The organism is Sphingopyxis sp. (genome assembly GCF_034380315.1).
Classification (GTDB): Bacteria; Pseudomonadota; Alphaproteobacteria; order Sphingomonadales; family Sphingomonadaceae; genus Sphingopyxis.
The window spans coordinates 232,501-347,843 of sequence record NZ_JAXMPB010000005.1; the positions used below are offsets into that span (position 1 = coordinate 232,501).

97 protein-coding genes and 7 pseudogenes (1 of these 104 running past the window's edge) are annotated in these 115,343 nt (G+C 64.4%); 41 read left to right on the forward strand and 63 right to left on the reverse strand.

The features are described 5' to 3' along the window. Positions 1 to 74 precede the first annotated feature (74 nt). Both U0S50_RS11485 and U0S50_RS11490 read left to right on the forward strand, forming a co-directional pair. Complete coding sequence (locus U0S50_RS11485; protein WP_322308916.1) at positions 75 to 383, forward strand: hypothetical protein; 309 nt, start codon at positions 75 to 77, stop codon at positions 381 to 383. Beyond that, positions 373 to 750, forward strand: coding sequence for an acyl-CoA thioesterase (locus tag U0S50_RS11490; RefSeq protein WP_322308917.1), 378 nt, complete (start codon positions 373 to 375; stop codon positions 748 to 750). The genes U0S50_RS11485 and U0S50_RS11490 overlap by 11 nt, the downstream gene beginning before the upstream one ends. Positions 751 to 758: 8 nt before the next feature. On the opposite strand, the gene U0S50_RS11495 is transcribed toward U0S50_RS11490, so the two are convergent. From U0S50_RS11495 to hisS, 6 genes are all read right to left on the reverse strand, one after another. Beyond that, entirely contained in the window at positions 759 to 2,351 is a 1,593-nt protein-coding gene (locus U0S50_RS11495) for a hypothetical protein (RefSeq protein WP_322308918.1), read from the reverse strand. 8 nt (positions 2,352 to 2,359) lie between these two features. Continuing rightward, entirely contained in the window at positions 2,360 to 3,727 is a 1,368-nt protein-coding gene (locus tag U0S50_RS11500; RefSeq protein WP_416194987.1) for a DUF4139 domain-containing protein, read from the reverse strand. A gap of 90 nt (positions 3,728 to 3,817) precedes the next feature. After that, the gene (locus U0S50_RS11505; RefSeq protein WP_322308999.1) at positions 3,818 to 4,687 is read right to left on the reverse strand and encodes a DUF4167 domain-containing protein; all 870 of its coding nucleotides are present in this window, start codon (positions 4,685 to 4,687) and stop codon (positions 3,818 to 3,820) included. Positions 4,688 to 4,958: 271 nt separating this feature from the next. Beyond that, positions 4,959 to 5,783 carry a peptide chain release factor N(5)-glutamine methyltransferase gene (gene prmC / locus U0S50_RS11510; RefSeq protein WP_322308919.1) on the reverse strand — a complete coding sequence of 275 codons (825 nt, stop codon included), beginning with the start codon at positions 5,781 to 5,783 and terminating at the stop codon, positions 4,959 to 4,961. A gap of 50 nt (positions 5,784 to 5,833) precedes the next feature. Further along, positions 5,834 to 6,901, reverse strand: coding sequence for a peptide chain release factor 1 (gene prfA / locus U0S50_RS11515; protein ID WP_322308920.1), 1,068 nt, complete (start codon positions 6,899 to 6,901; stop codon positions 5,834 to 5,836). After that, positions 6,898 to 8,205 carry a histidine--tRNA ligase gene (hisS, locus tag U0S50_RS11520; protein ID WP_322308921.1) on the reverse strand — a complete coding sequence of 436 codons (1,308 nt, stop codon included), beginning with the start codon at positions 8,203 to 8,205 and terminating at the stop codon, positions 6,898 to 6,900. The genes prfA and hisS overlap by 4 nt, the downstream gene beginning before the upstream one ends. Positions 8,206 to 8,300: 95 nt before the next feature. Between hisS and U0S50_RS11525 the strand changes: the two genes are divergently transcribed. Both U0S50_RS11525 and ppa read left to right on the forward strand, forming a co-directional pair. Continuing rightward, on the forward strand, positions 8,301 to 10,250 hold the full coding sequence (locus tag U0S50_RS11525; protein WP_322308922.1) for a peptidase M61: 1,950 nt from the start codon (positions 8,301 to 8,303) through the stop codon (positions 10,248 to 10,250). A gap of 25 nt (positions 10,251 to 10,275) precedes the next feature. Further along, positions 10,276 to 10,812: an inorganic diphosphatase gene (gene ppa / locus U0S50_RS11530; protein ID WP_322308923.1), complete on the forward strand. Its 537-nt coding sequence runs from the start codon at positions 10,276 to 10,278 to the stop codon at positions 10,810 to 10,812. 18 nt (positions 10,813 to 10,830) lie between these two features. On the opposite strand, the gene U0S50_RS11535 is transcribed toward ppa, so the two are convergent. From U0S50_RS11535 to U0S50_RS11550, 4 genes are all read right to left on the reverse strand, one after another. After that, a complete protein-coding gene (locus U0S50_RS11535; protein ID WP_322308924.1) occupies positions 10,831 to 12,156 on the reverse strand; it encodes a mechanosensitive ion channel family protein in 1,326 nt (441 codons plus the stop codon). Next, positions 12,156 to 13,373 (reverse strand): cystathionine beta-lyase, encoded by a 1,218-nt coding sequence (metC, locus tag U0S50_RS11540; RefSeq protein ID WP_322308925.1) that lies wholly within the window; start codon positions 13,371 to 13,373, stop codon positions 12,156 to 12,158. Before metC ends, U0S50_RS11535 begins: the two co-directional genes overlap by 1 nt. A gap of 8 nt (positions 13,374 to 13,381) precedes the next feature. Further along, a complete protein-coding gene (gene sseA, locus U0S50_RS11545) occupies positions 13,382 to 14,224 on the reverse strand; it encodes a 3-mercaptopyruvate sulfurtransferase (RefSeq protein ID WP_322308926.1) in 843 nt (280 codons plus the stop codon). A 191-nt stretch (positions 14,225 to 14,415) separates the two neighbouring features. After that, positions 14,416 to 15,819, reverse strand: coding sequence for a hypothetical protein (locus U0S50_RS11550; RefSeq protein ID WP_322308927.1), 1,404 nt, complete (start codon positions 15,817 to 15,819; stop codon positions 14,416 to 14,418). Between the two features lie 115 nt (positions 15,820 to 15,934). On the opposite strand from U0S50_RS11550, the gene queF reads away from it, so the two are divergent. After that, positions 15,935 to 16,405 carry a preQ(1) synthase gene (queF, locus tag U0S50_RS11555; protein WP_322308928.1) on the forward strand — a complete coding sequence of 157 codons (471 nt, stop codon included), beginning with the start codon at positions 15,935 to 15,937 and terminating at the stop codon, positions 16,403 to 16,405. A gap of 125 nt (positions 16,406 to 16,530) precedes the next feature. Further along, on the forward strand, positions 16,531 to 16,941 hold the full coding sequence (locus U0S50_RS11560) for a thioesterase family protein (protein WP_322308929.1): 411 nt from the start codon (positions 16,531 to 16,533) through the stop codon (positions 16,939 to 16,941). Positions 16,942 to 16,993: 52 nt separating this feature from the next. Here the strand turns inward: U0S50_RS11560 and U0S50_RS11565 are convergent, their stop codons facing one another. The 3 genes from U0S50_RS11565 to U0S50_RS11575 all read right to left on the reverse strand — a co-directional run bounded on the left by U0S50_RS11565 (position 16,994) and on the right by U0S50_RS11575 (position 19,510). Beyond that, the gene (locus U0S50_RS11565) at positions 16,994 to 18,136 is read right to left on the reverse strand and encodes an MBL fold metallo-hydrolase (RefSeq protein ID WP_322308930.1); all 1,143 of its coding nucleotides are present in this window, start codon (positions 18,134 to 18,136) and stop codon (positions 16,994 to 16,996) included. Between the two features lie 3 nt (positions 18,137 to 18,139). Continuing rightward, the gene (locus tag U0S50_RS11570; protein WP_322308931.1) at positions 18,140 to 18,802 is read right to left on the reverse strand and encodes a DUF1013 domain-containing protein; all 663 of its coding nucleotides are present in this window, start codon (positions 18,800 to 18,802) and stop codon (positions 18,140 to 18,142) included. A 246-nt stretch (positions 18,803 to 19,048) separates the two neighbouring features. Continuing rightward, positions 19,049 to 19,510 (reverse strand): MaoC family dehydratase, encoded by a 462-nt coding sequence (locus U0S50_RS11575; protein WP_322308932.1) that lies wholly within the window; start codon positions 19,508 to 19,510, stop codon positions 19,049 to 19,051. Between the two features lie 247 nt (positions 19,511 to 19,757). Here U0S50_RS11575 and U0S50_RS11580 point away from each other — a divergent pair, with 247 nt between their 5' ends. After that, the gene (locus U0S50_RS11580) at positions 19,758 to 23,276 is read left to right on the forward strand and encodes a CHAT domain-containing tetratricopeptide repeat protein (RefSeq protein ID WP_322308933.1); all 3,519 of its coding nucleotides are present in this window, start codon (positions 19,758 to 19,760) and stop codon (positions 23,274 to 23,276) included. A 48-nt stretch (positions 23,277 to 23,324) separates the two neighbouring features. Here U0S50_RS11580 and U0S50_RS11585 read toward each other — a convergent pair whose 3' ends face one another. Beyond that, positions 23,325 to 24,302, reverse strand: coding sequence for an NAD(P)H-quinone oxidoreductase (locus tag U0S50_RS11585; RefSeq protein ID WP_322309000.1), 978 nt, complete (start codon positions 24,300 to 24,302; stop codon positions 23,325 to 23,327). Between the two features lie 235 nt (positions 24,303 to 24,537). Here U0S50_RS11585 and U0S50_RS11590 point away from each other — a divergent pair, with 235 nt between their 5' ends. The 10 genes from U0S50_RS11590 (at position 24,538) to argJ (ending at position 38,760) form a co-directional block, all read left to right on the forward strand. Beyond that, the gene (locus tag U0S50_RS11590) at positions 24,538 to 24,741 is read left to right on the forward strand and encodes a DUF1192 domain-containing protein (RefSeq protein ID WP_416194982.1); all 204 of its coding nucleotides are present in this window, start codon (positions 24,538 to 24,540) and stop codon (positions 24,739 to 24,741) included. A 39-nt stretch (positions 24,742 to 24,780) separates the two neighbouring features. After that, positions 24,781 to 25,986: a TonB family protein gene (locus tag U0S50_RS11595; protein ID WP_322308934.1), complete on the forward strand. Its 1,206-nt coding sequence runs from the start codon at positions 24,781 to 24,783 to the stop codon at positions 25,984 to 25,986. 167 nt (positions 25,987 to 26,153) lie between these two features. After that, positions 26,154 to 28,493 (forward strand): ATP-dependent Clp protease ATP-binding subunit ClpA, encoded by a 2,340-nt coding sequence (gene clpA, locus U0S50_RS11600; protein WP_322308935.1) that lies wholly within the window; start codon positions 26,154 to 26,156, stop codon positions 28,491 to 28,493. 447 nt (positions 28,494 to 28,940) lie between these two features. After that, on the forward strand, positions 28,941 to 29,780 hold the full coding sequence (gene map / locus U0S50_RS11605; protein WP_322308936.1) for a type I methionyl aminopeptidase: 840 nt from the start codon (positions 28,941 to 28,943) through the stop codon (positions 29,778 to 29,780). A 150-nt stretch (positions 29,781 to 29,930) separates the two neighbouring features. After that, entirely contained in the window at positions 29,931 to 32,117 is a 2,187-nt protein-coding gene (locus tag U0S50_RS11610) for a PQQ-dependent dehydrogenase, methanol/ethanol family (RefSeq protein WP_322308937.1), read from the forward strand. Between the two features lie 342 nt (positions 32,118 to 32,459). Continuing rightward, on the forward strand, positions 32,460 to 32,798 hold the full coding sequence (locus U0S50_RS11615) for a P-II family nitrogen regulator (RefSeq protein ID WP_322308938.1): 339 nt from the start codon (positions 32,460 to 32,462) through the stop codon (positions 32,796 to 32,798). An 80-nt stretch (positions 32,799 to 32,878) separates the two neighbouring features. After that, positions 32,879 to 34,291 carry a type I glutamate--ammonia ligase gene (gene glnA, locus U0S50_RS11620; RefSeq protein WP_322308939.1) on the forward strand — a complete coding sequence of 471 codons (1,413 nt, stop codon included), beginning with the start codon at positions 32,879 to 32,881 and terminating at the stop codon, positions 34,289 to 34,291. A gap of 167 nt (positions 34,292 to 34,458) precedes the next feature. After that, a complete protein-coding gene (locus tag U0S50_RS11625; RefSeq protein ID WP_322308940.1) occupies positions 34,459 to 35,769 on the forward strand; it encodes a M20/M25/M40 family metallo-hydrolase in 1,311 nt (436 codons plus the stop codon). A gap of 139 nt (positions 35,770 to 35,908) precedes the next feature. After that, a complete protein-coding gene (locus tag U0S50_RS11630; RefSeq protein WP_322308941.1) occupies positions 35,909 to 37,348 on the forward strand; it encodes an aldehyde dehydrogenase family protein in 1,440 nt (479 codons plus the stop codon). Positions 37,349 to 37,533: 185 nt separating this feature from the next. Continuing rightward, positions 37,534 to 38,760, forward strand: coding sequence for a bifunctional glutamate N-acetyltransferase/amino-acid acetyltransferase ArgJ (gene argJ / locus U0S50_RS11635; RefSeq protein ID WP_322308942.1), 1,227 nt, complete (start codon positions 37,534 to 37,536; stop codon positions 38,758 to 38,760). 98 nt (positions 38,761 to 38,858) lie between these two features. Here the strand turns inward: argJ and trxA are convergent, their stop codons facing one another. The 8 genes from trxA to ahcY form a co-directional block, all read right to left on the reverse strand. Next, positions 38,859 to 39,179: a thioredoxin TrxA gene (gene trxA / locus U0S50_RS11640; protein WP_322308943.1), complete on the reverse strand. Its 321-nt coding sequence runs from the start codon at positions 39,177 to 39,179 to the stop codon at positions 38,859 to 38,861. Between the two features lie 32 nt (positions 39,180 to 39,211). Beyond that, positions 39,212 to 42,700 (reverse strand): double-strand break repair helicase AddA, encoded by a 3,489-nt coding sequence (gene addA / locus U0S50_RS11645; RefSeq protein ID WP_322308944.1) that lies wholly within the window; start codon positions 42,698 to 42,700, stop codon positions 39,212 to 39,214. Then, a complete protein-coding gene (gene addB, locus U0S50_RS11650) occupies positions 42,697 to 45,666 on the reverse strand; it encodes a double-strand break repair protein AddB (protein WP_322308945.1) in 2,970 nt (989 codons plus the stop codon). Before addB ends, addA begins: the two co-directional genes overlap by 4 nt. Before the next feature lie 124 nt (positions 45,667 to 45,790). Next, positions 45,791 to 46,510, reverse strand: coding sequence for a nucleotidyltransferase family protein (locus U0S50_RS11655; RefSeq protein ID WP_322309002.1), 720 nt, complete (start codon positions 46,508 to 46,510; stop codon positions 45,791 to 45,793). A gap of 8 nt (positions 46,511 to 46,518) precedes the next feature. After that, entirely contained in the window at positions 46,519 to 47,508 is a 990-nt protein-coding gene (locus U0S50_RS11660) for an aminoglycoside phosphotransferase family protein (RefSeq protein WP_322308946.1), read from the reverse strand. Continuing rightward, positions 47,493 to 47,942, reverse strand: a complete 450-nt coding sequence (tsaE, locus tag U0S50_RS11665; RefSeq protein WP_322308947.1) for a tRNA (adenosine(37)-N6)-threonylcarbamoyltransferase complex ATPase subunit type 1 TsaE — start codon at positions 47,940 to 47,942, stop codon at positions 47,493 to 47,495. Before tsaE ends, U0S50_RS11660 begins: the two co-directional genes overlap by 16 nt. 60 nt (positions 47,943 to 48,002) lie before the next feature. Then, on the reverse strand, positions 48,003 to 50,366 hold the full coding sequence (locus U0S50_RS11670; RefSeq protein WP_322308948.1) for a PAS-domain containing protein: 2,364 nt from the start codon (positions 50,364 to 50,366) through the stop codon (positions 48,003 to 48,005). A gap of 174 nt (positions 50,367 to 50,540) precedes the next feature. Next, entirely contained in the window at positions 50,541 to 51,950 is a 1,410-nt protein-coding gene (gene ahcY, locus U0S50_RS11675) for an adenosylhomocysteinase (protein ID WP_322308949.1), read from the reverse strand. Between the two features lie 371 nt (positions 51,951 to 52,321). Here ahcY and U0S50_RS11680 point away from each other — a divergent pair, with 371 nt between their 5' ends. The 3 genes from U0S50_RS11680 to U0S50_RS11690 all read left to right on the forward strand — a co-directional run bounded on the left by U0S50_RS11680 (position 52,322) and on the right by U0S50_RS11690 (position 54,869). Beyond that, positions 52,322 to 53,203, forward strand: coding sequence for an amidohydrolase family protein (locus U0S50_RS11680; protein ID WP_322308950.1), 882 nt, complete (start codon positions 52,322 to 52,324; stop codon positions 53,201 to 53,203). 78 nt (positions 53,204 to 53,281) lie between these two features. After that, positions 53,282 to 53,764 carry an IS5 family transposase gene (locus U0S50_RS11685; protein WP_322308951.1) on the forward strand — a complete coding sequence of 161 codons (483 nt, stop codon included), beginning with the start codon at positions 53,282 to 53,284 and terminating at the stop codon, positions 53,762 to 53,764. Positions 53,765 to 54,470: 706 nt separating this feature from the next. Then, positions 54,471 to 54,869, forward strand: coding sequence for a hypothetical protein (locus U0S50_RS11690; RefSeq protein WP_322308952.1), 399 nt, complete (start codon positions 54,471 to 54,473; stop codon positions 54,867 to 54,869). Between the two features lie 23 nt (positions 54,870 to 54,892). On the opposite strand, the gene U0S50_RS11695 is transcribed toward U0S50_RS11690, so the two are convergent. Beyond that, on the reverse strand, positions 54,893 to 55,456 hold the full coding sequence (locus U0S50_RS11695; RefSeq protein ID WP_322309003.1) for a YqgE/AlgH family protein: 564 nt from the start codon (positions 55,454 to 55,456) through the stop codon (positions 54,893 to 54,895). Positions 55,457 to 55,659: 203 nt separating this feature from the next. On the opposite strand from U0S50_RS11695, the gene U0S50_RS11700 reads away from it, so the two are divergent. Then, positions 55,660 to 56,142, forward strand: a complete 483-nt coding sequence (locus U0S50_RS11700; RefSeq protein WP_322308953.1) for a peroxiredoxin — start codon at positions 55,660 to 55,662, stop codon at positions 56,140 to 56,142. 74 nt (positions 56,143 to 56,216) lie between these two features. Beyond that, positions 56,217 to 57,701, forward strand: coding sequence for an AMP nucleosidase (locus U0S50_RS11705; RefSeq protein ID WP_322308954.1), 1,485 nt, complete (start codon positions 56,217 to 56,219; stop codon positions 57,699 to 57,701). A 31-nt stretch (positions 57,702 to 57,732) separates the two neighbouring features. On the opposite strand, the gene U0S50_RS11710 is transcribed toward U0S50_RS11705, so the two are convergent. The 4 genes from U0S50_RS11710 to U0S50_RS11725 form a co-directional block, all read right to left on the reverse strand. Beyond that, complete coding sequence (locus U0S50_RS11710) at positions 57,733 to 58,551, reverse strand: hypothetical protein (RefSeq protein ID WP_322308955.1); 819 nt, start codon at positions 58,549 to 58,551, stop codon at positions 57,733 to 57,735. 207 nt (positions 58,552 to 58,758) lie between these two features. Further along, on the reverse strand, positions 58,759 to 60,603 hold the full coding sequence (locus U0S50_RS11715) for a M2 family metallopeptidase (protein ID WP_322308956.1): 1,845 nt from the start codon (positions 60,601 to 60,603) through the stop codon (positions 58,759 to 58,761). A gap of 75 nt (positions 60,604 to 60,678) precedes the next feature. Continuing rightward, complete coding sequence (locus U0S50_RS11720; protein ID WP_322308957.1) at positions 60,679 to 61,437, reverse strand: alpha/beta fold hydrolase; 759 nt, start codon at positions 61,435 to 61,437, stop codon at positions 60,679 to 60,681. Between the two features lie 134 nt (positions 61,438 to 61,571). Continuing rightward, complete coding sequence (locus U0S50_RS11725; protein WP_322308958.1) at positions 61,572 to 62,219, reverse strand: 2-hydroxychromene-2-carboxylate isomerase; 648 nt, start codon at positions 62,217 to 62,219, stop codon at positions 61,572 to 61,574. A 130-nt stretch (positions 62,220 to 62,349) separates the two neighbouring features. On the opposite strand from U0S50_RS11725, the gene U0S50_RS11730 reads away from it, so the two are divergent. From U0S50_RS11730 to U0S50_RS11740, 3 genes are read left to right on the forward strand one after another with little or no spacing between them, the layout of a single operon-like run. Continuing rightward, positions 62,350 to 62,790 (forward strand): MarR family transcriptional regulator, encoded by a 441-nt coding sequence (locus tag U0S50_RS11730; RefSeq protein WP_322308959.1) that lies wholly within the window; start codon positions 62,350 to 62,352, stop codon positions 62,788 to 62,790. Beyond that, entirely contained in the window at positions 62,790 to 63,908 is a 1,119-nt protein-coding gene (locus tag U0S50_RS11735) for an HlyD family secretion protein (protein ID WP_322308960.1), read from the forward strand. The genes U0S50_RS11730 and U0S50_RS11735 overlap by 1 nt, the downstream gene beginning before the upstream one ends. A gap of 53 nt (positions 63,909 to 63,961) precedes the next feature. Then, on the forward strand, positions 63,962 to 65,551 hold the full coding sequence (locus U0S50_RS11740) for an MDR family MFS transporter (protein ID WP_322308961.1): 1,590 nt from the start codon (positions 63,962 to 63,964) through the stop codon (positions 65,549 to 65,551). Positions 65,552 to 65,652: 101 nt separating this feature from the next. On the opposite strand, the gene U0S50_RS11745 is transcribed toward U0S50_RS11740, so the two are convergent. The 12 genes from U0S50_RS11745 to dapB all read right to left on the reverse strand — a co-directional run bounded on the left by U0S50_RS11745 (position 65,653) and on the right by dapB (position 74,605). After that, entirely contained in the window at positions 65,653 to 65,775 is a 123-nt protein-coding gene (locus U0S50_RS11745) for a hypothetical protein (RefSeq protein WP_322308962.1), read from the reverse strand. Next, complete coding sequence (locus U0S50_RS11750; protein WP_322308963.1) at positions 65,772 to 66,401, reverse strand: DUF2238 domain-containing protein; 630 nt, start codon at positions 66,399 to 66,401, stop codon at positions 65,772 to 65,774. The genes U0S50_RS11745 and U0S50_RS11750 overlap by 4 nt, the downstream gene beginning before the upstream one ends. Then, positions 66,398 to 66,847, reverse strand: coding sequence for a GFA family protein (locus U0S50_RS18530; protein ID WP_416194983.1), 450 nt, complete (start codon positions 66,845 to 66,847; stop codon positions 66,398 to 66,400). The genes U0S50_RS11750 and U0S50_RS18530 overlap by 4 nt, the downstream gene beginning before the upstream one ends. Before the next feature lie 7 nt (positions 66,848 to 66,854). After that, positions 66,855 to 67,880: an aspartate-semialdehyde dehydrogenase gene (locus tag U0S50_RS11755; RefSeq protein ID WP_322308964.1), complete on the reverse strand. Its 1,026-nt coding sequence runs from the start codon at positions 67,878 to 67,880 to the stop codon at positions 66,855 to 66,857. A 40-nt stretch (positions 67,881 to 67,920) separates the two neighbouring features. Beyond that, positions 67,921 to 68,439 carry a DUF1287 domain-containing protein gene (locus U0S50_RS11760; protein ID WP_322308965.1) on the reverse strand — a complete coding sequence of 173 codons (519 nt, stop codon included), beginning with the start codon at positions 68,437 to 68,439 and terminating at the stop codon, positions 67,921 to 67,923. Between the two features lie 203 nt (positions 68,440 to 68,642). Next, positions 68,643 to 69,020 (reverse strand): 50S ribosomal protein L19, encoded by a 378-nt coding sequence (rplS, locus tag U0S50_RS11765; RefSeq protein ID WP_322308966.1) that lies wholly within the window; start codon positions 69,018 to 69,020, stop codon positions 68,643 to 68,645. 5 nt (positions 69,021 to 69,025) lie between these two features. Further along, positions 69,026 to 69,763 (reverse strand): tRNA (guanosine(37)-N1)-methyltransferase TrmD, encoded by a 738-nt coding sequence (trmD, locus tag U0S50_RS11770; RefSeq protein WP_322308967.1) that lies wholly within the window; start codon positions 69,761 to 69,763, stop codon positions 69,026 to 69,028. Beyond that, positions 69,760 to 70,677, reverse strand: coding sequence for a LysR substrate-binding domain-containing protein (locus U0S50_RS11775; protein WP_322308968.1), 918 nt, complete (start codon positions 70,675 to 70,677; stop codon positions 69,760 to 69,762). The genes trmD and U0S50_RS11775 overlap by 4 nt, the downstream gene beginning before the upstream one ends. A 278-nt stretch (positions 70,678 to 70,955) precedes the next feature. Next, complete coding sequence (locus U0S50_RS11780; protein ID WP_322308969.1) at positions 70,956 to 72,476, reverse strand: serine hydrolase domain-containing protein; 1,521 nt, start codon at positions 72,474 to 72,476, stop codon at positions 70,956 to 70,958. Between the two features lie 134 nt (positions 72,477 to 72,610). Beyond that, entirely contained in the window at positions 72,611 to 73,261 is a 651-nt protein-coding gene (gene nth / locus U0S50_RS11785; protein WP_322308970.1) for an endonuclease III, read from the reverse strand. Further along, entirely contained in the window at positions 73,258 to 73,875 is a 618-nt protein-coding gene (locus tag U0S50_RS11790) for a hypothetical protein (RefSeq protein ID WP_322308971.1), read from the reverse strand. Before U0S50_RS11790 ends, nth begins: the two co-directional genes overlap by 4 nt. 4 nt (positions 73,876 to 73,879) lie before the next feature. Then, positions 73,880 to 74,605, reverse strand: coding sequence for a 4-hydroxy-tetrahydrodipicolinate reductase (dapB, locus tag U0S50_RS11795; RefSeq protein WP_322308972.1), 726 nt, complete (start codon positions 74,603 to 74,605; stop codon positions 73,880 to 73,882). Positions 74,606 to 74,714: 109 nt separating this feature from the next. Here dapB and U0S50_RS11800 point away from each other — a divergent pair, with 109 nt between their 5' ends. Next, positions 74,715 to 75,419, forward strand: a complete 705-nt coding sequence (locus U0S50_RS11800) for an NAD-dependent deacylase (protein WP_322308973.1) — start codon at positions 74,715 to 74,717, stop codon at positions 75,417 to 75,419. Between the two features lie 7 nt (positions 75,420 to 75,426). On the opposite strand, the gene tadA is transcribed toward U0S50_RS11800, so the two are convergent. After that, positions 75,427 to 75,882 carry a tRNA adenosine(34) deaminase TadA gene (gene tadA, locus U0S50_RS11805; RefSeq protein ID WP_322308974.1) on the reverse strand — a complete coding sequence of 152 codons (456 nt, stop codon included), beginning with the start codon at positions 75,880 to 75,882 and terminating at the stop codon, positions 75,427 to 75,429. Between the two features lie 128 nt (positions 75,883 to 76,010). Here tadA and rpmB point away from each other — a divergent pair, with 128 nt between their 5' ends. Beyond that, on the forward strand, positions 76,011 to 76,304 hold the full coding sequence (gene rpmB, locus U0S50_RS11810; RefSeq protein WP_120221885.1) for a 50S ribosomal protein L28: 294 nt from the start codon (positions 76,011 to 76,013) through the stop codon (positions 76,302 to 76,304). Positions 76,305 to 76,340: 36 nt separating this feature from the next. Here rpmB and U0S50_RS11815 read toward each other — a convergent pair whose 3' ends face one another. Beyond that, a complete protein-coding gene (locus U0S50_RS11815; protein ID WP_322308975.1) occupies positions 76,341 to 77,336 on the reverse strand; it encodes an esterase-like activity of phytase family protein in 996 nt (331 codons plus the stop codon). A 173-nt stretch (positions 77,337 to 77,509) separates the two neighbouring features. Between U0S50_RS11815 and U0S50_RS11820 the strand changes: the two genes are divergently transcribed. The 5 genes from U0S50_RS11820 to U0S50_RS11840 all read left to right on the forward strand — a co-directional run bounded on the left by U0S50_RS11820 (position 77,510) and on the right by U0S50_RS11840 (position 82,948). Beyond that, positions 77,510 to 77,899, forward strand: coding sequence for a glycine zipper 2TM domain-containing protein (locus U0S50_RS11820; protein ID WP_322308976.1), 390 nt, complete (start codon positions 77,510 to 77,512; stop codon positions 77,897 to 77,899). A gap of 215 nt (positions 77,900 to 78,114) precedes the next feature. After that, entirely contained in the window at positions 78,115 to 79,206 is a 1,092-nt protein-coding gene (locus tag U0S50_RS11825) for a Ppx/GppA phosphatase family protein (protein WP_416194984.1), read from the forward strand. Continuing rightward, positions 79,203 to 79,925 (forward strand): RlmE family RNA methyltransferase, encoded by a 723-nt coding sequence (locus U0S50_RS11830; RefSeq protein WP_322308978.1) that lies wholly within the window; start codon positions 79,203 to 79,205, stop codon positions 79,923 to 79,925. Before U0S50_RS11825 ends, U0S50_RS11830 begins: the two co-directional genes overlap by 4 nt. Positions 79,926 to 79,928: 3 nt before the next feature. After that, positions 79,929 to 81,392, forward strand: coding sequence for a S41 family peptidase (locus tag U0S50_RS11835; protein ID WP_322308979.1), 1,464 nt, complete (start codon positions 79,929 to 79,931; stop codon positions 81,390 to 81,392). Positions 81,393 to 81,682: 290 nt separating this feature from the next. Continuing rightward, positions 81,683 to 82,948, forward strand: coding sequence for a site-specific integrase (locus tag U0S50_RS11840; protein WP_322308980.1), 1,266 nt, complete (start codon positions 81,683 to 81,685; stop codon positions 82,946 to 82,948). Between the two features lie 31 nt (positions 82,949 to 82,979). On the opposite strand, the pseudogene U0S50_RS11845 reads toward U0S50_RS11840, so the two are convergent. The 7 genes and pseudogenes from U0S50_RS11845 to U0S50_RS11875 all read right to left on the reverse strand — a co-directional run. Beyond that, positions 82,980 to 83,423 (reverse strand): annotated as a pseudogene (locus U0S50_RS11845) (aquaporin family protein); the annotation flags it as partial. Positions 83,424 to 83,623: 200 nt separating this feature from the next. After that, complete coding sequence (gene tnpC / locus U0S50_RS11850; RefSeq protein WP_322308981.1) at positions 83,624 to 85,165, reverse strand: IS66 family transposase; 1,542 nt, start codon at positions 85,163 to 85,165, stop codon at positions 83,624 to 83,626. A 53-nt stretch (positions 85,166 to 85,218) separates the two neighbouring features. Continuing rightward, a complete protein-coding gene (gene tnpB / locus U0S50_RS11855; RefSeq protein ID WP_322308982.1) occupies positions 85,219 to 85,566 on the reverse strand; it encodes an IS66 family insertion sequence element accessory protein TnpB in 348 nt (115 codons plus the stop codon). Then, positions 85,563 to 85,982, reverse strand: coding sequence for an IS66-like element accessory protein TnpA (gene tnpA / locus U0S50_RS11860; RefSeq protein WP_322308983.1), 420 nt, complete (start codon positions 85,980 to 85,982; stop codon positions 85,563 to 85,565). The genes tnpB and tnpA overlap by 4 nt, the downstream gene beginning before the upstream one ends. A gap of 25 nt (positions 85,983 to 86,007) precedes the next feature. Continuing rightward, complete coding sequence (locus U0S50_RS11865) at positions 86,008 to 86,178, reverse strand: hypothetical protein (protein ID WP_322308984.1); 171 nt, start codon at positions 86,176 to 86,178, stop codon at positions 86,008 to 86,010. A 354-nt stretch (positions 86,179 to 86,532) separates the two neighbouring features. After that, positions 86,533 to 86,862: pseudogene (locus U0S50_RS11870) on the reverse strand (ATP-binding protein); the annotation flags it as partial. A 268-nt stretch (positions 86,863 to 87,130) separates the two neighbouring features. Further along, positions 87,131 to 87,718 (reverse strand): PAS domain-containing protein, encoded by a 588-nt coding sequence (locus U0S50_RS11875; RefSeq protein WP_067108114.1) that lies wholly within the window; start codon positions 87,716 to 87,718, stop codon positions 87,131 to 87,133. Positions 87,719 to 87,920: 202 nt separating this feature from the next. Between U0S50_RS11875 and U0S50_RS11880 the strand changes: the two genes are divergently transcribed. From U0S50_RS11880 to U0S50_RS11890, 3 genes are all read left to right on the forward strand, one after another. Next, entirely contained in the window at positions 87,921 to 88,865 is a 945-nt protein-coding gene (locus U0S50_RS11880) for an NAD(P)/FAD-dependent oxidoreductase (RefSeq protein ID WP_286750852.1), read from the forward strand. Beyond that, a complete protein-coding gene (locus U0S50_RS11885; RefSeq protein ID WP_082797045.1) occupies positions 88,862 to 90,424 on the forward strand; it encodes a phytoene desaturase in 1,563 nt (520 codons plus the stop codon). The genes U0S50_RS11880 and U0S50_RS11885 overlap by 4 nt, the downstream gene beginning before the upstream one ends. 260 nt (positions 90,425 to 90,684) lie before the next feature. After that, positions 90,685 to 92,058, forward strand: a complete 1,374-nt coding sequence (locus U0S50_RS11890) for a cryptochrome/photolyase family protein (RefSeq protein WP_286750853.1) — start codon at positions 90,685 to 90,687, stop codon at positions 92,056 to 92,058. Positions 92,059 to 92,077: 19 nt separating this feature from the next. On the opposite strand, the pseudogene U0S50_RS11895 reads toward U0S50_RS11890, so the two are convergent. The 10 genes and pseudogenes from U0S50_RS11895 to U0S50_RS11940 all read right to left on the reverse strand — a co-directional run. Continuing rightward, positions 92,078 to 92,688 (reverse strand): annotated as a pseudogene (locus tag U0S50_RS11895) (transposase); the annotation flags it as partial. 60 nt (positions 92,689 to 92,748) lie between these two features. After that, entirely contained in the window at positions 92,749 to 92,961 is a 213-nt protein-coding gene (locus U0S50_RS11900) for a transposase (protein WP_234002510.1), read from the reverse strand. A 393-nt stretch (positions 92,962 to 93,354) separates the two neighbouring features. Continuing rightward, complete coding sequence (locus U0S50_RS11905; protein WP_158682335.1) at positions 93,355 to 94,476, reverse strand: tetratricopeptide repeat protein; 1,122 nt, start codon at positions 94,474 to 94,476, stop codon at positions 93,355 to 93,357. Between the two features lie 80 nt (positions 94,477 to 94,556). Further along, positions 94,557 to 95,231, reverse strand: coding sequence for a hypothetical protein (locus U0S50_RS11910; RefSeq protein ID WP_104960053.1), 675 nt, complete (start codon positions 95,229 to 95,231; stop codon positions 94,557 to 94,559). Continuing rightward, on the reverse strand, positions 95,228 to 95,725 hold the full coding sequence (locus U0S50_RS11915) for a hypothetical protein (protein ID WP_104960052.1): 498 nt from the start codon (positions 95,723 to 95,725) through the stop codon (positions 95,228 to 95,230). The genes U0S50_RS11910 and U0S50_RS11915 overlap by 4 nt, the downstream gene beginning before the upstream one ends. Beyond that, positions 95,700 to 96,233, reverse strand: coding sequence for a hypothetical protein (locus U0S50_RS11920; RefSeq protein WP_158682333.1), 534 nt, complete (start codon positions 96,231 to 96,233; stop codon positions 95,700 to 95,702). The genes U0S50_RS11915 and U0S50_RS11920 overlap by 26 nt, the downstream gene beginning before the upstream one ends. A gap of 45 nt (positions 96,234 to 96,278) precedes the next feature. Next, positions 96,279 to 96,767 (reverse strand): hypothetical protein, encoded by a 489-nt coding sequence (locus U0S50_RS11925; RefSeq protein WP_322308985.1) that lies wholly within the window; start codon positions 96,765 to 96,767, stop codon positions 96,279 to 96,281. A gap of 92 nt (positions 96,768 to 96,859) precedes the next feature. Beyond that, complete coding sequence (locus U0S50_RS11930; protein ID WP_104960050.1) at positions 96,860 to 97,420, reverse strand: hypothetical protein; 561 nt, start codon at positions 97,418 to 97,420, stop codon at positions 96,860 to 96,862. A 39-nt stretch (positions 97,421 to 97,459) separates the two neighbouring features. Then, positions 97,460 to 103,642 (reverse strand): autotransporter-associated beta strand repeat-containing protein, encoded by a 6,183-nt coding sequence (locus tag U0S50_RS11935; RefSeq protein WP_322308986.1) that lies wholly within the window; start codon positions 103,640 to 103,642, stop codon positions 97,460 to 97,462. A gap of 140 nt (positions 103,643 to 103,782) precedes the next feature. Further along, entirely contained in the window at positions 103,783 to 104,148 is a 366-nt protein-coding gene (locus U0S50_RS11940; RefSeq protein ID WP_322308987.1) for a hypothetical protein, read from the reverse strand. 263 nt (positions 104,149 to 104,411) lie between these two features. Here U0S50_RS11940 and U0S50_RS11945 point away from each other — a divergent pair, with 263 nt between their 5' ends. After that, positions 104,412 to 104,807 (forward strand): hypothetical protein, encoded by a 396-nt coding sequence (locus U0S50_RS11945; protein WP_158682330.1) that lies wholly within the window; start codon positions 104,412 to 104,414, stop codon positions 104,805 to 104,807. Between the two features lie 32 nt (positions 104,808 to 104,839). On the opposite strand, the gene U0S50_RS11950 is transcribed toward U0S50_RS11945, so the two are convergent. The 4 genes and pseudogenes from U0S50_RS11950 to U0S50_RS11965 all read right to left on the reverse strand — a co-directional run. Next, complete coding sequence (locus U0S50_RS11950) at positions 104,840 to 105,889, reverse strand: response regulator (RefSeq protein WP_322308988.1); 1,050 nt, start codon at positions 105,887 to 105,889, stop codon at positions 104,840 to 104,842. 15 nt (positions 105,890 to 105,904) lie between these two features. Next, a complete protein-coding gene (locus U0S50_RS11955) occupies positions 105,905 to 107,686 on the reverse strand; it encodes a sensor histidine kinase (RefSeq protein WP_104960046.1) in 1,782 nt (593 codons plus the stop codon). Next, positions 107,683 to 108,147 carry a molybdopterin-dependent oxidoreductase gene (locus U0S50_RS11960; protein ID WP_104960408.1) on the reverse strand — a complete coding sequence of 155 codons (465 nt, stop codon included), beginning with the start codon at positions 108,145 to 108,147 and terminating at the stop codon, positions 107,683 to 107,685. The genes U0S50_RS11955 and U0S50_RS11960 overlap by 4 nt, the downstream gene beginning before the upstream one ends. 430 nt (positions 108,148 to 108,577) lie before the next feature. Beyond that, a pseudogene (locus U0S50_RS11965) lies at positions 108,578 to 108,916 on the reverse strand (integrase core domain-containing protein); the annotation flags it as partial. A 153-nt stretch (positions 108,917 to 109,069) separates the two neighbouring features. Between U0S50_RS11965 and U0S50_RS11970 the strand changes: the two are divergent. Next, positions 109,070 to 110,366 (forward strand): annotated as a pseudogene (locus U0S50_RS11970) (IS110 family transposase). 209 nt (positions 110,367 to 110,575) lie between these two features. Here U0S50_RS11970 and U0S50_RS11975 read toward each other — a convergent pair. Then, positions 110,576 to 111,408, reverse strand: a pseudogene (locus U0S50_RS11975) (IS3 family transposase); the annotation flags it as partial. 64 nt (positions 111,409 to 111,472) lie between these two features. On the opposite strand from U0S50_RS11975, the pseudogene U0S50_RS11980 reads away from it, so the two are divergent. The 4 genes and pseudogenes from U0S50_RS11980 to U0S50_RS11995 all read left to right on the forward strand — a co-directional run. Then, positions 111,473 to 111,823: pseudogene (locus U0S50_RS11980) on the forward strand (transposase); the annotation flags it as partial. 449 nt (positions 111,824 to 112,272) lie between these two features. Continuing rightward, complete coding sequence (locus tag U0S50_RS11985; RefSeq protein ID WP_067111971.1) at positions 112,273 to 113,355, forward strand: helix-turn-helix transcriptional regulator; 1,083 nt, start codon at positions 112,273 to 112,275, stop codon at positions 113,353 to 113,355. A gap of 385 nt (positions 113,356 to 113,740) precedes the next feature. Beyond that, positions 113,741 to 114,775, forward strand: a complete 1,035-nt coding sequence (locus U0S50_RS11990) for a tetratricopeptide repeat protein (protein WP_067111974.1) — start codon at positions 113,741 to 113,743, stop codon at positions 114,773 to 114,775. Between the two features lie 19 nt (positions 114,776 to 114,794). Beyond that, a protein-coding gene (locus tag U0S50_RS11995) for a hypothetical protein (protein ID WP_067111977.1) crosses the window boundary here: on the forward strand, positions 114,795 to 115,343 show its start. 657 nt of this gene lie beyond the right edge of the window; the window shows 549 of its 1,206 coding nt (coding positions 1–549); the start codon lies at positions 114,795 to 114,797; the stop codon falls past the right edge of the window.

Sequence of the window (115,343 nt, forward strand, 5' to 3'; positions counted from 1 at the left end):
CCGAAAGGAAAGGGCCGGGCGGATTGCGGCCATTCTGGCTTGGTCTGGCGGCGCGCTTGGTACATGAAGAGAGAATGGCAAAACATTCCCCCCTCGATCATCAAGAAACGTCCCGGATCGCCTGGGCGCGCTATCGCCGGCTGATGCGCGGCATGGCGCTCGTTTCGCTGTTCGCCGTGATCGTCGCCCTCTGCTGGTTGCGCTTCACCATCGGCGATGCCCTCACCATCCATATGATCATCGCCACCACCGCCGGGGTCGGCCTGTCGGTGCTGCTCGGCGCGGCGCTGATGGGCCTCGTCTTCCTGTCGAGCGGCAGCGGCCATGACGAAGCCATCGAAGACCCGTTCGAAGACGATCCGGATATGAACCATGACCGCTGACACCCGCGACCCCATCTTGCGCGTCGTGCCGCGTCCCGCCGACATCAATTCGAACGGCCACATCTTTGGCGGCTGGGTGCTGAGCCAGATGGACATCGCCGGCGGCATCGTCGCCGCGCAGGTCGTACAAGGCGCCGTCGCCACGGTCGCGATCGAGACGATGGAGTTTATCGCGCCGATCCTGCTGCGCGACATCATATCGGTTTACGCCGATCTGGAACGCCGCGGCCGCACATCGATGGCCATCCGGATCGAGGTCGTCGCCACGCGCGACGGCGGACGGAGGCAAGAAAGAGTGACCGAAGGCCTGTTCACCTTCGTCGCGCTGGATGACAATCACCGCCCACGGCCGCTGCCGCCGGGCTGAACGGCGGCTCAGTCGTCCTTCAGCCGTTGCCGGAAAGTCTGAACCAGGCTGTCATTCGCGGGGACGCGCACCCGCCACACCCAATTCGATCCGCGCCGCTCCCACCCTTCGGGCGGCGGGTCGAGTGCAAAGGGAATCAGCATCTCCACCTCGGCATCGAACGGCCGTGCGTTGGAAAGCGTCACTTGCCACAGGCGATGTTTTTTGGATTTGGGGTCGGGCTGGAGCAGCGTCTTGTACTGGACCGCCGGGCTGGTCCCGATGTCATAATCGACGCGCTCGTCCTTCGCCTTGTCGCCGATCGCCGCTTCGCCGACCAGCAGGCGCCGACCCTCCACCGTTTCGAACACCGCGGCGCTGCCCGCCGGAAGCGCGAGCCCCAGCCCGTCCGCCTCGCGATTCTGAAGGCGCAGCCGGATCGTCAGCGGCCGCGGCTGCCCGCCCCCGTAATTGCCGAGCGTCGCGGCATACAGCTGTTCGGCCGCCACCTTGTCCTTGGCCAGCAGCGCGACCTGTTTCTGCCCCTTGGCCGACACATCGACCCGGAAAGGGATGCGATAGAATTTAAGGTCGCCCAGGTCCTCGGCCGGCGGGGGCGGAGGGGCCGACAATACGGCGATGGGCGTGGCCATTGCCATCGACGGCTTTCGGCTGCGCCCCTGCGCGGTGACGATGATCGATTCAGTGGCGTCTTCGGCGCCGGCGAAGGCCTCATATTCCGCTATCGACGGCAGCTCCCACAGCGGATGCGTGCTGGTGATATCCATCGGCCAGCATTTCAGCACCAGCGGCCCCGGCGCCGCACGCGGCAGCGGCGGGCTGTATGTCTTGTTCAACCGCCCCGCGATGACATTGAGCTGCGCCCCTTCGAAACTCGTAACCCCGCCATTGGCGACGGTGATCCAGCCGGTCAGCCCCAGCGTCCGCCCGTCGGCATCGCGATCGGCGACATAGTTGGCCGCCCAGTCGAACCCTTCGGCGAGATAGAGAAGCTGGACGGTCACGGTGCGCGCACGGGCGCTGTCGATCCGCATCGACAGAGTCGGCCGGGCTGACACATCCGCTGGAACACGGGCATAGGTCATGCGCTCGGGCAATCCGGAACAGCCGAGCGCTTCATATCCCTCGGTGGTTTGGAGGATGACCCCGCCCAAAGGCCCCGCCTGAATGATCGCCTCCTGCGTGCGCACCACGCCCGTCTTGCGGTTGGTACGCTGTAGCGTCACCCGGCGCTTCAGATAGGCGTCGACCAACCCCGCCGGGGAGAGCAGCCGCGCGTCGCGATTCTTTTCCTTTACCCCGCCGGGCAGTCCGCCAAGCACGGCGGTTTCGGGCATCAACCCCTCCGCCACCCCCTCAAAACGCACCTGCGCCGTCCCGGCGGGCAATGTCACGGTGCGCGTTTCGGTGATAAAGGCAAAACCCTGCGGCCAGTCGGGGTCGATCGCTCCGCTTCCCCGGTTCGGCGCGCGATAGACGGTGACCGCGACATCATCGATCGCCGAGGAAATGACGAGCGGCTCGCCAGCGTGCTGCGCCGCTGCGGACACCGGGGCGCCAAGCACCGCCAGCCATGTCAGCAGAAAGCGTATCCGCGCCACGCCCGAACTCAATAACGCGAATCGAAGGTGGCGGTTACCTCGGTCTTGCCGTTGGCGGGCACCGGCACCTGCCATTCGATGCGGTCGGCCGAAACCCGCTCGCCCTTCAGGCTTTCGTCGCTGATCCGCACGTCACCCCACAGGCCATCCTGCGCCAGGCTGACCGTCGCCGCTTCGGGCCGTGCATTGCTGACGACATATTTCATCTTCGTCACCCAGCGCGAATCGCCCTTGCGGGTGCGCGACACCACGGTCGTCTGGACCTTGACGTCAAAGGCATCGCCGGTGCGCAGCGACATCGCCGACCCCATCGGCGTATGGTCGATACGATTTTCGCCGATGAACTGCGGGTCGCCGCGCGCATCGCGCATATAGACGCGGATCGTGCCGGCCGGGAGCTGGTCGCCCAGACCGCCCTGCCGCGACGTGGAAAATTTCAGAACGCTCGCCGTGCTGACCGGGTCGGTGCTGCTGCCGAGCCACCGGTTGACATATTCATAGGTCGACCGCGCGGGCGCACCCTTTACATCCAGGAAACTCACCTGCTTCTGCTGCGCGTTGGCGATCGTCGTGCGCTCGGCAAGCGGATAGAGATAATAGTCGCCGAGCCGTTCACGGTCATTGCTTTCGGTGCCGGCGCTGTCCAGCGCGCTGCTCATCCGGCGAAAGCCGCCGCCGCCACCGGGGTTCCCCGCCACCAGCAAGGTGCGCGCATTGTTAAAGGTCGTGCCGGTGTTGTTGGTCAGCGTCACCCACCCCTGAATGTCCATCGCCCCCTTCGCCGCGTCGAACAGCGCGACATAATCGGTGGTCCAGCCAAGATTGGGGGTCAGATAGGACAGGCGCGCCGGAACGGTTCCGGCGCGTGCGGCCTCCACCGTTACCGACAGCGTCGGACGCGCCCGCAAATTGGGGGGCAGCCGGTCGAACACCGCCCGCACCGGCAAGCCGTCGTCGCGCAGCACCTCGATCCGGTCGCCGATCTGGAGAACGATACCGCCATTCGCGGCGAGCACCTTGGCCCGCTCGCTGCGCTCGGCGCCGGTAGCGGGGTTGGTACGGACGAGCGTGATCGACTGGCCGACCGCCTTGTCCATCAGCTTGTCCGGGGTCAGCAGGTCGAAATCGAAATTCTGCTCGACAATCGCGAGCCCCGGGCCCGACAACGTGACCGTTTCGGGACGGATGCGCGCCGATACATCGGGGAACTCGATCCGATTGCGCCCGCCGTTGACGTTGAGGCGCCGGTCGTCCTGCACCAGCGACTGACCATTATTATAGATGGTGACGGCGACGTCGCCCTGCGCGTTGGCGGCGGCATCATCCTGCGCGATGACCGACGGCGCCATTCCAGCCCCGGCCAGAGTGCAAATCATTGTCAGAGCGCGCATAAAAAACCTCCCCGCAGGAACCCTGCGGGGAGGCTATGCGATGACCCGGCCGATGACCAGCCGGAATTTGGACTGCTACTCTGCGGCTTCGACCCCGGCATCGGTATCGCGCGCGGCAAGGGTGCGGCGGGTACGGCGCGGCTTGGCAGCGGGCTTTTCCTCCACCGCATCACCGGCCTCGTCGGCGCTGCGTTCGGTCCGGCCGATGGCAGGGGGCAGCGCGGCGCTGTCGATCCCCGAACCGCCTTCGTCACCGTCCTGCACGCGGGTCCGGCGCGGACCGCGACGCGCGGCGCGCGGCGCGGGCGCTTCGGCGGTTTCGCTTTCGCGGCCCGCATCGGCGCTTTCGCTGCCTTCGGCGTCGGCGTCACGATCCTGTTCGCGCTCGCGGCGGCCACGGCCGCGCGGCTGACGCTCGCCGCGATTGTCGTCGGCGTCGCGGCGGCCACGACCACGGCGGCCTTCGCCGTCATTGTCGCCCTCGCTGCGGTCGCCACGATCGTTACGCTCGCCACGATCGCTGCGGTCGTTACGCTCGCCCCGGTCGCCCCGGTCGTTACCGCGATCATTTTCATTGTCGCTGTCGAGGTCGCTGTCGTCATGACCGTCGAAATCCTCGACGCCGCGAATTTCGCGGCCACGGTCATGGTTGCGCTCCTGACCGTTCTGCGCCGCCTTTTCTTCCTGACGGGCGCGGAAATCGCTGACCACGCGGAAATAATGATCGGCGAACTGCAGATAATATTCGGTCTGCACCCGGTCGCCCGCAAGCTGTGCGTCGCGCGCCAGATTGCGGTATTTTTCGATCATCTGGGCACCGTTGCCGCGCGCGCGGCTGTCGATCCGATTGGCCTGATCGACCCCGCCCCGACCGCCCGATTGCGACCGATTATTGTTGCTATTGTTGTTGCGACCGCGACGACGGCCGCTCTGCCGGTTGTTCATGTTCAACTGAGACATCCTGTCGAATAAGCTAATAAGCTATGGCAACCTCATTTGGCCGATCGCGCCATCTGCGCGTCGCGCCCGCGCTGCTCGCGCGGTTCTTGCCCTTTACCGTCCGTGCGGGCCAGAGCCCGGCGCGAACAACGTAAGTGGGAAGCAGACCCGCCGGACCAGTATCGATGCGCCGCACCGCCAAAGGGACCCTGATCAGGCCTGTACGCCCGCACTACCGCGCTTTGCGGGCGAAACCAAGCGATTTCTTGTACGCCCGTCAGTCAAGGGTCAACAAAAGCGCCCGGTCGCGGTCGCCAAGGTCGCGGCGGCAGACCACCGAAAAACCCGCCGCGGCGGCAATATCCGACACCGCATCCCGTTGAGTCGCCCCGATTTCGAGGATCGCGGCGCCCTGCGGCGCCAACAGGCGCGGCAAATCGGGCAAGATCCGGCGATAATCGTCGAGCCCGTCGGCGCCCGCGAACAAGGCGGTCGCCGGCTCGTGCCGCGCGACATCGGGCATCAGCGCTTCGTCATCGGCAATATAGGGCGGGTTGCAGAGGATAAGGTCGAACGGCCCGGCGATCCCGGCGGCCCAGTCGCCAGGCTGGAAGCGAGCCCGCGCCGCCAGGCCCAGCGCTTGGGCATTTTCCGCCGCCAGGACCAGCGCATCGGCCGATTCATCGATCCCCGTCCCGGCCGCCGCCGGCCATTCGGCAAGCGCGGCGAGCAGCAGCGTTCCCGGCCCGGTGCCAAGATCCAGAATCCGGCGTGGCGCCCGGCCCGCAAAATGGCTGACCGCGGCCTCGATCAGCGTCTCGCTGTCGGGGCGCGGGATCAGTACGCCGGGCCGAACCCCAAGCCGGATCGTCCAGAAATCACGATAACCCACGATATAGGCGACGGGTTCGTGCGCCATGCGCCGCGCGACGAGCGCGTCAAAGGCGGCGGGCACGGCAAAGCGCGCCGGGTCCAGGAGCAAGCGATCGCGTTCGGTTTCCAGCGCATGTGCCATCAGCAATTCGGCGTCGAGGCGCGGCGTATCCGATACCGCCGCAAGGTTCGCGGCGGCGGCCCGCAGCGCCTGCTTCACATCACCCATGGCCAATCCCGCAATGCCCCGGCGTCGCGCGATGCGAAGAAAGGCCCGGGCTATTCACCCAGCCCCGCCAGCCGCTGTGCCTGATCCTCGGCAAGCAGCGCATCGATCATTTCGTCCATCGCCCCTTCCAGGATTTCGGGCAGGCGGTGGAGCGTCAGGTTGATGCGGTGATCGGTCACGCGCCCCTGCGGGAAATTATAGGTACGAATGCGTTCGGACCGGTCTCCCGATCCGACCATCGACTTGCGCGCCGATGCTTCGGCGCTGTGCGCCTTTTCGCGCTCGAGGTCGAACAGGCGGGCGCGCAGCACCTGCATCGCCTTCGCCCGGTTCTTGTGCTGGCTGCGCTGGTCCTGCTGGATCACCACCAGCCCGGTCGGAATGTGGGTGATGCGGATCGCGCTGTCGGTGGTGTTGACATGCTGTCCGCCCGCGCCGCTCGCGCGATAGATATCGATCTTGAGGTCGGCATCGTTGATCGCGACATCGACCTCCTCCGCCTCGGGCAGCACCGCGACGGTCGCGGCGCTGGTGTGGATGCGGCCACCGCTTTCGGTGACGGGGACGCGCTGAACGCGGTGAACACCGCTTTCGAACTTCAGCTTCGCGAAAACCCCCTGCCCCTTCACATTGGCGACGACTTCCTTGTAACCGCCGACCTCGGCCTCGTTCGCCGAAATGACCTCGACCTTCCAGCCCTGCGCGTCGGCATAGCGGCTGTACATGCGGAGCAGATCGCCCGCGAACAAAGCCGCCTCGTCGCCGCCGGTGCCGGCACGAATTTCCAGCATAGCGGCGCGCTCGTCGGCGACATCCTTTGGCAACAGCTTGACCGCCAGATCATGCTCGGCGGCGGGTAGCGCCGCCTCGACCGCCGCGATTTCCTCTTCGGCCATCGCCTTCATCTCGGGATCGCCTAGCATTTCGGTCAGCGAGACGAGCTCACCGCGCAGCCGCACGACCTCGCGCGCCGCCGCAGCCACCGGTTCCAACTCGGCAAACTCCTTCGACGCCGCGACGAAATCGGCGGGCGCCATGTCGCCCGTCGCCATGCGCGCCTGCAACGCGGCATGGCGTTCGATGATCGCGTCGATCTGGCGGGCGGAAACGCTGGTCATTTGTCCTCGGATTGAATCAAGCCAACAAGATTCCCGACAGCGATCTTTGGATAATCATCTTTCAACGCATCAGTGATTTGACCAAAGAGGGATTGAGTGGACCGATCGCTCGACGTGCTCCACAACTTAGCTTTCCTCTCGAAATCAACGTAGAGTATCGACTGCGCGCCTTCTCTATTTGCACGTTCTTGACGCTTTTTCAGTTTGCCCGTGTAATCCGCCGTTGCGGAGATGCCAGCGGCACGAAGTACATTCGCGACCCTATGGGCTTCCGAATTGAGTTCTCCCTTCTCGGGGATTACCACAACCTGAAGCCCTCTCGCGTCTCGAAGTTCCACCAACATCGCCAGCCGCTCGATCCCCGCCGCCCAGCCGACCGCTGGCGTCGCCGGGCCGCCCAGATTTTCGATCAGCCCGTCATAACGGCCGCCGCCGAGCACCGTGCCCTGCGCGCCGAGGCGATCGGTCACGAATTCGAACGCGGTGTGGCGATAATAATCGAGCCCGCGCACCAGCCGCGCGTTGCGCTGCCACGCCACCCCGGCGGCATCGAGGCCCGCGGTCACGGCGCCAAAGAAATCCTGCGCCTCGCCGGTCAGAAAGGCGTCGATGTCGGGCGCGCTGTCGGCGATCGGCCGGTCGCGCGGATCCTTGCTGTCGAGGATGCGCAGCGGATTCTTGTCGAGCCGCGCCAGGCTGTCTTCCGACAGGTCGCCGCGATGCGCTTCGAAATGATCGACCAGCGCGGCGCGCCAGGCGTCGCGGCTTTCCGCATCGCCGAGCGTGTTGAGCGTCAAGGTCACGCCTTCGCTGATCCCCAATTCCTTGAGCAGCTGATCGGCGAAAACCAGCAGTTCGGTATCGGCGAGCGGGCTGTCGCTGCCCAGCACTTCGGCGTCGAGCTGATGGAACTGGCGATAACGCCCCTTCTGCGGGCGTTCGTAACGGAACAGCGGCCCATGCGTCGCGACCTTCAGCGGCGCGAACTGCTGCCAGCCACCCGTGACATAGGCGCGCGCGATGCCGGCGGTGAATTCGGGGCGCAGGGTGATCGATTCGCCGCCCCGGTCCTCGAACGAATACATTTCCTTCGACACCACGTCGGTCGTCTCGCCCAGGCTGCGCGCGAACACGGCGGTCGGCTCGATCACCGGCACTTCGACGCGCTTGAATCCATAAAGGCGGCGCACCCGTTCGAAGGTCGCGACCACATGCGCGAAGCGATCGGCAAAATCGCCGAGCATGTCCTGGGTGCCGCGTACGGGTTGCGGGGTCGGTATCCGGGCGTTCTTGTCCTTGCTCATAGGCGGCGCGTCTAATGGTTTTTCGGCGAAAGGCAAAGCACGCATGCGGCGCCTCCACTAGACCTCGCGGCGTTTTCGCGGCAAAGACGCCCGCCATGAAAAACGCACCGTTTGTCGCGCTGGCCGCGCTGGCCGCCCCCATCGCCTTTCTTCCCGCCGCACTGCCTGCCGCCTGGGCCCAGGATGCGAACAGCCGTCCGCAACCGGTGGTCCAGCCGCATGTCGTACCGCTTCCCGCCGACAAGCCCTATCCGGGCACGATGCAGCTCAGGGTCGATGCGACCGATGTGGCGCGCGGCGTCTTTCGCGTCCGCCAGACGATCCCCGTCACGCGCGGCGGAAAGCTGACCCTGCTCTATCCCGAATGGCTGCCCGGCAAACATGCGCCGCGCGGCGCCATTTCAGGCATCGCGGGCTTTCGGCCCAGCGCGAACGGCAAGCCGCTGGCCTGGACGCGCCAGCCCACCGACGTCTATGCCTTTGACATCGACGTTCCGGCGGGCACCAAAAGCATCGACCTGTCGTTCGAATTCCTGTCGCCGATTCGCAGCACCGAGGGGCGCGTCGTCGTCACCCCGGCGATGATGAACCTGCAATGGGAACAGGTCAGTTTTTACCCCGCCGGATATTTCACCCGCAACATCCCGGTACAGCTCGACGTGACGCTGCCCCAGGGATGGACCGGGGCGGCGGCGCTCGACGGTCTGAAGGTCGCCGGCAATCGCTACAGCTATGCGCCGACCAATTATGAAGTGCTGGTCGACAGCCCGATGTTCGCGGGCGCCCATTTCCGCAAGTGGGACCTTGGACAGAATGTGACGCTGAACGTCGTCGCCGACGAGGCGCAATATCTCGACGCCAGCCCCGATCATATCGCCCGCCACGCGGCGCTGGTGTCGGAAGCGGTGGCGCTGTTCGGGGTGCGCCATTTCGACCGCTATGAATTTCTGCTCGCGCTGACCGAGGAGATGGGCGGCATCGGGCTGGAGCATCACCGGTCGAGCGAGAACAGCCGCAAGCCCGACTATTTCACCAAATGGAGCGACCATGGCGCCAATCGCGGCCTGTTGCCGCACGAACTGGTGCATAGCTGGAACGGCAAGTACCGCCGCCCGGCCAAATTGTGGACGCCCGATTACCGCACCCCGATGCAGGACAATCTGCTGTGGGTCTATGAAGGCCAGACGAGCTTTTGGGATCTGGTGCTCGGCGCCCGGTCGGGTCTCCAGTCAAAGGAACTGGTGCTTGGCGAATGGGCCAGCAATGCCGCCAATTACAGCATCCAGCCGGGCCGCGCCTGGCGGTCGGTCGAGGATACGACGCTCGACCCGATCATCGCCGCGCGCAAGCCGCGCCCCTTCCCCAGCGCGACGCGGACCGAGGATTATTACAATGAAGGGTCGCTGGTGTGGCTGGAAGCGGACATGCTGATCCGCAATGCGACCGGCAACCGCAAGTCGCTCGACGATTTCGCGCGCAGCTTCTTCGGCGGGCGCGAGGGCGACTGGGGCCAGGTGGGATATGAATTCGACGATGTCGTCGCGGCGCTGAACGCCGTCCACCCCCATGACTGGGCCAGCTTCCTGCGCGCCCGGATGCAGACGGCGGGCCGCCCCGCGCCGACGGCGGGGATCGAGGCTGCGGGCTATCGCCTCGTCTGGCGCGACACCCCCAATTTGTCGGACCGCGAAAGCATGGCCGAATCCAAGAATGCCAATCTGACGCATTCGCTGGGCCTGGTGATCGACAAGAGCGGCGTGGCGGGCAGCATCCTGTGGGACGGACCGGCCTTTCGCGCCGATATCGTCAACGGAACCAAGATATTGGCGGTCGACGGCATGAGCTACACGCGCGAGCGTATCGAGGCGGCGATCCGGGCGGCGGCCGACGGCAAGACGCCGGTACGCCTGCTGGTCGAACGCGACGGCCGCTATCGCCAGGTGGAAATCGACTATCACGGCGGCCTTCGCTGGCCGCACCTCGAGAAAGTCGGGAGTGGTCCCGACCTGTTCGATCGGCTATTGGCGCCGCGCCGTCCCCTATAGAAACGCGAATCAAGGAAACTCTCCCATGCGCATCGACCTGATCCCTGCCGGCGACAGTCCGCCGGACAGCCTGAACGTGCTGATCGAAGTCCCGATCGGCGGCGAACCGGTGAAATATGAATTCGACAAGGCGTCGGGAGCCCTGTTCGTCGACCGCTTCCTGCACACGCCGATGCGCTATCCCGCCAATTACGGCTTTATCCCGCACACGCTGGGCGACGATGGCGACCCGCTCGACGCGCTCGTCGTCGCGCGCTCGCCCGTCGTTGCGGGTGCGGTGGTGAAGTGCCGTCCGGTCGGTGTGCTCAAGATGGTCGATGACGGCGGCGGCGACGAAAAGCTGCTCTGCGTTCCGGTCAACACCACCTTCCCTTATTACAAGGATGTCGTGAGCTATAAGGACATGCCGCCGATCGTGCTCCAGCAGATCGAGCATTTCTTCACCCACTACAAGGATCTGGAACCCGGAAAATGGGCCAGGCTCGACGGCTGGGGCGATGTCGACGAGGCAAAGGCGATCATCCTGTCCGGCATCGAACGCGCCAAACAGGTCGGCTTCTGACGCCCGGCGACCTCGCGGTCAGTCCGTTTTTCCAGACGCCCGCTTCGGCTTTGCCGGGGCGGGCGTTTTCGCAGGCGCGGCCGGCGGCATGGTCCGGATATGAACGTCGCGCTGGGGATAGGGGATTTCGATCCCCGCCTCCTTGAACTTGTCCCAGATGCGCAGATAAACGTCGCCCTGAATATTGCCGAGCCCGCCTTCGGGGTCGGATATCCAGAACCGCAGTTCATGATCGACGCTGCTGTCGCCAAAGCCGGTGATCCAGCAAACCGGCCCGGGTTCTTTCAGAACGCGCGGCGCCTCGGTCGCGGCTTCCAGCATGAGGCGCTGGGCTTCGCGCAGATCGGCGTCATAGCTGACCCCGACCGCAAGCCGTACCCGTACCTCGCGGCTCGAATAGCTCCAGTTTTCGACCCGCTCGGTCATCAGCAGTTCGTTGGGAACCAGATGTTCCTTGCCGTCGCGGGTGATCACCGACACCGCGCGCACCCCGATCTTGTTCACGCGGCCGACCGCATCGGCAACGACGATGACGTCGCCGGGCTTGATCGAACGATCCATCAGCAGGATGATTCCGGCGATCAGATTCCCAAAGGTTTTCTGCAGGCCGAATCCGACCGCAAGCCCCAGCGCGCCCGAAAAGACTGCAAAGGCGGTCAGGTCGATGCCCAGCAGGTCGATGCCGACGAAAAAGGCGGCGACGACGATCGCCACCCCGGCGATCTTTTCGACCAGCAATTGCTGCGTCGGGTCGAGATCGCGCCCACCGCCGCCGCGCACGACGCGCCGCACGATGCGGTTGCCCACCCGGACCAGCAGGAACAGCACCAGCACGGTCAGGGCGATATTGATCAGCGTCAGCAACGAAACATGCATCCGTCCCGCCGTGAAGCCGATGGAATCGAGCCGTGTCTGAAGGCTGGAAAGTCCGCCGACCGCGTGCGACAGGGACGCCCCAAAGGCAAGAATGGCGATCAGCCAGGCGGGCAGTGCCCCCAGCCCGACCCCCAGCATAAGGTTGCGCGCCGCCGCCCCGGCCGCGACGCCGAGCAACAGGCCGAGCAGAAGCGACGCATAGGGATCCCAGGGCCAGATGCTCCACCCCACCGCCGCGACCAGCAGCGTGATGCCCCAGCCCAGCAGGGCCGGAATTTTCTCCGTCAGCGGCCCCGGTGCGTTCAGGTCGCGGCCGTGCAGCCAGTCCGCGCCGCGCGTCCCAAGCGTCCGGCGCGCCAGCCAGCCGCCGAACAGCGCCGCCAGAATGATCGCGGCGGCGATCGCCAGCTCGGTCAGTTGGGCCTCCGCGATCCGCGGGAAGCCCAATCTGACGAGCAGCGCGTCCATCAGTCGGACACCATCGCGGCAAAACCGCCTTCAAGATCGGCGATCAGGTCGGCGGGATCCTCCAGTCCGATCGACAGGCGAATCAACGGATCGGGATCGTCCCATGTCGTGGCGGTACGCAGCGATGCCGGATCGCACGGCACGACCAGGCTTTCGAAACCGCCCCAGCTATACCCCAGGCCGAATTGCGAAAGCGCATCGACAAAGCGGGTCCGCGCGGCATCGTCGACGCCCTTCAGCGTGAAGGCGAACAGGCCGCTGGTGCCGCCGAAATCGCGCGACCACAGCGCGTGGCCGGGATCGCCCGGCAGCGCGGGATGCAGGACGCGGCCGACATCGGCGCGGCCCGCAAGCCAGCGCGCAACCGCGAGTCCATTCTCGCCATGGCGCTGCATCCTTACGTCGAGGGTCCGCAATCCGCGCAGCATCAGCGCGCATTCATCGGGCGAAACCGCCTGCCCCAGTTGATAGGCCGCATGGCGCAACCGCGGCCACAGCGCCGGCGTTGCGGTTAGCGATCCCATCATCGCGTCCGAATGGCCGCCGACATATTTGGTCAGGCTCATCATCGTGACGTCGACGCCGTGTGCCAGCGCCGGAAACAGCAAGGGCGTCGCCCAGGTGTTGTCGAGCATCGTCACCACGCCGCGGTCCCGGGCAATGGCGGTGATCGCCGGCACATCCTGTACCTCAAAGGTCAGGCTGCCTGGCGATTCGAGGAAGATCAGGCGTGTTTCGGGGGTGATCAGATCGGCGATTCCGGCGCCGATGCGCGGGTCGTAATAGCTTGTGCGCACGCCATAACGCGCGAGCATCCCATCGCAGAACGCCCGCGTCGGTTCATAGGTGCTGTCGACCATCAACAGATGATCGCCGGGAGCGAGCAGCGCGAGCAGCCCCGCCGAAATCGCGGCAACGCCCGATGGATAAAGCAGGCTTCCTTCCGCGCCGGGCTCAAGCTGCGTCAGCGCATCGGCGAGCGCCCACACCGTCGGCGTGCCGCGGCGCCCGTAAAAGAGGCGGTCATGGGTGGCATGTCCCCGCGCCTTCAGGTCGGCGACATTGTCATAAACGATGGTCGAAGCCCGCCAGATCGGCGGGTTTACGACCCCGCCGCCAAGGCGCGGGTCGCCCGTCCATTCGGGTCGCCGCCCGCCCTGCACCAACTGCGTGGCGGGACGACGATCCGCTTTCTTGCTATCAACTGGTCCTGTCACTGGGCGCGTCAGGCCGCACCGGTTGCCTTGGGCGTCGCCGGATCGGCGCTCCATTCGGTCCAGCTGCCGTCATACACGGCGACATCGTCCTTGCCGAGCAGATGCGCGCCAAAGGCGACGACGGTGGCGGTCATCCCGCTGCCGCAGGTCGCGACAAGCGGCTTGTCGAGGTCGATCCCCGCGGCGTCAAAGGCCGCCTTCAACTCGTCGCCCTGTTTCCAGGTGCCATCGGCGTTGAACAGCGCGCCGTGCGGCAGGCTGCGCGATCCCGGGATATGCCCCGGTGCCATGCCGGGGCGCGGGTCGCGTTCTTCGCCGGTGAAGCGCGCGGCGGGGCGGGCATCGACGACCTGTTCGGCGCTGCTGTCGACATTCGCCAGCATCTGTTCCTTGGTCCGCACGGCCTTGGCGTCGCGCCAGACCGTGAAGTGACGGTGGCGCAGCGTCTGCTTGCCCATTTCGAGCGGACGCCCCTCGGACTTCCACTTCGCGAGGCCGCCGTCGAGCAGCGCGACATCATGGGCGCCGAACAGCTTCAGCAACCACCAGCCGCGCGCCGCGCTTTTCAGCGGGCTGTCGTCATAGATGACGATGCGGCTGCCGTCGCCAAGGCCCAGCGACTGCATCCGGCTGGCGAATTTTTCCGCCGGCGGCGCCATATTTTCAACATCGCTGCTCGAATCGGTCAGCTCGGCAAGGTCCATGAACACCGCGCCGGGGATGTGGCCCGCCTCATACTCCGCGCGGGCATCGCGATCGGTCCCGCTCATGAATTTCGTCGCATCGACGACCCGCAGGTCCGATGCCCCCAGTTCGCGTTCCAGCCAGTCGGTTGAGACCAAGGCGTCCATGTCATGCTCCTGTTGCGGCCGTATGGCGAAATTGACCTTCCTGTCCTTCCGCCGGCCATCCTGCTGTGGCTCTTTTCTTTCCGGGGAAGATTGTCAGCCTATGCCCCGCCGTGCGCTTTTTCAAGCACGGGAGAGATGTGCCCCAGCCCATGCTGCGCCGCAACAGAAAAGCGGGCGCCTGCCGGTTTATCTCACTGATTCCGGCGCATGGCGGTGGCGCGGGCGCCGGGACGATCGACGGCATGGGCCAGTCGGTCGAGGGGCAGCGGAGCCAGCTTGTCCCCCGCGATCGGTGCACGGCCAAGGACAAAGCTGTCGGCGACCTGGCCAAAGGCTTCGCCGGGCCCTTCCCAATGATAGGTTACGTCGAACGCAAGCACCGGGATCAGCATCGGCTTGTCGCCGATCATGAGCGGCTCGATCGCGCTGCGCGGCAGGCTGACGTCCGAGGATATTTTTTCCGCCGCGCCGGGCGCCAGCAGGATATCGTCGCGCAGCACGCTGCCGCCCGCCCCGTCAAAGAAGCGCGCCAGCACCGGTTCGGGCATCGCCGACCCCTGCCCCAGCGCCACCCGGACCATCAGCCCCGTCGCGGCGACCGGCCCTTCGTTGGTGACGGTCAGCACCAGCCCGACCGCGACATGATCGGCCTCGATACGAATCGACCGCACGTCGAGCGCCATCGCGACCCGGGCCCGCTGTTCGTCCACCGGGCGATTGACCAATGTGGTGGTCACATAGGGCGAACCGGCGGACGGAGGTGCGGCGGGCGCGGGCTTGGGCGCACGCGGAACCGGCGCGGTCGGGGTGGGCGGAGCGGCCGATTGCGGCGCCGTCGGCACCGCCGGCTTTGACGCCGGGCGCGGCGCGGGTTGCGGCGGCGCGGCAGGGACCGACGCCTCGACCGATCGGCCTGTGGCGGGGGCCGGGCGGCGGCGCCAGTACCAGACCCCGGCGCCCAGGGCCGCGACACCAGCCAGAAGCCAGGCCCACAGCGGCGGCGCGCCATCGTCCCCGGCGGGCGCGGCGGCGGGCGCGTCGAGGCCCGTTTGCGGCGACGAATCGAGCGGCTCGGGAAGCGTGGGGGCCGGCGCGGGCAAAGGCGCGGACTCGGGGGCGAGCGGCCCCGACGTCACCGCCGCGGCGCTGTCATCGACAGGCGGCGAGGCAGGGGTCGGGGCGGGTGCAGGCGCCGGGGTCGGGGCGGCGCGCGGCGCACGCACGGCGGGCGCGGGCGCGGGTTGGGTTGGCGCGACCCGCGGCGCGGCTGGACGCGGAGTCGGCGTGGGCGTCGGAGCAGGCGCCGGGACCGGTTCCGGCAAGCCGCGCCGTTCGCCGGGGGCGAGCGGGGGCAAGCCATTGTCCGTCGGCCCCTGAACGCCAGAGGTGCGGCCATCGCCGGCCGGGGGCAAGCGGAAATCGCTGGTCCGTCCCGACGGCGGCGCGGTCGAGGGCGCCGGCGCGGGGCTCGGCGTGGGCGTCGGGTTCGCTTCCTGTCCTGCCGCCGCGGGAGCCGCCGCCGCCAGCGCGAACGCCGCCAGCACTGCCTGCGACGATGCCCATTTCCACACCTTGCCGTCCCTTGCGTCCGTCATTGTCCGTTCGCGATCCCGAATTTCGTCTTTGCCATCGCACCGTCGACGGTGCGCGAAAACCTGCCTCCGCCTTGTGGCGGATGACATTGCCCGCGCCGGGCACTAGACGGTTTCCATGACTGATTCCAGCCGTCCCCCGCTGGCGCCCATGCATCTGGGCCGATCCAGCGACCTGCCCGCCTCGCCCGATGCGGCGATTCTCGACTATGTGCCGAATCCGCGCGCCGGCGAATTATATCTGGTGCGCTTTGCCGCGCCCGAATTCACCTCGCTCTGTCCCGTCACCGGCCAGCCCGATTTCGCCCATCTAGTGATCGACTATGCCCCCGGCGACACGATCGTCGAATCAAAGGCGCTGAAACTCTTCCTGGGATCGTTCCGCAACCATGCGGGCTTTCACGAAGATTGCACGGTCGGCATCGGCCGCCGCCTGTTCGACGAGATGCAGCCGCGCTGGCTGCGCATCGGCGGCTATTGGTATCCGCGCGGCGGGATCCCGATCGACGTCTTCTGGCAAAGCGGCGCCCCGCCCGAGGGGCTGTGGCTGCCCGATCAGGGGGTCGCGCCCTATCGCGGGCGCGGCTGACGCCCGCGAATGCCGCGCCGCTCCCTCAGCCCGAATGGCCAGACAGCCCGGATAATCGCATTACGCCCGCAATTTATCGCCTTTTCACCTTTTCGACACGAGTTGTTGACATTAACGTCAGTTCCATGAGCGCCACCGCCCTGCCCCACGACCATGATATCACCGTCGGTCCCGAAGCGATCGATTTCATGGGCCATGTCAACAATGCCCATTATCTGAGCTGGGTACAGGAAGCGGTGCTGGCGCATTGGCGCCATATCGCCCCGCCCGAGGCGGTCGCACGCCATCTGTGGGTCGCGTTGAAGCACGAGATCACCTATCGCCGCCCGGCCTTTCTGGACGATCAGGTCATCGCGACGGTCATTCTGGAAAAGGTCCAGGGCGCGCGCGCCTTTTATGAAACGGTGATCAAGCGGGGCGAGGATGTGCTCGCCGAGGTCAAGTCGAGCTGGTGCTGCGTCGATGCCGAAACGCTGCGTCCGTCGCGGCTGGCCAGCGATGTCGTCGCGCGCTTTTTCCCGAACGAGAAAATCTGACCCGAACGCCCCCTGGCCGAGCGCGCCCTGACCCGAGCATCCAGGCGTCGGCTCAGGCGATGCCGTGATACCACCAGACGCCGTCCACCTCTTCGCGGCGGACTCGTCCCTCGACCTCCAGGCGCTTCAGATGCGCCAGCGCCTCGCCGGTCGCCAGCCCCTGATTATGCTCGCCGATCGGGCGGTTGAACAGCATCGGAAAAGTGTCCACGGCCCGCAGCGGCTGTTCGGCGATCGCTTCCGCCAGCTTGTAGAGCCGCATCCGATGCTCGTCGCGCAGCGCGATCAGGCGGACATGCAGGCCGCGAAACGGATCGCCATGCGCCGGGCAGGTGATGACATCCCCCGGAATCACGGCCAGCAGCTTGTCGATCGATGCCAGCCATTCGCCCAGCGGATCGGCATCGGGTTCGGTGATGTTGACCGATACGTTCGAACTGATGCGCGGCAGCACCTGATCGCCGGAAACCAGCACCCCCTCTTTCTCGTTCCACAGACAGGCATGTTCGGGGCTGTGCCCGGCACCGGTCACGACCCGCCACTGATACGCGCCCATGTCGATCCGGTCGCCGTCCTTGATCCGGACATAGCTGCGCGGCAGAGGAAAAATCATGCGCTGGAACATATTCCATCCGCGCGCGCGCTGCGCCTCGATCGCTTCCTCGCTCCATCCTGCGGCGCGCGATTGGATCAGCACTTCATCGGGCGCGATGTCGCTCGAATCGGCGACGATCGCCCGGGCGGTCAGCATTTCGCCGCGCGTCATCCACAGCTTCACGCCCTGTTTCTTGGCGATCCAGCCGGCAAGACCGATGTGGTCGGGGTGCAGATGGGTTCCGATGACGCGCGTGATGCGCCGACCGGCAAGCGCCCCGGCATAGAGCGCCTTCCAGGCGTCCGAACACATGGTCAGGCAGATGCCCGTATCGACGACCGCGACGCCGTCGGCATCGCCGACCGCCCCATCGTCGAGCAGCCAGCTGTTGATATGGCCGAGCGATCCCGGCATCGGGATACGCGCCCAGCTGATGCCGTCGGCGATCCGGATCGTTTCGCCGGTTCCGGGGGCGGCGTCGCCCCACGGATAGGTCAGCCCGGCATGGCTGGTCGCGGTAAAGCTGTCATCCTGGGTCAGCGAGGCATCCGGCGAACCGCTGGCCGCCGGGATATTGTCCTCGTCGCCCGCCCCCGCCATGCGTCAGGCGTCGCCGTCGGTTTCGGCTTCCTCGGCGGCGCGCGCTTCGGCCGCCGCGATGCGTTCGGCCCGCAATTCTTCGAGCAACGCTTCGCGGTCGCCTTCGAGCCGGCTGTCCTCGGGTGCCTTGATCCCGGCCTTCTTGGCCGCCTTGGATACCAGCGCATCCAGCTCGCGCTGCGAACACAGGCCCAGCGTCACCGGGTCTTTCGCGACGATGTTCGCGCTGTTCCAGTGGCTGCGCTCGCGAATCGCGTTGATCGTGTTGCGCGTCGTGCCGATCAGCTTGCTGATCGCACCGTCGGACACTTCGGGATGATTCTTGAGGATCCAGGCAATGCCATCGGGCTTGTCCTGGCGCTTGCTGACCGGCGTGTAGCGCGGGCCGCGGGTGCGGCGGATCGTGTCCTGCGCCTGGACGCTCATCTTGATCTTGTAATTCGGGTCCTTCTGACCCTTTTCGATTTCCTCGACCGACAGTTCGTGCGCACGAACGGGGTCGCGGCCGGTATATTTCGTCGCCGCGGTTTCATCGGCGATCGCCTGAACCTCGAGGACGTGGATACCGCAATATTCGGCGATCTGGGTAAAGGTGAGGCCGGTGTTGTCGACCAGCCACGCGGCGGTCGCATGCGGCATCAACGGGGTCGGATTGGCAAGGGCCATGACACTATTTCTCCACAGCGGAAATAATAAGGGCCGCCCCTCGCGGGGCGGCCATTTGGCGGCGGTGTAGCCCTTAATTCCATCCCGCGCAAGCGCGCGGCCATCCGCCGCGGGGACGCCGCCGCGAGGGGGCGCCATGGCGACCCTCGCACAGGCCGCGACGGGCGGCTTCGATGACGGCATCGCCGACCGCCGGCACAAAGCCACGCGCGGCCTGCTTTTGCGGCGCGCGGGCCGCCCGCGGCGCTACAGCGCGCCGCCGCGCGCCGGAATCTGGATCAGGTTCACAAAGGACATGGCGACGTCGCCATCCTGATTGGTGATCGTCATCCGCATGGTCAGCACACCGCGATCGGGCTTGCTTTCCGATCGGCGAAGATCGACGATTTCGCGCTTGACGGACAACCGGTCGCCGGGGCGCACGGCATGGCGCCATTGCAGATCATCGACCTTGAGCCCGAGCAGCGGCGTGTCGCCGAACGGCGCCGAATCGACGAATTCGCGCATCACGGCCGCTGCGACATGCCAGCCGCTGGCAATCAGGCCGCCGAAACGGCCGCTCGCCGCCGCGACAGGATCGACATGCATCGGCTGGGGATCGAATTCGCGCGCGAAACGGATGATGTCGTCCTCGCTCATCTCGATCGGGCCGCCGGTCCATGTCTGGCCGACCTCCAGATCCTCGAGAAACAACGCACGCTTGGTCACGATCACCTCCGGACGCGAGCCTCCATCGGCCCGCGCCGCTGCGGTTATGCCCCCCCGCCATTTTGTCAACCATCCGGCGATCCGAACGCCGCCACTGCGACCCGGGCGGCGGCGTGACCGAAATCACATCCCGTTTGCGCCGCGACGCCCTATGGCACTGATGTACCCCTACGCTCGCAAAGGCGCCGCGCGGGTGACAATTTTCCAGCATAGTTCATATGTTGGCGCACCACATGGGGAACGAACAATGCCGAGCCGCCGACACCATTTCCTTGCCATCGCCTGCGCGGCGCCGCTGCTTGCCGCCATCCCGGTCGCCTTCGCGCAGACCCCGCCGCCGAGCGAGCTCGACGCCGACCAGCAGAAGATGCTCGACCTGATCGAGAAGGGGATGGAGCATGAGAAGGCAGGAAAAATTTCGGAGGCCGAAGCCGTTTACCGCCGCTGGATCGCCGAAGCGACCAAGCGTTACGGCGCGGACAGCCCGATCACCGGTCTCGGCTACCGCCTGCTCGCGGGCAGCCTCGAGGCGCAACACCGCCTGGAGGAAGCCGAAGGATATTGGCTCCGCCTGGTCGAGGCGAACAAGGCGGGCCTCGGCGCAGAGGAAGACGAGACACTGACCGCCTATGGCTTTCTGTCGTCCAACTATATCAAACAGGGCCGCGCCGCCGACGCCATCCCGCTGCGACGGAACATATTGGCCGTGCGCACCGCCAAGCGCGGCGAACGCGATCCCAAAACGATCATTGCGACCAGCAATCTGGCCGCCGCATTGACCGAAGCGAGCCGGCATCGCGAGGCCGAGACACTCTATCGCAAGGCGCTCGAAGCCAATCGCACGCTATATGGCGAAAATCACAAGGAAACGGCCTCCAGCTACGGCAATCTCGCCGTCGTCCTGCGCGGCCTTGGCCGTTATGACGAGGCGGCACCGATGCTGGAACGCGCCCTCGCCATCGATACGGCGCTTGCGGGACCGGACAGTCACAACGTCGCGCTCGGTCACTATAACAGCGCGGTGAATTTCGGCGACATGGGCCGCCTGGCCGATGCCGAAACCGAAGCCCGAAAGGCGCTGGATATCTGGCGCAAGGTAAAGGGCGAGGACAGCGCCGAAACCGCGCTGGGCCTGACCGTCGTCGGGCACAGCCTGTCAAACCTGGGCCGGTTCGCAGAGGCCGACGCCGCCTTTCGCAAGGCGCTGGACATACGGCTTCGCCTGCTCGGGGACCGGCATCCGCTGACCGGTGAGGCCTATAACAATCTCGCCCTCAGCATGGAAAAACAGGGACATCCGCCCGCCATGCGCGAACCCTTGCTGCGCAAGGCGCTCGATTCCGCGCGCGGTGCGATGGGCGAAAGCAACGAACGCACCGGGACGCTTTATGCCAATGTCGCCCATAATCTGAACGAGCAGGGCCGCTTTGCCGAGGCCGAACCAATGTATCGGCGCGCGCTCGACATTCAAAAGGATGTGCTGGGCACCGATCACCCCTCCTATGCGACGACGATGATCAACTTTGCCTATAATCTGCGCGACGCGGGACAATCGGAAAGCGCGGCGACGCTGATGCGTCAGGCCCTCGAGATCCTGCGCGCCAGGTTGGGCGAGGACAATCCCGACACGGCCTGGGCCTATGCCAGCCTGGGAACGGTGCTGGGGGGCCTCGGCCGCCACGCCGAAGAGGCGGAGATGGCGGCCAAGGCGCTGGAAATCCGCCAACGCCTGCTGGGCGAGGACCATCCGTTGACGGCGGTTTCCTATAACAATGTCGCGGCCGCCCTGACGCTGCGCCCCGGCGAGGGCGGCGGCGACAAGGCGGCCGAGCCCTATTACCGACAGTCGCTGGCCATTCTTCAGCGCAGTCTGGGCGACCATCATATCGATACCGCCCGTGCCTATAACGGCCTGGCGTCGAACCTCGTTCGGCAGGACCGCGCACAGGAGGCCGAACAGGCCGCGGCAAAGGCCGTCGCGGCGCTGCGCCGACTGAATGACCAGGCCGCGGCGGGGGGCGATGCCGTGACATTGTCGGCGCTCGACCGGCAACAGCTGGACCCGGACCGCAACATATTCACCACCTATATGAACGCCGCCTTTGCGCTGATGGACAAGACGCCCGATGCGGCGGGGCAGTCCGCGCTGCAAGGCCGCGCCTTTCTGGCGGCGCAAGATGCGATCAGCTCCGCCGCCGGCCGCGCCGTCCTGCAATCGGCGGCCCGCGCTGCCGCCAAGACGCCCGAAATGGCCGAAGCGGTACGACAGGAACAGGATCTGGCGGCGCGCGCCAATCTGCTCGACAAGAATCTGCTCGCCGCGCTCGGCAACCGCAATTCGGTCGAAGCCGCCCGGCTGCGCGCAGAACTCGAAACGGTGCGGGCCGAGCTCGCCGACGTCGGGGCACGCATCGACCGCAAATATCCGTCGTACCGCGAACTGGTATCGCCGCGCCCGATCAGCCTTGCCGAAACGCAGGCGGCGCTGAAACCCGGCGAGGCCCTGTTGCTGATGACAGAGGCCGCCAACACCTTTCACCTGTTCGTCGTCACCCCGACCGCGGTGGGCTGGAGCCGCCCGGGACGCGAACTCGGCGGACTGCTGAAACAGATTGCCGACCTTCGCTGCGATGTCGATTACGCCACCTGCTCCGAAGCGCGAAAGACCGAACTCGACGCCCTGCCGATGACCGATCGCGAGATGGAGGGGCACCGCCGTTTCGACCTCGCGACCGCCCATGCGCTGTACCGGACGGTCATCGAGCCGATCGAACCGCTGCTGCGCGACACCCGGCGGCTTTACGTCACCAGCTCGGGCAAGCTCGGCGACCTGCCGCTGGCGATGCTCTCGACCTCGGCCGTGCCCGATGGCGCCGACCCCGCGGACCCCGACGTTCTGGCCCGCGCCGGGTGGCTGGCGGATCGCTATGCCTTTACCAGCCTGCCCTCGGTGGCGGCCCTGACCCTCGCCCGCCCGGCCCGTGACCGAAAGGGCGACCGCAGCTTTCGCGGCTATGGCGCGCCGGTGCTGCTCGGCGGCAGCGCCGGATCGCGCGCGGCCGTTGGCGTCGGGGTTTTCGACGCGGTATCGGCGACCGGATCGCCGCTGGCCGATCCCGACGCACTGCGCCAGCTTGCGCCGCTGCCCGGCACCAAGGTCGAACTGGCAGCCATGGCCGAACTGTTCGGGGTACGCCCGTCGGCGCTGACGCTCGACGCCCGTGCGACCGAGGCCGCACTGCGCGGCGACCCGGCGCTGGCGACCAGCAACATCATCGCCATCGCGACCCACGGCCTTCTCCCCGACCCGGCGCTCGGCCTCAGCGAACCCGGCCTGGTGCTGACCCCGCCCACCGAGCCGAGCGACATGGACGACGGACTGCTGACCGCGACCGAGGCGGCGCGATTGTCGCTGTCGGCCGACTGGGTGATCCTGTCGGCCTGCAACACGGCGTCGGCCGAAGGGTCGGGCGGCGGCGACAGCCTGTCGGCCCTCGCACGCGGCTTTCTATATGCCGGCGCGGGGGCGCTGCTCGCCAGCCACTGGCGCGTCTCGGACGAGGCGACCGCCGTGCTGACGGTCGAAACCCTGCTGGCGCGCCAGAATAATCCGGACCTGTCGCGTGCGCAGGCGCTGCAACAGGGGATGCGCGCGGTGCGCAGCGGCAAGCGCGCGGACGGCAGCGCCATCGCGGGGTGGAAGGTGGGCTGGGTGCACCCCAGCGCCTGGGCGGCCTTCACCAACATCGCCAATTACGACGAATAGGGGGGCGGCGCCCTCCCGATACGGCGGCGCGTCGCGCGCCGCCGATCGTCAGATGCGCAGCACGATCTTTCCGACATGCGCGCCCGCCTGCATCCGCGCATGGGCTTCGGCGGCATCGGCCAGCGCAAAGCTCTGGTCCATCGCGGGCTTCCACGCCCCCGCCGCAAGGCGCGGCCACAGCATCTTGTGAATCTCGTCGGCCAGCAAGGCCTTGAAACCGGCATCGCGGGCCCGCAGCGTCGATCCGGTCATCGTCAGACGGCGGCGCATCAGGTCGGCGATATTGATTTCCGCCTGCATCCCGCGCTGGAAGGCGATCGAGACGTGGCGTCCATCGTCGGCAAGGCACGCCAGGTTGCGCGGCACATAATCGCCGCCGACCATGTCCAGAACGACATTCACCCCGGCACCGCCGGTAAAGGTCTTGACCGCCTCGACATAATCCTCGGCCGAATAGTCGATGGCATGGTCGGCGCCCAGCGCGATGGCCGCCGCGCATTTGTCGGCGCTGCCACAGGTGACGATGATGCGGATTCCGAACAGTCGGCACAGGCCGATCGCGGTGGTGCCAATGCCGCTCGTCCCGCCATGGACCAGCACGGTTTCCCCGTCGCCGACCCAGCCGCGTTCGAACAGATTGTGCCAGACGGTAAAGACCGTTTCGGGCAGCGCCGCCGCCTCTTCCATCGAAAAGCCCGCGGGGACCGGCAGACAGCTTCCCGCCGGGGCCACGCAATATTCGGCATAGCCGCCGCCCGCGACGAGCGCGCACACCGCCTGTCCCAGCAATTCGGGATCGCCCCCCGGCCCGACCGCGACGACCGTTCCCGCCACCTCCAGTCCCGGAAGGTCGGAGGCGCCGGGCGGCGGCGGATAATAGCCCATGCGCTGCAACACGTCGGGACGGTTCACCCCCGCCGCCGCAACGCGGATCAGCACTTCGTCCAGTCCCGGTTGCGGCACCGGGCGCGTTTCGGGTTTCAGAACCTCTGGCCCGCCCGGCCCTGAAATGGCGATGGCGGTCATGCTGCTCGGCACGCTGGTCACGTCGAATTCCCCCACTCTTGTCCCTCGCCTCCCCGACCGGACACAAAGGCCCGAACCGGCGGACCGGTCCGATGTCCGCCCCCCGAAAAGACGATGGCAAGGGCGCTGTATCGCCCCTACGGCGCCTTATTGACAGCCCGGCGGCACGGGTCAACAGTCACGGCGCTGAAAAGCAATCGGAATAGAAGAAACCGCATCACGGAAGGATGGACCATTGGCCATAGAGGAGGATGATCTTCCCCGCCGCCGCGACGATGTGCTGGCGGCGCTGACGAAACAGTCGCTCGACCCGCTGTCGGTCGACGAACTGAACGAACGCATCGCGATTCTCGAGGCCGAAATCGAACGGGTCAAGGCCCATCGTGCCGCCGCATCGAGCTACAAGGCCAATGCAGAGGCGCTGTTCAAAAAGGGATAGCCGCGCCGCCAGCGGCTCGACGGACATGGGGGAAAATCATTGCGCAATCTGACCAAATCTCTGCTGGCCATCGGTGCGTCTCCGCTGGTCGCGTGGCAGGCCCCACCGGCCGCGGCCGCGCTGCCGCCGCCACCGCCGCCGCCAGTGCGTATCGCCCCGCTCGACCCCGTCGCTGCGCAGCAGCACGCCTTGGCGCTCCTGACCTGGATGCCGGGCGAAGTGCGGTGCGCGGGCCAGCCAGTGACGGGCGGCACCCTGCGCCGCCCCTTGAACGGCCTCACCTCTCGATCCAACCTCCAGCGCCCGGTTCCATATCGCTTCGCGATCGACGCCGCCGGGCGGCCCGTGTCGATTGCCCGCAACGGCGACGCTTTTCTGCCGCTGGGCGATGATATCGCCCCCGCCCTGGCGACCAGCCGCTTTCCCGCCGGACGCGCGCAAAGCGATTGCAACGTCACCTATGCCCCCACGCTGCATCCGCTGGCCGAAGCGCCCCCGGCGGATCTTGCCTCCTATACGATTTCACCGACCGGCTCGCGCCTCCCGCCCGAGGGGTGGAAACGGCTGATGGAGGGCGGCACCTGTCGCAACAGACCATCGCCGCGCCCGTTGCTGCGCGCCTATCCCGACTTTGAAAAGCTGCCCGCCACGCCGGGGGTGCGGGACTGGTCGCTCGTCGGATTCGACATCGATGCAAAGGGGCAGCCCGTAAAGCTGCGCATCGTCCACACGACCGGAAACGGCGCCCTCGACGCCGCGTCGCTGGACGCCGTCGGCGAATCGCGCTTCACGGCCGGCCCCCGGACCGGTTGCCTCTATCCCTATCACCGCTCGGCTGCCACGCTGGCCGCACCGGAAAAACCCGACGAGGAGAGCTTTCGGCCCGCAACCTCGACCTGCCCGGTCAAAAGCAAATGGGCGGTGCCGCCACCCCGCCGCTATCCCGAAAATTACCGGCGTCGATCGATCGAGGGTTGGGCCGTTGTGACCTATGACGTCGCGCCGTGGGGCGAGGTGGGCAACATCCGGGTCGCGGCATCCCAGCCGACCGAGGATTTCGGGAAGCAGGCGGCCGCCATGCTTCGCAGCGCGCGGGTCGAGGCCTCCGCACAGGGCGCCAGCGGCTGCATCGAAACGGTCCGCTTCTCGATGCAGCGCACCGGTCCCGGTCGTACCATGTCCGACAATGCGTCGGACAACGCATCCGACGAGGATGCCGGCGCGCCCGAGGCCGCGATATTTTGACCGCGCAAACCCGGCAATTCCAAACGCCGCGTTAACCATAAAACAAGGGCTGTCATTGTAATTTCACATTGCCGTCCGCTTTTCCCTTGCGGTCAGGCGGCGGCATTGCCACCTTATGTTCCTAAGGGGGCCGCCTCTCCCCGGCGGGTCCCGCAAGGAGAAAGACCATGCCGTCCTTTTCGGAAAGCCTCGAAAAGACCCTGCACAACGCGCTGAAGGCCGCGTCGGAACGCCATCATGAATATGCCACGCTGGAGCATCTTCTCTATGCGCTGATCGACGATGATCATGCGGCCGAGGTGATGCGGGCATGCGGCGTTGCCCTGGGTGACCTCCAGGCGGCGGTGGTCCACTATCTCGACACCGAACTCGACAGCCTGAAGGTCGAAGGGCACAGCGACCCGTCGCCGACCAGCGGTTTCCAGCGCGTCGTCCAGCGCGCGATCCTGCACGTCCAGTCGTCGGGCAAGGACGAGGTGACGGGCGCGAACGTCCTTGTCGCCTTGTTTTCCGAACGCGAATCCTATGCCGTCTATTTCCTCCAGCAGCAGGATCTGACCCGCCTCGACGCGGTCTCCTATCTCAGCCACGGCGTCGGCAAGGGCGGCAAGCCCGCCGCGCAGGCCGAACCCGAGGAAAAGGAAGAGGCGAAGGACAAGGACGGCGCGAAAAACAAAAAGGAAACCGCGCTCGACCAGTTCACCGTCAACCTCAATGAAAAGGCAAAGGGCGGCAAGGTCGACCCGCTGATCGGCCGCTCGGCAGAGGTCGACCGGACGATCCAGATCCTCTGCCGTCGCAGCAAGAACAACCCGCTCTATGTCGGCGATCCCGGGGTCGGAAAGACCGCGATCGCCGAAGGCCTGGCGCGCAAGATCGTCGAGGGCGAGGTGCCCGAGGTGCTGAAGGAAGCGGTGATCTATTCGCTCGACATGGGCGCACTGCTCGCCGGCACCCGCTATCGCGGCGATTTCGAGGAGCGTCTGAAACAGGTCGTGACCGAGCTGGAGGGCCTGCCCCACGCGATCCTGTTCATCGACGAAATCCATACGGTGATCGGCGCGGGCGCGACGAGCGGCGGCGCGATGGACGCCTCGAACCTCCTCAAACCCGCGCTGTCGGGCGGCGCCATCCGCTGCATCGGGTCGACGACCTACAAGGAATTTCGCAATCATTTCGAAAAGGACCGCGCGCTGCTGCGCCGGTTCCAGAAGATCGACGTGATCGAACCGAGCCTGGAAGATACGAAGAAAATCCTCGCCGGGCTGCGCGAAGCCTTCGAAAGCCACCACAATGTCAAATATACCGCCGACGCGATCAACGCGGCGGTGGACCTTTCGGCACGCTACATCAACGACCGCAAATTGCCCGACAAGGCGATCGACGTGATCGACGAGGTCGGCGCGATGCAGATGCTCGTGCCGCCGTCGAAGCGCCGCAAGACGATCACCGCGAAGGAAATTGAGGCAGTGATCGCGACGATGGCGCGCATCCCGCCCAAATCGGTGTCGAGCGACGACAAGAAGATACTCGAAACGATCGAGACCGATCTCAAGCGCGTGGTCTTCGGACAGAATACCGCGATCGAGGTGCTGGCGTCGGCAATCAAGCTCAGCCGCGCCGGGCTGCGCGATCCCGAAAAGCCGATCGGCAATTATCTGTTCAGCGGCCCCACCGGCGTCGGCAAGACCGAGGTGGCGAAACAGCTCGCGGCGCTGCTCGGCATCCCGCTCCAGCGCTTCGACATGTCCGAATATATGGAACGCCATTCGGTCAGCCGGCTGATCGGCGCGCCGCCGGGCTATGTCGGCTATGATCAGGGCGGTCTTTTGACCGATGCGATCGACCAGAACCCGCATTGCGTGCTGCTGCTCGACGAGATTGAAAAGGCGCATCCCGACCTGTTCAACATCCTGCTGCAGGTGATGGACAATGGCCGACTGACCGACCACCACGGCAAGACGGTCGATTTCCGCAATGTCATCCTGATCATGACGACCAATGCGGGCGCCAGCGACATGGCGCGCGAATCGATCGGCTTCGGCAATGCGACGCGCGAGGATGCGCAGGAAGAGGCGGTGAAGAAAATGTTCACCCCCGAATTCCGCAACCGCCTCGATGCGATCGTGCCCTTCGGCTATCTGCCGCCCGAAGTGGTGGCGCGCGTCGTCGACAAGTTCATCCTGCAACTCGAACTGCAGCTCGCCGACCGCAACGTCCATATCCAGCTCGACGACGGGGCACGCGAATGGCTGACGTCGAAGGGGTATGACAAGCTGTACGGCGCCCGTCCGATGGGCCGCCTGATCCAGGAAAAGATCAAGCAGCCGCTCGCCGAGGAACTTCTCTTCGGCAAGCTCGTCCATGGCGGCGAGGTCAAGGTGAAGATGAAGACCGGCGAGGACGCCCATGTCGGCAACCCGCTGACCTTCGAAATCACCCCCGCCCCGCCCAAGGGCGCCAAGGGCAAGGCGAAAGGCAGCAAGGCCGAAAAGACGGCGGAGTAACGGACAAAGAGGCCAATCACGACGACAAGATGCGCGTGGCCGCGGACATTATGTCCGAAGACCGCGACATCTTGCGCGCTTTGGCCGCTGGCGAATTGGAAGATCAATTGACGGTAGCCCGCGAAGTCATGTCGCGGCGGAAGTTGGCTTTTAAAAAGCTGAGTGAGTAACCAAGCCCTGCCCTTCGGGGGAGGGCAGCGAGACTTGCCAGCTTGCTGGCTTAGTCATAGCGGGTGGGGGCAAGCCCGAAGGCGCTGGTTCCCGATTATCAAACGGGTAGTTCAAGAGACGCATATGCTGCCCGATCGCTTACCTCATTGGCGGTCATTGGAAATCAGAGTCACTGGTGCGAGGCTCTGGCTTGAGCAAAATACGCCAAAAGCACGCAGGTTATATCGACGTCCGCCAAGCTGGCGTTTTTGCCGTCGCTCCACTATATATACCCGCATGTACGACTATGTTTCCGTAACCGCCGACGAAGCCTCGACCCCCGCTCGCGTTCGCGACGGCACGATCAAGCTGCATGACGAAGCGGGCTTTGCCGGGATGCGCAAGGCAGGCCGGCTGTCGGCCGAAATCCTCGACGCGCTCGTTCCCTTCGTCCAGCCGGGCGTGACCACGGCGGAGATCGATAACCTCGTCCGCACGATGATGCTCGACGGCGGCGGCATTCCGGCGACCTTGGGCTATCGCGGTTTCACGCACAGCTGCTGCACCAGCATCAACCATGTCGTCTGCCACGGCATTCCCGACGACAAACCAGTTCGCGAGGGCGACATCGTCAACATCGACGTCACCAGCATCGTCGACGGGTGGCACGGCGACACCAGCCGCATGTATCTGGTCGGCGATGTGCCGATCAAGGCAAGGCGGCTTGTCGATGTCACCTATGAATGCCTGATGCTCGGCATCGAACAGGCAAAGCCCGGCAACCGGATGGGCGACGTCGCCCATGCGATCCAGAGCCACGCCGAGCGCCACCGCTATTCGGTGGTGCGCGATTTCTGCGGCCATGGGCTGGGACAGATGTTCCATGACGCGCCCGAGGTCGTTCACGCCGGACGCCCCGGCACCGGGCCGGAACTGCGCCCCGGCATGTTCTTCACCATCGAACCGATGATCAACACCGGCAAATATGCGGTAAAAATGCTGAGCGACGGCTGGACCGCCGTGACGCGCGACCGCAGCCTGTCGGCACAGTTCGAGCATAGCATCGGGATCACCGAAGACGGCTGCGAAATCTTTACCGCCAGCCCCAAGGGCCTGAACGCGCCGCCCTGGCAGTAACCGCGCGGCACCCGCGATCGGATCCATCGCCCTGCCTGGTTCGGCAGGTCCGGCGGTTTCGGCCGGGAAATTCCTCCTTGCACCCACTCCCCAAGACGCGCAGACTTGACGTGAACGTCAAGCACAAGACGGCGAACGGGAGAGCATGGGATGGCGAAACGGGTCTTTACGACAGCGCTGCTGGGCGGTGCGACATTGGTTCTGGCGGCGTGCAATGCGTCGAAGGACGAAGGCACGGCGGGCGCAGGATCGCTCGATGCCGCCGAACAGGCCAGCGAGACCCTGCTCAGGACCGGCGGAAGCGGCGACGATTGGGGCGCCATCGGTTTCAGCTATGACGAACAGCGGTTCAGCCCGCTGACCGACATCAACGACGCGAATGTCGGAAAGCTCGGCATCGCCTGGTTCGCCGATCTGGAAGATGCCCGCGGGCAGGAGGCGACCCCGGTGGTCGTCGATGGCACGATGTACGTCAGCCACGCCTGGTCAAAGGTCAGCGCGTGGGATGCCGCGACCGGCAAACAGCTCTGGTCCTTCGATCCCCAGGTGCCCGGCGAAACGGCGGTCAACGCCTGCTGCGACGTCGTCAACCGCGGCGTTGCGGTGTGGGGCGACAAGCTGTTTGTCGCGGCGCTGGACGGACGCCTGATCGCACTCGATCGAAAGACCGGAAAGCAGCTTTGGTCGACGCAGACCTTCGACAAGCGGCGCCCCTATACCATCACCGGCGCCCCCCGCGTGGTGAAGGACATGGTGCTGATCGGCAACGGCGGCGCCGAATTCGGGGTGCGCGGCTATGTCACCGCCTATGACGCCGACACCGGCAAGCAGAAATGGCGCTTCTACACCGCTCCCAATCCCGAAAAGCGCGCCGACAACGCCGCCAGCGACGAGATTTTCGCGTCAAAGGGCAATGCAACCTGGTCCGACCAGGGCGAGTGGAAGACGTCGGGCGGCGGCGGGACGGTCTGGGACGCGATCGTCTATGACAAGGATCTCGACCAGCTCTATCTGGGCGTCGGAAACGGCAACCCGTGGAACCATGGGCTGCGATCGAACGGCGAGGGCGACAACTGGTTCCTGTCCTCGATCGTCGCGCTGGATGCGGAAACCGGCGCCTATAAATGGCATTATCAGGAAACCCCGGCCGAAAGCTGGGACTATACCGCGACCCAGCCGATCATCCTGGCCGAACAGGCGGTGAACGGCACCCCCACCAAGGTCCTGTATCACGCGCCCAAGAACGGTTTCTTTTTCACGATCGACCGCACGACCGGCAAGCTGATCGACGCAAAGCCCTTTGTCGACGGGATCAACTGGGCAACGGGCTATGACCTCGCCACCGGCCGCCCGATCGAAAATCCGGACGCGCGCTTCTACAGGACCGGCAAGCCCTTCATCGCGATCCCGGGGGCGCTCGGCGCCCATAATTGGCACCCGATGAGCTACAACCCCGCCACCGGGCTGGTCTATATTCCCGCGCAACAGATACCCCAGGGCTATCTGGAGGATATGAACGAGCTCGACCGAAGGAAGGTGCTCGGCTTTAACGTCGGCACCTCGCTGACCGGCACGCTGCTGCCCGACGACAAGGCGGCGTTCCGCGCCGCGGTCGCCGCGACGACCGGACGGCTCGTCGCCTTCGATCCGCGCAGCGGCAAGGTCGCGTGGGGCGTCGATTATCCCGCCGCCTGGAACGGCGGCACCATGACCACCGCCGGCAATCTGGTTTTCCAGGGGACCAGCACCGGGCGTTTCCGGGCCTATACCGCCGACACCGGCAAGCAGCTTCTCGATCTCGACATGCAGTCGGGGATCGTCAGCGCCCCGTCGACCTTCCGGGTCGGCGGCGTCCAATATGTGGCGTTCATGACCAGCAAGGGCGGCGCGTTTCCGCTGGTGGCCGGGGTCGCCGGCGGGGTGACGCGCAAGGTGCCGAACATCCCCCGCCTCGTCGTGCTCAAACTGGGCGGCGCGGTCCAGCTCCCCGCTCCGCCCGCGACGACCGCCCTGGCCTGGGCGCCGCCCGCGCCGATCGGCACCGCCGCCCAGATCGCGGCGGGCAAGGCACATTTCGGGCGCTATTGCATGGTGTGCCATGGCGACAGCGCGATCGGCAACGGCTTCACCCCGGACTTGCGGGTTTCGGCGACGCTCGGCAGCGCCGATACGTGGAAATCGGTGCTGCTCGACGGCGCGCTGAAGGATCGCGGCATGGTCAGCTTTGCCCGGGTCCTGACGCCGCAGGATGCCGAGGCGATCCGCGCCTATGTCATCGAACGGTCGAGCTGGACCAAGGCGAACTTGCCCGAAGCATCGGCGCCGATGGGTCGCTGACGAATCGCCCCGAACGGCGCGCCCGCACGCATCCCGGCGGGCGCGCCGTTTCCGACCTTCGCCCGCTCATCCACCCGCGCGCGACCGGCCGCGCCGCGATCCGCGCGGCGCACTGCCGCTTTTTTAGGCACGGGCATCCCTGCTTTGCTCACCCCTTAGGCAATGGGGCCTTGGCCGCCGCCAATTCTTCGCAAAAGACGGCCATTCGCCAATTGGCACGGCTCTTGATTGGTGCAAGATGGCGGGACACCGCGACGACTCATGGGACAAGACCGGACCAGGCGGACCTGATCCGGCTTCGACCACGAGCAGCGAATGCCAGCCCAAAGGGGGACAAGACGCGTGAAGAAGATTGAGGCGATCATCAAACCCTTCAAACTCGATGAGGTGAAGGAGGCGCTGCACGAAGTCGGCGTCAGCGGCATCACCGTCACCGAAGCCAAGGGGTTCGGTCGCCAGAAAGGCCATACCGAACTGTATCGCGGCGCCGAATATGTCGTCGATTTTCTGCCGAAGGTGAAGCTGGAGGTGGTGGTCGAGGATGGCCTGGCCGAACGGGTGGTCGAGGCGATCGCCGCGGCAGCACAGACCGGCCGCATCGGCGACGGCAAGATCTTCGTCATTCCCGTCGAAACCGCGCTGCGCATCCGGACCGGAGAACGCAACGAGGACGCCCTTTGACCCCCCGGATCTGACCCGGAGCAATACAACAGCCACCCCCCGGCCCGACCGGACCATTTCGCAAGAAGGAAACACAGATCATGGCTACGAAGCCGAAGGACATCATCGCGCGGATCAAGGAAAACGACATCGAGTGGGTCGACCTGCGCTTCACCGACCCCAAGGGCAAGTGGCAGCATCTGACGATGTGCGCCGGGGTGATCGACGAAGATTCGCTGGAAGACGGGCTGATGTTCGACGGGTCGTCGATCGCGGGCTGGAAGGCGATCAACGAAAGCGACATGATCCTGAAACCCGACCTCGATGCCGTCTATGACGACCCCTTTTCGGCGACCCCGATGCTGGTCATCTTCTGCGACATCGTCGAACCTTCGACCGGCGAAGGCTATGCCCGCGACCCGCGCACGACGGCAAAGCGCGCCGAGGCCTATCTCGGCACCACCGGCATCGGCGACACCGTCTATGTCGGCCCCGAAGCCGAATTCTTCATGTTCGACGACGTCCGTTTCGAAACCGGCTATAACAAGTCGGGCTTTGAAATCGACGATATCGAACTGCCGACCAACACCGGCCGCAGCTATGAAGGCGGCAACCTTGCCCACCGTCCGCGTGCCAAGGGCGGCTATTTCCCCGTCGCGCCGGTCGACAGCGCGGTCGACATCCGCGCCGAAATGGTCTCGACGATGCTCGAACTCGGCCTGCCGTGCGACAAGCATCACCACGAAGTCGCCGCGGCACAGCATGAACTGGGCCTGACCTTCGGCACGCTGACCGAAACCGCCGACCGCATGCAGATCTACAAATATGTCGTGCACCAGGTCGCCCATGCCTATGGCAAGACCGCGACCTTCATGCCCAAGCCGATCAAGGACGACAATGGATCGGGGATGCACACCCATTTCTCGATCTGGGAAAAGGGCAAGCCGCTGTTCGCGGGCAATGGCTATGCGGGCCTCAGCGACATGTGCCTCTATTTCATCGGCGGCGTCGTCAAACATGCCAAGGCGCTCAATGCCTTCACCAACCCGACGACGAACAGCTACAAGCGCCTCGTCCCCGGTTTTGAAGCCCCCGTGCTGCTCGCCTATTCGTCGCGCAACCGTTCGGCGTCGTGCCGCATTCCCTATGGTGCCGGCGCCAAGTCGAAGCGGGTGGAATTCCGTTTCCCCGACGCGATGGCGAACCCCTATCTATGCTATGCGGCCCTGTTGATGGCGGGCCTCGACGGCATTCAGAACAAGATCCATCCCGGCGACGCGATGGACAAGAATCTCTACGATCTGCCGCCCGAAGAGCTGAAGGAAGTCCCGACCGTTTGCGGTTCGCTTCGCGAAGCGCTCGACTCGCTGCTCGCCGACCACGACTTCCTGCTGAAGGGCGACGTGTTCTCGAAGGATCAGATCGAAGCCTATGTCGAGCTGAAGTGGGAAGAGGTCCATGCCTTTGAGCAGACCCCGAGCCCGATCGAATTCGACATGTACTACAGCGCCTGATCGTCCGCGATCAGCGACGCGCCAGAAGGGCGTCCGGTTCGGGGGGACCGGGCGCCCTTCCCATTTTTGCGCTTCGCCCACGGCGCGCGACAAAGGGCATGATCGGGCTGGCCAAGTCGCGACGACCGCGCCACAGTGGCGCCTCAGTCGATCCGGAGCTTCCCCCCATGAAATCAATATGCTTTGCCGTTACCACAGCCCTGGCACTCGCCCTCGCCCCCGCCGCGCAGGCCAAGCTGTCAAAGGCCGAAACCGCGATGGCAAAGACCGTGACCGCCGAACAGGAACGCTCGATCGCGCTGCTGGAACGGCTGGTCAATCAGAACAGCGGCTCGCTCAATCTCGAAGGGGTGGAAAAGGTCGGCGCGATGATGCGCGCCGAACTGGAACCGCTCGGCTTCACGGTCGATTGGAAACCGATGCGCGAAACCGGGCGTGCGGGGCACCTGATCGCCACGCACAAGGGACGGCCCGATGGCAAGCGCCTGTTGCTGATCGCCCATCTCGACACGGTGTTCGAGCCCGATTCGGCTTTCCAGACCTTCGAAAGAATGGGCGACAAGGCCAAGGGCCCCGGGGTCGGCGACAACAAGGGCGGCATGGTCGTGATCGTCGCCGCGCTGCGCGCGATGAAGGCGGCGGGAACGCTGAAGGACGCCAATATCGAAATCCATATGACCGGTGACGAGGAAGATGCCGGGAACCCGGTCGAACTGGCCCGCGCCGATCTGGTCGCCGCCGGGCGGCGCAGCGACGTCGCCCTCGATTTCGAGGGGCTGGCGCGCGACAATGGCGCCGACATGGGTTCGATCGCGCGGCGCAGCAGCGAAAGCTGGACCGTCACCGCCACCGGTCGGCCCGGACACAGTTCCGGCATTTTCAGCGCGCGCGCGGGCGACGGCGCCATCTATGAACTCACCCGCATCCTTTACCGCTTTCGTACCGAGCTGCCCGAACCCAATCTGACCTTCAACGTCGGACTGGTCGCCGGCGGCGAAACCGCCAGCCTCGATGAAGGCGGCATCCGGGCCGCGGCGACCGGAAAGACCAACATCATCCCATCGACCGCCATCGCGCGCGGCGACCTGCGCGTGCTGTCGGCCGAACAGTCGCAGCGCGTGAAAGCCAGAATGGCGGCCATCGTCGCCGATCACGCTCCGGGCACCGACGCGACGATCGCCTTCGATCCCGGCGGCTATCCGGCCATGCCGCCGACCGATGGCAACCGCGCGCTTCTCGACCGGCTGAACGGCGTAAACCGCGATCTGGGCCTTCCCGAAATGGCGGCGCTCGATCCGCTGAAGCGCGGGGCAGGCGACATCAGCTTCGTCGCCGCCGACGTCGACGGACTCGCCGGGCTCGGCACCTTTTCGACCGGCGACCATGGGCCGGGGGAAACCGTCGATCTGACCAGCATCGCGCGCCAGGCGACCCGCGCCGCCATATTGATGACGCGGCTTGCGGCCGAAAGGCGCTGACAGGGCATCATCCTTCCGGGGCGGCGGCATTGGTCGCGGGACGAAGCCGCCGCAGCGATAAAGGGTGGACGCGCTTGATTCATCCGCCACAGTGATTAGGTAGCAATCCGAGACGGAATGAACCGCCGATGGGAGACAGATGATGAGCGATACCGAAACGCACCTGAAGCAACAGTACATCGGCGGCCAATGGGTCGACAGCCAGGGCGGCAAGCTGCACGACGTCATCAACCCCGCGACCGAGGAAGCCGCCTCGACCGTGGTGCTGGGGACGACAGCCGATGTCGATGCCGCGGTCGCCGCCGCCAAACAAGCTTTCAAAAGCTTTTCGCAAACCACGCGCGAAGAACGCCTCGCGCTGCTCGACCGCATTGTCGAAGAATATAAAAAGCGCGCTGGCGACCTTGCCAAATCGATGGCCAGCGAAATGGGCGCCCCGGTCAGCTTTGCCGGCACCGCCCAGGTCGGCGCGGGTATCGGCGGTTTCCTGGGCACGATCGCCGCGCTCAAGGATTTCAGCTTTAGCGAACAGCATGGCTCGAACACGGTCGTTTACGAACCGATCGGCGTCGTCGGCATGATCACGCCCTGGAACTGGCCGCTCAACCAGATCGCGCTCAAGGTCGCTCCGGCGCTCGCGGCGGGGAACACGATGGTGCTGAAACCGTCGGAAGAATGCCCCGGCAATGCGGTGATCTTTGCCGAAATCCTCGACGCGGCGGGCGTTCCGCCGGGCGTGTTCAACCTGGTACAGGGTGACGGCCCGACCGTCGGCAACGCCATTTCCTCGCATCCGGGGATCGAGATGGTCAGCTTTACGGGGTCGACCCGCGCGGGCATCCTCGTTGCCAAGGCGGCCGCCGACACGGTCAAGCGCGTCCATCAGGAACTGGGCGGCAAATCGCCGAACATCGTCCTGCCCGATGCCGATCTGGAAACCGTGCTGCCGCCGACGGTGCAGGGGGTCCTCGTCAACACCGGGCAAAGCTGCATCGCGCCGACCCGCATCCTGGTTCACAAGGACCGCGAAGCCGAAGCGGTGGGCGTCATCAAGGCGATGTTCGACGGCACCCAGGTCGGCGACCCGATGAGCGAGGGCGGCCATCTTGGCCCCGTGGTCAACAAGGCGCAGTTCGACAAGATCCAGGGTCTGATCCAGTCGGCGATCGACGAGGGCGCGACGCTGGAAACCGGCGGCACCGGCCTGCCGTCGAACGTCAATCGCGGCTATTATATCAAGCCCACGGTCTTTTCGGGCGTGACCCGCGATATGCGCATCGCCAACGAGGAAATCTTCGGCCCCGTCGCGACCGTGATGGCCTATTCGGACATCGAAGAGGCTGTCGATATCGCCAACGATACCGAATATGGCCTGTCGGCGGTGGTGTCGGGCGACCCAGCCAAGGCGGCGGCGGTCGCGCCCCGTCTGCGGGCGGGCATGGTCGCGGTGAACAGCTGGGGCCCCGGCCCGGGCGCGCCCTTCGGCGGCTACAAGGCATCGGGCAATGGCCGCGAAGGCGGGCTGTTCGGGCTCAAGGACTTCATGGAGGTCAAGGCGATCAGCGGCATTCCCGCCTGATCCCCCGCCCCTCCTCGCCATCGGCAAGGGGGGGGGAAGACCCGTTTCGTCAGGGACGGGTCCGATCGCGGCAATCGGCCGCAGCAACGAAGGGGCATGGCTCGGCGCCCGCCCTTCGATCAAAGCTCCCTCCCCCGATGGGGAGGGGCTTTTTGTTTCCGCAACACCGGGCTAAACGCACCCCCATGATCACCCGCTCCCCCCTCGCGCCCGCCGCCTTTCCGGCCCTTCCCGACATCGCCGGGGTGACGTGCCGCGTCGCCCGCGCCCACTATAAACAGTGGGACCGATGCGACCTCAGCTATGTCGAGCTGGCGCCGGGAACGACCGTCGCGGGGGTTTTCACGCGCAATATTTGTTGCTCGTCGGAAGTCGAAATCGGCCGCGAACAGGTGAAGGGCGGCACGGGGCGCGCGTTGATCGTCAATGCGGGCAACAGCAATGCCTTTACCGGCTATCGCGGGCGCGAGGCGGTCGAACAGATCATGGCGCAGGTCGCCGATCATCTGGGCTGCTCCGCCAGCGAAGTGTTCGTAAGCTCGACCGGGGTGATCGGCGTGCCGCTGCCCAAGGACAAGGCGCGTGCCGGGGTCGCCGCGGCGTTGACCGCCGAACCCTGTTCGTGGGAAAGCATCGCCGAAACCATCGGGACCACCGACACCTTTGCCAAGGGCTCGGCCGCAAGCGCCATCGTCGGCGATCGGACCGTCCATATCGCGGGGATCGTCAAGGGGTCGGGGATGATCGCCCCCGACATGGCGACGATGCTCGGCTATATCTTTACCGACGCCGCGGTCGCGCCCGCGCTCCTCCACCAGATGCTGAGCCGCGCGACCGGCGGCAGTTTCAACGCCATTACCGTCGACAGCGACACCTCGACCAGCGACACGGTACTGCTGTTCGCGACCGGTGCGGCGGGCAATGCCCCGCTCGCCTCGTGGGACGATGCCGGCGCCGATGCCCTCTATGCGGCGATCGAACAGGTCGCGCTCGACCTTGCGCAACAGGTGGTGCGCGACGGCGAGGGTGCGTCGAAATTCATCGAGATCGCAGTATCGGGCGCGGTCAGCGACGACAGCGCCCGGCGCGTCGCGCTCGCCATCGCCAACTCCCCGCTCGTCAAGACGGCGATCGCGGGCGAGGATGCCAATTGGGGCCGCGTCGTGATGGCGGTGGGCAAGGCGGGCGAACCCGCCGACCGCGACCGGCTGGCGATCCGCTTCGGCGACCATTGGGTGGCGAGGGACGGCCTGCCCGTCGACGGCTATGACGAAGCGCCGGTCGCCGCGCATCTCAAGGGCCAGGACATCCGCGTCGGCGCCGACCTCGGGCTGGGCGAAGGCCGCGCGACAGTCTGGACCTGCGACCTCACCCACGGCTACATCAGCATCAACGCCGACTATCGCAGCTGAGGCGCCTTTTCGTCATCGCAAACGAAAGGGAGGCAATCCCGCACGGCCTGCGCCGTACCGGACTGCCTCCCTTTCGTTGGCGGCGGCGAACGCCGGATTTACAGCGCGTTTTCGAGCCAGCCCTTCAGCGCGCTCTTCGGCGCCGCACCAACCTTGGTGTCGGCGATCTCGCCATTTTTGAACAGGATCATCGTCGGGATGCCGCGCACGCCATATTTGCTCGGCGCGTCGGGATGATCGTCGATGTTGAGCTTGGCGATCACCACCTTGCCGGCAAGCTCGTCCGAAATTTCCTCGAGCGACGGGCCGATCATCTTGCACGGGCCGCACCATTCGGCCCAGAAATCGACGAGCACGGGGGTCTCGCTGTCGAGAACGTCGGCCTGAAAGCTGGCGTCGGTGATTGCCTTGGTACCCATGATACAACTCCTGAAAACTGGTTGCTTCCAAGCTAGGGGGTCGGGGCGCCCGGCTCAAGGGGCTCGGACGGCAAATTCGCCTTGGACATGGGCAAGCCCGGCTTGTGCGGCGCCAGATCGGCGTCGTCCAGCATGATCAGCCGCGGTCCCGCCGTATAGAGCAGACCCGCCGCGATGCGCCGCCCGGGAAAGATCACCGCCAGCGCGTCGCGATACGCCGCCATCTGGCGCAGATAGGCGGGCGCCACCGCCGCCGCGCCCTCCGGAACATGGCGTCCGGTCTTGTAATCGATCACCGTCACCGCATCGTCGGCGACGAGCAGCCGATCGACGATTCCGGCGACCACCGCGCCGCCATCGACCACCGCCGACAAGGGTACTTCGCCCAGGCTGCCGGGGCCGAACAGCGCCGCATGGGCGGGGTCGCCCAGCACCGCCAGCACCTCGTCGACCATCGCGCCGCGCGCCGCCTCGGCGATCGTCGGCGCCTGGACGGCCAGCCAGCGCATCGCCGCACCGCGCCGCTGCGCCGCGGTGACGGGCGGCAAGCGTTCGAACAGCGCATGGAGCAGCCGGCCGCGCGCCACCGCATCGGCGCGCGCGCCGCCCTGCGGCGGCAAGGCGACATCATCCTCGCCCAGCGCCGATGGCGCAAGCGGGCGCGGCGGACGCGCTTCTTCGGGTGCCGGCGTATGGGCCCAGCGCGGCACGACCAGCGGCGGCGGCGCGGTCTTTGCCGCTTTTTCCTTCTTCGCCCATTTGCCCGCATTGCGGCGGAGCAAGCGGCGCTGGCCCCAGTGCGGTCCGGCCGCCTCCCATTCGGCGCCCATGTCCGACAATACCGTCTCGACCGCGTGGTGCCAGCTTGCCTCGGGCACGCTGCGGTCGGCCTTTTTGGTGACGCCCGCGACCACCAATATTTCCTCCGCGCGGGTCATCGCGACATAGAAAAGCCGCCAATGTTCCTCCGACGCGGCATCGGCCGCCGCCTGATAGGCGCGGGCCAGGGCGCCATGGCGCTCGTCGGCAGGCAGCGCAAAGACCGGCAATTTCTCCCACCCCGCGACATCGACCGCAAAGGGGCGATGCCCCGTCGCAGCATCGTCGGTCGCGTCGGCAAGGATGACGATCGGCGCCTGCAACCCCTTTGACCCGTGGACGGTCATCACGCGCACGACGTCGCTGCGCGCTTCGGTCTGGCGCTTGATGTCGGCGGCGCTGCCCTCGACGCTGGCAAGGAAGCCGAGCAAAGACACGGTTTCGCGCTGTTCAAAGGCCAGCGCCTGGTTGAGCAGCTCGTCGATCGGATCGCGCGCCTCGCGCCCCAGCCGCGCATAAAGCTTGCGCCGCCCGTCGATCGGCCCCGACAGGATGGTTTCGAGAAAGCGGAACGGCGTCGTGAAATCGGCCATGCCGAGCAGTTGCCGCAGCGCCGCCATCGTGCCCGCGGGGACATCGCCTTCGGTGCCGCGCAGATATTCCCATATCGCGGCGCGCCCGCGCCGATGGGTGCGGGCATAAAGATCGTCCTGGGCCCAGCCGATCAGCGGCGAAACGAGCAGCGCCGCCAGGTTGAGGTCGTCGAGCGGCTGCACCGCAAAGCGCATCGCGGCGATCAGGTCCTGCACCCCCAGCGGCTGGGTCAGCGCAAAACGGTCGACCCCGGCGACGGGAACGTGCAGCGCCTGAAGCCGCGCGACGATCCGCGCCGCAAGGTCGCGGCGCCGCCGCACCAGGATCATGACATCGCCCGGCGCGACCGGCCGCCCGTCCTTGCCATGGGCGATCCAGCCCTGCACCTCGTCGGCGATCGCGCGGGCGAGACGCATGCTTGCCGGGTCCGACGCGGGCGCCGAAGCGTCACCGCCGCTTTCCTCCTCGCCCGCATCCTCTTCGGCGGCGCCCAGCGCCTTGCCGACCGGCAAGGCTTGCCACAGCTCGACCTGACCGGCGTGGGCTTCGCGAAAGGGCATATGCCGGGGTTCGTCGCCGTCGAGGCCCATCAGCGCCGCGCCGCCCGCCGCAAGCCAGGCATCGGCGAGCGCCAGCACCGCCGGGGTCGAACGATAGTTGGAAACCAGGTTGACCGCACGGAACGGCTGCCCGGCCCGCTCGCCCAGCCCCTCGAACAACGCGCGCGCCGCCGCGAAAGCCCGGGGGTCGGTGCCCTGAAAACCAAAGATCGCCTGTTTGCGGTCGCCGACGGTGAACAGCGTCCGGACCCGTTCGGCATCGTCCGGGCCGACCGCGAAAAATTCCTCGGCCAGCGACAGGACGATACCCCATTGCCGCATGTTCGTGTCCTGCGCCTCGTCGACCAATATATGGTCGGTGCGCTGGTCGAGCTTGAAACGCACCCAATCGCCAAAGCGGCTGATGCGCAGCAGCGTCCCGGCGAGGGTGATCAGATCGTCGAAATCGGCGAGCCCCTGCTCGCGCTTCGCCAGCGCATAGCTTTCGGCAAAGCGGCTGCCCAATGTCCAGGCCGCGGCAAGATCGTCGGCGACGCGCATCGCGGTTGCGGTGCCGGTGAGCGCCTGTGCCGCCGCGACAATCCGCACCGCGCTGTCGGCGCAATCGGTCATCCGCCCCTTGTCGCCCGAAAAATCGGCGCGCAGATCGCCCTTGGCGGTCAGGAAACAGCCGAGCAGCTCATCGAGCATCGCCGCGCGCGCCGCGGCGTCCGCGACGAGCCAGCCGACCATCACGTCGGAACAGGCGAGCCCGGTCTTGGTCCCCCAATTGGCGCCGCTCGTCGCCACCGCCTTGATATCGGCCTCGGCAATCGCCCCCGCGCCGACTTCTTCGGCCAGCCATGTTTCGGGATCGCCAGTGGGCAGGCCAAAGGCTTCGCGCAGGTCGCGGCGCCGGGGCGGCAACGCCGCCGCCGGTCCGCCAAAGACCGGCGCACAGCTCGACAGGAACGCCAGCGCCGCTTCGGGGCCCAATCGCCGCGACAGCATCGCAGCGGCGCCGCGAAGCGCCTCTCCATCCCCCTCCTTCGAAGCGGAAGGGTCGAGAAGGCCCGCCAGCACCTGTCGCTGCAACGCGGCCGCCTCATCCTCCTCGATCGCGCGAAAGCCGGGGAGAAGCTTCGCCTCGAGCGGAAAGCTGGCAAGCAGGGTCTGGCAGAAACTGTGGATCGTCTGGACGCGAATCGCCCCGCCGGGACTGTCGATCACCGTCGCGAACAGCGCGCGGGCACGGGCCATCAGTCCCGGACGCTGCCAGTCGAGCCCCAGCGCGTGCAGGTCGAGCCGCAGGTCGCCGTCGTCCATCCGGACCCACGCCGCGAGCCGTTCGTGGATGCGGTGCGCCATTTCGGCGGCCCCCGCCTTGGTAAAGGTGATGCAAAGGATCGCGTCGGGCGCAACGCCATCGAGCATCAGGCGCAGCACGCGCGCCGAAAGCACCTGCGTCTTGCCGGTCCCCGCCGATGCGCCGAGCCAGACATGGCTTGCGGGGTCGGCGGCGGCGCCCTGCCGCGGATCGAGTGTCGCGAGACCGCCGGGCCCGGTCATGCCTCGCCCTCCCCGCGTCCGAACCATTCGTCACGGCGCGCGAGCTGGTCATAATCGCCGCGGCCCGCCGCTTCGCCGGGCGCAAAGGGCGCGTCGCCGAACAGGTAAAGCGCGGCCAGTTCGGCCAGCGCGTCGGCGGCATGATCGACCGCCTCCTCGGCATTTTTCAGCCCGCTGCGCGCGCCATAGCTGTTCGAAATCCGGCCTGCGCCGCCGGCACGCCGGTCGGGACGCAGGCTCCAATATTCGAGGCTGGAAACCGTGGCCGCCTCCACGCCCGCCACGCCGCCGCGTTCGGCGAGCAGGCCGAGCAGCCCAAGCTGGTTGTCGAGCTTGTCGAACGCCGCCTTGGCGCTCGGCGCGCCGCCCGACTTGTAATCGACGATGGCCAGGCTGCCGTCCGCCAGCCGGTCGATCCGGTCGGCCTTGCCGTGAAGGGTGATGCCGTCGATCACCGCCTCGCCGCGCATTTCGACGCCGATCGGTTGGCGCGCATCCGCCTCCCACAGCTGCGCCGCCGCCCAGCGCAGCGCGGGCTCGACGCGCGGCAGCCAAAAGGCGCGCGCGATGGCATCGAGCGCGGGGTCGCGGTGCAGCGCCGCGAGTTCGCTTTCGAACCCTTCGCGGCTGGCGCCCCCGCGCACCCAATCTTCGAACAATTTATGGATGCGGGTGCCGCGCCAGCGCGGATCGGGCGCCGCGCTCAGCGGGTCGAGCGGCGACAGGCCCAGTATCTGATTGGCATAATAGGCAAAAGGATCGCGCGCGAGGCGATCGACCCCGGTGACGCTGATCTTGCGCGGACGCTCGGCGGCGGGCGGGCGCGGCGCCGGACGCGGCGCCGGTTCGGCATCGCCGGGCGGCACGTCGATTTCGGCGGCCAGCCGGGTCAGCGGCACCCCGCCGGGCGCGGGTTCGGGCAGGTCCCCGGCGAGCGCCGCGAGCCGCAGCCAAAAGCGCGAGGCGACCGCCGGATCGCCGCCGCTGCGCCGGGCGCGCGTCACCACGATCTCGCTCGCGCCAAGCGCGCCCGCAAAATCATGCGCCGCCATCCCCTGCTGCCGTTCCGGCGCGGGCAGCCCCAGCAGGCGTCGGATGCCCGGCGCCAGCCAGGGGTCGGGCTGGGTCGCGGCGGGCCAGCGCCCCTCGTCGAGCCCGCCCAAAATCATCAGGCCGGCGCGCTGCAACCGCGCCTCCAGCAGCCCCCAGATGAACAGGCGCGGGTGCCCGCCATAGGGGGGGCGGACGCTCGCCTGCGCCAGCAACTGCCCCAGCATCGCCGGGAAATCGGCGGGATCGACGAGCGCGGGACCGTCGCCGCGCGCCAGCGCCCATTGGTCGAAAAGCTCGGCCAGCGCCCGTCCGGCGGGCCCTGCCCATACCGCCTCGCCGGTCAGCCATTCGAGCGCCGCCTGCAACGCGCCGAGCAACTCGGCGGGCGGGGTCGGCCCCGATGCGAAGGGCGCGAGCGCGGCGGCAAGCGCATCCGACAATTCGGCCCACCAGGGGGAAAGCTCGACCGCCAACCCATGCCCGCGTGCCTTGGGGTCGGCGGCGCGCGCCGCAAGGCGCTTGCTCACCCCGGCCCAGCCGGGTTCGAGCCCCGGTTCGCGCAGCGTCAGGTCGAGCCGCCGCAACTGGTCGAGCCAGGCCGTCCGCACCGCGCCCTTGCGAACCAGCGGATGGCCGAGCAGCGCCATCAGCGCGACAGGATCGAAAGCGGCGGCGAGGTCGGCGAGCAGCAACAGCAGCGCCCCCGGCGGGGTGCGCGACAGCGGCTGGCCCGCGCTGTCGTCGACCGCGATGTCCCAGCGCGCGAGCGCCGCGGCGACGCGCTCGGCGAGCGCACGGTCGGGCGTCACCAGCGCGGCGGTGCGTCCCGGCGTCTCGATCGCCTCGCGCATCAACAGCGCGATCCCCTGCGCCTCCTGTCCGTCGTCGGCAAAGGTCGCACCGCGAATGCCCGCCGTCGCCGCCGACAAATCGCCCGCCGCCTGCCACTGCGCGCTGTAATCGGCGGGCGCGAACAGCAGCGAGGCAAAGGGGGTGCGGGCGGCCGGACCGTCAAAGGGCGACGTGCCCTCCCATTCGGCCACCTCTTCGCGGCGCACGCCCATGCGATCGAGCAGCAATTTCAGATGATATTGCGGGTGCGTCTCCAGCGGCCGCACCGGTGCGTCGGGTTCGGGGCCGGTCGGCCCCAGCGCCGTCCATTGCTCGGCCGCCATCTCGCGGTCGAGCCCGGGCAGCACGACCATGCCACGCTCCATATCGGCGACCGCGCGCAACAGCCGTGCGATCGCCGGCGCCGCGGTGGTGATGCCCGCTGCGACGGTGAAGCGCGCGGGCGGCGCGGCGCGCCATCCGGCCGTCACCCGGTCGAGCAGCCGGTTGCGCCGCGCGGCGCGGTCGATGCCGCCGGCCCCCGCCAGCACCCCCGGCCAATGATCGACGAGCAGCCGCAACCGCCCGAGCGATGCCTGCCAATGTTCGGCAAAGGCACCAAGGTCGAGGTCGGTCAGCGCCGCGACGCGCACCTCCTCATAATGAAGCTGGTCGATCACCCGCGCGAGCCCCTCGGCGAGTTGAAAGGCTGCGGCGCCGCGAATCGGCGTCTCGTCGGCGGGCGTGTGCGCCTCGATCAGCGCCGCCAGCAACAGGCGGCGGCGCAGCGGATCGATCGCGGGCGGGATCGGATCCTCATCGATCGCGTCGAGCGCCAGCGCGACATTTTCGTCAAGGTCGGCATCGCCGATCACCGCGAGCCGGGGCATCAGCAGCCCCGCCCCCCCGGCACGCACGAACGCCGCCTGCACCGCGCTGCGGGCGCGATTGCTCGGCAACAGGATCAGCCCCTCGGCCAGCCCCAGCACGCCGTCGGCATGACGCGCGATCAGCCCGGCGGCGAGCGCGTCGGCAAAGGCCCGGTGGACCGGAATGGAAAAGAGGGTCGGATGGCTGGGCATGGGCGGCGTCATGGCGATCACAGCGAAGCAATCCACGGCGGTTTATGCAACGCCCGATTGCGCCGCGGCATCTATCCCGCGCGCCCGCAAGGCCGAAAGGAGGCTCGCCAGGACGAAAAGCGGATCAAAGCTCGCCGAGCGCGGCTTCGGTGGGCGCGATGCTCGCCGGGGTGCCGACATCGAACCATTGGCCCAGGTGCGACAGGCCGTACAGCCGCCCCGCCGCAATCGCGCGGTCCCACAATATATTGGTCGAAAACGGCCCCTCCGGCGCGCCGTCGAGCAGCCGCGGCGCGATCAGCTGCACCCCGGTATAGACGAAGGGCGCGATGCGTCCGGGCTTGCGCCGCGACAATTTGCCCATCGGGTCCATGTGAAAATCGCCGAGCCCGCGATGCCCGGTCGCGCTCGCCTGGCGGATCACCAGAAGCAGCGCATCCATGCGGTCGCCGTCCCAGTGGCGCGCAAGGTTCAGGATGCTGTCCTGCGGACCGTCGGTCCAGATATTGTCGCTGTTGACGATCAGGATCGGATCGCCGCGCAGCAGCGGCGCCGCCCTGACCATGCCGCCGCCGGTTTCGAGCAGTTGATCGCGTTCGTCCGAAACGACGATATCGAACGCGCGCTTCTGCGCCGCGAGATGCGCCTCCAGCGCGTCGGCAAGATAATGGACATTGACCACGACATGGCCGATGCCCGCCGCCTCGATACGGTCGAGGCTGTGGTCGATCAGCGGCTTGCCCGCCACGCGCACCAGCGGCTTGGGCCGCGTCGCGGTGAGCGGCCGCATCCGCTTGCCGATCCCGGCCGCCATCACCATCGCGCTGTCGATCTTCACGCCCATATCCCTGGTCACTGCCACGCCGCCGCTCTTTTTTCCGGCGGCACATTGGCGTCGAACCATTGCCGAACGGGGACAAGCGCCGGATGCGCGAGGTCGCGTTCGAGCAACCCCCACATGCGCGGCTGAAATTTGCGATATCCGTCCTTGCCGTCCCGCTTCCACAGCCGGACGAACACGCCCAGGATGCGCGTATTGCGCTGCGCCGCCAGCACCCAATAGGCGGTACGGAAAGCCTCGTTCGCCCCGGTCTTTTCGATATAGCGGTCGAGCATCGCGGCCTCGACCGCCGGGCTGACGTCGCGCCGCGCATCCTCGAGCACCGAGGCAAGGTCATAGGCGGGGTGGCCGATCAGCGCGTCCTGAAAATCGAGCAGGCCGTAATGCGCGATCCCGTCGCGTTCCGGCACCAGCATGATGTTTTCGGCATGATAATCGCGCAGCACGGTGACGGGCGGAAAGCCGTCGGCGGAAACCGGCGCCAGCACCTGTTCCCATGCCGCGAAAAAGCCATCGCGATCGACGTCCAGTTCCAGCGTGGGACAGTACCAGTCGCTGAACAGCGACACCTCGCCCAGCCATTGTTCCAGCGCGTGGACGCGCAAACCGGGCATCGCCGGTTGCCGGTGCAGATGGATCAACAGGTCGGTCACGCCGGCATAGTGGCGCGCCTCGGTATCGGGCGCCGCATCGGCGGTTTCGCGCAGCCGCGCATCGCCGAAATCCTCGATCAACAGCATCCCGCGCTCCAGGTCGCGGGCAAGGATCGCGGGCGCCGTCAGCCCGTGCGCGCGCAGCCATTCGGCCACCGCGACAAAGGGACGCGGGTCTTCGTGCGGCGGCGGCGCATCCATCAGCACCGCCTGCCGTCCGGTGCCGATCACGCGGAAATAGCGACGAAAGGAAGCGTCCCCGGCAAGCGGAAGGATCTGGGCATCGCCCCAGCCATGCGCGGCAAGGAAAGCGGGCGCATGGGCGGGCGGAATCATCGGAGCGGCCATCGCGCCTCCCAAGCGGGCGGCACCTGCGCTGTCAAGACACGCCGCGCGCCATTGCCGGTGATCGACAGCCATAATGCGTCGGGCCACCCCGCCGCACCCAGCCTTTCGGGCCATTCGATCAGCAGCGCGCCGTCAAAAAGATAATCGTCGAGCCCCAGTTCGACCAGATCGCCGGGATCCTCGATCCGGTACAGGTCGACATGCGCGATCGCCATGTCGACCTCGGGCGGCGCATAGGGCTGGACGATCGCAAAGGTCGGGCTGGGCGCTTCGCCCGCAAGTCCCCGCGCCTTCAGCATCGCGCGGGCCAGCGTCGTCTTGCCCGCCCCCAGGTCGCCCGAAAGCGCCACGACATCGCCCGGCGCCAGCACGGCACCGATCGCCGCGCCGATCCGTTCGGCATCGGCCAGACGATAATCGCGGCTAAATTCCATGAACGACGCCGCCTCTGTCCGCGCGCGCCGAAAACGCCGGATGCCGCGAAAAAACGGCCATCACGCCCCGCGCGGCAGGCTGATCCGCGCGAGCGTCCCCTGTCCCTTTTCGCTGAGCACCTCCATCGTCCCGCCATGGGCGGCGACAAGCTGCCGGGCGAGGGCCAGGCCGATGCCGCCGGTCGCGGTCCCGGCCTGCTGCCCCTGCGTCACCGCCAGGACGGCGTCGGGAAGCCCCGGGCCATTGTCGGACACGATGATGTCGACCCCCTTGGCATCGCCATGGGCGTGGAGCAGCACGCGCCCGCCTGAACGCCGCACCGGCGCGGTAAAGCGAATCGCATTGTCGAGCAGCCCGGCGACCAGCCGCCCCAGCCGCGCCGCGTCGCCCTCGATGCTTCCCAACCCGTCGGCGATATTGCCGACCAGTTCGACCTTCTCGCCATCGGCAAAGGGCCGCGCATCGGCCAGCGCGCCATCCAGCAACGCGCGAACATCGACGGGGGCCCGTTCGATCGCCAGCGTCCCTGCCTCGCCCTGTGCCAGGTCCAGCACATTGTCGATCTGGCGCCCCAGCACCCCGACCGATTCCATGATCGCGTCGATATAATTCTGCTGCTGATCGCTGAGCTTGCCCGCATAGCCCGCCTGCAGCATCTCGCCATAGCCGCCGATCGAGGTCAGCGGGGTTCTGAGTTCATAGCTCATGCGCGACAGAAAGGCGGTCTTGACCTTGTCCGCGGCTTCCAGCGCCTCGTTGCGTTCCCTCAGCGCGCTTTCCATCCGGCGGCTGTCGGTGACATCGAGCATGATGAGCAGCGCATTGCCGTCGGGCAGCGGGATCGAGGCGAAATCGAAATGGCGCCCATCGGCAAAACGGATCTGGCCCGCGCGCTGGGTACGCTCCAGCGTCGCGGCACGGATCACCTCCTGCACGATGCTGATCTGGTTCGGCTTCGCCAGCCGGTCGGCCAGCCCGTTCATCAGGGCGTCGACGCGCGGATGCGCCGCCAGCGTCGGTTCATCGACGCTCCACAGGCGCCGGAAACGCTGGTTCCACAAATGCAGGCGGCCGTCGGGCGCGAACACCGCGACCGCTTCGAACAGATTGTCGAAGGTCGCGGTGCGCACGCGCAGCAACGTGTCGCGCGCGCCCGCCAGCTGGACCTGCTCGGTGCGGTCCTCGGCGATCAGCAACAGGCCGCCGTCGGGGGTCGGCTGCGCGACGACGCGCAAATGCGTCCCGTCACGCAGCAACCAATCCTCCTCGCTCGCCGTGGCGCGCGCGAACCAGTCGACATGCGCCTGCCGCCATTCGGGATAGTCGCGCACCTCGGGCGTCCGCCCCGCTTCGCGCCATGTGTCGAGCAAGCGGGCAAAGGGCACCGCTTCCACGACCTGATCGGGGTCGAGCATGAACAGGCGGCGAAACGGCTGGTTGGCGAACACCAGCCCCTGGTCGGGGCCGAACTGGGCAACGGCGGCCGACAGGCGATCGAGCAGTTCGCGCTGCGCCTCGGCAAAGCGGCGATGGGCGCCGCGCTCGCTTTCCAGTTCCTGGACGTCGATCGCATAGCCCGCGATGCCGATCGTCCGTCCGCCGACCGGCGCCAGCGGCACGTTGACGACGCGCATGATGCGGCGTTCGCCTTCGATCGTCACCGGAATCGTTCGCGTCTGGGCGCTTCCTGCCTGACGCGCCTCATCGGCGGCTTCGGCGGCGCTGACCCCGGCGATCGGCTCGCACAATTCGATGCCGCCTTCGATCACCGCCGCCGCGCCGGCCGCCTCGACCGCGCGCACATAGGCGATATTGACCAGCGCCAGGCGCAGGTCGGTGTCGCGGAACCACATGGGAAAGGGCGCCGCCTCGATCAGTCCCGACAGCGCCTCGAAAGCCGCCATCGCCTCCTCGCGGTCGCGGCGCGCTTCGGCCAGGGCCTGCTGGCCATCGGTGGCATCGCTCAGCCACAACAGCACGCTGCCCGGTCCGCCGACCGCGGCGGGCGCCGCGCCGCCGTGAATGACGATGGTGCGATTGCCGCCCTGCGGCTTCAGGCTCAGCGTAAAGGCTTTGGCGCCGCGTTGCGCGCCGACGATCGCCTGGCGCAGCGCGTCGTGCCCGGCGGCGTCGAGACCGCAATCGATCCCGCGCAATTCATCAAAGCTGCGGACGCCCTTTTCGATCCCCAGCCAGCGGCCAAGCCGGTCGCTGGCCTCGATCCGCCAGTCGCCGCGCACGATTACCGGCAGTTGCGGCGACGCTTCGATCAGGCTTGCCAGCCGCTCGCCCTGTCCGGCGACGAACGCCGACCGGCGCTGCATCGCCACGCCGCGTCCGACCGCCCATAATCCGGCGATCAGCCACAGCGCAGCAAACAGGCCCAGCGCAAAGACCAGGGTCGGGGAAAGCGATCCGCTCATCCCGCGTCAAATTCCAGTTGTTCGGACACCTGCCCTGCCTGCATGACCGAACGCCCTACCGGCGATACGGACAGGTTTCAATCGCATGTCGTCGCCGGTCGCCGCGCCCCGCCTTCCGGTGGGCGCGCGGCGGCAAAGGCGGCGCCCGGAACCGTCCGGGGCCGCCCGCCTCGATCAATAGCGATAATGGTCGGGCTTGAACGGGCCTTCGACCGGCACGCCGATGTAATCGGCCTGTTTCTGCGTCAGCGTCGACAGCTGGACGCCCAGCTTTTCAAGGTGCAGCGCCGCGACCTTTTCGTCGAGATGCTTGGGCAGGACATAGACGTCATTCTTATATTCGTCGGCCTTGGTATAAAGCTCGATCTGCGCCAGCGTCTGGTTGGTGAAGCTCGACGACATGACGAAGCTCGGGTGGCCGGTGGCGCAGCCCAAGTTCACCAGGCGCCCCTTGGCGAGGATGATGATTTCCTTGCCGTCGGGGAATTTGACGAGGTCGGTGCCCGGCTTCACCTCGGTCCACTCATAATTGGCGAGCGCCGCGATCTGGATCTCGCTGTCGAAATGGCCGATGTTGCACACGATCGCCATCGGCTTCATCGCGGCCATATGCTCGGCGGTGATGACGTCGGCGTTGCCGGTCGCGGTGCAGAAAATGTCCGCGCGCTTCACCGCTTCGTCCATCGTGACGACTTCATAGCCTTCCATCGCCGCCTGCAGGGCGCAGATCGGGTCGATTTCGGTGACCAGCACGCGCGCGCCGCCGTTGCGCAGGCTTGCCGCCGACCCCTTGCCGACATCGCCGAAACCGGCGACGCAGGCGACCTTGCCCGCCAGCATCACGTCGGTGGCGCGGCGGATCGCGTCGACCAGGCTTTCCTTGCAGCCATAAAGATTGTCGAACTTCGACTTGGTCACGCTGTCGTTCACATTGATCGCGGGGAAGGGCAGCTTGCCCTCCTTGGCGATCTGATACAGGCGGTGGACGCCGGTGGTGGTTTCTTCCGAAACGCCCTTGATGGCGCGCACGCTCTTGGTCAGATAGCCGGGCTTGGCCGCCAGAAACGCCTTCAGCGCGCGGACGAATTCGACTTCTTCGGCGTTGGTCGGCTCGAACAGTTCCTCGCCCGCCTCGACGCGCGCGCCCCACAACGCGAACATGGTGGCGTCGCCGCCGTCGTCCAGGATCATGTTCGCGGTCTGGTCGTCGCCCCAGTCAAAGATGCGGCCGACATAGTCCCAATATTCGGCCAGGCTTTCGCCCTTTACCGCAAAGACCGGAATATTCTGCGCGGCGATCGCGGCGGCGGCATGGTCCTGGGTCGAATAGATGTTGCACGTCGCCCAGCGCACCTCGGCGCCGAGCGCGACCAGCGTTTCGATCAGCACCGCGGTCTGGATCGTCATGTGCAGCGAACCCGTGATGCGCGCGCCCTTCAACGGCTGCGCGGCGCCATATTCGGCGCGCAGGGCCATCAGGCCGGGCATTTCGGTTTCGGCGATGGCGATTTCCTTGCGCCCGAAATCGGCAAGGCTGATGTCGGCGATCACATAATCGCGGGCGTCGGCGGCGAGAGTGGCCAAGGGTCTGTCTCCTGTAGGGCAATATCGGCCGCAGGCGAGCGGCCCCGAAATTGGCAAGCAATTATCTTGCGCGCTTTAACCGAAGCCGCCCCCGCGATCAAATATAAACTTTTCTTTATATCGCCCGGAAACACCCACCGACCGCACGCCCCGCCCCAGCCGCACCGACGGCATGGCGATGTGGCACGCCTCGAATATCTGCGGGGGCCCAGCCCGTTCCATGCGATAGGTATCACGCCACATGGCGTCACCAATCAGCCCGCCGTGCTCAGATGTCCGGGCGGTCCATCAAGCCACCAACCGATCGATAGATTGCGATTTTCGGGAACCGACAATAGGAGAGGCCACCAGAAAATGCTTCGGGATTCGACATGACCAAGGCCCTTGTTTTGTTCCTGGCCGCTGGCCTGTTACCGGCTGCCGCCAGCGCGCGGGAGGCTGCTTTCGACACGCATGTTCATCTGCATCGGGACGACACGTCGCTTCGCAAATATCAGGCACAGCTTGCCGCTGCGGGGATCGAGCTCTCGGGATTTGCGGCAATGTGGTTCGGCGGCCCGAACCAGGCGAAAGCGGGCGATCCCGACGCAATTCGCGCTGGAAATGACGGGATTATTGCGCTGGCCCGCAAACATCCCGGCATGATTCCTGTCGCCACCGTCCATCCTTATGATGGTGACGCCGCGCTGGACGAACTCGCCCGGGTTGCGGCGGGCGGGGTGCGGATCCTGAAAATTCATCCGCACACGCAGCAATTCGACGCCTCCGACCCGCGCGTTGCCGCGCTTGCGCGGCGCGCCGGCGAACTGGACATGATTGTCCTGCTGGACAATGCAAATATTCTGCCGGGCGACAGCGAGAAGCTGTTCAATCTTGCGGTCGGCAATCCGAAAACCAGGTTCATCATGGCGCATATGGGAGCCATGAACTTCAGGTTCTGGAATATTCTCAAAGCGGCGCGCGACGCCGAAGATTCGAGCGGCGACAATATCCGGGTGGGAGACAATATCTTCTTCGACCTGTCGGTGACGGTCACGTTGGCCGCGGGATCGCCGGTCGCGGACGAGTTCGTCTGGACGCTTCGCAACGTCGGGATCGATCAGGTGTTGCTGGGGTCAGACTATCCGCAATATTCACTCGCGGCCAACATCGCAGCGCTTGATCGCCTGCCCCTCACGGCCACCGAAAAGCAAAAAATTCTCCGCGACAATGCCGCGCGCCTGTTCGGCAAGCCGGGCCCGCAGCGGAATTAGGTTTCGTGGACAATGCTTGACTGAGTAACTCGCGGTTGATGCAAGGCTGCTTTTGGGGGGCGGGATTGCACCGCTGACATGATCGACAGCACAGTCGTCCGGGCGCACCATTCTGTGGCCGGCATAAAAAAGGGGGCCCAGCAAACCGAGCCGCTTGGCAGATCGCACGGCGGCTTCACAACCAAGCTCCATGCCCGATGCGATGCGAAAGGCCGTCCGCTCGGCTTCGTGCTGACGCCGGGACAGGCGCAAGATGTGCAGGGCTTCGGCCCGCTGTTCCGGATGATCGCGGGTCGGGTCCATGCGCCCCTCGCCGATCGCGGCGATGACACCGACGCCATCCGCGCCGGGATCGCCATCGCCGGAACCCAGGCCGCAATCCCGGCGCAGAAGGGGCGGCGCACACCGGCCCTGCACGATCGGCGGAAATATCGCCGGCGCAACCCGATCGAGCGGCTGTTCTACAGTCTCAAGAACTGGCGCCGCGTCGCCACCCGTTGCGGCAAAAGCAAGGGCTCATGCCTCGGCTTCGTCAGCCTCGCCCCAGCTTTGCTCTGGTGATGGCCACTGGCTACAAATCCGTCGATTCGAGGTCGGAAACCATTGGTCCAATGACGATTTCTCAAGCCCGATCCGATCCAGGAAATCCGCTTGGAACCAGGGTCTTTGCCCTTGGCAATCGGGCAGGAAAGTGCCCGATCACAACGGCCCGAACAGGAAGCGGCTGCGCGCGCACCACATGCGCCACCTGACGGCCCGCAACGCTCCCGCCGCGCTCCAGCACGCCCGCCACCCATGGCAGCCAGCACCATGGCGCGCGCATCGCGCAGACGGACTCGGCGCGACGGCCTAGCCGCGCTCCGCCCTGCCCGGCAGCACCGCGCCAGACACAGCTCCAACGGCACGTTCCCAGCGGCAGGCACCCGGCGGCGCACGCCCGGCGGCCCACGCCCGGCGGCGCGCTCCCGGCGGCAGGCAACGCCCCGCCATGTGGTCCGTGCCCATCGCACACGAATCACCCGCCAACCGCACGCCCGGCGGCCCAGAAAAATTTTCGGCGAAGAGCCGGCGCCGCGATTGTGACAAACCGCACCGTCGATTTGTGACAATTGGCGACGCCCACCAAGATTCTGAAATCTATAATTTATGGCAATCCTTGCGATCAGCATAATCATCAAATGTGACAATAATATTACAAACCTCGGGAAACATTGACTTTTTTGCCACCCCGGACGAGAATGGCAGAAAATAACCGGGAGAAACAAAAATGCCAAAACCCCTGCTGCCGCTTATCGCTGTCGCGCTTACGGCCCCCGCCACCGCACAGTCGATCGTCGTCGTCACCGCGCCACCAGCCGACACGATGATCTTGCCGGTAGCCTATTCGGAGCTCGCTGCTGGAGAAAACCAGGCCGCGATCGACAAACTGACCGGCGAGAGCCGTGTCGATGCGCGTGACCCATCGCGACTCATCAATTTGGGTACGGCTTACGCCAGACTAGGCCGTGCTACAGACGCTCGCAATGCCTACCTAGCCGCTGAATCAAGCCCGATCCGCTACGACCTCGAACTCGCCGACGGACGCTATATGGACTCGCGCTGGGCCGCGCGCACAGCGCTCGCCAACCTTTCGGCAGGCCGTCCGCAACTCGCTCTGGCGCGCTAAACCTGAGGTTGAATACGCCTCTATCAGGCTTCACCGCCCTCGGTTGTGAGCAAGCTGGCATCAACGCCCGCTTCCGCGAACGCCGCTTGCCAACGCTTGGCAGGCGGCGTTTCAAATAATAGCGCGTCGCTGCCTGGGGTCACATGCCAGCCGTGGCGCACCAACTCCCCTTCCAGCTGACCACCCGACCAGCCGGCATAGCCCAAGGCCACCAGCCATTTAGACGGCCCGCGCCCTTCGGCTATGGCGCGCAATATGTCGTGTGAGCTCGACACCATCCAGCGATCAGCGATTTGCGCCGCGTCCTGCCCACCCCAATCGCGACTGTGCAGCACAAAACCGCGCGACTGCTCAACCGGCCCGCCCAGAAACACCGGAACGTCGAGCGGATCGTCATGCGCGATATCGAGTTGGTCCAGCATCGCGCCGACAGTCATGCCATCGATCGGATCGGCGACCCCAATCCCCATCGCGCCCTCTTCATCATGGCTGATCATTGCGATCACCGAATGTTCAAAACGGGGATCGCCAATCCCAGGCAGCGCGAGCAGCAATTGGCCAGTGAACCAGGTCGGATCGGTCTCCATTGCCATATCATGAACCCGCACGGGCACCGGGTCCAGCGCAATCACTCCCTCGTCCGCCTGCAGTCCGAACTGACCAAAAAGCATAGCAAACAATCGTGGCCGAGTTGATGACCGGCTTTTCGTGGGGCGCACCGCTTGACTCGGGACCGCTGCGCTCCAATCTCTGCGCCTTCAAGAATTCCCCTCAACGAAAGGATGCCGACATGACAATCAAGACCGGAGATGCACTGCCAGAAGCCAAGCTGGTCAAAGTGACCGAAGGCGGCCCAGAGCAGGTCAGCACCGCTGACTATTTCAAGGGCCGTAGGGTCGCGCTGTTTTCGGTGCCTGGCGCCTTCACCCCGACCTGTTCGGCAAAGCATCTGCCGGGCTTTGTCGACAAGGCGAACGAACTGAAGGCCAAGGGCGTCGACGAAATCGTCTGCACCGCGGTCAATGACGCCTTTGTCATGGGCGCCTGGGGCAAAAGCGCCAATGCAGGCGATAATGTGACCATGCTGGCCGACGGCAACGGCGCCTTTGCGGAGGCCGTCGGACTGACGATGGACGGCACAGCCTTTGGCATGGGCAAGCGCGGTCAGCGCTTCTCGATGATCATCAACGACGGCGTCGTCGAGCAGCTCAATGTCGAAGCACCCGGCGAGTTCAAAGTGTCGAGCGCCGATCACATGCTTGAGCAGCTGTAAACAGGACAAAGGGGACGAGATCACAGAATTTCGTCCCCTTTTCTTTCGTCATAATTTCGTGCAAGAACGCCGTGATGACATTCTCATCGCAAAACCCCGAGATCGCCGATCCCACCGCTCGCGTCGAAGAGGTGATTGCCGAGCTGCAAAGCCGGTTTCGCGCATCGGTCGCGGCCTTGAAAACAGCCATTGGCGCCTATGTCCGAGACGGCACGCTGCCGCCCGCCGACGCCGCCGCGACGGGCCTGTTCGATTATCCAGCGCTGCGCCTCGTCACTAGCGGGCAGCGGCGCGAGGGACAGGGGGGGCATAATCTTGCCTTCGGTCGCTTTGAACGTGCCGGCGAATTCGTCACCACCGTTACTCGCCCCGACCTGTTCGCCGATTATCTGCGTGAACAGCTGAACCTGCTCGTGCGTCATTACGACGTCAGCCTGTCGGTGACGCGTACTGGACAGCAGATTCCCTTTCCCTATGTCCTGGATGCTAGCGACGGATCGGACATGGGCAGGGTGACACCGCTCGAACTGGCGCGCCATTTCCCGACCACCGAGCTGGCCGACATTGGCGACGAGTTGGCCGATGGCCTGTTCGGCACCGACCCCTCGGCGCCGCAGCCGCTGGCGCTGTTCGACGCACTACGCACCGATTTCAGCCTTGCCCGGCTGCGTCACTACACCGGCACGGCTCCCGAACATTTTCAGCGCTATATACTGTTCACCAACTATCACCGCTATGTTGACGAATTCGTTGCCTGGGCGGGATCGCAGGTCGGCCAAGGTCGCTACACCGCGCTCGCGGGGGCCGCCGGCCTCTATGTCGACCAGCCCGGGATCAACGCCAGCGCCCTTGTCGCAGACAGCGCATGGCGGCGACACCAGATGCCCGCCTATCACCTGATTGCCCCCGATGGCGGCGGCATCACCCTCGTCAACATCGGGGTTGGCCCCTCGAACGCCAAGACGATCTGCGATCATCTGGCGGTGCTACGACCCGAGGCGTGGCTGATGATCGGCCATTGCGGCGGCCTGCGCCCAAGCCAGCGGATCGGCGATTATGTGCTCGCCCACGCCTATCTACGCGACGACCATATCCTCGACGGCGTGCTGCCTCCCGAAATTCCCATCCCGCCGATTGCCGAGGTGCAACAAGCACTGGCGAGCGCCGCCGAAGCGGTGTCGGGAACCAGCGGCGCGGACCTGAAAAAACGGATGCGTACCGGCACTGTCGTCACCACCGACGACCGCAACTGGGAATTGCGCTACACCGACAGCGCGCTGCGCTTTTCGCAATCGCGCGCAATCGGGATCGACATGGAAAGCGCGACGATCGCAGCTCAGGGCTATCGCTTCCGCGTCCCATATGGAACGCTATTATGCGTCAGCGACAAGCCGCTGCACGGCGAACTGAAATTGCCTGGCCAGGCGAACCGCTTCTACGAAGAAGCGATCGCCGCACATCTTCAGATCGGCATCCGTGCCTGCGAAGCATTGCGCGACGAGGGCGCAAAGCTCCACAGCCGCAAGCTGCGTGCGTTCAACGAGCCACCGTTCCGCTGATCTGTTTCACCGACCCGTCCGCCCGGCCACGCTATTTGACCGGCCGACAGTCCTTGAGCCAGACGGTGGAGAAACCTTGCTCGTAGCGGTCGAAGGTGCCGGTCAGTTCGACATGCTTGTCCGGTTTCAGCCCAAGTGCATAGGCGCTGTTTCCTGACGCCAGCTGGCAGGTCACGCCCAGGCTGGCAGACCGGCCGGGAACAATGTCCGTCAGCACATTCGAAACCAGCTTGAATTCAATCCAGTAGCGTCCATCGCGCCCGCCCACATAAGCGACGGGACCGTATAGGGTGAAGCTCTTGTTCTTATAGCGTTCTGCAATAACCGCGCTGTTCTTCGCCGCCTGGCCGGAAACATCCTGTGAAAAGCGCAGCACGCTCATACGGATTGGCGCCCCTACAGCCGTTTCAGCCTTCATCCCCCGCGCGGCGAGCGCTTCGCCTGCCTTCCCGCCCTTGAGCTGGGTCAGGATGCCGCACATCTCGGCCTTGGCCGCCGCATCGGGCACCGACATCGTGGGACGCAGCTTGGCTTCCATGCGGACACTGCCAGCAGAATCAACGGCAATCTCGATCGGAAACGGACGCGCCTTTCCCGTCTGCGGCTGCTCGATCAGCATGGTCCCGCTTTCGGGTTCGGCCGCGATCACGTCATATCCCTTCGCAGCGACAATGCCCTTGAGCTGCCCGACCCCACTCGCGGGGCTCATGCCGGGCACCGATGTGGTCGCAATGAAACGTAATCCGGTGACGGCATTGCCCTTTTTGACAAAGCCGTCTTCGCAGGGCGCGGCATGGGCGGCTACGGCGCCGAAGCTAAGGCAACCGAGGGTCAGGGTGAGGCGAAGCACGGTCTTCCTTTTCGAACAGGGAAAGAGGCCCGATCATAAGGCGCGGTGCATCTCGCCAAGCCAGCGAAAAAATGTACTAGGTCACATCCCTGACCATCCCCGCCAAACCAGCCTAACGCACGTAACCGAAGTCAATGGGCAATCGACAGAAAGGGAGGTCGGGCGGGGACACCGCCCTCCGCCCTTCGACCCATAGCAGCGGGCCGATCACCAGCCCTGGGGCTTGCCTTCATTCTGCTTGTCGAGCCACGCCTTGAGCGGTGCGAAATATTCGGCCATCGCTTTGCCCGACATGTCTCGATTGCCGGTAAAGGCCTCAAGCGCGTCAGGCCAGGGTTTCGACGACCCCATTTCCAGCATCGCGTTCAGCTTTTCGCCGACCTCCTTGTTCCCGTAAAAGGAACAGCGGTGGAGTGGTCCGGTCCAACCCGCCTGTTTGCACGCCGCATCATAAAATTGGAATTGCAGAATCCGCGCCAGAAAATAGCGGGTGTAAGGCGTGTTTCCCGGGATATGGAATTTGGCCCCGGGATCAAATGCATCGTCAGGGCGTTCTGTCGGGGGCACGATCCCCTGATACTGCAGACGCAGTTGGGTCCATGCACGATTATAAGCGGCAGGCTTGATCGTTCCGTCGAACACCCCCCAGCGCCAGCGATCGACGAGGAGCCCAAAGGGCAAGAAGGCGACCTTATCCATCGCCTGACGCAGCAGCAGGCCGATATCCTTGTCCGCGCTAGGCACCTTGGCCTTGTCGAGCAGATCGATGTCGACCAGATATTGCGGCGTGATCGACAGCGCGACGAAATCGCCGATCGCTTCGTGGAAACCGTCGTTTGCGCCATTGAGATAGAGAAAGGGCTGGTCCTTATAGGCGCGCTGATAATAATTATGCCCGAGTTCGTGGTGGATGGTGACGAAATCGTCCGCATTCACCTTAATGCACATCTTGATGCGAATATCGTCCTTATTGTCGATATCCCATGCCGAGGCGTGGCAGACGACCTCACGGTCAGCGGGCTTGGTAAACTGGCTACGTTTCCAGAAGCTGTCGGGCAGGGGCTCAAAACCGAGCGAGGAATAGAAATTCTCTCCAGCCTTGACCATCTCGGCAGGCCCTTTTCCTTCTGCCTTCAACAGGTCGCCAATATCGTAACCAAGATCGCCGGACCCGGCAGGGGCGACTAGAGGATAGATGTTGCCCCACTCCTGCGCCCACATGTTCCCAAGCAGATCCGCACGGATCGGTCCGGTCTTGGGCTGTACCGCGTCGCCATATTTCTCGTTCAGTTTCCAGCGAACATAGGTGTGAAGCGCCATGTATAGCGGCTTGACCTCCTGCCACAGCCGCTCGGTCGTCTTCGCAAAATCCTCGGGCGACATATCATAACCCGAACGCCACATCGCCCCGACATTGGCAAAGCCCAGTTCCTTTGCACCATCATTGGCGATGCTGACCAGCTTTGCATAATCGGCACCCATCGGTTTTCCGACATTGTCGTGCCAGCTCGTCCACATCTCTGCCAGTTCGGCCGGGCTGCGGTCGAGATTGCCCATTTCCGCCTCGATATCCGAACCCGAGATTTCCTTACCGTTCAGCGTACCCCGGCCCTTGCCATATTGCGACTGGAGGTCGGTGGCGATCTGGTTGAGTTCGGTCGCAGCCCCCGCAGTCGTCGGGGCCGGCAGAACGAGACCGGTGCGTAGAATATCAAGCTTGCGCCGGGTATCGGCGCTGAGCCCAGGCACATCCATATACTTGGCGGCCTCAAGGGCATATTTGACCGACTTTTCGGTCCCGACGGCGTTGATCCTAGCGGCCATGGCGTCGGTATCTTCAGTGATGTAGGTCGCGTTAACCCAGTTCACCTGGCTCGCCTCCACCGAATAGTCGAAGAGATCCTTTTCGACCCCGGCAATGAAGGCGTCAGCATCGGCGGCCGTCGGGGCCGCTTGCTTGGCAGCGGCCGGCTTCTGCTTTTCGGCCGCAACAGCGGGCCCGGAAATTGCAAGCGACACGGCAAGCGACAGGCTGGAAATCATGGCTTTCATGGGGTGCGTCCTCTGATGTGATTGTCGCCGTTATTCGGCGCTGTGATCACAGATTGGCCGCGACGGCGGGAGGGGTCAAGCCGACAGAAAGGCCGCGATCGCTTCACCTAGTGCAGCTTCGGTAACGCTCGACATATGAGTGCCCGGAATCGTGGCAAGCTGCGCATCGGCCAAGGCCGCAACCAGTTCGGATGCCGACCCATTGTCCTGATCCTGCTCTCCGCACACCACCAACGTTGGCATCGTCACCGCAGCCAATGCGTCCGGCGGCGTGTCGGTAAAGCTGTCGAGCAAATGCCCAGCGGCGATCCGGTCGATCTTCATCGTCTTCATGAACTGGATCGACAGCCAGGTGTCGTCGCCGCGACGGGCGCTTTCATATTCGGCGATCACGCGCTTGAAAAACTGCCCGCGCTTCTGCCATCCGGCGAGCCCCGCCAGCCCCATTCCTCCGAGGATGAGGCGCCGCGGACGCATTCCAGCAACCACCGCACGCACGCTGGTCCGCGCACCGAGCGAAAAACCTCCAAGGTCGAAATCATCAAGGCCAAGATGCGCGACCAGATCCTGCAGATCGTGAACCAGCACGTCGGCAGGATAAAACTCCTCTTCGTGCGGCGCCTCACTCGCCCCATGAACCCGCAGGTCGGGCATGATCACACGATAGCCTTCCTGGGCTAAGCGTTCGGCGGTACCGAACTTGATCCAGTTGACCTGCGCGCTGGAGAAGAGCCCATGCAGGAGAAGCAGCGGCCGCGCCGCGACTTCCCCCGCTTCCCGCCACGCCAGCCGCACACCATCGCGCGCTTCGAAAAATTGGGGTTCGTTGCTCATCGTCGATCAGCCTTATGCGCGCCGGGGCTGCCGATGCAATCATCGATCGACATGAATCGGCTTTGCAGTGACGGCTCACCCGAACTCGCCTTCCCGACGGTTGACCAGTCCCGGCCAAGCAACGCTGAGCATTGTTACCGCGGCTTGAGCCCCTTTTGCTCCATGCGCCATTTCGCCATTTCGATGCGGTCCTGCCCAAAAAAGGGTTCGCCTTCGAATACCAGCGTGGGCACACCCCAATGGCCCGCGATTTCCAGCGCGACCTGATTGGCGGCGATTTCCTTATCCAGCGTCTCGGCCTCAGCCGCCGCCTCCGCATCGAGTTCGGCAAGATCGAGTCCGGCACGGCGCGCGGCGCCGGACAGATGCTCACCCAAATGCCAATCCTGTGCGCCGCCCCAGATAAGTTGGGCCACCTCGTCGCAAAAGGCCAAGCTCTTTCCCCGCCGTGATGCCGCCTGCCCCAGCCGGGTCAGACGATAAATATAGGGCTGCTCCGCCGAGATCTCGCGCGTCGCGATATTCTGCACGATCGGATCGGGACGCGGTGGGCCGAAGGGGATACCGTGAAACTGGGCAACGCGCACCATGTCGCGCATCGTGTAGCTGAGCCAGTTGGGGTGGTTGCGTTCGAAAAAATCGGGTTGGCGAATGGCCAGCGGATAGATCGGCCGCAGATTGATCGACAGATGGTGGCTGGCCGCAAGCGCCCTGTAGCGCCCGATCGCCAGATAACTGTATGGTGATCGGAAAGACCAGAAGAGATCGGCGGAAAGACTCATGACATCATCCTGCCGATAATCGCCCCCAAGGCAAGCACGACCACGACGGATAGCACCAAAATGGCAACGGATTTTCCTGCTGCGGCGCAGCATCTTGCCAATAATAGCAATTGCTATTATATTGAATGCTATGAGCGAAACGATCGGCTTCCTGTTAAACGACACGGCCCGGCTGTTCCGGCGCACCTTCAACGCCCGGATGAAGGACAGCGGGATCACCGCCCTGCAATGGCGGCTGATGATCTATTTGCGTCGCCACGCGGGCATCCGACAGGGGCCGCTGGCCGAGTTAATCGAGGTTGAGCCGATCACGCTGTCGCGGATGATCGACCGGCTAGCGGAGGCCGGGCTGGTGGAACGGCGCGCCGACCCGACCGATCGCCGGGCTTGGCTGCTCCACCTGACGCCGCGAGCGGGCTCGCTGCTTGAAGGGATTGCGCCGACCACCGACGCGCTTGTTGTCGAAGCCATGGAAGGTTTGAGCACCGCGGAGCGCGACCAGCTTGCCGGTTTGGTCGAACGGGTCCGCGCCAATCTGTCGCGCCGCATGTGCCAGAGAGAAAAAGTCTGATGGACCAACAATCACCCGCCCGCCCGCGCAACGCCGATGATCCCGCTCCGCCGCCCGCCGCGCCCCGCTCCGATCCCCCGCCGTCGGCATTAAACGAGGCGCCCGACAAGCCGGGATGGCACGCGCGGCTGTTAATGTTTGGCGTGCCGGCACTGCTCGTCACGGCGGGTGGCTGGTATTGGCTGACCAGCGGCGGGTCGGTGTCCACGGACAACGCCTATGTCCAGATGGACAAGGTGTCGGTCGCAGCCGAGGTCGGCGGACGGATCACCGAAGTCGCCGTACATGACGGCCAAGAGGTCGCGGCCGGACAGCTGCTGTTCCGCATAGACGGCGAGTCCTATCGGCTGTCTGTTGCGCAGGCGACCGCCGCAATCGACGCGGCCCAGGTTGAGCTTGGCAATCTGGCAGCCAGCGCGCGCACATCCGGCGTCGACATCGCCGCCGCCCGCGAAGATGTCGCCTTTGCCGAGGTAAATTTCGAGCGGCAGGCGGCACTGATGGAAAAGGGATTTACAACCAAGGCCGCCTATGACTCATCACGCCATGCGGTGACACAAGCACGCGAGCGCGTCCGCCAGGCCAAGGCAGTCGCCGCTGAAGCGCGTACCAAGCTCGCTGCCGGCCCCGCGAGCGGAGTGAACCCACAAATCGAAGCCGCGCGGGTTCAGCGCGCGCAGGCCGCTGTGAATCTGGGTCGTACGGAGGTACGCGCGCCGAGCGCCGGACGCATCGCCCAGTCCGATCGCCTACAGGTCGGCCAAATGATGGTTGCCGGCCTGCCTGCCGTCACATTGGTCGACACCGCACACCCATGGGTCGAGGCGAATTTCAAGGAAACCGATCTTGCCGACATGCGCGTCGGTCAGGCCGCCGATATCCGTTTCGACGCCTACCCCGGTCTGAAAATCCGAGGCCATGTGCTGACCATCGGCGCCGGGACTGGCAGCGAATTTTCGGTGCTGCCTGCCCAGAACGCCACCGGAAACTGGGTCAAAGTGACGCAGCGCGTCCCTGTCCGGATCGCCTTTGACGAAAAACCTGCCCGCGACATGATCGCCGGGCTGTCGGCCGATGTGACCGTTCACACGGCGGACGGGGCAACAAAAGCAAAATAGCACATGCGCCAGGCTATCCCCTTTGCCGCCAAGGCGGCGGCAAGCACCTGGTAATGGCCAGCAAAGCCGTTTCTCGCCGCGCCGCGCCGGCAGCTCTGCCCGCCGACGAATCCATCCCACTACATCAGCGCGTGCGTTATCGGGGGCTGCTCACCGTCGCGGTCATGGGCGCTTCGATCATGCAGATTCTCGACACGACGATCGCCAACGTCGCCATTCCGCACATGCAATCGTCACTGGGAGCGACGGGTGAAACGGTGAACTGGGTCCTTACCAGCTATATCATCGCCAGCGCCGTCGCGATGCCTATCACCGGATGGTTAGCCGACCGCATCGGACGCCGTCAGTTGTTTCTGGCCGCCATCGTCGGTTTCATTCTGACCTCCATGGCCTGCGGGGCCGCACAGAATTTGGAAGAGATGGTGATCTTCCGATTTCTGCAAGGCGTTAGCGCGGCGTTCATCGGCCCGCTCTCGCAATCGGTGATGCTCGACATCAACCCGCCCGAACGCCACGCCCGCGCCATGTCGATCTGGGGCATGGGGATCATGATCGGGCCGATCCTGGGACCTGTGTTGGGTGGCTGGCTGACCGAGCAGGCCAATTGGCGGTGGGTCTTTTACGTCAACCTGCCCGTCGGGATCGTCACGCTGGCGCTGATGTGGGCGCTGCTTCCCGCAACGCCGGCCCGACAACGACGTTTCGACCTTTTTGGCTTTTCGATGCTCGCGCTCGGCCTCGCCGCCTTGCAGTTGATGCTCGACCGCGGCGCCCATGAGGATTGGTTCGACAGCATCGAGATATGGATAGAGCTGGGCGTCTGCATCGCCTGCCTCTGGATGTTTTTCATCCATCTGCTGACCGCCCGGGCACCGTTGTTCAGCCGCGCCATGCTGGCCGACCGCAACCTTGTCACCGCCATGGGCTTCATGATCGTGATCGGCGTGGTGATGTTTGCATCGATGGCGCTGTTACCGCCGATGTTGCAAGGCCTGTTCGGCTGGCCAGTCATAGACACAGGACTGGTGCTTGCGGTGCGCGGCGTCGGCATCCTCATCAGCATGTGGTTCGCCGGCCAGCTGCTCGGCAAGATCGACGCCAGGTGGCTGGTCGGATCGGGCCTCGCTATCGCCGCTTTCTCACTGTGGCAGATGAGCCACTGGTCACTGACGATGGGGATGCAGCCGGTTGTCGTCAGCGGCCTGATCCAGGGGCTTGGCATGGGGCTGATCTTCATCCCGCTCAACACGATCGCCTTTGCGACCATCCCGCCCCAATATCGCACCGACGGGTCGAGCCTGCTCAACCTGTTCCGCAGCATCGGCGCATCCGTCGGCATTTCGATCGTCACGACCCAGCTGGCATCGAACATCCAGACCAGCCACGCCGACCTGGTCACCCATGTCACAAACAGCTCGACCAGCCTGGTCGACGCATCGACCGCCGACCGTTTCGGGACTGCGGGCGATGTGGCGATGGCGATGGTCGATGCAGAAATCAACCGACAGGCGGCGATGATCGCCTATATCAACGATTTTTGGGCGATGATGTGGGTCACGCTGGCGGCCGTACCGCTGGTGCTGCTGTTGCGACCGCCACGCGCCAATAGCCCAAGGGTATCGGCCGCCGACATGGGGCATTAGGCGCCGGAAGCACCAAAGACGAACAGGCTGCCCCTTCCGGTCGCCTTGTCGGGGAGGCGCAGCCCTTCACCGTGGAGCGATACGGCGGTCTTCGCGGACCATCAGCTCAGCGCTGGCGGCGCAGGAGCCATCGCATCGGCATCGCGCCGGGAATCACCAGCCGGTTTGTACGCCGCCGTCAGCAGCAGCACCAATCCCGTCAAACCCGTCAGCCTGCGCATCATTCGCCTTTTCCTCTGCGAGGCAGCGCCAGCACCAATATCGCGCCGAGCGTGGCCAGCGCCATATCCTTTTGCGCGTCCCAGATATCGCCCTGCTGTCCGTTATAGCGATCGGCGGTCTCGCCCGCGGCAACGATGGTCAACAGCCATTCGAAGATTTCATATAGGCAGGATATGCCGAGCACCCAGCCCAGTACAACAAGTGCCGCGCCGCGCGCACCCATCCCGCCCCAGCGCCGCGCAATTTCAGCCACTGGAACGACCGACAGGGCGCCAAAGGCGAAATGCACCAGCCGGTCATAATGGTTGCGGGTCCAGTCGAATACGTCGGAAATACTTGTGCCCGCGAGCGACCGCGTCCAATCATCATAGGGAACATTGCTGTAGGCATAACGCCCTCCAAGCGTATGGAGCGCAAGAAAGACGACGATGCACGCTAGCGCCGGGGTCGACAGGGGCCAGCGTCGCAGCAGCGCAGGTGAAGCAACCAGCAGCAGCATTGTCGGCAGATGCTGGAGCAACGCGACTTCGGGATAGGGCTGGTCGATCTGGGCAAGAAGCAACAGTATCAGCAGCAGGCCCAGCAGTCTGCTTTGCGTGCGTGGCCGCGTCGAGTTCGCTTCCTTCACCAACCCAAGCCTATTTCGTCAGTGCTGCAAAAAATTCTTCGGGCTGCGGCCCTTCGGGCCATTGGGGAACCCCCCTCGGGCAGCATGATCCAGTCCTGCTTGTAGGCGACGTAGATATGTGCCCTGCAATCGAGTTCAGCGGTCTGATCGAGCGTTCCAGCGCGGATGATCGCGAGACCGGGTCGCCGGGTGTTGGTGTTGTAAATGCGCGTGTGACACGTCGCGCAGATGCGCTGCATCGCGATGCTATCCCCCGTTCCTATTTCATAGACGATGATCGGCCCCGCAACGGCCAGCGCGCCCTCCCGCGCCAGCGCCTGCAGGCTGAACGCGCTACCGCTCCATCGCTGACATTGGTGACAGTGGCATGCATAAACAGGCAGCTGCGTTTCAGACTCGACCTCATATCGAACCGCACCGCACCGACAGCCGCCTGTTATGCTCATGACCGCATTAGCCCTTTTTGAGGTGCCTCCGGCCGAGCAGTTCGGCGATCTGCACTGCGTTCAGCGCCGCACCTTTGCGCAGGTTATCCGAAACGCACCAGAAAGCGAGGCCGTTTTCGACCGTCGGATCTTCGCGAACACGCGACACGAAGGTCGCGAAATCACCGACGCATTCGACCGGGGTGATGTAGCCGCCGTCCTCGCGCTTGTCGTGAAGCACAACGCCAGGAGCCTCGCGCAGCAAGCGCTGCGCATCCTCGGCAGACAGTTCCTTTTCGGTTTCGACGTTGATCGATTCCGAATGACCGACGAACACGGGCACGCGGACGCAGGTCGCCGTCACCTTGACCTTGGGATCAAGGATCTTCTTGGTCTCGACGACCATCTTCCATTCTTCCTTGGTCGAACCGTCGTCGAGGAACTTATCGATGTGCGGGATCACGTTGAAAGCGATCTGCTTGGTGAACTTGCTGATATCCTTTTCGTCGCCGACAAAAATCTGGCGCGTCTGGTTCCACAGCTCATCCATGCCCGCCTTGCCAGCGCCCGAAACCGACTGATAGGTCGAAACGACTACGCGCTTGATCGTCGCAGCATCATGCAGCGGCTTCAGCGCGACGACCATCTGCGCGGTCGAGCAATTGGGGTTCGCGATGATGTTCTTTTTCGTATAGCCGTCGATGGCGTCGGGGTTCACCTCCGGCACGATGAGCGGCACGTCGGGGTCCATGCGATAGAGCGAGCTATTGTCGATCACGACACAGCCCGCCGCCGCGGCCTTGGGCGCGTGGATCGCGGTCGCGTCGCTACCGATCGCGAAGATCGCCATATCCCAGCCCGACCAGTCGAAATTCTCGATATTCTGGCATTTCACGGTTTTTCCGGTATCGCCAATCTCGATCTCGTCGCCCTGGCTGCGCGACGATGCGACCGCCGCCAGCTCGTCATAGGGAAATTCGCGCTCAGCGAGAATGGCGAGCACTTCACGCCCGACATTGCCCGTGGCTCCGGCGACAACGATACGATAACCCATTTACTCACTCCTCAGTGCAAGAACTCGGTTGAAATTCTGATCAGACTTTCCAGCGGAAATGGCCGGTCAGCGGGTGGTCGAAGAGCGCGTCCTCCTCACGCGCGCCGCGACCGATGTTGTGGATCACAAGCGGGCGCCCCGCTGCCGTCGTTCGATCTGACACAATCCCTGTGTGCGGGAGGCGTCCGCCGGTCATCGAGGTAAAGATATCGCCCGGCCGCCAATCGGCGGGGTCGGCAGACACAGGCAGCCGCGCGCGCTGGCGTGTCCAATAGACCGCCAGATTGGGCACGCGGCGATGATCGATATTACGGTCGGGTCGGCGCAGCCCCCAATTTTTCGGGTAAGCCGCGAAGTCGCCCTTCATGTCGGCGTTGACGAGCGCCTGCAGGTCGGCGCCGAAGGCATCGCGATAGGCGCGGATAATGACGTCGGTACACACACCCTTCACCCGGTCGACGTCACCGTCGGGGAAGGGCAGCGCGCGGTAGGCGGCATCATAGCGAAGCGTGACGCCGACCTGTCGCCGCGCCGCGGCAACAAGGCGCGCGGCGTTCACCGCAGGGGCGCCTAGCGCACCGCTGGCCAGCCCAAACAGCCCAAAGCACAGCCCCGCGCCGAGGACGGCGCGCCTGTGTGGCTGAAGGGACGGGGGTGGCTGTATCAGATTCATTTCGCCCAAAAGAAAACGACCGGCTCTGCCTGTTGGCGGAACCGGTCGTTTTGGAAAGCTGTTTCGGCTTTGGTGTGGAGAAGCTCTCCTTAGCCTTCGCCGGCTTCCGACCGGTAATCGCGGCGCTCCGCAATACGTGCCGATTTACCAGTGCGACCACGCAGATAGTAAAGCTTCGCACGACGGACAGCGCCCTTGCGGACGACGGTAATCGAATCGATGTTCGGCGAATAAAGCGGAAAAACGCGCTCAACACCTTCGCCGAACGACAGTTTGCGCACGGTGAAGTTGGAGCCCATGCCCTTGTTCGAGCGCGCGATGCACACACCCTCGAAATTCTGGACACGGGTGCGTTCGCCTTCAACAACGCGCACACCGACACGCAGCGTGTCGCCGGGGCGGAAGGTCGGGATTTCTTTGCCAGCCTTGGCGATTTCTTCGGCTTCGATCGTCTGGATGAGGTTCATGTCCTCTAGTCCTTTTTCTTTCGCCGCGCGCCAGAGGCAGGTCGGTCCCGAGCGCCCTCATGGCGCTCCCAAAGGTCCGTCCTGCGTAACCGTGTGTCTTCCTCCGCCCTTTGTTTCCGCCAGGCGGCGATCTTCGCATGATCCCCCGATCGCAGCACTTCGGGGATCATGCGCCCTTCCCATATAGCGGGCCGGGTATAATGCGGATATTCGAGCAAACCGTCCTCGAACGATTCGTCGTCTCCGCTAGAAGCCGCGCCCATTACGCCGGGAAGCAGCCGAATGCAAGCGTCGAGCAGCATCAGCGCGGCCATCTCACCACCTGACAGGATGATGTCACCCATTGACAGTTGTTCGATAGGGCGCGCATCGAAAATCCGCTCGTCAAAGCCTTCGAAACGGCCGCACAGGATAATCACGCCGGAACCTTCGGCCAACGAACGCACCCGCGCCTGCGTAACCGGCGCACCGCGCGGGGTCATCGCCAGGACAGGCAACCCAGGGTGCGTAGCCATCGCATGGTCGATCGCCGCACCGAGAACATCGGCTTTCAACACCATACCCGCACCGCCGCCCGCGGGCGTATCGTCAACGGTGCGATGCTTGTCGGTCGCAAAATCGCGTATCTGCACGGGCAGGCAGGACCATGTCCCCGCCTCCAACGCGCGTCCCGCCATGCTGTGCCCCAGGGGACCGGGGAAGATGTCGGGATAAAGGGTCAGGGGAACGGCGGTGAAGGTCATGGCAGCGGTTCCCATAGCCGCTCAGGAAGCAGGTGGCGATCTGCTTCGAGCTCCTCGCGCAGCCATTCGCGAAAACGCTCAATCTTGCGTACCCCCACCCGGCTTTCCGGGTGAACCAGATAATAAGCCGATCCCGGAAGGAAAAGCGTATCAAACGGCTGAACCAGGCGCCCGCTGTCGAGTTCGGCGCGCCAGAAGAGGGGTGACATCAGCGCGATGCCATAGCCTCCCTCGACCGCGCTCGCCTCCTCAATCTGGCTGTCAAACTCGATCCCGGCACGCGGCGGCAACGGTTCGCCAATGCCGGTTTCGGCAAGCCAGCTCGACCACCAGGGATCGCTGGGCGCGACCCGCTCAACACGCAACAGGTCGGCCGGGGTTGATACCCGGTGCTCAGCCCGAAAGGCGGGCGAACATATCGGCGTGACATGGCTGCGGAACAGGAAGTCGGCGCGCAGCCCCGGCCAATGGCCGGCACCGACGCGCAACCCAACGTCGACCCCGCCCGCCCCCAGATCAACCATCATGTTTGTCTGGGTCAGGCGCACCGCAAGATCGGGGTGTCGAAGCTGGAAGCGACCGATGCGAGAACTGAGCCATGTGCCGCCGAAACTGACCGCCGCGCTGATTGTCAGCACATTATCATCGTCACCCTGCAACGCAGCGAACGCATCGGCGATAGAGGCGAAGGCGCCGCTGAGCGCCGGAAGCAAACGATACCCGGCCTCCGACAAGCGCACCCGCCCCTTGTCGCGTACAAACAGCGGTCGGCCCAGGCGATCCTCGAGCTGGCGGATCTGATAGCTGACCGCAGCTTGGGTCATCCCCAATTCCTCCGCCGCGCGCGAGAAATTCTGGTGGCGCCCTGCGGCCTCAAAGACCCGGATAGCAGCAAGAGGCGGCAGTTTTCGCATCAGCCATATAAGGCACACCTATAATATGGCACAAAGCTTTTGTTGGAAACCCTGTGCGCGAACGCCCAATTTGCGATCGGTCGATAGACAGGAGATGACCGATGAAAGACGACATGTGGATGCAAGCCTGGAACGAGGCTCACCCGAACTTCAGTGCCGACGTGGACCGGGGTCTCGCGCGCCTTCGCACTAGCTTTAGCCGCCTTATCCGCGGTGTCCGCGCAGTGCCCGCCGCCGCAAGGTCGCGGACGGCGAAACATTGATCCCGCTTATGCCACCTACCCCGCCGGCGGCGGCACGACTCGCAGGCGTAGTGCCTGGATCGTCGCCGGCGTGGTAGGCGCGAGCAGCAATCCGCCATCCAGCTTGCCTCTTTCGCAATCGAGTCGGAAGGTCGCCGACAAGGCCCCCGTCGCAGTAAGCGCACTCTCTGCGGTACAGCTGCCAACCTCAGCCTTCAGGCGTGCCAGTTCGGCCGCCCAATTTTCTGCCGAACGATCCATCAGGAAATTGACAGCAAGCCGCCCATCGAGCGGCGAAAGATCACCCGCAGCATAGGCTGCCTGCACAGCGCCGAACATATCGGCAACCACGGTCGAGACAGGCACTGGCCGCGCCTCCAACAGCCCCTCCCGGTCGAGCAGCACCGCCGTATCCCATGCCGGCGCTGACGGCCCCGAATAGGTCCGGTTCGCCAGCGCGAAAACCCCGACACCGCGATCGGGCATCAGCATGACATGGCTGCCATAGCCGGGGTAGCCGCCGCCATGTGCCAAGGTGAGGCCGAGATCGCAATCCTGCGCCACCCGCCATCCCATGCCATAGGCGGCTGCCTGCTTGCACGCGGTGGCGCCGCTTGACCCGATGCGGTTCGACACCGTCATGAAATTCAGCCCCTGCGCCATTTCCCTTACGCTGGCGCGCAATACGGGTCCCGCGTCCTCTCCATCGCGCGGCGGCCAGGCCGACAGCAGAAAACCAACCCATTTGGCATAATCGTCGGCGGTGGTGACGAGTCCACCCATCGCGCCGAAGGCTCCGTCGCGCATCTCAGGCTCCTCGGACCACGCCTCGTTTTCCCAACGATATCCAATGGCGAGCCTTTCGCGTGGGACTTCGCTCACCTCGAAAGTCGTCGCCGCCATTCCAAGCGGGGTCAGGATGCGCCGCGTCACATAGGCGGAATAGGGCATTCCCGACGCGCTCGCGACGATCCGGCCAAGCAGCGCATAGCCGAAATTCGAATATTCAAAACCGGTCTGCGGCGCCCGGCTGAACGGCACCCCGGCGGCAATCATGCGCGCAAAGGCGTCGTGCGGCAGCGCTTGCTGCCGATCGCCCCACGGATCGTCGGTGACGAGCCCTCCGACATGCTGCAACAGGTCGCGCACCCGGATGCGCGGGCTGTCCGCCGTCGGATAGGTCCAGCCCTTCATTTCAGGAATATAGGATTCGGCCAGGTCGTCGAGGCGTAGTTTCCCTTCGTCGCGCAGTTGCAGGATAGCCAGCGCGGTGAAGGCCTTGGTCATCGAGGCGATGCGAAAGCGCGTTTCAGTCGTCACCGGCCGTTTTTCGGTCAGGTCCTGCACCCCGATGCCCCTGACATAGACCAAACGTCCATCCCGGATCACGCCATAGATCATGCCGGGGATATGTGCCTGCGCCTGATAATCGGCAAAGAGGCCATCGATCTGCGGCGACAGTTCCTCGACCGTCGGCCGTACCACGGGTTCCTGCGCCGATGCGGACGTGCCGCCCCCGATCATCAGCAGGCAAGCAAGTCCCGATTTCCAGCGCATGACAGTCTCCGACAGAAAAATAAAGTGGCGGACAGTGCTACAGCGCCTTTCCCTTGACACAAGATGCTATCGCGCCGACTTCGGTTCAGGCAGGGGCGTCGCATGGCGAACCCGGCGGCCAGACAACAGAAGAATCAGCCCCGCGCCTTTGGCGCCGCGGTCTTTGGCTTGTACCGGCACAGATCGGCGACCGGGCAACGCCAGCATTCAGGCGTTCGCGCCTTGCAGATATAGCGGCCGTGCAGGATCAGCCAATGATGCGCCCCAACCCGGAACGGAACCGGCGTGCCCTTTTCCAGCGCTTTTTCGACCGCGAGTACGGTCTTGCCAGGCGCCAAGCCTGTGCGATTGCCGACCCGAAAGATATGCGTGTCGACCGCAAACGTCTCCGCACCAAAGGCGCAATTCATCACGACATTGGCGGTCTTTCGCCCCACGCCGGGAAGTCCGACGAGCGTATCGCGATCAGCCGGAACCTCGCCGCCATGGTCGCGGACAAGTATGTCGCTGAGCGCAATGACATTCTTCGCCTTGGCGTTGAAGAGGCCGATCGTCTTGATATGCTCCTTCAAACCCTCTTCGCCAAGGTCGATCATCTGCTGCGGCGTTTTCACCGCCGCGAACAAGCGCCGGGTCGCCTTGTTGACCCCCACGTCGGTCGCTTGCGCCGATAACACGACAGCGACGAGCAACTGATAGTGATTGCCGAACGCCAGCTCGGTTTCGGGACTCGGGTTGAGTTCGGCGAGACGGCGATAGAATTCGAAGATATCGGCTTTTTTCATCGAACATTTTCGCCACTTACCATCGACCGCTCTGACACTTTGGCGATCTCCAGAAACCAATGAATATCGTCGTCCGATAACACCAGTCGACGCACCCAGGCAGGATGCGACACTGCGGGTTCCGCAAACATTCCAAATCGCGCTTCCCAACCGCTCTTCAGCTTTTTCAGCCAGTGGGCGTTGCCGTGCTTAAAATAATTCGCAGCATAGCAAAGGGCATTAATGTCAGCATGAAGCGGGATGTCCCGCTTCCGGGCATCTTCCTTCAACTGCTCTTGCCGTCGATTGGCCTCGCCCGCCTCGCTCGGAACATTCTTCTCCCAGTGATGATAGATCGCGATACAGATCGCAGCGCGCAATTCCGTCAAGGCGTCATCGATCAGCTGTTGTTCGAGCCGATAGAGGTCGCCCTGCTCCCAAAGCTTATGCCCCTCTTCCCACTCACCGATCCGCGGATAGCCCGCACCGGTCGCGCGGTCATATTCCCGTGTACAATCGGAAAGATCCACGCGTTGGTGTTCAAGCGAGGTTTTTGCGGCTTGATACATGAGTCCAATCGCACGCAAGCCATTGGCGTAATTATAGGCCCCTAGATCGACATTTAAGCGGGCCATCGCATTACAGCCCCAGCACCTGCGGCATGATGTAGCGCCCCGGTTTCTGGCGGGTCAGCCACAATGCCGCACGCACCGCGCCGCGGGCGAAGATCATACGGTTTTCGGCGCGGTGCGCCAAAGTGATCATCTCTTCCGGCCCGGCGAAGATCACGTCATGGTCGCCCGCGACGGTGCCCCCGCGTAGGCTGGCAAAGCCAACCTTGCCGTGCCCCCGCGCGCCGGTTACGCCGTCGCGTCCGCGTTCGGAACAGCGGGCCAGATCGATGCCGCGCCCCTCGGCGGCCGCCTGCCCCAACAACAGCGCCGTACCGCTGGGGGCGTCGACCTTCATCCGGTGATGCATCTCGACAATCTCGATGTCCCATTCGGGGTCGAGCCGCGCCGCCGCCTCGCGCACCAGATGCGCGAGCAGCGTGACGCCGAGCGACGTATTGCCAGTCTGGAGCACCGCGATGTCGCGCGCTGCATCGTCGATCAGATAATGGTGCCGCTCCTCCAGCCCCGTCGTGCCGATGACGATCGGCGTTTTCCCGGCAATGCAGGCGTCGAGCGTGGCCTCCAGCGCTGCGGGCGATGAAAAGTCGACGAACACGTCGGCGCGCGCCAAGAGGCCCGCGATATCACCGCCCTTGTCGACCCCGCAATGCCCGTGCCCCGCCTCGGCCGCGGCGGCGGCGAGCGCCACACCCATCCGCCCCTGGCTTCCGACGATCCCGATACTGGTCATGACCTTGTCCCCGTTCGCCCCGAGCTTGCCCGGAAGCGGTCCTTGTTCCATGACGCCATAGGGGGAAGAATGGTCCTTCGACAAGCGCAGGACAAACGGAGTTCAGGCTTTGCGCGGTATTCAGAACATCGTCGTGTTGACCGGAGCGGGTGTTTCGGCCGAAAGCGGCATCGATACATTTCGCGATGGTGGCGGATTGTGGGAACAGCACCGGGTAGAGGATGTCGCCACCCCGGACGCCTTTGTCCGCAACCCCGATCTGGTCCATCGCTTTTATGATGCACGGCGGGCGGCGATCCAGACCAAGGCGCCCAATGCCGCACATGACGCGCTGGCCCGGCTCGACGCCGGCTGGACCGGCGAGTTGCTGATCATAACGCAGAATGTTGACGACCTGCACGAGCGTGCGGGCGCAAAGCGACTGATCCATATGCACGGCGAACATCTGAACGCCTGGTGCACGGCCTGCGACCAGCGCAGCCGCTGGACCGCACCGCTGCTCGACCGACCGGCGTGCCCCGCCTGCGGCATGGTAGGATATCTCCGCCCCGACGTCGTATGGTTCGGCGAAATGCCCTATCATATGGATGCCATCCATCACGCACTTAACAGAGCCGACCTGTTCGTATCGATCGGAACGTCGGGCGCGGTATATCCCGCCGCCGGATTCGTCCGCGAGGCGCGCCAGTCCGGCGCACGAACGCTGGAACTGAACATGGAACCGAGTCAGGGGAGCCACTGGTTCGCAGAGGCGCGCCACGGCCCAGCCACTCACCTGGTGCCGCAGTGGGTCGATCAGATGTTGGGGACCTGATCCGCCTTTATCGCCGCTCCAGGAAAAAGATACGCAGCAGCGCCGCCGCCTCGGCCGCGCCCAGCCCTTCATAGATTTCGGGACGATGGTGGATCGTCGGCTGGGCGAAGACGCCCGGGCCGTGCGCGACCGCACCGCCCTTTGGATCGTCAGCGCCGTAGTAAAGCCGCGCAATACGGGCGTGAGCGATCGCCCCCGCACACATCGCACAGGGTTCGAGCGTCACATAGAGATCGCATCCGTCGAGCCGTTCATTGCCCAGCGCCGCCGCTGCTGCGCGAATCGCGACGATTTCAGCGTGCGCGGTGGGGTCGTGCGATTCGCGCGGGCGGTTATGGCCTTCGCCGATAATCTTGCCATCCTTGACGACGACCGCGCCGACCGGCACTTCGCCCCGTTCGGCGGCGATCCGCGCCAGATCGAGCGCTCGGCGCATGGGTTCGGGAAGCGGGAAATTGGCCATGTGCCTCCCGCTAGTCCCTTGACGAATCTCCGGCAAGCGGATAAGCGCGCGCCTTTCCCGGCCCAACCGGTCCCTTCGGCGCGTTTGCGCCAACCGGCACGCCGACCAGATTTTGTGAGGAAGAAACAATGTCGCGCATTTGCGAACTGACCGGCAAGGGCCGCCAGATTGGCCACAATGTCAGCCACGCCAACAACAAGACGAAGCGCACCTTCCTGCCCAATTTGCAGAATGTGACGCTGCTGTCGGACGCGCTCGGCAAGGGCGTGAAGCTGCGCGTGTCGACGCACGGCCTGCGCTCGGTCGAACATAACGGCGGTCTGGACAACTGGCTGCTGAAGGCCGGCGACGATCAGCTGTCGGCGAACGCCCGCAAGCTTAAGAAGGAAGTGGCGAAGAAGCTGGCTGAAAAGGCCGCCTAAGCCGCTCATTCTCGCAAAAACAAAGGGGCGGCCCGGTTACGGCGCCGCCTTTTTGCTGTCCGCGCCTTGCGGCGGAGGCAGAGCATCCACTTCGAACTGGACAAGCAGACTGCGTTGCCAGCCGTTATAATTATGGTCGGACACCAGCCAGACAAAAACACGTCCATCAACTTCCTCGACCGCCGCCCCTTCGTAATTTTCAGCAACGGGCGCGGGCACTCTACCGACGGCACGCGAGCGAACAATGGCATTCGGCGTCAGGTCAGCAGGATCGACCAACGCGAGAATTGTCGTGAACACCGGCCGAAAACCGAGGCGGCGATGGACGAGAAGGATACGCCCATCGGGCAACAGCGCCGCATCACTGACTCGTCCCTTGCCCCGCGCATCATAGAAAAAGCGAATCGGCGCCGGGCCCGGCACCGCCGGATCACCGCTATAGATCAGCGCCTCGCGCGCACCCTGCTTGCCGCGCGCATTCTCGGAGAAAATGACCGTACGCCCGTCGCGCAGTCGCACCATTGCTTCCGCTCCACTATTGGCCGGCCAACCCGGTTTCGGCAGGCGCCCACGCGATTCGACGCGCCGATATTCGGAATCAAGGCGCCAAATCTGGTCGATCCCTTCGAGCGCAATCCAGCGGCGCTTGCTGACAGAATCGACCGCAAGCGCCTCCGCGTCGACCATCGCCTTGCGCCGGGAGTGTCCGGTCGGCAGCGGCAACGGCGCGATCCGGACATCCCGGACTTCCCCATCGCGACCAATCGTTAGGCGCGTTACATACCCGCTGTCTCCCACTAGCTCGAACCGACCGGGGCCGGTTTTGGCCAAGCCCGAGAAACTGCCGAACAAGCTGTGCGGGCTGGTGAGCTCCCATCCTCGCACGAAGCGAAGCCCTGTACTCGACGCCGCGCGCGGCAGGGGCACGGCCTGGACCGCCTGAGTCGTATCGCGCGCGGGAAAACGCTGATGCGTCCCAACGACCGGGCCCAGAATAAGAAAAAGCAGCAGGGCAAGAAACAGGCGGCGCATCGCGCACCTGCGATACGCCGCCGAAACCGCGTCGCACAAGCCCAATCCCCTCTGCCAAGATGAACGCCAGCCAACAAGCATGTTCAGCCAGCGCTCAAAACGAATCGGGCAAAACCAAATGCATAGGAGCCAATGCCCCCACCAAGGGCCGAACATGCAGAAGGAGAAACACCATGATCAAGATGACCACCCTCTCCGTCGCCGCCCTGATGTCCGCCGCGACGCTGGGCCTTGCCTCTCCCGCCGCGGCTTATGACGGATATTATGACCGCGACGGATATTCGCGCCACTATGCCGGTTATGATCGCGACGACCGCCGCTATGACCGGTATGATCGACGCGACTATCGGCGCGATCGACGCGACCGCCGTTATCATCGCGATCGCTATCGCCGTTGCGACAACGGCACCGGCGGCACCGTCATCGGCGCGATCGCGGGCGGCCTCGCCGGCCATGAAATTGCCGGTCGCGGTGACAAGACCGTGGGCACGATCATTGGCGGCGCCGTCGGCGCGCTGGCTGGCCGCGCCATCGACAAGGGGAATGACGGCTGCCGCCGCTGAGCCGCAAGCCCGACCTCCAATAACTTTCCTCTCCCTTGCCCCGTCCGGCCTGTTGGCCGGGCGGGGTTTCTCTTGCTCCGCGCCCCCACCCGGCGCCCACCCGGCGCCCACCGGCCGCGATGCGGCTTGCCATCGCCGCGGGGGAAGCCTAGGCTTGGCTCCAAGTGCACGTCCGCACATCTGCGGGCGCGTGATTTGGACAGGTTACAATAGCCATGCGGCAAATGGCAGCGCCAACAGGGCGACCGCCGCGGCCCGGACCGACGGTGGGCGGACGCAACAGGACCGCGAGCGATTTTCGCTCCAGGCCTTCGGTACGATCGCGCAGCTATGCGGCGATCGACCTCGGTACCAACAATTGCAGACTTCTGATCGCGCGCGCCGAAGGCGGCGAGCTGATGGTAATCGACGCCTTTTCGCGGATCGTCCGATTGGGCGAAGGCCTGCACGGCAGCGGACGGATCAGCGAGGCCGCTATCGACCGCACCGTCGCTGCGTTGGCAGTTTGCGCCGACAAACTGCGCCGGCGCCACGTCACCCTGTCGCGCGCCGTGGCGACCGAAGCGTGCCGCCGCGCAAACAATGCCGATGAACTGGCGCGCCGGGTGCGCAAGGAAACCGGCATCGTATTAGACATCATCTCTGCTGCGGAAGAAGCACGGCTCGCCGTGCTCGGCTGCCATAATCTGATGGAGCCCGGCGATGGCCCGGCCCTGATCTTCGACATCGGCGGCGGATCAACCGAACTGATGCGCGTCGACGTGTCCGACCGCGATGTCGCGATCCACGATTGGATCAGCATCCCGTGGGGCGTCGTGTCGCTGACCGAACACGCCCCACTGTCCGAGGACAGCCTTGCCGCGCGGCAGGCAAGCTACGCCCATATGCGCGCGGTAACACGCGACGCCTTTGCCGAGTTTGCTGGGCGCGCTGAACGCTTCGCTGGCCAATCGCTGCGCCTGCTCGGCACCAGCGGCACGGTCACAACGCTCGCCAGCGTCTTCCTCGATCTCCCGCGGTACGACCGGCGCGCGGTTGACGGCCTGTCGGTTCCGGCCGATGCGATGCGCGGGATCAGTCGCCGTCTGGCGGAAGCGAGTCTGGTCGACCGCGCCGATATCGCCTGCATAGGGCGCGAGCGCGCCGATCTGGTTGTCGCAGGCTGCGCGATTCTGGAAAGCATCATCGACCTATGGCCCGCCGCACGGGTGGGTGTCGCCGATCGCGGCATTCGCGAAGGCATTTTGCGAACCCTGGCCATGCAAGGCCGAGACATTCCCGTTACCCGCCGAGAGTTTCGTCGATGAGCAATGGCAAGAAGAAGGGCGGCGGCAACGGCCGCGGCGGCCTGCATGAGCGGGTCAAGACCGCGCGGCGGCGTACCGCATCGTCGACCCGCTGGCTGCAGCGTCAACTGAACGACCCCTATGTCCGGCGCGCCCAGGCCGAAGGCTATCGCTCGCGCGCCGCGTACAAGCTGATCGAACTCGACGAGAAATTCGCCTTTCTGAAAAAGGCGCGCGCCGTCGTCGATCTGGGCATCACGCCCGGTGGCTGGTCGCAGGTTGTGCGCAAAGGCAATCCCCGCGCGCGCGTGGCGGGCATCGACCTGCTCGCCTGTGAGCCGATCGAGGGGGTTCACATCCTCGAGATGGATTTCATGGACGATGCCGCACCCGACGCACTGATCGACGCACTGGGCGGCGCCCCCGATCTCGTCATTTCGGACATGGCCGCAAACACCGTCGGCCATCCGCAAACCGACCATCTGCGTACTATCGCGCTGGCCGAAACCGCTGCCGATTTCGCGGTTCAGAACCTTTTACCCGGCGGCGCCTTCGTCGCCAAAGTGTTCGCTGGCGGCGCCGATCGCGAGTTGTTGACGTTGCTCAAGCGTCATTTCACAAGTGTCAAACACGCCAAGCCCCCGGCAAGCCGAAAGGGCTCGCCGGAGCTATATGTCATTGCGCAGGGGTTCAAAGGACGCACAACCGATCCGGAAGGACGCCGCGCCGACGGGGAGTAAGCAATGATTCGCAGGTCGAAGTACGCGATCACCGCCATGACACTTGGCGCCCTGATGCTGGCATCTTGCGGAGGGGGCGATGGCGGCGGGAACGGTTCGGGCCCGATCAGTTCGACCCCGACACCTTCACCAACCCCGACACCGACCTGCGGCATTGCAGCGCGCCAGGCCTTTGCCAAGGCGGTGATCGACGAATGGTATCTGTTCCCCGGCGATGTCGCCGGCGGCGTAAACTCCGCGAGCTTCAACGACGTCCAATCCTATATTGACGCGCTGGTCGCCCCGGCGCGGGCACAGGGCAAGGATCGCTATTTCACCTACATCACCTCGATTGCAGAGGAGAATGCCTTCTTCAACAGCGGTTCAAGCGCCGGGTTCGGCATGCGCATGGCCTATGACGCGGGGGCACAACAGGTCGTGATTACCGAAGCCTATGAAAGTGCCCCCGCGCTTGCTGCGGGCATAGACCGCGGCACCCGGATTCTGGCGATCGGTACCACCTCGGCCAATCTGCGGACCATCGCCGCAATCGTCGCAGCCGAGGGCACTGCGGGCATCACCAACGCGCTGGGACCAAGCGATCCCGGGGTGGCGCGTGTGCTGCGGATCAGCGACGCGGGCGGAACGCGCGAGGTATCGGTGACAAAGGCCGATTACAGCCTCGACCCGGTATCGGACCGCTATGGCGCAAAGCTGATCAGCGAAGGCGGTCGGACCTATGGCTACCTGAACCTGCGTAGCTTCATATCGTCGGCGAACGACCAGTTGCGCGCCGCTTTTCTGAACTTTCGCAACCAGGACGTCACCGACGTCATCATCGATTTTCGATACAATGGCGGCGGCCTGGTTTCGACCGCCGAATTGATGGGCGATCTGCTCGGACGCAACCGGAATGCGAGCGACATATTTTCGCAGACCAATTTCCGGACGTCGAAGGCATCGCGTAACGAACAGCATTTGTTCACGTCCCGGCCCGAATCGATCGCGCCGACCCGGATCGCCTTCATCGGTACCGGATCGACCGCTTCGGCAAGCGAACTGGTGATCAACGGCATGCTGCCGTGGCTAGGGACCAACATGACGCTGGTCGGCAGCAATACCTACGGCAAGCCGGTCGGCCAGATCGCTCTCGACAAGGCCGAATGCGACGACCGGATGCGGGTGGTCGCATTTGCCACGGCCAATTCAACGGGGCAAGGCGACTATTACAACGGTTTAGCATCCAAGATCGCCAATAGCTGTGCGGCCGCCGACGATCTCAGCTTCCCACTCGGCGACCCGCGCGAAGCATCGCTGCGCGCTGCGATCGACTTTCTATCCGGGCAAAGCTGCACCGCCCGTATATCGAGCGTCGGAACCCGTACCGCATCGACCCGCGACAGCGCTCCGGCCGTTGCGACCGAACCGGCACCGCTCGTCCCCGAAAAACCGAACGCCGCCCAGCGCGAGTTGCCCGGCCTGTTCTAGAGACTTAGGCGCAACAAAACCCCAGCCATGGCCGGGCCTTTATAGCATGATATATTGTCGAAAAACTGGAGCGGGCGAAGGGATTCGAACCCTCGACCCCAACCTTGGCAACTTGATCGTGACACTTTTCGATTTCTTCCTTTTCTACGCCACTGCCCCATAATTGCTTATTTTCTTGAGATTATCTCTACGACGCCCTATCCTCGACTAGCCGCTGGAGTACCGTTCAGCGCTGACAATTTGTTGACAATTGCGTGATCTGAGATTTTGTCAGCAAGAGGAGTGGCAACATGCCGACGAGCAAGCTGACAAAGCGTACGATCGACGCGGTGGTATCGCCCGCCTCGAAACAACTCATCTATTGGGACACCGAGATTAAGGGATTCGGACTTCGCGTTCTCCCATCGGGCCTGAAGACCTTCATCGTTCAATACCGCAATGCCGAGGGCATTCAGCGGCGCATGAACCTGGGCCGCTTTGGCGTGCTCACCGTCGAGCAAGCGCGTGATCTCGCGCGGCTGAAGTTGGCGGAGGTCATCGTCGGCGGAGATCCAGCGGACAAGGTCCGGCAGTCGCGCAACGGCATGACGGTGGCCGAGATGTGCGATTGGTATCTCACTGAAGCACGGGCCGGGAACATCCTCGGACGAAAAAGCCTTCCGATAAAGTCATCATCGCTCGACATGGACGAGAGTCGCATAAAGACGCACATCGTCCCGCTGCTCGGAAAACGTGTCGTGAAGCATCTGAAAATTGCCGATGTCGAACAGATGCAGACCGATGTGAAGAACGGAAAGACTGCCAAGCCGCGCACCGGAGGCCGCGGTGGCAGGGCGACCGGCGGTCCCGGCGTCGCGGGTCGCTGCGTCGGAACGCTCCAGGCAATCATTGGTCATGCGAAGCACAAAGGCCTGCTCGAGGTCCATCCGACGCTGGGAGCAAAGAAGCTCGCGGGAAAGAAAAGGACTCGTCGTTTGAGCGTGGCCGAGATCATGATGATGGGAAAGGCGATCGCCTACGCTGAAGCCAATGGGGAGAACCCGATCGCCCTCGGTGTGTTGCGAGGACTATTGCTCACCGGCTATCGGCGGCAAGAAGCGCAAGCAATGCAGCGAGCCTGGCTCCATGCCGATCGCGGATACGTTGTCTTTCCGGATACCAAGGGCGGAGCGCAAGTAAGAGCGATCGGACCGGCCGCCATCCGCATTCTGGAAGCTCAGGTGGAGATAGTCGGCAATTCCCACTTCTTTCCGTCCGCAGCGGGCGATGGCCCATTCACGGCTGTTAGCGACTGCCTGAAACGGGTTTGCGGCTTGGCGGGTATCACGGGAGTTACACCGCATACGCTTCGCCATACCTTCGGAAGCGTTGCCGGAGATTTGGGATTCTCCGAGCTTACGATCCGGGCAATGCTGGGTCATGCCTCGCAGAATGTAACTCAAGACTATGTCCACATCGACGAGGCGCTAAAGCTTGCCGTGGAGCGAACGTCCGACGAGATTGCACGATTGCTTGACATCGGCACTGACGCAAAAATGGAAATGGCGCGACAGTGAGTGCTCAAACGCGGCTGGCCGGCTGCGCCAGTCAGCTTTCGGGCGCGGATGGAGAAATAGCCGATGGCCCAAAAGGCTCGCCGAACAGGGTGCTTGCGATTGCGGTTGCCGCGATCGCCCCGGCGAATTGCGCAACAACAAACATTGGAACGTCATGCGGCGCGATACCCGCAAATGTGTTCGACAGGCCGCGCACCACGGTGATCGCCGGATTTGCAAAGCTCGTCAATGACGTGAACCAGTAAGCAGCGGTGATATAGAGCCCGACCGACGCCGCCACGGCCTGTGGCTTGTATCTCGCGGTACCGAGGATCGTCAGTACGAGGCCGAAGGTCGCAACGAACTCGGCGGTCCACTGCCCCAATCCGGTTCTCGCCTTTGTCGAAAACTGTAAGATCGGAAGGTCGAACATCAGATGCCCGGCCCACGCGCCGAAAATGCCGAAGGCAAGCTGAGCAACGACATATGCACCGGCGTCGAGCTAATGCGTGCAAGTCCTCACGGTCGGACGCAGCGACCTCATGAAGCTGTGGTGCGCCGGGGAGGAATGACGAGGACGCGAAATCCATATTGGATTCGATTGCTTGATTGAGCGTTTCCCGAAATGCGACACCGGTTGTGCGCTTCTGGAGCGAGATAAATGCGTTCACCGTAAGCGTGGTCTGAAGGCCGCAGCTACGCGGCCTGTGCGATCTGCTGCTGATGGGGCTGCCAGTTCCAGGGCATGAGTTCATCCCAGCGGGACGCGGGCCAGCCGGAAGCGATCTTCTCGATGACGTCGGCAATATAGGCTTGGGGCTCAACCCCATTGAGCTTGGCGGTCTCGATGACCGAGTAGATGGCGGCGGCGCGTTCGCCGCCGGCCTTCGATCCGGCGAACAGCCAGTTCTTGCGGCCGATGGCGATGGACCGGATCGCGCGCTCGGCGATATTGTTGTCGATCTCCGCCATACCCTCATCGACGTAACGGGTGAGCGCGTCCCAGCGCTTGCGGCCATAGGCGAGCGCCTTCGCCATCGCCGACTTGGGCGACAGGCGGCGCAGGGCGTCGTCGATCGCGCCACGAAGCGCGTCGATCTGTGGCATCGCTTGCTCTTGTCGATGTCGGCGCCGGATATCGGGCGGCTGGCCGCGAACCTCCTCCTCGATCCGGTAAAGCCCGGCGATGCGTGTCAGCAGGTCGGTGGTGAGCGGCGTCGGGCTCGTCTGGTGGCACTCGAAGATCTTGCGGCGGAAGTGTGCCCAGCAGGCGACCTCGCGGATGCCGTTGCCTTCATAGAGCTTCTCATATCCGGCATAACCGTCCGCCTGGAGAAGGCCGGTGAACGACCCCAGCTCGCTCTGCGGATGGATGCCGCTGCGATCGGGGGTGAACCGATACCAGGCGAGCGCCGGGGTGGCGGCGCCCGATGCGCGGTCATCGACGACATAGGCCCAGAGCCGCGCCTGCGCGGTGCGGCCCTTGCCGGGCACGAGCATCGGCACCGGCGTGTCGTCGGTGTGGAGCTTGGCGGCCTTCAGTCCTTCCTCGCGGATGCGGCTGACGATGGGGTCGAGCAGATGCGCGGCCTGGCCCGCCCAGCCGGCGAGGGTCGAGCGATCGATGTCGATGCCCTGCGCCGCCATCATCTCTGCCTGGCGATAGAGGGGCAGATGATGATCGAACTTGTGGACGACGACATGGGCGAGCGTGGCAAAGCTCGCCTTGCCACGTGCTATGGCCTTCACCGGCGCCGGTGCCTGGACAATCCTGTCGCAGGCGCGGCAGCTATACTTGGGCCGCACGGTGCGGATGACGCGCCACTGGACCGGGGCAATATCGAGCTGCTCATCACTGTCGTCGCCAAGCGGGCGCAGCGCGCCGCCGCAATCGGGACAGGTGCAGCTGCCGGCCTCGGGCTCGATCCGCCGTTCCGCGCGCGGCAGATGATCGGGCAATGCGCGCACCGGCGATACCCGTTCGGCGGGTGCCCGCTCACTCGTTCGGCTGTCGGCGACCTCAGCCTCGCCTTCGAGTTCTTCGAGGGCCAGCTCGAGCTGCTCGATCTGGAGCGCGAGCTTCTCCGAGGACTGGCCGAAGGTCATGCGGCGAAGCTGCGCGAGCTGGTGGCGGAGGGTGTCGATCAGCGTATCGCGCGCCGCCAAAGCGGCTTCGAGCTCGGCGATCCGGGCGTCCTTGTCGATGCTGGAAGAGGCTGGTTCCGACACGCGGAACATCTAGCAAAAGTGGCTCCGCGATGCCAGTAAAACCCTCACTAATCCGCCACTTTTTACCCTGCGAGCAAGGGCGCCGCAGTGCGTTCGGGACGCCGCCAGTCGATGCCTTCGAGCAGCATCGAAAGCTGCGCCGCGGTGAGGCTGACCTTGCCCGCCTTGGTGATCGGCCAGACGAACCGGCCACGGTCCATGCGCTTCGAGAAGAGGCACAGGCCCTGGCCATCATACCAGAGCAGCTTGACCAGATCGCCGCGCTTGCCGCGGAACGCGAACAGCGCGCCCGAGTGCGGACTCTTCTCCAGCACCTGCTGCACCAGCACCGCGAGGCCGTCGAACCCCTTGCGCATATCGGTGGCGCCGCAGGCCAGATAAATGCGCGTCGCCGGCGGTAACGGGATCATCGGGCAAGGACGGACATCACCCGTGCCAGCGCATCGGCATCGACCGCCGCGTCGACGGTGATCCGCACGCCCGAAGGCAGCGCGATCCCGATCTGGCCGCTGCCTGCCGGCGCCGTAGCCGGCACCGACACCTCGACCTCAGCGAACGATGGTGCCGGCGTCCGCTTCGTTCCCGTCAGATCGCCGGACAGGGCCTGCCGGCGCCACGTATAGAGCATCCCGCTGCCGACCGCGTGCCGCTGGCACGTCGCCGAGACCGAGCCATCGGGGCCGAACGCTTCGCGCAGGATAGCCAGCTTCTGATCCACCGACCAGCGACGACGCCCGCCTACGACCGCGATCCGACTGCTCATACGATCACTCATATGACCGGTCACAAGAGCACTCGCTCCCGCCGCTCCGATATCCTCGCTCATCACCGCTCCTCACAAAGAGCGGCTATCAGCACCCCGCAGCAGCTCCCCGCAAGGCGGCCTTCAGGACACGGTTACCGTTCACCTCGGCTTCGACTTTTTCAATCGACAGTTTCAGGCTTTGGAGATCGCGGAACAGGGTGGATGCAGGCGAAAGCGTGTCTGCACTCGGGGCGGGCGTTTCGGTTATTTTGGTCATGTCATCCAGTTGGCGGCGGGCCTGGACAATGACCAGAAGCTGAGATCGTCCGACATGGTCCGAGATTCTACTTTCTGTCGCGAAGCGTCTCAAAGGTGCTGGCCCGCGGTGCGCGCAGCTTCTCGCGCCGGAAGGGACGTATGCGGCCTATCTGTCTGTACGTGCGCACATCCGAGTGTCAAACGGCGTTCAAAAGGGACCCCCGATCGGCGTCGAAGAGGGACCCCCTTTTCGGATAATATGATGCTGGTTTGTTGAAGATGGCCTTGCGCTGCGTGCGGCGGAGGGCGGGCGTAGCCCGACCGGAGGCGCGCGCAGCGCAAGATAGATTTTTGAAGGCGCCGAAGGTGGCTGTCAGCTGCGGTTTTTGAAGCGCCAGCTGTCGTTGCCCGTCTCGACGATATCGCAGTGGTGGGTGACGCGGTCGAGCAGCGCCGTGGTCATCTTGGGATCGCCGAACACGGTCGACCATTCGCCGAAGGCGAGGTTCGTGGTGATGATGACGCTGGTCCGCTCATAAAGCTTGCTGATGAGGTGGAACAGCAACTGCCCTCCCGAGCGGGCGAACGGCAGATAACCGAGCTCGTCGAGCACGATCAGGTCGAGCCGCGACAGCTGCGCCGCCAGGGTCCCGCCTTTGCCGATCCGGGTCTCCTCTTCGAGGCGTGTCACCAAGCGTGTCGTCATCCAGTATATCCGTCGTCAGCCGTTTCACACTGGGATCGTTCGACGCCTCGGGCCGCCTGCTTCCTGCATAGACGCGGTCAAATCGACCCGATACGACAAGTTGATCGACAAGCGCGGCGCCGATGCCGCCACCGCTTCCAATCACCAATGCGCGCTTACCGCTCAAATGCTCCCCTTCCCGGCTATGAAATTGCTTCGGCTATCGGATGCTTAATCGGCGGCGGCGCGATCTCCCATATGCCTCAAAGGGAAGGTAGATCGGTGCCTAGAAGCCGGCCTCGACCGCGAGCCGGATCGCATCGGCCGTCGTTTCGACGCCGAGCGCGCGCAGCAGCGCAGCGCGGTGCATCTTGATCGTGCGCTCCGACAGCGACAGCGTGAACGCGATCTGCTTGTTGAGCTGGCCGCTCGCCATCAGCTTCAGCACCTCGCGCTGCCGCGGCGAGAGCGCCTCGATCTGCGCCCGCGCCCGCGCGCTCCGTCCTCCCACCGCCTCGCCCGCCTCGTCGATCTCGATTTGCGAGCCGAGAAAATACTCAAGAGTTCCGTCGGGGCCGAAAATCGGCGCTACCAGCACGGCATTGCGAAACGGCGTTCCGTCTTTCCGGTAGTTGAGGATCTCCACGAGAGCCGGCCTCTGCTCCCGGATGGCGATCCTTAAAGTTTCGGTCAGTTCGGCTTCGGTAGCGGGGCCGGCGAGGAAGCGGCAATTGCGCCCGACGATTTCCTCCGGTCCATAGCCGGTGAGCGCCGAAAAAGCCGCATTGCACTCGACGATCGGGTTATCGGGGAGGCGCGGATCGCTGATCACCGCGGCGATCGGGCTAGCCGCGATCATTGTCTTCAATGACATAATATCCGCCCGCTCACCCCTGGATGCCCCAAGGGACATGTTGCGACACTTCCCCTTGCTCATGCAAGCCTGCGCCGATGACAAATGCGACGAACCGGAAAAAATTGCGCATGACGCCCCGCATGTCGACGGCACGGGCAGGCTCACCGGCGGCGGCTGGCCATCGTGCGTGCCATCGCGGCGACCGCGAGACCAAGGTCTGATGCGGGTCGCGATCATTGGAGCCGGCATTGCCGGGCTCGCCTGTGCGCGGCGGCTGCGCGATGCCGGGCTGGAGGCAACGCTTTTCGACAAATCCCGCGGCATCGGCGGCCGCCTCGCGACCCGCCGCGCGGAGCCGGGCGATCCCGGGGTCGCATTCGATCATGGCGCAACGCATTTCACGGCGCGCTCCGAAGGTTTTACGAGGCTGGTCGCCGCGTGGGAGAAGGCGGGTCTCGCGGCGCGCTGGCCAGTCGCGGGCGCGGACAGCTGGGTCGGCACGCCGACCATGACCGCGCCGCTCAAAACCCTCGCGGACGATCTCGATGTCCGCCTGTCACGACCGGTCACGGCCCTGACCAGATCCCGCACCGGCTGGACGCTCCACAGCGAAGCCAGGCGGCTCGGCAAATTCGATACGGCGGTGATCGCCATTCCGGCCGAGCAGGCCGCCCCGCTTCTGTCGCTCCATGATTTCGAGATGGCGCGCGCGGCCATGGCGGTGCGCTATAATCCTTGCTGGACCGCGATGTTCGCCTTCGAGGAACGGATCGAGGAGCTCCCCGATTTCCTTCGCGGCGCGGGCTCACTCGTGACCGCGGCACGCGACAGCGCCAAGCCCGGACGCGCGCCGGGCGAACGGTGGGTGGTGCAAGCCGACTGGACCTGGTCGGAAGCGCATCTGGCCAGCGAAAGCGCGAGCGTCGCACGTCTGCTGCTTGCCGAACTCGGAAAGGTCGCCGGCCGCGAATTGCCCGCCCCAAGCCATATCGCGGCCCATCGTTGGCTATTCTCTCAGCCATCGGGACAGGATCCGAAGCTGCTGTGGAACCCTGCCATCGGCCTCGGCGCCTGCGGCGACTGGCTCTACCATGGCTTTGCCGAATATGCCTGGCTGTCGGGCCATGTTCTCGGCGCCGCGATCGCAGCGGAGGCGCCGCGATGACGCGCGCAATCGTGATCGGAGCGGGCATCGGCGGCCTTGCGCTCGCCATCCGCCTCCAGTCGGCGGGCCTCGATACGCTGCTCGTCGAAGCGCGCGACCGACCGGGCGGCCGTGCCTATGTCTTCGAGAAGGATGGTTTCACCTTCGACGCCGGGCCGACGGTCATCACCGACCCGGCCTGTCTTGACGAGCTCTGGGCGCTGAGCGGTCAGCGGCTCGAGCGCGATGTCGACCTCGTCCCGGTCTCGCCCTTTTACCGGCTGAGCTGGCCCGACGGATCGATCTTCGACTATGGCAATGACAAGGAGGCGCTCGCCCGCCAGATCGCCGCGCTCTATCCCGCCGATGTCGCGGGATATGAGCGGTTTCTCGGCTTTTCCGCGTCGGTTTACGAGGAAGGCTATGTGAAGCTCGGCGCGGTCCCCTTTCTCGACTTCCGCTCGATGCTGAAGGCGGCGCCGGCGCTTGTGCGGCACCGGGCCTGGCGCTCGGTCTATCAAACCGTCGCAGGCTATGTGCGGAGCGAAAAGCTGCGCGAGGCGCTGTCCTTTCACACCCTGCTCGTCGGCGGAAACCCGATGGCGACGAGCAGCATCTATGCGCTCATCCACAAGCTCGAGCAGGATGGCGGCGTCTGGTATGCGCGCGGCGGCACCAACCGGCTCGTCGCCGGCATGGCCACGCTGTTCGAGCGTCTCGGGGGCACGCTGAGGCTCGGCGATCCCGTTGCCCGCATCGAAACCGAAGGGGACCGGGTAACCGGCATCATGACGCGGAGCGGCTTCACAGCGCGCGCCGATCTCGTCGCCTCGAACGCCGACCTCATGCACAGCTACCGCGACCTGCTTGCGCATCCGCGAGGCAAGCGCGAGGCCGGACGCCTCGCGCGCAAGAACTGGTCGCCGAGCCTCTTCGTCCTCCATCTGGGTGTGCGCGGCACCTTCCCCGAGATCCCCCACCATATGATCCTCTTCGGTCCGCGCTATCGCGGGCTTCTCGACGATATCTACCGGAATGGCGGGCTCGCCGAAGATTTTTCGCTCTACCTTCATCATCCGAGCGCAAGCGATCCGGGCGTTGCGCCGGCGGGCCACAGCAGCTTCTATGCGCTTGCGCCGGTTCCGCATCGCGGCCATGCGCCGCTCGACTGGGAGGTCGAAGGCCCCAACCTCGCGAAGCGCATCATCGCCGAGATCGAGCGGCGCCTGATCCCGGACCTTGGCGCGCGGATCGTCACGCAAATCCAGTATGCGCCGCCGGACTTCGAACAGGATCTCGCCGCGCATCTCGGGAGCGCCTTCAGCCTTACGCCAACTCTGCTGCAGAGCGCCTATTTTCGGGGACACAACCGCGACGCGCGCATCGAAAATCTCTATTTTACGGGCGCGGGGACCCATCCCGGCGCAGGCATTCCGGGTGTCGTCGCGAGCGCGAAGGCGACGGCGCGCCTCATTCTCGGCGACATCGGGGTCAGGATGGACGACCGCCGCTACGAGAGCGGGGGACGCCCGAAATTTTCCGGGCTTGATGGCGCCACGGAAGATGCCATGTCAGGCTGAGCGGATCGACATTCCGGTTCTGCCGGCGGCCAGCGCCTTGCGACCTACGCCTGGCCGCGGCGGGGGGCGGTGATTGTTCATCGCCGGGCGGTGCGACACCATGTCGCACCGCCCAATCCTCCGCATGGACATCCCCGCCAATGCGAGTGCGCACCGTCCGGGCTTCCCGAAAGGTCATCTTTTGCGGAGGGGGGAGCGTGCCCGATGGCAGAACCAGCGACTGCCCGCACCACGGCCCGCCAAAAAGGGAAACCGCCGCCATGCCCCCCGCCATCTTGTGGCTTCGCCAGGACCTCCGCACCACCGACCATCCGGCGCTCCTCGCAGCGATTGCCGAAGGCCCGGTCATTCCGCTCTATATATTGGATGACGAGAGCCCCGAAACGCGCGCCATCGGGGGCGCGCAGCGCTGGTGGCTGCATCACAGTCTCGCTGCACTCGATGCGAGCCTTCGCAAACGCGGCAGCCGCCTCGTCCTGCGCCGCGGCGCTGTCGCCGAAATAGTCGAAAGCGTCGCGGCAGAAGCCGGCAGCACAAGGGTGCACGCGACCCGCTGCTACGAGCCCTGGTGGCGGCACTGCGAGGAAGCGATAGACGCCAGGCTCGAACTGCGACTCCACGACGGCAATTATCTTGCGCCGCCCGAGAGCATCACCAATGCGCAAGGCGCGCGCTACCGCGTCTTCACGCCATGGTATCGCGCGCTGCTGGAGCGCATGCCGCCCGCCCTTCCCCATGCGGCGCCCGACCATATTACGCCGCCTCGGGCCTGGCCGGCGTCGGACAATCTCGCCGATTGGGGCCTGACCCCGATAAGCCCCGACTGGGCCTCGGGATTTGGCGACTGGCGCCCGGGCGAGAAAGGTGCTTGGCGGGCGCTGCGCGACTGGCTGCCGCTTGCCGGCGCCTATAAGGCCCGCCGCGACTATCCCTCGCTCCCCGCGACATCGCGGCTGTCGCCGCATCTTCATTTCGGCGAAATCAGCCCCCGGTCGATCTGGCATGCGCTCGGCGAGCGCGACGATGCTGGCGCCGAGACCTTTCGATCGGAGCTCGGCTGGCGCGAACATGGCATCAATCTCGTCGACCAGATGCCCGATTATGGCGATCGGAACGGGCGCCCCACCTTCGATGATTTCGGCTGGCGGAGCGGCCCCGAAGCCGACCGGGACTTCACCGCCTGGACCCGGGGACGGACCGGCTACCCAATCGTCGACGCGGGTATGCGTCAGCTCTGGAATATGGGATGGATGCACAACCGGGTCCGGATGGTCACCGCCTCCTTCCTCGTCAAACATCTGCTGATCGACTGGCGCCGGGGAGAGCGCTGGTTCTGGGATACGCTGCTCGACGCCGATCTCGCCTCGAACGCGATGAACTGGCAATATGTCGCGGGCACCGGCGTCGACGCGCCAGTCTTCTCGCGCATCATGTCGCCGCTACTCCAGAGCGAACGGTTCGCGATGGGCGACTATGTCCGCGCTTATGTTCCCGAACTTGCGCATCTGTCGGACACCGAGATCGTCGCGGCCCATGGTCAGGATGCGCGGGTACCAAAGTATCCGCCACCGCTTGTCGGTCACGAGGCGGCGCGGGCGCGGGCGCTGGCTGCCTGGGAAGCACTGCGCGGCTAGCGAAGGAAGGTCATGCGGCTAGTCGAAGCCGGCGCTTGCCACGCCTTGGCTGTTGTAAACCGGGCCTTCGCGCGACACCGCGAATTTGCGGCTCGACGATACGCTCAACCCGCTTGCGGTTCACATGCCACCCCGCATCGCGCAGCAACGCCGTCACCCGGCGATAGCCATAACGACCATATTGCCGCGCCAGCGCGATGATATCCTCGGTGAGAGCGGCTTCGTCATCCGCCCCGCGAGGCGCCTTGCGCTGTGTCGATCGGTATTGCCCGAGCACGCGGCAGAGCCGCCGCTCGGACACCGGCATCATCCTTCTGATGTGGTCGATACAGCGCCTTCGGCGCGCGGGGCTCAGAAGTTTCCCCGGGCAGCTTCCTGCAGGATCAGCTTGTCCAGCGTCAGGTCGGATATCGCACGGCGAAGCCGCGCATTCTCTTTCTCCAGGTCCTTCATCCGGCGCGCCTGATCGGTCTTCAGGCCGCCGTATTCCTTGCGCCAACGATAGTAGGTCTGCTCGCTGATCGCGATCCGACGGCACGCCTCGGCGGTCGTGGCGCCCTGCGCCAGCACAACCTCCGCTTCACGCAGCTTGCCAATAATCTCTTCCGGGCGATGCTTCTTGCTCGGCATTCCGTATCTCCTTCGTCGTCCAAAATATCATCAATTTTGGACCACTCAGAAGGGGGCAGATCATGCGGCAATCCGCGCCTCATATTCCTGGATCAGATCTGCCGCCCGCGCATCTTCATCGAGAGCACCGGCCTCGTACTTCTCCACCCAGATGCGGATCAGCTGCCGGGAAATGTCATGGCGCTTGGCAAGGCCGTGAAGCGTCTCTCCGCTGAGAAACTCCTGCGCGACCTGACGCTTGAACTCGACGCTATGGGATCGGTGTCTTGCCATGGGCTCTTCTCCAAAAGCCCGGCCAACCGGTCAATCCAACTATGCTCCCCTGTCCGGCACAAGGGGCCCACTCCAATCGGGGGTCCCTTTTGAACGCCGTTTGACACCTCGGTCATCGGGAACTCCTCTTCGTCACGGTTGAAGTGTGCAAACTCCACCATAACGATGAGCCCGGTGGCCACCAGCGACGCCGTATTCCGGGGTGGGGCATGCCCCACCCCGGAATACACCATCGCCTACACCGGAAATTACACCACGAGCGCGGACGCTAACCACCGCTATCTCAGCTAGACGCCGGAACTCTTGTGCGGATGTGTGTGCCGATGGGCGGACCAAGGTAGCGATTGACGACGATGGTCTGAAGTATCCATGCGATCACGGTCAGTCCCCCAGCTAGCAATTATTCACGTAGCGCCATTGTTGGCGACCGCGTGTTTGCGCCTCGGTTGATCGCGCAACACGGCGCAGGCATTCACTTCGCGCGCGCGCTTGCGACCAGAATTGCTCATCGTTCTGGCCGCTGCCGTAGAGGCTCCAGATCCGGGCCATATTCGCCGCTTCCGCACGCGCATTGTGATCACGCCGCCACTGGTTCTCGCGCGCCCGCAGGGCGGTGCAGTTCGGCCCGCGCAGGGTGCAGTATTGGGCGACATCGAAAGAAAAGCTTTGCAGGCTCGACGCATCCGGCCCGTAGCGGTCGATGTGATCGATATAGCGGGCCTGGGCGATATTCGGCGTGATAAGGACAATCAGATCCTGCGCATGCTCATATCCCTGTTCGGCCGAACGTGTGAGCCAGTCAGCCGCCGCCAGATAATCGCGCGAGACGCTCTGCCCATAGGCGTACATGAAACCCACCGCATATTGCGCCGCCGACTCGCCACCTTCCGCATGGGGGCGCAGGAGACGCATCGCCTCGCCAAAGCGGTCAGCGTCAAAGGCCTCCAGCCCGGCACGCAAGCTTTCGGCCGTGACCGGCCCGGCATCGAACTTGGCGAGGTTTTCGCACGCCGGCGCTTCACCCGCATTGCAGGCCTGCTGATAGAGCGAGCGGGCACGCGGCTTGTCCGCCGGGCCGCCCTGCGCTTGTTCCAGCATGACGGCAAAGCCGTTACAGCCATTCGCGATTCCCGCATTGCATGACGCCTCGAACCCCGTTCGGGCGACAGCGAAATCGACCGCGCCCCCTTGGCCATTAAAGGCCATACGGGCAAGATTGAAACATCCTGCCACATGGTCGAACTGGCAGGCCTTGTCGTAGAGCCAGCGCGCATGTTCCAGATCCGGCTCGCCCCCGACCAGTCCTTGATAGGATATCACTCCGTAATTGTAGCATCCCCGGCCATGTCCGAGATCGCAGGCGCGGCGGAAATGGTCACGCGCGGTAGTCATGTCCTGAGCACGATAGGCACGCGCGCCCTGATTATACGACTGTTCGGCCGATTGCGCCTGCGCGGGATAGACGAAGCCTACGGTCATGAGGGCGGAGATGACAAGCAGGGTCAAACGATACATTGGCAGCTCCTTTAATCGAATCCTATTCGATGAGTATCCGAATCCGGGGGTTCCCATGTCTCTCTCCCTTCAGCCGCGAATTATTGCGAGAACCAGGCGACATCTTCCGGCAGCACGTCGACAGTGTCGATAATCATGTAGGTTTCCTGATCGGCGCCGGACCAGGATTCGATGAAATCGACGATACGGTTGCGGATGAGATTCCAGCCGGGTCTGAAACGGATGGCATATTCAACCGTCACCTCTGCATCTCCGGACGGAACAAGGATTTCCCATGAGCAGATTCCCTGAACCTCGGCCTCTCCCTCGGCATAGACAAGCTGGAGATACGTGCCTTTGGTCATGGGCGCCTGTCCGTGGTTCAATCTCCACACGGCCATCTCCTCGGAATCCGCGATTGCCAATGCGCGCTCGTTTCCGTCCCCCGACAGGGCGAGGGGCACAATCGGTGTTATCCCGGTGCTTCCATTGACGATCTGAACCGTATTCGCGCGGCATGTATCGAAGGTTTGGGAAACGGTCTGTTGCGATGGCGGGGGAACGATCGGCTCCATGACAATCTGGCCCTCGGCATCGATGGTCCCGATGTTCCTCAAAGCGCTGCTGTCCTCGAAATCCATGATCGCCAGGGCCTGTGCCCCGTGAATCCAGTTTCGAATCTTTCCGGCGGCAATGTCCGTATCAGCCTGCGCCCGTCCTTCGCTCGCCATAACCCCGGCAATCAAGGCAATGCTGGCGAGGCGCAGCGCACTCACTGCACCTGCCGGCTGATGTCGATCTGGATCATATAATCATCCGCCCCTTGAGGTCTGGATATGGCGATCTGGCCGCTTTCCACATCGAGACCATTGAAGAGCAGGCCGCCATTGGAAGCACTCTCGGTGACGGAATAGCCAGCTGTTTCGAGGGCCGCCTTCCAGCCCGGAACTTGCGCCGATGGATCGTCGGGAACGCTGACTTGCAGGAGTTGCGTCCTTGTCCCGATACTGCTGTTCTGAAGCACGGTATGCGGCTCAGGCAAGGCAAGGCCCGCCGGAAGCCAGTCGATGTCTTGGGAACCACCGGCAATCGCGCTTCCATTGTCATCGTCGACAATGCCATTGGTATCGGTGTCCGTCCCGCAGGCCGACAGCAGGAGCAAGGCGGCGACCGAAGCGATTTTCGCCAGGGGAAGCTGTTTCACAGAAATCTCCTCAGTAAAATCCGGGGCCAGCTTTCGCCAGTCACCCGCCCAGAATGGTGTTTGCATTGTCAGGGCACGCCGAACGCACTTTCTCCCCGACCAGATCGGTAATTCGCTTGTCATAGTCGGCCACATCTTCCCCGGTGCCTTCGAAAAAGGATCCAAGCGAACTGCGGTGAACAGGCAAAGCCCTCAGCAAACTGATGCATTGCTGCGGGCCGGGATTTTCGATGGATAAGGTCGTATCGACAAAGCGGGCCATCGAACGCACATAACAGGCATCGAGTGCCGCAATCGCATCCGCGCGATCGTGTGCTGCGACATCCGCATTGTTCAGGACGGTGGTTGCTTGCCCCACAACACCCGCGCAAGCTCCTGAGGGGGACGTCCCTTCGCCTGCCTTCCGCCACGCCTCGTCAAGCGATGACCGATAGGTTTCGGCGACGGCGGGCACACCTGATCGGGCAGCCGCAGTCATCCGGGTATCGCTATTGTTTTCTTCGGCATTGCCTTGTTCGCTGGAGCAACCGGCAATCAGCAGGCAGACCGGAACAAGAGTCATGAAAATTCGCATATTGCCTCCTCCATGTATCTTTCGTGTGACAATTGGGCGATCGTCCTAGAGGCGGCTCATGATCCGCTGGGCGAGCAGCTTCAGCCCGGTCGTGCCCTGCTCACGCGTCAGCAGGTTTTCCTCTTCGATCGCAGCCGGCGACAGACCCAGGGACAGTGACTTCCCGCCCGCGTTCAGCGCGATGACATGGATGCCATTAAATACATGCGCTTCCGTTCCGGCATCGAACGCTTCATGCGTTCCGCCAGTCTGGCGCATTTGAGAATCCTTGCGCGAGGCGAAGTCCTCGGCATCGCCGATGTTGAAGTTGATCCGGTTGTTTGCGCCCTCGTCCAGAAAGAGCATGCAACCGGCCACCTCATCTCCCATAGCCGCTACGGTCGTATCCTTCACGGTCAGGAGGCCGCCGAAGGCTTCCGCGACATCGGCGCTGCCGAGCAGGCCGCCGCATTCTTCGCTGGCGACGGCGCCAGCATCCTCTGCGGCTATGGTATCGCCCTGGCTATCCCCGGAACAGGAGATGGTGAGCGGCATGATCGCGGCAGCCGCAAGGATGGTTTTCAGGTGATGATATCTGCTCATGATCGTAAGAACCCCTGTTCAGGAATAGTCGATTTTCGAACCCGTCACGCTTGCGGTGACGCCTGCATGTTTGCCAGAACCTCACCGCCAGCTCTTTCGATGCCGGCCGCAATCTCCTCGCTAGAAAGGGGCGGTTCTCCGCCAAAGACGACAAGCGACAGGCCGAGTGAGATGGAGCGGTTCTGATCGTCGATGGCGATGAGTTGCGCATCGTTGACCACGAAGGCTTCCCTGCCCAGGTTCACAGGCACCAATTTCAAGCCCTGCGAGTGGTAGGCATCCTTCCGGACCGCGTAATCTGCGGCATCACCGACCTGAAGGATGACCTGGCTTTCTTCGCCCTGTGCAACGGACACGGTGCATCCGCCTCCACGCGCGCCCCGACCGCTCATCCCCGTGAAAGTCAGCTTGCCTGCGAAAGTCTGCGCGAGGGCATCGAGATCGAGTAGATCGCAGTCACCCTGTGCCGCTTGTGGGGGAGTTGGCGACACCTCGGTATCGCTTGCGGAATCCGCCAGGGCGGATTGCGAGTTATTACCGTCGGAACAGGCCGCTAAAACAAGCGCGAGAAGCCCGGTAGCCAGTGTCGCCTTTCTGCCTTTCACGTCTTGCCTTTCCTGCCGGACAATTCGGAGTTCTCCCGGTCAGAAGGCAAAGGATATGCCAGCCCTGAAGGCGTGGTTTTCATATTGGTTCGCGAGATCGGCATTGTAGCCGAATGACAGGCTCGCCCGGTCGGACAACGCCAACCTGCCGCCAAGACCCAGCGACAGGGCATTCTCCGCGATCGGAGCGCCCGCCACGGCGAAGGGGGCGCCGCCTGCACGCAGCGCTTGGACCGATGCTTCCGGCTGATCGAAAGCGTGCCGCCAGCCGATCTCTGCGCCGAATTCCGCGCGGGACTGGCCAAGATCGATCTCTGTTCCCATCCGCAGGCCGAGCGTGGAGAACGTCACGCTGGTATCTACCTTTTCCGCATCCAGCGCCGCCGGGCCGCCCGTTTCCGCAAAGCGTTCCGACGAGTGCCAGACATGGGCGATCTCGCCGAACGGCGTGAAGGTCACGGAACCGGCGCTTAAGGCATAGGACATTCTGCCGTAGAGTTGGCCCGTGCGCGCCGAATAGGCGCTTTCCAGACTGTCCGAATAACCCGGGAAATTCACCTGCCTGCTGGCGTCGATATCGTGCCAGCTTATGTCGGCACCGACTTGCAGGCCGAAGCCGCCCCACTGGCCGGCCCCATATGCCCCCAGATGGGTGCTGCCCAAAGATGCGGTTGAACCCCTGTCGGTAGCTCGGACGTCGGAATCGGTATAGCCGGCAAAGGCGCCAACACGCAGATTGCTCCCGATATTCGTATCTGCGCCCAGCAGGAAGCCATAGCGGTTGTTTTTCAATGCCGCGGTGTTGGCCGTTCCATCGGTCCGCTGGTTGCCGGCAAGCCCTTCGATCCACAGTTCCACGCCTTCCCGGCGCGAGATCCGGTTGCCTCTTGCAAAGGCAGCATCGCGGGTGACGCGGCTTTGCTCCACCAGCGTGGCGGTTAGCGAGGCATGAAGCTCGCCGGTCAGGCTGTCTAATGCATGGCGGGCCGCGCCCTCGTCAGTCTGACCGAGCAGGGCGCTGACGATGTCATTGCCGCCATCGAGCGCGTCGAGCGTCGCCGCGATGCCCGCCTGGTTGGCCGTCAGCGCAACATCGGAGAAATGAGCGATCCTGTTCGAGATCAGATAGACGGCCGAGGGGTCGTAATCGAGGGCGAAATCGAGGAAGACGTAATCGTCCGTCACCCCGTCGAAGGCTCCGCTAACGCCGCCATCCGCCGCCAATATCGTATATGTGCCCGGCAGATAGGTTTCGCCCGTATCGGTTCCGTTATCCGGGGTGACATGCACGGTCCCGCCAATCAGGGTCGCGCTGCCCGTGACGTGGATCGCGTCATGGTTGACGCCGGGCACGAAGCCGCCATCGTTCAGTTCCACTTCGAAGACCGATCCGGCCTCGAACGTCACGCTGGCCGCATTGCTCTGGCCGATCGAATTGCCCGGCGCGAAGGTGCCGCCTTGCCCGGTCGTGACGTTCCCGAAGGTTCCCGTTCCGTTCAAGGCCCCGCCAGACACGGTGATGTTTCCGCCAAGGCTGCCATTGACGGCCAGCACACCGGCCAGAATGTCGGTCTGCCCGGTGAAGTTCGACGCATCCCCCGTCAGCGTGACGGCCCCGGTGCCATCCTTGATCAGGCTGCCGGTTCCCCGCAATTCGCCATCGAAGCTGCCGTTGCTATCCTGATCGAACTCCAGCCTGCCATTGTCATAGACCACGATAAAGTCCCGCAGGTTGTCAGTCGTGCCCGACAAGGTGCCTCCGAGAATATGCGTGCCACCTGTGTGGCTGGTGGTCCCGGCAAGGTACACCTCACCAGTGCCATCCTTTATCAACCTTCCGTCCCCGCTGACGCTGCCTGCAAAGGTGCCATTGCTGTCCTGATCGAAGATCAGGTTGTTGGAAGCGGACAAGCCCGTATCGATATTCCCATGCAGGCTATCCGTGTCGCCGCGCAAACCGCCCTCGTGGATGACGGTGCCGCCGGTATAATTGTTGGAGCCGGTCAGATGCAGTTCGCCGGTGCCGACCTTGTGCAGCATTCCGAAGCCAAGGATCTGGCCGGAAAAGCTACCGTTCCCGCTCTGACTGAAGATCAGCGCGGTATCTTCCAGCATGGTAATCATGCTGCCTGTCAGGCTCTGCGTGTTGCCGTGCAGCGCACCTTCGCGGATATCGGTCCGCCCGGCAAAACTGTTCACGCCCGTCAGGCGCAGGATGCCATCCCCTTCCTTGATGAACAGACCGCCGCCATTCCCGGACAGACGCCCCGCATAGGTCGCATCGTCATTTCCCGTGATCGTCAGCGTGCCGTTGGCAGCGATATCGCCGACAAGCGTATCCGCCGTGCCTTTCAGATGTCCGGGTGATCTGACGACAAAGCCGCCCCGGCCAATCGCCGCCTCCGCCACTAGCGTGCCATTGCGAACCTGCACTTCGCCCAGGAAGCTATCGTAGGAATTTGCCTGACCCGTCACGGTCAGCACGCCTTCGCCCGCCTTCGCCAGATTGCCGCTTCCCGCCAGCTCGCCATCGAAGCTGCCGTTGCTGTCCTGATCGAACAGGAGCGTGGCGTTGCCAGAGATCCCGATACCGCCTTGGAGGCTATCGGTCGTCCCCGACAATGTCCCTGCAATGACCTGCGTTCCGCCATCATAGGTGTTGGTGCCCACCAGCTGGACCAGACCTTCCCCTTCCTTGCGGAGACGTCCGCCTCCACTGATGTCGCCGAAATAGGTGCCGTTGCTGTCCTGATCAAAGATCACGATGATATCCGAGGAGAATTCGGTTTCGATATCGCCTCGAAGGCTGTTCGTATCACCGCGCAAGAAGCCCTCATGGATAACGGTGCTGCCGGTATAATAGTTGGCGCCCGTCAGATGTAGTTCGCCTGCGCCAGCCTTGTGCAGCGTTCCGAAGCCCAGAATCTCGCCAGCGAAAGTGCCATCCCCGCTCTGGTTGAAGATCAGCGCGGTATCTTCCGACATGTTATATACGCTGCCTGTCAGGCTCTGCGTGTTGCCGTGCAGCGCGCCTTCGCGGATATCGGTCCGCCCGGCAAAACTGTTATCGCCCGTCAGGCGCAGGATGCCATCCCCATCCTTGATGAACAGACCGCCGCCGTTCCCGGACAGACGGCCCGCATAGGTTGCATCGTTATCTTCCGTGATCGTCAGCGTGCCGTTGGCAGCGATATCGCCGCCAAGCGTGTTCGCCGTACCTTTCAGATGTCCGGGAGAACCGATGACAAAGCTGCGCGGGCTGATCACCGTTTCTGTCAGCAGCCTGCCGTTGAGGACCTGGACATCGCCTGTAAAGAAGCTGTTATCCCCTGTCATGGTAACGGTTCCGAGGCCGGTTTTCACCAGGATAGCTCGGTTTCCTCCCAGTATGCCCGCGAATCTTCCGTCGGCCTCCTGGTCAAACACCAGCATCGTGCCATCCATCATCACGATCTCGCCCTGAAGGCTGTCGGTCGTGCCCGACAGCGCGCCCTCGGTCAACTCGGTGCCGCCAGTGTGGCTGGTAACCCCGTCAAGATGCACGAGGCCGGAACCATGTTTCTCCAGCCTGCCTTGTCCCGTGATGTTGCCGGAAAAGACGCCATCGGCATCCTGATCGAAAATCATCTTGCCATGAGTGCCAATCTCGATTTCACCCTGAAGGCTGACCGTATGGCCTATCAAGGCGCCATCCTGAATGAAGGTGCCGCCGGTATAGCTGTTGGCACCTGCGAAGGTGGTCTCGCCAGCGCCGGTCTTCGTGACGGCCCCGGTGCCGATCATGTTACCCATGTATACCGAGGCGGTATCCTCGCTGAATTCGACGATGCTCTGGTTGACGATATCGCCTGGCAGGCTGTTTCCATTGCCCACCAGCACACCGGCAATAACCCTGGTTCCGCCGCGATAGCTATTGCCTTCGCCCGTCAGGACGAGCGTGCCGAGATCGTCCTTTATCAGCATGCCCCAGCCGGTCAGGTCGCTGTCGATGTGCGCGGTATAGGCGGCGCCTGCCGCTGTGCCGTCACCGACCCGGATCGTGACAGCGCCATCCAGCGCGATTGCATCGCCTGCGATGGTATAGTCCGGCACGGCGAACTGCATCCCGCTTGTCGTGATCGGGCCTTCGCTGCCATCCACGGTCACGGTGTAGCCAGGCGTCCCGGCGAAGATCAGCATCGCATCAGGGTCATACACGCCGGACTGCGAGCCATCCGCATTGGTCCAGTTGGTTCCGGTGGCGGACCATGTGCCCGCTCCGCCCGCGATGCTGCCGTTCGGGGTCGTCTGTGTCCCGTTCCAGAACTGAAATGCGCCCGGATCGCCACCCGGATCATTGCTTTCGCCGACAAGCAGGTTGATTTCCCCGGCAATGGCCGTCTGGACGGTGAGGTTGGTGTCATCATAGCCTGTGGGCAGACGGCTGCCGATGGCCAGCCCGTTATCGGTCAGCGCGCCGCCATAATCGATCAGGCGATACAGCCCTTCGCCAAAGCCGCCGACATCGGTGACTTCCAGCGTGCCGTCGAGGACAAGATCGCCCCCTACCACCAGAAGATCGCTGTCCACGCCCGGCGTGCCGGACGGGGCGCCCAGATCATAGCGCAGCGTCGCCCCGCTTCCCAGCGTGAGGTTGCCGTCTATCGTCAGTGTGCCTTGCTCGAGACCGGGCCGCAGCAACCCGCTCGTAACGGTCAGATCGCCGGTCAGCCTGCCGGTTCCGCCCAGCCCCGCAAGATCGGGACCAAGGCTGTCCAGCGAAACGGAGCCGCCCAGCACCCCTGTCAGCAAGACGGTTCCACCCGATACCTGTGTCGCGCCGGAAAATCCCGAACTGTCGCCGGTCAGGACGGTGGTGCCAGCGCGATGGGACAGGCTGCCTTGTCCGTCGGCCACACTGCGAAGCGACGTATCGAACAGATGCGCGGTGCCGGTGTGATTGAAGACCAGCGTGCCGTCGCCCTGTCCAAACAGGATTTCGTCTGCACTCACCGTTCCGGCCGCGGCAGGTGCCGTATCGCCGCCGATATAGACTGTGCCGGTGCTGACGCCCAGTTCAGCGATTTGGAGGGTTCGGCCGACAGCCACATGACCACCGTCGCTCACTGTCAGCGAGCCTTCGCTCGCCTCTGTGAACGACGAACTCCGTCCTCCAACTTTCAGATCGCCAGAGATATTCCATTGCGACTGCGCGCCGTCAACCAGCGCCGTGCCAGTTCCTCCGGCGCTTTCCCCCAGAAGTCCCGTCGTCGCCGTCACCACCGCGCCATCGGTTATGGCAAGCGTTCCGGCGTTGTATATCCCGACACGGATCATCCCGTCGATGTTCCAACTTGTTCCCACCCCGCTGACCGATGCGGCGCCAATACCCCACATCCCGATATTGGTTGACAGGCTGTCCACCTTGCCGCCGTCACTGATGGCGAGAGTGCCGGTCCCGCTTCGACGGATTGCACCGTCTCCACCGATGAAAAAGGTGCCGGACCTCAGATATGAATTCGCGCCGGTAACGGTGACGGTGCCCTCACCGCCTCCCTCCCTGCCGACATAGACAGTGGATGGACCTGCGCCGAGAACGGAACCCCCATTCTCGATCGTCAGAGAGCCGTTGCCAGCGCTGCCGACTATCATTACGGAGCCGTAAGCTGGGTCATCTTGCAGCATTGCCCAGGTCGAATTCGACCCGCTGACCGTAACATGCCCCTCGCTCCCGGCATAGCTGCCGATCAGGGTATCCGTGCTTTCAAAGGTCGCCCCTCCGTCAATGACAAGCGAGCCTTCACCATATCTACCGATTTCGACCGGCGATCCCCCATTGTCCAATCGAAAGTTCGACCCGTCGCCGCTGACGGTGAGCAAGCCGCGCGATCCAGCCTGTTCACCTATCCTCAGCCGACCTCTACCCGAACCACCTCCCGAATAAGAGCCGCCGTTACGAACGGTCAGTTCGCCATTTCCCGTCGAGCCGATGGTGATACGGGCGGACTCTGCCAGGCGGTCGGGATTGCTGAAGAATTCGATCACCGGCGATTGCGGGCCTTCGGCATCGATAATCACGTGAAAGCCGTCGCCGGTTGGGCCATTGTGGGGGTGCACGCCCTCCGACCAGTTTTCATCCTTATACCAGTCTTGGTCCGCATCGCCCTGCCAGACATTCTCTTGCGCCCAGGCGGTGGAAGGATGGAAGGAAGCCGCGGCGACAAGAGCGGCTGCGCTTGTCATCAGGTGTGACCGGACGGAACGCCCCTTGCGCGCCCGACATGCCGCTGCGCCATGCTGCCTGCTTACCTGCTTCACAAACTTCCCCATATCTTCACGTCCCATGATGCAATCGTGCCAAAGGCTGGTGCGCCTGTCGGTTTTCAGTCGGGCCTGTTGCCGCGCGGCGGCCCGTCATACATGTCGCCCGGCAGGGCAGAGGGGTTCGCGGGGCGCGGCTCGTACATGTCGCCCGGCAGCGTTCGCCCGCCCTGCCGAATGCGCGGGTCATCCAGCCGGGGGACAGGCATTTCCGCCTGTTCGCCGGCTGGCGGCCTGTCGGACGATGGTTGCCCCCGCGTCGTTCTGGTGCGCGACGTTCTGCCGGTCGCCGCAGGGGCGGGGTCCTTCGTTGAAGTCGCGGACCGGTCCGCACGGGCGGGATCGGCGGTCCGCTGCGCCAAGGCGGCACCCGGCGCCGCCAGGGCAAGGACCGAAAGGCCAATGACGGCAAGTTTCAGACTGGTCATGCGATCGTCCCCCAAGACACGCCTGCTGACAGGCATTGGTCCAAACAGCGATACATCGCGCCGGACTGGCGCGCCCCGTTCGTTTGAAGGGGATGGACAATTTCTGCCCCTCAAAGGTCAGCGTCATATTGAAACGCCAGCCGTCCCGCATCAGGGAAACAGGCGGGGACTCGCCCTTTCGCATCGCCATACACATGGGATTAAGATGTCCGGACTAAGAGTAGAAAGCAGATCACGGAAAAATCTTGATGAGGGAGGCTCTCTTGGCAAATATCCTTTACCCACGCCTCGGCCTTTCGGTGCGGCCACTTGTGGCTATCGCATCTTTACTGGCATTTTCAGCCAGCAGTCCGGCCACGGCCCATCAGGGCGAACCCGAAAATGCAGCCGCCAATGCCAGTGCGACAAGGCAGGCGCACGACAGCGACGCCGATGGCGACGGTCACGCATCGCGGGCGAAATTCAAGGGGGGCAAGGCGCTCGCCGATACGGTCAAGCATCATAGAGACCAGCCTGCAAGTCCCGAACAGCCCGGTGGCAGCGGGGCAGCAAGCCCGCAAACGAGCCGCACTGTGGAGCGCGAACCAGCCCGTAGGGCAGGCGATCCGATCCCCGGCATCGACATTACCGTATCGCAATCGCCCGACACCGCAGAGTAGACCGCAAGCGCAGGGAGACGTGAACAGACGGTTTACAGAATACTCGCCGGTGACGTCAGCAACAGGGCAACCAGCTGCGCCTGCCGGTTGACGCCCGTTTTCTGAAAAATGTTGCGCATATGAAAGGCAACGGTCGTCTGGGCGATATCCAGCGAAGCGGCAATATCGACCGGGCGCTGCCCCCGCGCCAGTTCCACGGCGATGAGGCTTTCCGTCGCCGTAAAGCCGAACATTTCGGACAATATGCCCGTCGCCAACATGGCCGATTTGTTCGCCTTGGCGATGAACAGGGCCAGTTGCAGCCCCTCCTCTCCATCGCTTCCCAGACGGCACCCGACCATCCTGAAGTCCTCATCGCCTGTGTGGCAATGCATTGTGAAGGTGGAGACATTGTCCTCATCACCTTGTTGAAGCAAGGCATCCACCCATGCCGCGAACCCGTGTTTCGCAGACACCGTTCCCGCACAATTGGAAAGAGCGGAAGAAAGTTCGATGCAACTGTCTTTCATCTCACGTGCAGCGCGATTGAGGAAAACCGGCACCGCATGGGGGTCTATCAGCACGATCGCTGTCGAGATCAGGTCGAGCACAGCTCCGAACCCTGATGAAGGAGAGATATCAGTCCCTGAGAGCACGGCAAGCTGCCGCTCCACCCTGTCGCCCGCCGGCATCGGGTGTGCCTTCATCCGCCGTATCTGGCGCAGGCGGGCCTGAACCGTGGCCAGCAGAAGGTCGAAATCGATGGGCTTGGTCAGATAATCGTCGGCGCCGCGCAATTTGCCTTTCACCACGTCACGACGATCTGCCAGCGCGGACATGAACAGGAACGGGATTCCCGCATAATCGTCCGGCCTTTCCTGCGTCGCGCGCAGAAGATCGTAACCGTCCATGTCGGGCATGCAGATATCGCACAGGATAAGGTCGGGCCGCACCGCCTCCAACTGGGTCAGCGCATCCCTGCCATCTGCCGCCTCGATAACGCGATAGCCGGCTTCGACCAGTTCCTCGGCAATATCTCGTCTCAGCGTATCTTCATCCTCGACACACAAGATAAGCGGGTGGGTAGTGGCAAGCTCGTTCATCGCAATACCGGGCCTTTACAGGCCGGCCGGGCAGGCTGCTTCCGCCAGCGGCAGGACAAGCGTGAACGCGATCCGGCTATCGGGTAAAATCTCGAAAGAAAGCTTGCCATACTGCAATTGCGCAAGGCTGTGCGCCATATACAAGCCAATTCCCACGCCTTTCTTATCACTGGCATTCTTCCCCCGGAAAAAGCGTTCAAAAAGATGTTCCCGATCATCGGGATCGATATGCCCCTCGTTGATGATCCGGCAACCGGCGTAGCCATCAACCGACACCATCTCCACATCGACAGCCGTTCCTGGAGGGGCATATTTTGCTGCGTTCGACAGCAGGTTCACGACGATGTGTTCGGTATATACCGGATCGCAAAGGACAAGGCTTGGGCCACCACTCACATAGCGAACTGTCCGGTCAGGCATTTCGTTCGCCTGCCGATCGACCACGTCCGCAATCAGCCTGTCGAGATCCCAGGCCACGCTGTTCTGCTCAATCTGTCCGGCCTCAAGCCGGGCGATATCGAGCGTGCTGTCGACAAGCTGCACAAGGTTGCGGATCGCCGACCGCGCCTGTCCACCCCGTTCCAGCACTTCGTCCGGCTCAAGACGGTTCGACCGCCTCATCAGCCGCTGCAAAGAGGAATCCACAATCGCAAGCGGAGTGCGGAACTGGTGCGAGATCATCGCCGCGAAATTGCGATAGATCGCGGTAGCGGAACGTTCCCGTTCAAGCGCAGCGTGCAGTTCCTTCGTCCTGAGCGCAACCTGTTCTTCCAGATAGTCGCGCCGCTCGCTCAGATCGCGCCTAGCATAATACTGTTCCGTAACGTCCGAAAAGAACATGATCGCCCCGATAACTCCGGTCCCATCCCGCAGAGGAAAACAGCGGAGTTCGAGATAGATCGCGCTGACATCGGCCTTACGGGAAAATGGCAGATCTCTCAACACTACTGAATGGCCATCCAGCGCCCGGTTGATAACGGATTCGACCCTTTCCTCGCTGAAAATCCCGGATATAGCGGTCAGGCGGCGATGCAATGTTTTCTCTGCGGTGATGGCAAACAGTGTCGCTGCCGCGTCGTTCAGAAGCGTTGAGCGCCGCTCTCGGTCCACGGCGATGATTGCCTCTCCGCTCGATGTTACGAGCAACTGCGACAATGCCTTTTCGCTTTCCAGCAGCTGCGCCCTCGACCGGGCAGATCGTGTGGCCCTAACCAGATAAAACGTCATGCCCGCGCCGGTCAGCGCGATCACGATCAGCGACAGGATGATGTGCGAAACTTCCTGCCGCGAATTGTCCAGCTTGCTTCCAAGGCTATCCCACTCGGCGGTCATGGCCTTGTTCGCGGCACGCGCTAGATCTGCGTCATAGGGCGACAGGATCGCATGAAGCCGGGACAGCGAAGTTTCATCGCCAGTTTCAAGCTCCGACACGATCTGCCGTAGCTCTGCCTGTTGCGCCTCTATTGTATCCAATGCATCGGCAAATCCCATTTCGACCATCTGCCGCCGTTGCGGTCCATGGTTGAGAATATTGTGATGACTGAGGAAATTGTTGAGGCGGCGTTCTACCTCAACAGGCGTGTCCATGCCCCTGACATGTGTTGAGGCTGCTGTCTGCAATTTCAGGCTGGCAACCTGCGATCGCGCGATGACCCACAGCATGTTCTGCGTCGCCTCGATCCGCATGTCTTCTTCGGTCGCCGAGAGGCGCACGAGCGAAAAAGCGATCAGGACGGCAAATATCCCGATCGTAACCGACGGGAGCACTATACCGAGTGCGCCCTTGCGGATGATCATTGGACTTCCAGAGCATTCAATTGCCAGACCCACCGGTAGTCGTAACGAATATCCTGCAACTCCGGATGGGCATCTCGCGGGTAGACGATCCAGAGAGGCCCCTTGTCCTGGAGGGACAGCGGCTCTCCATCCATGCTGTGCGCGACAATGACATCGAAGCGTTCAATGTCTGACATGGGGATGTCGACGACATAGTCGTTCAGGGCACTTGCGCGGACGATCGTGCCCGTGGCGCCCAGCCCGGACAGGAAGTCACGCAGCAGGAAGCCTTCGAAATCGCTGCTTCCGTCCGTAACCGAAGTGCCTGTGGAAAGACTGACGGTCGACAGCCCGCGCAGCATGGCCATGTCAAACTGCGCGCCATTCTCGCCGTTGCGAACGGCGATGGCACCGGAAACCTCCAGGACAATATCCCCCGCCGGTTGGGAAAGATCGAACAGCTCCGTATTCCCCTCGCTCACGGGGTCACATGCCGTCACCGTGCCGCCCGTAAGCACCAGGATTACAAGTAATAATACCCTATACATGCAGACTGATCACTCCATGGTTGAGCTTGCCTAGATTTGCCTGCCACGCCTGCTCCGCCAATGATCCTACCAGACCATACATCCTGTTGTAAGCGGAGGCGTGACCCCACCTTGCGGGAGTGACGCGCAGCGCCGAGTGTCCGCGCCCTGATCGTGGGGTAGGAAGCTGGTGCTATGATGAGGATCAGCGTGCAATAGGCACCCCCTTCGTGGGGTGATCGGCGTGCAAAAAGGGCTCTGACTCACTTTTGGTGCAGGCGGGATGATAATGGCGAGATTTTCCGCAGGAGGATATCGTCATGGGAGACAGCGCGCTTCGCGATGCCATCGTGACCGGCCCCCACCGAGTGGTCCGATCGGATTGTTAGTGCATTGACGCCTCCATCGCCAGTGTTGGCCGTAGGTGGAGCGAAGCGGAACCGGAGGGCGACACTGGCGATGGAACAGCCTCTGGCGCCGGTGGTCGATATCCCAGCGAGCTGTGCGGCCGGACGGTGTTGTAATGACGCCTCCACGCCTCGATCAGGATACGAGCCTCGGCGAGCGAGTAGAAGATTTCGCCGTTGAGCAGTTCATCGCGCAGCGACCCGTTGAAGCTTTCGCAATAGCCATTCTCCCATGGCGATCCGGGCGTGATGTAGAGCGTCTTCACGCCGATCTGGGCGAGCCATTGCTGCACCGCCGTCGCGATAAACTCCGGACCATAGCACATTGGGAAGCAGCCTTTCGAAGGGCCGCGATGCCTTGATGGAGACAAGGGCGCGTAGCGCCCGCCGGCTTCATCAAGGCAGTCATGACCTGCCAGCAGGTCTCTAAAGAGAAGTTGTCGACACAACCCTTTGGAGGCTGACCGATCATGACCAAGTTTCATTCTACTCCACCCGACGCCGTGCTGGTAGCCATCGATATGTCGAAGCACCGCCAGGAAGTTCTGCTTGAACGACCGGAAGGCGGTCGTCGGCGCCGCATGACGGTGATGGCGACAAAGGCCGATTATGATCGGCTGGCCGACGATCTGACCGCGATCGGCAGGCCCGTGATTGTCGGATTCGAGGCAACCGGTAATTATCACCGCACGCTGGCGCATCGATTGCTGTCCGCGGGATTCGAGCTACGCTTGATTTCATCGGTCGCCTTGGCCCGGACGCGCGAAGCGCTGCACAATGGCTGGGACAAGAATGATTCCAAGGACGCGCAGGTGATCCTGCACATGCTGAAGATCGGCGCGACCCAACGCTATGTCGATCCGCTGGCGGCAGGGATCAACGATCTGCAGGAGATGTCGAAGACGCATGAAGCCATATCGAAGGCCAAGACCCAGACCTGGCATCGGATCCTCACGCATTATCTGCCACTGTATTTTCCGGAGATCGAGCGTTTCGCCGGCAACAGCCGGTCCGACTGGTTCCTGGCGTTGATCGAACGCTTCCCGACGCCGGGCAGCATCACCTCGATCGGACGCGAGGCGTTCACCGAACAGGCCTGGCCGCTGATCGGTCGCAAGGTCTCCAAGGCCCGGGTGGTCAACGATATTTACGAGACCGCCTGTGCATCGATCGCGCTGCCGATCGACGAAGATTCCACGGCGGTCGCCATGTTCCGCATGGTCATCGCCCAGGCACGCACCCTGATTCAGCAGCGTAACGAGATCGAGCGGATCGCCCATGACGCGCTGGCGACGAACAGCGATTATCAGCTCCTGCGCATGATCCCCGGTATCGGTCCGATCAACGCCCTGACGATCCTGGCCGAGGCCGGCGATCTGCGCCGGTTCAGCCACCATCGCCAGTTCCTCAAGTTCTGCGGCCTCGACCTCGCTACCTACCAGTCAGGGATATTTCGGGGGCGGACGAAGCTATCAAAGTACGGCAATGCCCGGCTGCGACGCACCTTCTGGATGGCAACGCAGGTCGCGATCCGACAACCCAACAACAGCTTCCGTGACAAGCTCTCCCGCTATGTCGATGGCCATGCCGACGACCCCGATCGCCGCCGCAAGGCGATGACCGCTCTCACCGCCAAGATGGCGCGCGTCGTGCACGCCGTCATCAAGACGGGAACCGAGTACCGCCCGTTCGTCGAACGGGCGGACACCAGATGGAAGGACCCCTCTCTGCTGTGCCGTGAGGGCGCTACGGCGACCCTGTAGATAATGTTCGGGCCTTCCATCTGGCATGCGTATCTCATCTTAAGGACGGTGAGGACCACGATCCCGATGATCGATGGATCCTATGTTTGCTATGGCCGAGAGCGCCTTCCTTGACGATGGAAGCCATCTGGATCATAAAATCATCAGCGCCGATCACACTCGGCGCAACGAGATCTGCTGGCCTGTTCCCGCCGCTGCTTCCCAACATAGGACGTTGTCCGACCTGATATGCGCCGGCGGCCCACGCGTGACGAACAGCTCGGAGAGTGCCGCCAGCACGTCATCGCTCCTGAGCTTGCGCGCGACCGGCAGCGCCAGGCACTCCCGGCTCGCCTCGTCGATGATCGACAGGATCCGATATTTGCGACCATCGTGGGTCCGCCCTTCGACGAAGTCGTAGGACCAGACATGCCCGGGATATTCCGGCCGGAGCCGGATGCACGATCCGTCGTTCAGCCACAGCCGCCCGCGCTTCGGCTGCCTTTGCGGCACCTTGAGCCCCTCGCGCCGCCAGATGCGCTCGACCCGCTTGCGGTTCACATGCCACCCCGCATCGCGCAGCAACGCCGTCACCCGGCGATAGCCATAGCGACCATATTGCCGGGCCAGCGCGATGATATCCTCGGTGAGAGCGGCTTCGTCATCCGCCCCGCGAGGCGCCTTGCGCTGTGTCGATCGGTATTGCCCGAGCACGCGGCAGAGCCGCCGCTCGGACACCGGCATCATCCTTCTGATGTGGTCGATACAGCGCCTTCGGCGCGCGGGGCTCAGAAGTTTCCCCGGGCAGCTTCCTGCAGGATCAGCTTGTCCAGCGTCAGGTCGGATATCGCACGGCGAAGCCGCGCATTCTCTTTCTCCAGGTCCTTCATCCGGCGCGCCTGATCGGTCTTCAGGCCGCCGTATTCCTTGCGCCAACGATAGTAGGTCTGCTCGCTGATCGCGATCCGACGGCACGCCTCGGCGGTCGTGGCGCCCTGCGCCAGCACAACCTCCGCTTCACGCAGCTTGCCAATAATCTCTTCCGGGCGATGCTTCTTGCTCGGCATTCCGTATCTCCTTCGTCGTCCAAAATATCATCAATTTTGGACCACTCAGAAGGGGGCAGATCACTTCCGTTACAAGGATTATCGCAAGTCCGGTGCGGGACGGCAGCAGGTCATGACGCTCGCCGCCGACGAGTTCATCCGCCGCTTTCTCCTCCACGCCCTGCCGCGCGGGTTCCACCGCATCCGCCACTATGGCCTGCTCGCCAGCGCCAGGCGCAAGGATCATCTCGAACGCGCCCGCCGCCTCCTCGATGTCGCGCCTTCCCCGACCGAGGAACCGACCGACGAGCCCCAGCCCCAGCCAACCTGCCCGTGCTGCGGCGGCACGATGATCATCATCGAGGTCTTCGAGCGCCGATATCAGCCCCGCGCGCCGCCGCCCACACCGCTCCCATCCGGGAGACACGCACCGTGACCCGGCACGGCCCATCGCCTTCTTTATTCAGGGCACACCCGCGCCTGGAAGCAGACCCGCTCGCGCAGGTGCTGCCCATAAGCGGACATCGCACGCCCAAAATCCGCCCGTCCGCTTTTCAGCGTCCGCTTTCGCGGCCCATATCCAGACGGTCCCTTCTCAGATGCGCCTGCTTTTCGGCAACCGTCAGCCGCACCGGGCCGCGCGCAAAACCGCTTTCCCCATAGCTCAGCCCAGGAACCCCGCGGTTCGGGCATCGAAGACTTTCTGACGCCTCGCGGCGTCTGAAACTCTCAACGGTAGCGGATCGTCCGCTTGTCGCACAATGCTCCAGAAAAAGGCCGTTCGCGCTGCTTTCGCCGGGCGATCAATCAAGGTCCGTAAACGATCCGTAGTCTTGCCATTTGGTCGAAGGTAGCGAAAATGAATCGTTAGCGTGAGGGGGATCAATGCAGGACGGACTCGTCGATCGGATTTACGAATGCTCGGTGGTGCCCGAGGCTTGGCCAGGGGTTCTCGACGAGGTGGCGGCGCTCGCGGGATCGGCAGGTGGCCTTCTCTTTTCGGCGCGCAAGGCGCTGAATTGGACCGCCTCCGACCGTGTTGCCGACATCTTTGCCGCTTATGTCGAGGAAGGATGGTTCGGTAAATGCAGCCGGCGCGTCTGCCTGATGGGCCGCGAGGAGCCGTCCTTTTTCGTCGAGCATGATTTCTGGAGCGACGAGGAAATCGATGCAGATCCGGTCTATCGCGATTTCTTTCGACCGCGCGGGCTGGGATGGTCGGCGGGGACCGGGGTTCAGGTGTCGACCGGCGACAATATCGTTTTCAGCGTCGAGCGCGCCTTTTCGGACGGCCCGGTGGCGGCGGACAGCGTGGCACGACTCAACATGCTGCGCCCGCATCTGGCGCGCAGCGCGCTCGTCAGCGCGCGGATGCAGCACAAGCGCGCGCAGGGCGCCGCCGAGGCGCTGGCCGCGCTGCAACTGCCGGCCTTTCTGCTGCGCGCCGGGGGCGAAATGGTCGAGGTCAGCCCGCTCGGCACCGATGTGTCCTCGCTTGTCATTTGGGGCGCCCACGGCCGCCTGCGTTTGGCGGATCGGCAGGCCGATGCCCTGCTCGACGACGCGCTCGCATCCCTGACCGCGGCGCCCGAAGCCAGCGCACGCTCGTTTCCGGTGCGCGACGCGGCGGGAGACCCGCAACAGGTTGCGCATCTGATCCCGATCCGGCGCGGCGCACACGATGTTTTCGGCGATTCCTATGCCTTGCTGCTGCTGGTGCCGGTCGTGTCGGATCGTGTGCCGTCGGCAACGCTGATGAAATCGCTTTTCGACCTGACCCCTTCGGAAGCGCGCGTGGCCAGCGGCATCGCGCGCGGCGACACGCCCGAAGCAATCGCCGCGTCGGGCAGCGTCGCCATCAGTACAGTGCGCAGCCAGATCCGCAGCGTGCTCGAAAAGACGGGTGCATCGCGGCAATCCGACCTGGCCGGGCTGCTCGCCCGGATCGGCGCAACCACCCCGAACTGATCGAAAAATCGCTCCCTTTCCTCCATCTGGAGGATGAAGCGCACGCGGGTTTCGGCTCTAACGGCAATCGCTGACGGCGATCTGCGACCCACGGTCGTCAGCCGGCGGTGTTTCGGTCCCTTCGGGGCAGGGGCACCGCCGCCAGACATCAAGGCGATCGCCACCCAGCGGCTGCACTGTCGGGTTTCGCCAAGCGTTCGGAAGCCGAGCGCAGCTATCGATGGCTTTGAAACGGTGGGAAATTTCAGGGGGAAGCCCAATCATTTTTGATCGGCACAAGCGGACAGCCACGGGCGCGGGGTTTCATTGGCGGAAGGCATTATCGGATCGACGCGATATCAGCGTATGGCTGGTCGCGGCGGTTACGCTGCTCATATCAGGCGTCATGATGGCCCCGGCGGCAGCCGAAGAGGTGGCCGATCCGTTCGCGTTGCACCAATTCTCCTTGGCGGCGGAACGGCGGGGCGACATGACGCTGGCCATCGACGGTTTCGCGCGTGCTTGCGAAATGGGGCTGGCGCCGTCGTGCACCATGGCGGGGCTCGCCAAGCTGGACCGCGCGGAAGGTGCCGAGGCGCTGATGGACACGGCGCGCGATCTGGCGGCGGGGTGCCTCGCGGGAAGCGATTTTGCCTGCGCAAAAATGGGAGCGGCATTGGCGAAGACCTCCGCCCGCGCGACGGGCAAGGAAGGCTTTGTCGCGATCGCGCTGTCGCAGATGGGCGAAGATTGCCGCGCCGCGCCGGACCGTGGCGCGTGCCACGACGGTGCAGCCTTGTTGCGCGCCGAGGAGCGCGGTGGCGCGGACATGGACGCCGTCCATCGCTATGCTGCCAAGGTCTGCGCGCGTGAAGCCCGACCTGGCTGCCTGCCGACGACGGCGCCCACGGACGATGGTATCCAGCCCGCCGATCAAGCGTCCGCCCATTGCCGTTCCGCCCGCGCCGACGGCTGCGCCGCACTGCTCGACGTCCTGCTGAGCGGCGGCGACCCAAAGCAGGCGACCGGCGCGCTGGCAACGCTCGAACAGGCGTGCGCCGATCGCGTCGGCATCGCTTGCGCCAATTTGGGGCTGTTTTACTCGAACGGCCCGATTGCCGCGCGCGACGATAGCGCGGCGCGCCGCTTCCTGCGCGCGGGCTGCGACGGCGCGGTAGCGCAGGCCTGTTTCGCCTTCGCCGTGATGCACAAAAAAGGTGTCGGCGGCCCCGTCAATCAGAAGCGCGCGGTCGAACTGGTCGCTCATGCCTGTGATCTTGGCTGGGCCAAGGCTTGCGAAACGCTGGCGACCATCGTCGAAGGCGGCGAGGCGCCGATGCGCCCCGACCAAAGCCCCGGCGCGCTGCGCCAGCGTGCCTGCCGACTGGGCAGCGCCGGCGCCTGCAGCGCGGGCGCTTCTACCCCCACTTCACCGGTTTGAAAGGCGGACAGCCAGTTCCATGAAAATTCGCAAACTCCTGTCGCGCATTCCGGTCGTTCTCGCTGCTGCCGCCACGCTGGTGGCATCCACGGGCGCACAGGCGCAGAACAATGAGGAAAAACTGCGCTCGATGGCGCAATATTATGGCTTCGCCACCTATGCACTGGGAGCCAACGAACGCTGCGACCTGCTCGATGCCGGTGAGTATCGCGCCCTGATCGTGCTGCGCGACGCCTTGTCCGGCGACCTGTCGCGCGCAACCAAGAAAGAGGTGTTCACCTCGCTCAACCACGCACCGAAAGCAGAGAAGGAATGGGCAAAGGGATGCCTGTCGCAGCAGGCGCACGGCCAGCAATGGAACCTCATCAACACCGCCCGGTTGATCGTTCATGCCATAGAGGCGGCGCCGGCGGCAATGAGCGGCGATCCGGGCGAATGCCGTGTCGGGCTGGCCGATAAGCTTCCCCGCGCCGATTGGACCATCGTCGCCGAAATGGCGGCGCGCCATCACCTCGTCACGGACCGCGCGTCGTTCGAGTCGATGCAAAAGATGTTTGCGGGGCTCGTC

Excerpts from the sequence above, each read along its gene's own strand:
- U0S50_RS11485 (WP_322308916.1), top strand. The coding sequence starts at position 75 with ATGGCAAAACATTCCCCCCTCGATCATCAAGAAACGTCCCGGATCGCC.
- U0S50_RS11490 (WP_322308917.1), top strand. The coding sequence starts at position 373 with ATGACCGCTGACACCCGCGACCCCATCTTGCGCGTCGTGCCGCGTCCC.
- U0S50_RS11500 (WP_416194987.1), bottom strand. The coding sequence starts at position 3,727 with ATGATTTGCACTCTGGCCGGGGCTGGAATGGCGCCGTCGGTCATCGCG.
- U0S50_RS11505 (WP_322308999.1), bottom strand. The coding sequence starts at position 4,687 with ATGAACAACCGGCAGAGCGGCCGTCGTCGCGGTCGCAACAACAATAGC.
- prmC (WP_322308919.1), bottom strand. The coding sequence starts at position 5,783 with ATGGGTGATGTGAAGCAGGCGCTGCGGGCCGCCGCCGCGAACCTTGCG.
- prfA (WP_322308920.1), bottom strand. The coding sequence starts at position 6,901 with ATGACCAGCGTTTCCGCCCGCCAGATCGACGCGATCATCGAACGCCAT.
- hisS (WP_322308921.1), bottom strand. The coding sequence starts at position 8,205 with ATGAGCAAGGACAAGAACGCCCGGATACCGACCCCGCAACCCGTACGC.
- U0S50_RS11525 (WP_322308922.1), top strand. The coding sequence starts at position 8,301 with ATGAAAAACGCACCGTTTGTCGCGCTGGCCGCGCTGGCCGCCCCCATC.
- ppa (WP_322308923.1), top strand. The coding sequence starts at position 10,276 with ATGCGCATCGACCTGATCCCTGCCGGCGACAGTCCGCCGGACAGCCTG.
- U0S50_RS11535 (WP_322308924.1), bottom strand. The coding sequence starts at position 12,156 with ATGGACGCGCTGCTCGTCAGATTGGGCTTCCCGCGGATCGCGGAGGCC.
- sseA (WP_322308926.1), bottom strand. The coding sequence starts at position 14,224 with ATGGACGCCTTGGTCTCAACCGACTGGCTGGAACGCGAACTGGGGGCA.
- U0S50_RS11550 (WP_322308927.1), bottom strand. The coding sequence starts at position 15,819 with ATGACGGACGCAAGGGACGGCAAGGTGTGGAAATGGGCATCGTCGCAG.
- queF (WP_322308928.1), top strand. The coding sequence starts at position 15,935 with ATGACTGATTCCAGCCGTCCCCCGCTGGCGCCCATGCATCTGGGCCGA.
- U0S50_RS11560 (WP_322308929.1), top strand. The coding sequence starts at position 16,531 with ATGAGCGCCACCGCCCTGCCCCACGACCATGATATCACCGTCGGTCCC.
- U0S50_RS11565 (WP_322308930.1), bottom strand. The coding sequence starts at position 18,136 with ATGGCGGGGGCGGGCGACGAGGACAATATCCCGGCGGCCAGCGGTTCG.
- U0S50_RS11570 (WP_322308931.1), bottom strand. The coding sequence starts at position 18,802 with ATGGCCCTTGCCAATCCGACCCCGTTGATGCCGCATGCGACCGCCGCG.
- U0S50_RS11580 (WP_322308933.1), top strand. The coding sequence starts at position 19,758 with ATGCCGAGCCGCCGACACCATTTCCTTGCCATCGCCTGCGCGGCGCCG.
- U0S50_RS11585 (WP_322309000.1), bottom strand. The coding sequence starts at position 24,302 with ATGACCGCCATCGCCATTTCAGGGCCGGGCGGGCCAGAGGTTCTGAAA.
- clpA (WP_322308935.1), top strand. The coding sequence starts at position 26,154 with ATGCCGTCCTTTTCGGAAAGCCTCGAAAAGACCCTGCACAACGCGCTG.
- map (WP_322308936.1), top strand. The coding sequence starts at position 28,941 with ATGTACGACTATGTTTCCGTAACCGCCGACGAAGCCTCGACCCCCGCT.
- U0S50_RS11610 (WP_322308937.1), top strand. The coding sequence starts at position 29,931 with ATGGCGAAACGGGTCTTTACGACAGCGCTGCTGGGCGGTGCGACATTG.
- glnA (WP_322308939.1), top strand. The coding sequence starts at position 32,879 with ATGGCTACGAAGCCGAAGGACATCATCGCGCGGATCAAGGAAAACGAC.
- U0S50_RS11625 (WP_322308940.1), top strand. The coding sequence starts at position 34,459 with ATGAAATCAATATGCTTTGCCGTTACCACAGCCCTGGCACTCGCCCTC.
- U0S50_RS11630 (WP_322308941.1), top strand. The coding sequence starts at position 35,909 with ATGATGAGCGATACCGAAACGCACCTGAAGCAACAGTACATCGGCGGC.
- argJ (WP_322308942.1), top strand. The coding sequence starts at position 37,534 with ATGATCACCCGCTCCCCCCTCGCGCCCGCCGCCTTTCCGGCCCTTCCC.
- trxA (WP_322308943.1), bottom strand. The coding sequence starts at position 39,179 with ATGGGTACCAAGGCAATCACCGACGCCAGCTTTCAGGCCGACGTTCTC.
- addA (WP_322308944.1), bottom strand. The coding sequence starts at position 42,700 with ATGACCGGGCCCGGCGGTCTCGCGACACTCGATCCGCGGCAGGGCGCC.
- addB (WP_322308945.1), bottom strand. The coding sequence starts at position 45,666 with ATGCCCAGCCATCCGACCCTCTTTTCCATTCCGGTCCACCGGGCCTTT.
- U0S50_RS11655 (WP_322309002.1), bottom strand. The coding sequence starts at position 46,510 with ATGGGCGTGAAGATCGACAGCGCGATGGTGATGGCGGCCGGGATCGGC.
- U0S50_RS11660 (WP_322308946.1), bottom strand. The coding sequence starts at position 47,508 with ATGGCCGCTCCGATGATTCCGCCCGCCCATGCGCCCGCTTTCCTTGCC.
- tsaE (WP_322308947.1), bottom strand. The coding sequence starts at position 47,942 with ATGGAATTTAGCCGCGATTATCGTCTGGCCGATGCCGAACGGATCGGC.
- U0S50_RS11670 (WP_322308948.1), bottom strand. The coding sequence starts at position 50,366 with ATGAGCGGATCGCTTTCCCCGACCCTGGTCTTTGCGCTGGGCCTGTTT.
- U0S50_RS11680 (WP_322308950.1), top strand. The coding sequence starts at position 52,322 with ATGACCAAGGCCCTTGTTTTGTTCCTGGCCGCTGGCCTGTTACCGGCT.
- U0S50_RS11685 (WP_322308951.1), top strand. The coding sequence starts at position 53,282 with ATGATCGACAGCACAGTCGTCCGGGCGCACCATTCTGTGGCCGGCATA.
- U0S50_RS11690 (WP_322308952.1), top strand. The coding sequence starts at position 54,471 with ATGCCAAAACCCCTGCTGCCGCTTATCGCTGTCGCGCTTACGGCCCCC.
- U0S50_RS11695 (WP_322309003.1), bottom strand. The coding sequence starts at position 55,456 with ATGGAGACCGATCCGACCTGGTTCACTGGCCAATTGCTGCTCGCGCTG.
- U0S50_RS11700 (WP_322308953.1), top strand. The coding sequence starts at position 55,660 with ATGACAATCAAGACCGGAGATGCACTGCCAGAAGCCAAGCTGGTCAAA.
- U0S50_RS11705 (WP_322308954.1), top strand. The coding sequence starts at position 56,217 with ATGACATTCTCATCGCAAAACCCCGAGATCGCCGATCCCACCGCTCGC.
- U0S50_RS11715 (WP_322308956.1), bottom strand. The coding sequence starts at position 60,603 with ATGAAAGCCATGATTTCCAGCCTGTCGCTTGCCGTGTCGCTTGCAATT.
- U0S50_RS11720 (WP_322308957.1), bottom strand. The coding sequence starts at position 61,437 with ATGAGCAACGAACCCCAATTTTTCGAAGCGCGCGATGGTGTGCGGCTG.
- U0S50_RS11725 (WP_322308958.1), bottom strand. The coding sequence starts at position 62,219 with ATGAGTCTTTCCGCCGATCTCTTCTGGTCTTTCCGATCACCATACAGT.
- U0S50_RS11730 (WP_322308959.1), top strand. The coding sequence starts at position 62,350 with ATGAGCGAAACGATCGGCTTCCTGTTAAACGACACGGCCCGGCTGTTC.
- U0S50_RS11735 (WP_322308960.1), top strand. The coding sequence starts at position 62,790 with ATGGACCAACAATCACCCGCCCGCCCGCGCAACGCCGATGATCCCGCT.
- U0S50_RS11740 (WP_322308961.1), top strand. The coding sequence starts at position 63,962 with ATGGCCAGCAAAGCCGTTTCTCGCCGCGCCGCGCCGGCAGCTCTGCCC.
- U0S50_RS11745 (WP_322308962.1), bottom strand. The coding sequence starts at position 65,775 with ATGATGCGCAGGCTGACGGGTTTGACGGGATTGGTGCTGCTGCTGACG.
- U0S50_RS18530 (WP_416194983.1), bottom strand. The coding sequence starts at position 66,847 with ATGAGCATAACAGGCGGCTGTCGGTGCGGTGCGGTTCGATATGAGGTC.
- U0S50_RS11755 (WP_322308964.1), bottom strand. The coding sequence starts at position 67,880 with ATGGGTTATCGTATCGTTGTCGCCGGAGCCACGGGCAATGTCGGGCGT.
- rplS (WP_322308966.1), bottom strand. The coding sequence starts at position 69,020 with ATGAACCTCATCCAGACGATCGAAGCCGAAGAAATCGCCAAGGCTGGC.
- trmD (WP_322308967.1), bottom strand. The coding sequence starts at position 69,763 with ATGACCTTCACCGCCGTTCCCCTGACCCTTTATCCCGACATCTTCCCC.
- U0S50_RS11775 (WP_322308968.1), bottom strand. The coding sequence starts at position 70,677 with ATGCGAAAACTGCCGCCTCTTGCTGCTATCCGGGTCTTTGAGGCCGCA.
- U0S50_RS11780 (WP_322308969.1), bottom strand. The coding sequence starts at position 72,476 with ATGCGCTGGAAATCGGGACTTGCTTGCCTGCTGATGATCGGGGGCGGC.
- nth (WP_322308970.1), bottom strand. The coding sequence starts at position 73,261 with ATGAAAAAAGCCGATATCTTCGAATTCTATCGCCGTCTCGCCGAACTC.
- U0S50_RS11790 (WP_322308971.1), bottom strand. The coding sequence starts at position 73,875 with ATGGCCCGCTTAAATGTCGATCTAGGGGCCTATAATTACGCCAATGGC.
- dapB (WP_322308972.1), bottom strand. The coding sequence starts at position 74,605 with ATGACCAGTATCGGGATCGTCGGAAGCCAGGGGCGGATGGGTGTGGCG.
- tadA (WP_322308974.1), bottom strand. The coding sequence starts at position 75,882 with ATGGCCAATTTCCCGCTTCCCGAACCCATGCGCCGAGCGCTCGATCTG.
- rpmB (WP_120221885.1), top strand. The coding sequence starts at position 76,011 with ATGTCGCGCATTTGCGAACTGACCGGCAAGGGCCGCCAGATTGGCCAC.
- U0S50_RS11815 (WP_322308975.1), bottom strand. The coding sequence starts at position 77,336 with ATGCGCCGCCTGTTTCTTGCCCTGCTGCTTTTTCTTATTCTGGGCCCG.
- U0S50_RS11820 (WP_322308976.1), top strand. The coding sequence starts at position 77,510 with ATGATCAAGATGACCACCCTCTCCGTCGCCGCCCTGATGTCCGCCGCG.
- U0S50_RS11825 (WP_416194984.1), top strand. The coding sequence starts at position 78,115 with ATGCGGCAAATGGCAGCGCCAACAGGGCGACCGCCGCGGCCCGGACCG.
- U0S50_RS11830 (WP_322308978.1), top strand. The coding sequence starts at position 79,203 with ATGAGCAATGGCAAGAAGAAGGGCGGCGGCAACGGCCGCGGCGGCCTG.
- U0S50_RS11835 (WP_322308979.1), top strand. The coding sequence starts at position 79,929 with ATGATTCGCAGGTCGAAGTACGCGATCACCGCCATGACACTTGGCGCC.
- U0S50_RS11840 (WP_322308980.1), top strand. The coding sequence starts at position 81,683 with ATGCCGACGAGCAAGCTGACAAAGCGTACGATCGACGCGGTGGTATCG.
- tnpC (WP_322308981.1), bottom strand. The coding sequence starts at position 85,165 with ATGTTCCGCGTGTCGGAACCAGCCTCTTCCAGCATCGACAAGGACGCC.
- tnpB (WP_322308982.1), bottom strand. The coding sequence starts at position 85,566 with ATGATCCCGTTACCGCCGGCGACGCGCATTTATCTGGCCTGCGGCGCC.
- tnpA (WP_322308983.1), bottom strand. The coding sequence starts at position 85,982 with ATGAGCGAGGATATCGGAGCGGCGGGAGCGAGTGCTCTTGTGACCGGT.
- U0S50_RS11865 (WP_322308984.1), bottom strand. The coding sequence starts at position 86,178 with ATGACCAAAATAACCGAAACGCCCGCCCCGAGTGCAGACACGCTTTCG.
- U0S50_RS11875 (WP_067108114.1), bottom strand. The coding sequence starts at position 87,718 with ATGTCATTGAAGACAATGATCGCGGCTAGCCCGATCGCCGCGGTGATC.
- U0S50_RS11880 (WP_286750852.1), top strand. The coding sequence starts at position 87,921 with ATGCGGGTCGCGATCATTGGAGCCGGCATTGCCGGGCTCGCCTGTGCG.
- U0S50_RS11885 (WP_082797045.1), top strand. The coding sequence starts at position 88,862 with ATGACGCGCGCAATCGTGATCGGAGCGGGCATCGGCGGCCTTGCGCTC.
- U0S50_RS11890 (WP_286750853.1), top strand. The coding sequence starts at position 90,685 with ATGCCCCCCGCCATCTTGTGGCTTCGCCAGGACCTCCGCACCACCGAC.
- U0S50_RS11900 (WP_234002510.1), bottom strand. The coding sequence starts at position 92,961 with ATGGCAAGACACCGATCCCATAGCGTCGAGTTCAAGCGTCAGGTCGCG.
- U0S50_RS11905 (WP_158682335.1), bottom strand. The coding sequence starts at position 94,476 with ATGTATCGTTTGACCCTGCTTGTCATCTCCGCCCTCATGACCGTAGGC.
- U0S50_RS11915 (WP_104960052.1), bottom strand. The coding sequence starts at position 95,725 with ATGCAAACACCATTCTGGGCGGGTGACTGGCGAAAGCTGGCCCCGGAT.
- U0S50_RS11920 (WP_158682333.1), bottom strand. The coding sequence starts at position 96,233 with ATGCGAATTTTCATGACTCTTGTTCCGGTCTGCCTGCTGATTGCCGGT.
- U0S50_RS11925 (WP_322308985.1), bottom strand. The coding sequence starts at position 96,767 with ATGCCGCTCACCATCTCCTGTTCCGGGGATAGCCAGGGCGATACCATA.
- U0S50_RS11935 (WP_322308986.1), bottom strand. The coding sequence starts at position 103,642 with ATGACAAGCGCAGCCGCTCTTGTCGCCGCGGCTTCCTTCCATCCTTCC.
- U0S50_RS11940 (WP_322308987.1), bottom strand. The coding sequence starts at position 104,148 with ATGACCAGTCTGAAACTTGCCGTCATTGGCCTTTCGGTCCTTGCCCTG.
- U0S50_RS11950 (WP_322308988.1), bottom strand. The coding sequence starts at position 105,889 with ATGAACGAGCTTGCCACTACCCACCCGCTTATCTTGTGTGTCGAGGAT.
- U0S50_RS11955 (WP_104960046.1), bottom strand. The coding sequence starts at position 107,686 with ATGATCATCCGCAAGGGCGCACTCGGTATAGTGCTCCCGTCGGTTACG.
- U0S50_RS11985 (WP_067111971.1), top strand. The coding sequence starts at position 112,273 with ATGCAGGACGGACTCGTCGATCGGATTTACGAATGCTCGGTGGTGCCC.
- U0S50_RS11990 (WP_067111974.1), top strand. The coding sequence starts at position 113,741 with ATGATGGCCCCGGCGGCAGCCGAAGAGGTGGCCGATCCGTTCGCGTTG.